The organism is Lentzea sp. NPDC051838, assembly GCF_040681245.1.
GTDB lineage: Bacteria > Actinomycetota > Actinomycetes > Mycobacteriales > Pseudonocardiaceae > Lentzea.
In genome coordinates, this window is the sequence record NZ_JBFAYI010000003.1 from 340,010 (window position 1) to 455,352 (window position 115,343).

At 68.5% G+C, this 115,343-nt stretch carries 70 protein-coding genes and 1 pseudogene (2 of these 71 running past the window's edge); 36 read left to right on the forward strand and 35 right to left on the reverse strand.

Translation table 11 applies throughout. The features are described 5' to 3' along the window. The 9 genes from AB0M24_RS10220 to AB0M24_RS10260 all read left to right on the forward strand — a co-directional run. On the forward strand, positions 1-12,290 hold the end of the coding sequence (locus AB0M24_RS10220) for a type I polyketide synthase (RefSeq protein ID WP_363763751.1). Its footprint begins 15,385 nt before the window's first position; 12,290 of the gene's 27,675 nt are visible here — the last part of the coding sequence; the start codon falls outside the window, past its left edge; its stop codon occupies positions 12,288-12,290. A 24-nt stretch (positions 12,291-12,314) separates the two neighbouring features. Further along, the gene (locus AB0M24_RS10225; protein ID WP_363763754.1) at positions 12,315-41,936 is read left to right on the forward strand and encodes an SDR family NAD(P)-dependent oxidoreductase; all 29,622 of its coding nucleotides are present in this window, start codon (positions 12,315-12,317) and stop codon (positions 41,934-41,936) included. A gap of 15 nt (positions 41,937-41,951) precedes the next feature. After that, positions 41,952-43,670: a 3-hydroxyacyl-CoA dehydrogenase family protein gene (locus AB0M24_RS10230; protein WP_363763757.1), complete on the forward strand. Its 1,719-nt coding sequence runs from the start codon at positions 41,952-41,954 to the stop codon at positions 43,668-43,670. A gap of 55 nt (positions 43,671-43,725) precedes the next feature. Then, positions 43,726-44,175, forward strand: coding sequence for a hypothetical protein (locus tag AB0M24_RS10235; RefSeq protein WP_363763760.1), 450 nt, complete (start codon positions 43,726-43,728; stop codon positions 44,173-44,175). A gap of 154 nt (positions 44,176-44,329) precedes the next feature. Then, on the forward strand, positions 44,330-46,939 hold the full coding sequence (locus tag AB0M24_RS10240) for a LuxR C-terminal-related transcriptional regulator (protein WP_363763762.1): 2,610 nt from the start codon (positions 44,330-44,332) through the stop codon (positions 46,937-46,939). Beyond that, on the forward strand, positions 46,939-49,626 hold the full coding sequence (locus tag AB0M24_RS10245; RefSeq protein ID WP_363764311.1) for an AAA family ATPase: 2,688 nt from the start codon (positions 46,939-46,941) through the stop codon (positions 49,624-49,626). The genes AB0M24_RS10240 and AB0M24_RS10245 overlap by 1 nt, the downstream gene beginning before the upstream one ends. Positions 49,627-50,001: 375 nt before the next feature. Next, positions 50,002-50,676 (forward strand): PAS domain-containing protein, encoded by a 675-nt coding sequence (locus tag AB0M24_RS10250; RefSeq protein ID WP_363763765.1) that lies wholly within the window; start codon positions 50,002-50,004, stop codon positions 50,674-50,676. 15 nt (positions 50,677-50,691) lie between these two features. Then, a complete protein-coding gene (locus AB0M24_RS10255) occupies positions 50,692-52,311 on the forward strand; it encodes an aldehyde dehydrogenase family protein (protein ID WP_363763768.1) in 1,620 nt (539 codons plus the stop codon). A gap of 13 nt (positions 52,312-52,324) precedes the next feature. Further along, complete coding sequence (locus AB0M24_RS10260; protein ID WP_363763771.1) at positions 52,325-53,326, forward strand: beta-ketoacyl-ACP synthase III; 1,002 nt, start codon at positions 52,325-52,327, stop codon at positions 53,324-53,326. A gap of 48 nt (positions 53,327-53,374) precedes the next feature. Here AB0M24_RS10260 and AB0M24_RS10265 read toward each other — a convergent pair whose 3' ends face one another. Further along, positions 53,375-53,782 (reverse strand): DUF6069 family protein, encoded by a 408-nt coding sequence (locus AB0M24_RS10265; protein ID WP_363763774.1) that lies wholly within the window; start codon positions 53,780-53,782, stop codon positions 53,375-53,377. 19 nt (positions 53,783-53,801) lie between these two features. Then, entirely contained in the window at positions 53,802-54,527 is a 726-nt protein-coding gene (locus AB0M24_RS10270; protein WP_363763777.1) for a Crp/Fnr family transcriptional regulator, read from the reverse strand. A 143-nt stretch (positions 54,528-54,670) separates the two neighbouring features. Here AB0M24_RS10270 and AB0M24_RS10275 point away from each other — a divergent pair, with 143 nt between their 5' ends. Further along, positions 54,671-55,591, forward strand: coding sequence for a helix-turn-helix domain-containing protein (locus AB0M24_RS10275; RefSeq protein WP_363763780.1), 921 nt, complete (start codon positions 54,671-54,673; stop codon positions 55,589-55,591). A gap of 117 nt (positions 55,592-55,708) precedes the next feature. Continuing rightward, on the forward strand, positions 55,709-56,464 hold the full coding sequence (locus AB0M24_RS10280; protein WP_363763783.1) for a helix-turn-helix domain-containing protein: 756 nt from the start codon (positions 55,709-55,711) through the stop codon (positions 56,462-56,464). Here the strand turns inward: AB0M24_RS10280 and AB0M24_RS10285 are convergent. Further along, positions 56,458-56,880, reverse strand: a complete 423-nt coding sequence (locus tag AB0M24_RS10285; protein ID WP_363763786.1) for a YciI family protein — start codon at positions 56,878-56,880, stop codon at positions 56,458-56,460. The two genes, AB0M24_RS10280 and AB0M24_RS10285, sit on opposite strands and share 7 nt — an antisense overlap. A 131-nt stretch (positions 56,881-57,011) precedes the next feature. Here AB0M24_RS10285 and AB0M24_RS10290 point away from each other — a divergent pair, with 131 nt between their 5' ends. Both AB0M24_RS10290 and AB0M24_RS10295 read left to right on the forward strand, forming a co-directional pair. Then, complete coding sequence (locus tag AB0M24_RS10290; RefSeq protein WP_363763789.1) at positions 57,012-57,404, forward strand: CoA-binding protein; 393 nt, start codon at positions 57,012-57,014, stop codon at positions 57,402-57,404. Between the two features lie 76 nt (positions 57,405-57,480). Beyond that, on the forward strand, positions 57,481-58,377 hold the full coding sequence (locus AB0M24_RS10295; protein WP_363763792.1) for a streptomycin biosynthesis protein: 897 nt from the start codon (positions 57,481-57,483) through the stop codon (positions 58,375-58,377). Between the two features lie 8 nt (positions 58,378-58,385). On the opposite strand, the gene AB0M24_RS10300 is transcribed toward AB0M24_RS10295, so the two are convergent. Then, positions 58,386-59,492: a helix-turn-helix transcriptional regulator gene (locus AB0M24_RS10300; protein ID WP_363763795.1), complete on the reverse strand. Its 1,107-nt coding sequence runs from the start codon at positions 59,490-59,492 to the stop codon at positions 58,386-58,388. A 122-nt stretch (positions 59,493-59,614) separates the two neighbouring features. Here AB0M24_RS10300 and AB0M24_RS10305 point away from each other — a divergent pair, with 122 nt between their 5' ends. Continuing rightward, positions 59,615-60,196, forward strand: a complete 582-nt coding sequence (locus AB0M24_RS10305; RefSeq protein ID WP_363763798.1) for an NUDIX hydrolase — start codon at positions 59,615-59,617, stop codon at positions 60,194-60,196. 328 nt (positions 60,197-60,524) lie between these two features. On the opposite strand, the gene AB0M24_RS10310 is transcribed toward AB0M24_RS10305, so the two are convergent. After that, the gene (locus tag AB0M24_RS10310; protein WP_363763801.1) at positions 60,525-61,484 is read right to left on the reverse strand and encodes a hypothetical protein; all 960 of its coding nucleotides are present in this window, start codon (positions 61,482-61,484) and stop codon (positions 60,525-60,527) included. Between the two features lie 206 nt (positions 61,485-61,690). Here AB0M24_RS10310 and AB0M24_RS10315 point away from each other — a divergent pair, with 206 nt between their 5' ends. Next, entirely contained in the window at positions 61,691-63,523 is a 1,833-nt protein-coding gene (locus AB0M24_RS10315; RefSeq protein WP_363763804.1) for a S8 family serine peptidase, read from the forward strand. 3 nt (positions 63,524-63,526) lie between these two features. On the opposite strand, the gene AB0M24_RS10320 is transcribed toward AB0M24_RS10315, so the two are convergent. Next, positions 63,527-64,147 (reverse strand): L-threonylcarbamoyladenylate synthase, encoded by a 621-nt coding sequence (locus AB0M24_RS10320; RefSeq protein ID WP_363763807.1) that lies wholly within the window; start codon positions 64,145-64,147, stop codon positions 63,527-63,529. 101 nt (positions 64,148-64,248) lie between these two features. Here AB0M24_RS10320 and AB0M24_RS10325 point away from each other — a divergent pair, with 101 nt between their 5' ends. Then, complete coding sequence (locus AB0M24_RS10325) at positions 64,249-65,892, forward strand: glutamate--tRNA ligase family protein (protein ID WP_363763810.1); 1,644 nt, start codon at positions 64,249-64,251, stop codon at positions 65,890-65,892. A gap of 281 nt (positions 65,893-66,173) precedes the next feature. Beyond that, positions 66,174-68,771, forward strand: coding sequence for an exo 1,3/1,4-beta-D-glucan glucohydrolase (locus tag AB0M24_RS10330; RefSeq protein ID WP_363763813.1), 2,598 nt, complete (start codon positions 66,174-66,176; stop codon positions 68,769-68,771). Between the two features lie 14 nt (positions 68,772-68,785). On the opposite strand, the gene AB0M24_RS10335 is transcribed toward AB0M24_RS10330, so the two are convergent. From AB0M24_RS10335 to AB0M24_RS10375, 9 genes are all read right to left on the reverse strand, one after another. Further along, on the reverse strand, positions 68,786-72,385 hold the full coding sequence (locus AB0M24_RS10335; RefSeq protein ID WP_363763816.1) for a hypothetical protein: 3,600 nt from the start codon (positions 72,383-72,385) through the stop codon (positions 68,786-68,788). 160 nt (positions 72,386-72,545) lie between these two features. Further along, entirely contained in the window at positions 72,546-73,994 is a 1,449-nt protein-coding gene (locus AB0M24_RS10340; RefSeq protein ID WP_363763819.1) for an alpha/beta hydrolase, read from the reverse strand. Between the two features lie 44 nt (positions 73,995-74,038). Beyond that, positions 74,039-74,266 carry a hypothetical protein gene (locus tag AB0M24_RS10345; RefSeq protein ID WP_363763823.1) on the reverse strand — a complete coding sequence of 76 codons (228 nt, stop codon included), beginning with the start codon at positions 74,264-74,266 and terminating at the stop codon, positions 74,039-74,041. Then, positions 74,263-74,616, reverse strand: coding sequence for a helix-turn-helix domain-containing protein (locus AB0M24_RS10350; RefSeq protein WP_363764313.1), 354 nt, complete (start codon positions 74,614-74,616; stop codon positions 74,263-74,265). Before AB0M24_RS10350 ends, AB0M24_RS10345 begins: the two co-directional genes overlap by 4 nt. A gap of 57 nt (positions 74,617-74,673) precedes the next feature. After that, complete coding sequence (locus tag AB0M24_RS10355; protein ID WP_363763826.1) at positions 74,674-75,273, reverse strand: YigZ family protein; 600 nt, start codon at positions 75,271-75,273, stop codon at positions 74,674-74,676. Beyond that, entirely contained in the window at positions 75,270-76,334 is a 1,065-nt protein-coding gene (locus AB0M24_RS10360; RefSeq protein ID WP_363763829.1) for an ATP-dependent DNA ligase, read from the reverse strand. The genes AB0M24_RS10355 and AB0M24_RS10360 overlap by 4 nt, the downstream gene beginning before the upstream one ends. A 15-nt stretch (positions 76,335-76,349) precedes the next feature. Continuing rightward, positions 76,350-77,453: an MAB_1171c family putative transporter gene (locus AB0M24_RS10365; RefSeq protein ID WP_363763832.1), complete on the reverse strand. Its 1,104-nt coding sequence runs from the start codon at positions 77,451-77,453 to the stop codon at positions 76,350-76,352. 91 nt (positions 77,454-77,544) lie between these two features. Continuing rightward, the gene (locus tag AB0M24_RS10370; RefSeq protein ID WP_363763835.1) at positions 77,545-78,057 is read right to left on the reverse strand and encodes a hypothetical protein; all 513 of its coding nucleotides are present in this window, start codon (positions 78,055-78,057) and stop codon (positions 77,545-77,547) included. Positions 78,058-78,061: 4 nt separating this feature from the next. Beyond that, on the reverse strand, positions 78,062-78,499 hold the full coding sequence (locus AB0M24_RS10375; protein ID WP_363763838.1) for a helix-turn-helix domain-containing protein: 438 nt from the start codon (positions 78,497-78,499) through the stop codon (positions 78,062-78,064). 195 nt (positions 78,500-78,694) lie between these two features. Between AB0M24_RS10375 and AB0M24_RS10380 the strand changes: the two genes are divergently transcribed. Continuing rightward, positions 78,695-79,033 (forward strand): hypothetical protein, encoded by a 339-nt coding sequence (locus AB0M24_RS10380; RefSeq protein ID WP_363763840.1) that lies wholly within the window; start codon positions 78,695-78,697, stop codon positions 79,031-79,033. Here AB0M24_RS10380 and AB0M24_RS10385 read toward each other — a convergent pair. Both AB0M24_RS10385 and AB0M24_RS10390 read right to left on the reverse strand, forming a co-directional pair. Then, positions 79,030-80,271: an RICIN domain-containing protein gene (locus AB0M24_RS10385; protein ID WP_363763843.1), complete on the reverse strand. Its 1,242-nt coding sequence runs from the start codon at positions 80,269-80,271 to the stop codon at positions 79,030-79,032. The two genes, AB0M24_RS10380 and AB0M24_RS10385, sit on opposite strands and share 4 nt — an antisense overlap. 83 nt (positions 80,272-80,354) lie before the next feature. After that, positions 80,355-81,131, reverse strand: coding sequence for a lytic polysaccharide monooxygenase (locus AB0M24_RS10390; protein ID WP_363763846.1), 777 nt, complete (start codon positions 81,129-81,131; stop codon positions 80,355-80,357). A gap of 68 nt (positions 81,132-81,199) precedes the next feature. Between AB0M24_RS10390 and ilvA the strand changes: the two genes are divergently transcribed. Further along, complete coding sequence (gene ilvA, locus AB0M24_RS10395) at positions 81,200-82,435, forward strand: threonine ammonia-lyase IlvA (protein ID WP_363763849.1); 1,236 nt, start codon at positions 81,200-81,202, stop codon at positions 82,433-82,435. A gap of 51 nt (positions 82,436-82,486) precedes the next feature. On the opposite strand, the gene AB0M24_RS10400 is transcribed toward ilvA, so the two are convergent. Together AB0M24_RS10400 and AB0M24_RS10405 are read right to left on the reverse strand one after the other, a co-directional pair. Then, positions 82,487-83,128, reverse strand: a complete 642-nt coding sequence (locus AB0M24_RS10400; protein ID WP_363763851.1) for a DUF4360 domain-containing protein — start codon at positions 83,126-83,128, stop codon at positions 82,487-82,489. A 57-nt stretch (positions 83,129-83,185) separates the two neighbouring features. Further along, positions 83,186-83,809 (reverse strand): DUF4360 domain-containing protein, encoded by a 624-nt coding sequence (locus tag AB0M24_RS10405; RefSeq protein WP_363764315.1) that lies wholly within the window; start codon positions 83,807-83,809, stop codon positions 83,186-83,188. A gap of 308 nt (positions 83,810-84,117) precedes the next feature. On the opposite strand from AB0M24_RS10405, the gene AB0M24_RS10410 reads away from it, so the two are divergent. Together AB0M24_RS10410 and AB0M24_RS10415 are read left to right on the forward strand one after the other, a co-directional pair. Then, positions 84,118-85,233, forward strand: coding sequence for a DUF2341 domain-containing protein (locus AB0M24_RS10410; protein WP_363763854.1), 1,116 nt, complete (start codon positions 84,118-84,120; stop codon positions 85,231-85,233). 141 nt (positions 85,234-85,374) lie between these two features. Further along, complete coding sequence (locus AB0M24_RS10415; RefSeq protein WP_363763857.1) at positions 85,375-85,620, forward strand: mycoredoxin; 246 nt, start codon at positions 85,375-85,377, stop codon at positions 85,618-85,620. 48 nt (positions 85,621-85,668) lie between these two features. On the opposite strand, the gene AB0M24_RS10420 is transcribed toward AB0M24_RS10415, so the two are convergent. The 4 genes and pseudogenes from AB0M24_RS10420 to AB0M24_RS10435 form a co-directional block, all read right to left on the reverse strand. Next, positions 85,669-86,745, reverse strand: coding sequence for a chitinase (locus tag AB0M24_RS10420; RefSeq protein ID WP_363763860.1), 1,077 nt, complete (start codon positions 86,743-86,745; stop codon positions 85,669-85,671). 128 nt (positions 86,746-86,873) lie between these two features. Then, on the reverse strand, positions 86,874-87,560 hold the full coding sequence (locus tag AB0M24_RS10425) for a chitinase (RefSeq protein WP_363763863.1): 687 nt from the start codon (positions 87,558-87,560) through the stop codon (positions 86,874-86,876). Positions 87,561-87,675: 115 nt separating this feature from the next. Further along, positions 87,676-87,801: pseudogene (locus AB0M24_RS10430) on the reverse strand (glycoside hydrolase family 19 protein); the annotation flags it as partial. 243 nt (positions 87,802-88,044) lie between these two features. Next, a complete protein-coding gene (locus AB0M24_RS10435) occupies positions 88,045-88,431 on the reverse strand; it encodes a VOC family protein (RefSeq protein WP_363763866.1) in 387 nt (128 codons plus the stop codon). Positions 88,432-88,488: 57 nt separating this feature from the next. Between AB0M24_RS10435 and AB0M24_RS10440 the strand changes: the two genes are divergently transcribed. Further along, on the forward strand, positions 88,489-88,923 hold the full coding sequence (locus tag AB0M24_RS10440; protein ID WP_363763869.1) for a hypothetical protein: 435 nt from the start codon (positions 88,489-88,491) through the stop codon (positions 88,921-88,923). Here AB0M24_RS10440 and AB0M24_RS10445 read toward each other — a convergent pair. Beyond that, a complete protein-coding gene (locus AB0M24_RS10445) occupies positions 88,920-90,179 on the reverse strand; it encodes a BNR-4 repeat-containing protein (RefSeq protein WP_363763872.1) in 1,260 nt (419 codons plus the stop codon). The genes AB0M24_RS10440 and AB0M24_RS10445 overlap by 4 nt on opposite strands. Before the next feature lie 52 nt (positions 90,180-90,231). On the opposite strand from AB0M24_RS10445, the gene AB0M24_RS10450 reads away from it, so the two are divergent. Continuing rightward, complete coding sequence (locus tag AB0M24_RS10450; RefSeq protein ID WP_363763876.1) at positions 90,232-93,426, forward strand: GH92 family glycosyl hydrolase; 3,195 nt, start codon at positions 90,232-90,234, stop codon at positions 93,424-93,426. Here AB0M24_RS10450 and AB0M24_RS10455 read toward each other — a convergent pair. Together AB0M24_RS10455 and AB0M24_RS10460 are read right to left on the reverse strand one after the other, a co-directional pair. Then, positions 93,413-94,090 carry an alpha/beta hydrolase gene (locus tag AB0M24_RS10455; RefSeq protein WP_363763879.1) on the reverse strand — a complete coding sequence of 226 codons (678 nt, stop codon included), beginning with the start codon at positions 94,088-94,090 and terminating at the stop codon, positions 93,413-93,415. The genes AB0M24_RS10450 and AB0M24_RS10455 overlap by 14 nt on opposite strands. Before the next feature lie 321 nt (positions 94,091-94,411). Beyond that, on the reverse strand, positions 94,412-95,542 hold the full coding sequence (locus AB0M24_RS10460) for a DUF222 domain-containing protein (protein ID WP_363763882.1): 1,131 nt from the start codon (positions 95,540-95,542) through the stop codon (positions 94,412-94,414). A 148-nt stretch (positions 95,543-95,690) separates the two neighbouring features. Between AB0M24_RS10460 and AB0M24_RS10465 the strand changes: the two genes are divergently transcribed. Further along, the gene (locus AB0M24_RS10465) at positions 95,691-96,584 is read left to right on the forward strand and encodes a phosphotransferase (RefSeq protein ID WP_363763885.1); all 894 of its coding nucleotides are present in this window, start codon (positions 95,691-95,693) and stop codon (positions 96,582-96,584) included. Here AB0M24_RS10465 and AB0M24_RS10470 read toward each other — a convergent pair. Then, entirely contained in the window at positions 96,579-97,487 is a 909-nt protein-coding gene (locus tag AB0M24_RS10470) for an RluA family pseudouridine synthase (RefSeq protein ID WP_363763888.1), read from the reverse strand. The two genes, AB0M24_RS10465 and AB0M24_RS10470, sit on opposite strands and share 6 nt — an antisense overlap. Before the next feature lie 93 nt (positions 97,488-97,580). Between AB0M24_RS10470 and AB0M24_RS10475 the strand changes: the two genes are divergently transcribed. Beyond that, positions 97,581-98,444, forward strand: a complete 864-nt coding sequence (locus AB0M24_RS10475) for an EamA family transporter (RefSeq protein ID WP_363763891.1) — start codon at positions 97,581-97,583, stop codon at positions 98,442-98,444. Here the strand turns inward: AB0M24_RS10475 and AB0M24_RS10480 are convergent. After that, the gene (locus tag AB0M24_RS10480) at positions 98,347-99,234 is read right to left on the reverse strand and encodes a LysR substrate-binding domain-containing protein (protein WP_363763894.1); all 888 of its coding nucleotides are present in this window, start codon (positions 99,232-99,234) and stop codon (positions 98,347-98,349) included. The two genes, AB0M24_RS10475 and AB0M24_RS10480, sit on opposite strands and share 98 nt — an antisense overlap. An 80-nt stretch (positions 99,235-99,314) precedes the next feature. On the opposite strand from AB0M24_RS10480, the gene AB0M24_RS10485 reads away from it, so the two are divergent. After that, complete coding sequence (locus tag AB0M24_RS10485; protein WP_363763897.1) at positions 99,315-99,917, forward strand: hypothetical protein; 603 nt, start codon at positions 99,315-99,317, stop codon at positions 99,915-99,917. 65 nt (positions 99,918-99,982) lie between these two features. Then, positions 99,983-100,585, forward strand: coding sequence for a fibronectin type III domain-containing protein (locus tag AB0M24_RS10490; RefSeq protein WP_363763900.1), 603 nt, complete (start codon positions 99,983-99,985; stop codon positions 100,583-100,585). Positions 100,586-100,763: 178 nt separating this feature from the next. Here AB0M24_RS10490 and AB0M24_RS10495 read toward each other — a convergent pair whose 3' ends face one another. After that, positions 100,764-101,408 (reverse strand): hypothetical protein, encoded by a 645-nt coding sequence (locus tag AB0M24_RS10495; RefSeq protein ID WP_363763903.1) that lies wholly within the window; start codon positions 101,406-101,408, stop codon positions 100,764-100,766. Between the two features lie 186 nt (positions 101,409-101,594). Here AB0M24_RS10495 and AB0M24_RS10500 point away from each other — a divergent pair, with 186 nt between their 5' ends. From AB0M24_RS10500 to AB0M24_RS10520, 5 genes are read left to right on the forward strand one after another with little or no spacing between them, the layout of a single operon-like run. Further along, entirely contained in the window at positions 101,595-103,742 is a 2,148-nt protein-coding gene (locus AB0M24_RS10500) for a hypothetical protein (protein WP_363763906.1), read from the forward strand. Then, a complete protein-coding gene (locus AB0M24_RS10505; protein WP_363763909.1) occupies positions 103,739-104,704 on the forward strand; it encodes a MoxR family ATPase in 966 nt (321 codons plus the stop codon). The genes AB0M24_RS10500 and AB0M24_RS10505 overlap by 4 nt, the downstream gene beginning before the upstream one ends. A gap of 10 nt (positions 104,705-104,714) precedes the next feature. Further along, the gene (locus AB0M24_RS10510; RefSeq protein ID WP_363763912.1) at positions 104,715-105,821 is read left to right on the forward strand and encodes a DUF58 domain-containing protein; all 1,107 of its coding nucleotides are present in this window, start codon (positions 104,715-104,717) and stop codon (positions 105,819-105,821) included. Beyond that, on the forward strand, positions 105,818-106,048 hold the full coding sequence (locus tag AB0M24_RS10515) for a hypothetical protein (protein ID WP_363763915.1): 231 nt from the start codon (positions 105,818-105,820) through the stop codon (positions 106,046-106,048). Before AB0M24_RS10510 ends, AB0M24_RS10515 begins: the two co-directional genes overlap by 4 nt. Beyond that, positions 106,045-108,042 (forward strand): transglutaminaseTgpA domain-containing protein, encoded by a 1,998-nt coding sequence (locus AB0M24_RS10520; protein ID WP_363763918.1) that lies wholly within the window; start codon positions 106,045-106,047, stop codon positions 108,040-108,042. The genes AB0M24_RS10515 and AB0M24_RS10520 overlap by 4 nt, the downstream gene beginning before the upstream one ends. Here AB0M24_RS10520 and AB0M24_RS10525 read toward each other — a convergent pair whose 3' ends face one another. From AB0M24_RS10525 to AB0M24_RS10535, 3 genes are all read right to left on the reverse strand, one after another. Next, complete coding sequence (locus AB0M24_RS10525) at positions 108,043-108,891, reverse strand: hypothetical protein (protein ID WP_363763921.1); 849 nt, start codon at positions 108,889-108,891, stop codon at positions 108,043-108,045. It lies immediately after the preceding gene. Positions 108,892-108,914: 23 nt separating this feature from the next. Then, positions 108,915-110,510, reverse strand: coding sequence for a serine/threonine-protein kinase (locus AB0M24_RS10530; protein ID WP_363763924.1), 1,596 nt, complete (start codon positions 110,508-110,510; stop codon positions 108,915-108,917). Between the two features lie 63 nt (positions 110,511-110,573). Beyond that, entirely contained in the window at positions 110,574-111,218 is a 645-nt protein-coding gene (locus AB0M24_RS10535) for a DUF4230 domain-containing protein (protein ID WP_363763926.1), read from the reverse strand. Positions 111,219-111,476: 258 nt separating this feature from the next. Between AB0M24_RS10535 and AB0M24_RS10540 the strand changes: the two genes are divergently transcribed. Genes AB0M24_RS10540 through AB0M24_RS10550 form a run of 3 tightly spaced genes read left to right on the forward strand, consistent with a single transcriptional unit; the run spans position 111,477 to position 113,250 of the window. Then, positions 111,477-112,367, forward strand: a complete 891-nt coding sequence (locus AB0M24_RS10540) for a PAC2 family protein (RefSeq protein WP_363763929.1) — start codon at positions 111,477-111,479, stop codon at positions 112,365-112,367. A 10-nt stretch (positions 112,368-112,377) separates the two neighbouring features. Continuing rightward, positions 112,378-112,737 carry an MmcQ/YjbR family DNA-binding protein gene (locus AB0M24_RS10545; protein ID WP_363763933.1) on the forward strand — a complete coding sequence of 120 codons (360 nt, stop codon included), beginning with the start codon at positions 112,378-112,380 and terminating at the stop codon, positions 112,735-112,737. Next, positions 112,738-113,250, forward strand: a complete 513-nt coding sequence (locus AB0M24_RS10550; protein ID WP_363763936.1) for a YciI family protein — start codon at positions 112,738-112,740, stop codon at positions 113,248-113,250. Here the strand turns inward: AB0M24_RS10550 and AB0M24_RS10555 are convergent. From AB0M24_RS10555 to AB0M24_RS10565, 3 genes are read right to left on the reverse strand one after another with little or no spacing between them, the layout of a single operon-like run. Further along, a complete protein-coding gene (locus AB0M24_RS10555; RefSeq protein WP_363763939.1) occupies positions 113,247-113,702 on the reverse strand; it encodes a dihydrofolate reductase in 456 nt (151 codons plus the stop codon). The two genes, AB0M24_RS10550 and AB0M24_RS10555, sit on opposite strands and share 4 nt — an antisense overlap. Then, on the reverse strand, positions 113,699-114,496 hold the full coding sequence (locus AB0M24_RS10560; protein ID WP_363763942.1) for a thymidylate synthase: 798 nt from the start codon (positions 114,494-114,496) through the stop codon (positions 113,699-113,701). Before AB0M24_RS10560 ends, AB0M24_RS10555 begins: the two co-directional genes overlap by 4 nt. A 14-nt stretch (positions 114,497-114,510) precedes the next feature. Beyond that, positions 114,511-114,948, reverse strand: a complete 438-nt coding sequence (locus AB0M24_RS10565) for a MarR family transcriptional regulator (RefSeq protein WP_363763945.1) — start codon at positions 114,946-114,948, stop codon at positions 114,511-114,513. Between the two features lie 83 nt (positions 114,949-115,031). On the opposite strand from AB0M24_RS10565, the gene AB0M24_RS10570 reads away from it, so the two are divergent. Continuing rightward, on the forward strand, positions 115,032-115,343 hold the start of the coding sequence (locus AB0M24_RS10570) for an SDR family oxidoreductase (protein WP_363763948.1). Its footprint extends 447 nt past the window's final position; the window shows 312 of its 759 coding nt (coding positions 1-312); its start codon is at positions 115,032-115,034; its stop codon lies off the right edge, out of view.

The window sequence follows — 115,343 nt, forward strand, 5'->3', positions numbered from 1 at the left end:
ACGGGCGGTGCAAGGCGTTCTCCGAGGGCGCGGACGGCACCGGGTTCTCCGAGGGTGTCGGTCTGCTGGTGCTGGAACGGCAGTCGGATGCCGTCAGGAACGGCCACAACGTGCTCGCGGTGCTGAAGGGCACCGCGGTCAACCAGGACGGTGCGTCGAACGGCCTCACCGCGCCGAACGGACCTTCGCAGCAACGGGTGATCCGCGCGGCTCTGGCCGCGGCGGGCCTGTCGCCTCTGGACGTCGATGCCGTTGAGGCGCACGGCACCGGTACGTCTCTGGGCGACCCGATCGAGGCGCAGGCGCTGCTCGCGGTGTACGGGCAGGAGCGCGCCGAGCCGCTCTACCTGGGCTCGATCAAGTCGAACATCGGCCACACCCAGTCGGCCGCGGGTGTCGCGGGCGTGATCAAGATGATCATGGCTCTGCGCCACGGCGTGTTGCCGCAGACGCTGCACGTCTCCGCGCCCTCCTCGCACATCGAGTGGGACGCGGGCGCTGTCGAGCTGCTCACCTCGTCGCGCGACTGGCCGACCCTCGATCGGCCGCGCCGCGCCGGCGTCTCGTCGTTCGGCATCAGCGGCACGAACGCGCACGTCATCCTTGAGGCGCCGGAATTGTCAGACCTGCCTGAGATGATTGGGATGGGGGGTGGCTCCCCCCAGGGGGCCGGCCAACCCGTATCGATCCAGGCAGGTCAGGCAGGTCAGGCAGGTGGTGTGGTGCCGCTGCCGATCTCGGCCAAGTCGGCGGGAGCGCTGCGGGCCCAGGTCGAGCGGATCAAGGCGCTGGTCGAGCGCGGGGTGCCGGCGAACGACGTCGGGTATTCGCTGGCCGGCAGGAGCAGGTTCGAGCACCGCGCGGTGATCGTCGGCGACGAGGTCGTCGAAGGAATCGCAGGCCAGGAGTCGGGCCCCGTGTTCGTGTTCCCCGGCCAGGGCAGCCAGTGGCACGGCATGGCGGTGAAGCTGCTCGACGAGGACGAGACGTTCGCGCGGTGGATGCGCGAGGCGGACCGGGCGATCGCGGAGCACGTCGGCTGGTCGGTGATCGACACGCTCCAGGGCGACGCGGAGCTGCTGGAGCGCATCGAGGTTCTGCAGCCCGCGCTGTTCGCGATCATGATCTCGCTGGCTCAGACCTGGCGGGCGAACGGGGTCGAGCCCGCGGCGGTCGTCGGCCATTCGCAGGGTGAGATCGCCGCCGCGTACATCGCCGGTGCGCTCAGCCTGGAGCAGGCCGCGAAGATCGTGGTGAAGCGGTCGCAGCTGTTCGCGGACGAGCTCGTCGGCAACGGCGCGGTCGCCAGCATCGCGTTGCCCGCCACCGAAGTCGTGCTCCCGGACGGACTGGCGATCGCGGGCGTCAACAGCCCGCACGCCTGCACGGTCGCCGGCGCGATTCCCGCACTCGAAGCATTCGTCGCGAGCTGCACGGCCAAGGACATCCGCGCCCGCGTGATCGGCAGCACGGTCGCCTCGCACTGCGCGCAGGTCGACCGGCTGCGCGACCAGATCCTGGAGCTGTTCGCGGACATCACGCCGCAGACCGGCAGCATCCCGTTCTACTCGACCGTCACGGCGGAGCGCATCGACACGGCGAGCCTCGACGCCGAGTACTGGTTCCAGAACGCCCGCCGGCCCGTCAGCTTCGCGAAGGTTGTAGAGAAGCTGGTCGAAGACGGTCACCGCGTGCTCATCGAGTCGAGCGCGCATCCCGTGCTGATGTTGCCCGCCCAGCAGACCGCCGAGGCCGTGAACACCGAGATCGTCGCCATCGGGTCGCTGAGGCGCGACCAGGGCGACAAGCACCGGTTCACGACGTCGCTCGCCGAGGCGTGGGTCGCCGGGCTGGACGTGCAGTGGCTGTACCCCGGCGGCAGGAACGTGCTGCTGCCGACGTATCCGTTCGACCGGCAGAGGTTCTGGCCGGAACCGCTCGTCAAGGACACCTCCGACCCGGTCGACGCCGAGTTCTGGGAGCTCGTCGACAACGGCGGCCTGGAGGACATCGGCGTCGAACGAGACGTCGCGCACACGCTCGCGCAGTGGCGCAACCGCCGCAAGTCCGAATCCACAATGGACACCTGGCGGTATCGCGACCAGTGGACCCCGGTCACGATCACCGGAGCACCGACCGGCACGTGGCTCGTCGTCACGCAAGGCACCGAAGCCCAAGACGTGATCGACGCGCTCAACGCCGACCACCTCGACGTCGACGAGCGGATCAGTCGCGAAGACCTCATCGCGCGCCTGCCGGAGACGATCGACGGCGTCATCGCCATGACCGGCTTGCAAGCGACGATCACGTTGGTGCAAGCACTGGCCGAAGCCGGTGTCAGCGCACCGGTCTGGGCCGTCACGCGTCAGGGCATCGCGATCGGCGGCGAACCGGTCGACCCGGCGCAGACCGCGATCTGGGGCCTCGGCCGGGTCGCCGCGCTCGACCTGCCCCGCCGCTGGGGCGGTCTGATCGACCTGCCCGAGAAGCTGGACGGCAAGGCCGCGCAACGGTTCGCGGCCGTGCTGACCGGCTCCGAGGACCAGGTCGCGATCAGGGACAACGGCGTGTTCGCGCGCCGTCTCGTCCGCACGAACGCCCACCACAGCCCGGAGTTCGCCGCGTCCGGCACGGTGCTCATCACCGGCGGCACGGGCGCGCTCGGCGGCCATGTGGCGCGCTGGATGGCCGAAGCCGGCGCCGAACACCTCGTGCTCACCAGCCGCCGCGGCCTCGACGCCCCCGGTGCGGCGGAACTCAAGGCAGAGCTGGAGAACACCACCCGCGTCACGATCGCCGCCTGCGACGCGGCGGACCGGGACGCGCTGGCAGAGCTGCTCGCGGGTATCGACGACCTCACGACGGTCGTGCACGCGGCGGGCATCGGCACCGGCGACGCGCCGATCGACGAGCTCAGGTATGAGGACGTCACCGCGTTGCTCGACACGAAGATCACCGCGGCGAAACACCTGCACGAACTGGCGCCGCAAGCCCGTTTCATCCTGTTCTCGTCGGGTGCGGCGAGCTGGGGCAGCGGCGGCCAGCCCGCGTACGGGGCGGCCAACGCCTACCTCGACGGCCTCGCGCACCTGCGCCGGTCGCAGGGCCTCAAGGCGACGTCGATCGCGTGGGGCGCGTGGGCGGACGCCGGCATGGCCGCCGACCACGGCATGTACGAGGCGCTGCAACGGATCGGCATCGGCTCGATGCCGCCCGAGCTCGCGATGAGGGTGCTGCGCCAGGCCGTCGCCGACGACCAGACCCAGCTCACCGTCACGAACATCGACTGGGCGAGGTTCGCGCCGAGCTTCACCGCCGAACGCCCGAGCCCGCTGCTCACCGGCATCGCGGAAGTCCGCGCGGCGCTCGCCGAGGAGCCTGTCGAGGAGTCGGAGCTCAAGCAGCGTCTGGCGAAGCTCACCGAGGCCGAACGGGACCGCGCGCTGCTCGACCTCGTGCGCGCCGAGGCGGCGAAGACGTTGGGCTACGCGGAAAGCGACCAGGTTCCGGTCGGCAGGGCGTTCCGCGAACTGGGCTTCGACTCGGTCACCGCGGTCGAGATGCGCAACCGCCTCAAGACCGCGACCGGGCTCGCGCTGCCCGCGACGCTCGTGTTCGACTATCCGACCGCGACCACGTTGTCGCGGCACCTGCGGGACGAGCTGTTCGGTGGCACGCACCAGATCGAGGTGCGCGCGGCTGTCCAGGTCACCGACGACCCGATCGCGATCGTCGGCATCGGCTGCCGTTACCCCGGAGGTGTCACGACACCGGAAGCGTTGTGGGATCTGGTGTTCGAGGGCCGCGACGTGATCTCGCGGTTCCCGACGGACCGCGGCTGGGACCTCGATCGGCTTGCCAGCTCGACGTTCGAGGGCGGCTTCCTCGACGCCGTCGCCGAATTCGACGCGGGCTTCTTCGGAATCTCGCCGCGCGAGGCCGTCGTGATGGACCCGCAGCAACGCCTCCTGCTCGAAACCTCCTGGGAGGCCTTGGAACGCGCGGGCATCGACCCGACGTCGTTGAAGGGCAGCCTGACCGGCGTCTTCGTCGGCACGACCGGTCAGGACTACGAGTCGCTGCTCAACCGGTCGCTGGAGGAGACCGGCCCGTACGCGACGACCGCGTTCTCGGCCTCGGTGCTGTCCGGCCGCATCTCCTACCTGCTCGGCCTCGAAGGCCCCGCGGTCACCATCGACACGGCCTGTTCCTCGTCTTTGGTGGCAATGCACTGGGCTTCGCAGGCCTTGCGCAACGGCGAGTGCGACCTCGCTCTGGCCGGTGGTGTCGCGGTCATGACGACACCGAACGCCTACTCCGCCTTCACCTCCGCGGGCGGGCTCGCGCCGGACGGGCGCTGCAAGGCGTTCGCCGAGGCGGCTGACGGCACCGGATGGTCCGAGGGCGCCGGCGTGGTGCTGCTGGAACGGTTGTCGGACGCACGTCGCAACGGGCACGAGGTCTTGGCCGTGCTGCGCGGCTCGGCGATCAACCAGGACGGCGCGTCGAACGGCCTCACCGCGCCGAACGGACCGTCGCAGCAGCGCGTGATCCGGCAGGCGCTGGCGAACGCGGGTTTGCGGCCGTCCGAAGTGGACGCTGTCGAGGCACACGGCACGGGTACTACGTTGGGTGACCCGATCGAAGCGCAAGCGGTGCTCGCGACGTACGGGCAGAACCGGGAAACGCCGCTGCTGCTCGGCTCCATCAAGTCGAACCTCGGCCACCCGCAGTCGGCCGGTGGTGTCGCCGGTGTGATCAAGATGATCATGGCACTGCGTCACAGTGTGCTGCCGCAGACGCTGCACGTCGACGCTCCTTCGTCCAATGTGGAATGGCAGACCGGCAACGTCGAGCTGCTCACCGAACGCCGTGACTGGACGGCGAACGGTCATCCGCGGCGCGCTGGTGTGTCGTCGTTCGGTGTGTCCGGCACGAACGCGCACGTGATCATCGAGGAGGCGCCGGAGTTCGCTGCCGCTGCTCCTGTGGCGACGGCTCAGGCTTCCGTGCTGCCACTGGTGGTGTCGGGCCGGTCCGAGGAGGCACTGGCGGATCAGCTTGCGCGCCTGGGTTCTGTCGACGCCTCGCAGCTCGACCTCGCTTACTCTCTTGCCGTGTCGCGCAGCGCGTTCGAGCACCGGGTGGTGCTCGTCGACGGTGTGGAGATCGCCAGGGGAGAAGCGGCTGAGCGCGACCTGGCGCTGCTGTTCACCGGGCAGGGTTCGCAGCGGCTCGGCATGGGACGTGAGCTTTACGAGCGGTTCCCGGTGTTCGCGGAGGCGTTCGACGCCGTGCTCGCGCATCTCGACCCGTCGTTGCGGTCGATCATGTGGGGCGAGGACGCCGACGCGCTGAACCAGACCGGCACCGCGCAGCCCGCGATCTTCGCGCTGGAAGTGGCACTGTTCCGGCTGGCGGAGTCGCTCGGTCTCAGGCCCGACCGGCTCGCGGGCCACTCGATCGGCGAGATCGCGGCCGCGCACGTCGCGGGCGTGTTCAGCCTCGAAGACGCGTGCACGCTCATCTCCGCGCGGGCATCGCTCATGCAAGCGTTGCCGGCCGGTGGCGCGATGATCGCGATCGAGGCTGCCGAGGACGAGATCGCGCCTCTGCTCACCGCTGGCGTTTCCATCGCCGCGGTCAACGGTCCGAACTCCGTGGTCATCGCCGGTGTTGAACAAGAGGCTCGTCGGATTGTTGAACAACTCCACGATCGCAAGTCGAAGCAGCTCAAGGTGTCGCACGCGTTCCACTCGCCGTTGATGGAGCCGATGCTGGACGACTTCCGCGCGGCGATCTCCGGCATTTCGTTCAACGATCCGACGATTCCGCTGTTGACTGGTGGGATTGTTCAACAATCCGAGTACTGGGTCCGGCACGTCCGGGAGACCGTGCGGTTCCACGACACGGTGCGCGCGCTCGACGGCAGCGCGTTCCTGGAGATCGGGCCCGACGGCGTGCTGTCGGCGATGGTCAGCGGAATCCCGTTGCTGCGCAAGGATCGTGGCGAGGAGCAGGCGTTCGTCGCCGGGCTCGCCCGTCTGCACGTCGGCGGCGCGACCGTGGACTGGAGCGCGCTGTTCGACGGTACGGGTGCGCGGCGGGTCGAACTGCCGACGTACGCGTTCCAGCACGAGCGTTATTGGCCGACCGTGCTCGACGTCGAGCCGGTCGACCGCGCGAAGTCCTCTGTGGACTCGTGGCGGCATCGCGAGTCGTGGGAGCGGATCACGCCGCGTGGCAACGTTTCCGGTACGTGGCTGGTGCTCGGCCCCGAGGACGACTTCGCTCGCGAGGTCGCGTCGGCTGTTGGCGGCGTTGTGATGCAGGAGGTTCCGGAGACGGCGTTCGACGGGATCGTGTCGCTGCTGGCGTTGGACCCTGCGGTCGACGAGAACGGTGTACCACGTGGCGTGGTCGCGACGATGGAGCTGATCCAGTCGTTGGCGCGCAAGGGTGTCAATGCGCCGGTGTGGGCGGTGACGCGCGGCGCCGGAGTCAGTCCGACGCAGAGTGCGATGTGGGGCCTCGGCCGGGTGGCTGCTTTGGAGCTGCCTGCTCAGTGGGGCGGTTTGGTCGACGTCACCGGTGATGTCTCGTTGCTCGGTGCTGTGCTCGTCGGCGACGAGACCGAAGTCGAGATTCGTGCGGAGGGCGTGTTCGCGCGGCGTTACGACGCTGCGGCGCCAACCGATGCGATGTGGGAACCGCACGGCACCGTGATCGTCACTGGTGGCACGGGTGCGCTGGGCGCGCATGTCGCCCGCGACCTGAAGGACCGCGGCGTCTCGAAGATCGTGCTGGTCAGTCGGCGTGGTCTGGACGCGCCGGGTGCCGCGGAGTTGCGTGACTCGGTGGGTGCGGAGGTCGTGGCGTGCGACGTCGCGGACCGGGAGGCTGTCTCGCGGTTGCTGGCCGAGTACTCGCCGAACGCCATTGTGCACACCGCGGGCGTGCTGAGTGATGGTGTGCTGGAAGGCCTTGCGCCGGAACGGTTCGCGGACGTGTTCCGGTCGAAGGTCGCGTCGGCGTTGGTGCTCGACGAGCTGACTCGTGGGCTGGAGCTGGACGCGTTCGTGCTGTTCTCGTCGGTCGCGGGTGCTCTCGGCAACCCCGGCCAGGCCAACTACGCGGCCGCGAACGCCGTGCTCGACGCCATCGCGCGCGACCGTCGCGCGGTCGGCCTGCCCGCGACGTCGATCGCGTGGGGTGCGTGGGCCGGTTCGGGCATGGCGGACGGCGTGGGCGCGGACCTGAGCGCGATCACGATGCGGCCGGACCTGGCCGTGGAGTTGATGTGGCGTGCGGTCGCGGAGTCCGAGCCGACCGTGGCCATCGCGATCCTTCCGCCGAAGCCCAAGGTGCGTAAGCCGATCTTGAGCGGCGATGTGCTGGAGGTCGTGCGCACGGCGGTCGCGTCGGTGCTCGGGTACGCCGGAGGGCACGCGGTGGGCGTGGACAAGGAGTTCCGCGACCTCGGCTTCGACTCGCTGACCGCTGTCGAGCTGCGCAACCAGCTGTCGGCGGCGACCGGCCAGACGTTGCCCGCCTCTCTCGTCTACGACTACCCGACGCCGCGCCGTCTCGCCGACCATCTGCGCGGTGGGGCCGTCGAGGAGGAGGTGACGTCCGCACGCGCCGATGAACCGATCGCGATCGTCGGCATGGCGTGCCGTTTCCCCGGTGACGTCAACACGCCTGAACAGCTGTGGCAGCTGCTGCTCGACGGGCGTGACGGCATGGGCGCGTTCCCGGTCGACCGCGACTGGGACGTGGAGTCGGTGCTGTCGACGTCGATCACCCGCGAGGCCGGCTTCCTGGCCGGGACCGCGGACTTCGACCCCGCGTTCTTCGGGATCTCCCCGCGTGAGGCGCTCGCGATGGATCCCCAGCAACGCTTCCTGTTGGAGACCACGTGGGAGGCCCTTGAGCGCGTTGGCGTCGATCCTCTCTCGTTGCGCGGCTCGCAGACCGGTGTGTTTGTGGGCACCAACGGCCAGGACTACGCCACGCTTTTGACGTCGTCGTCCGAAGACACCGAGGGCCACGCGGCTACGGGACTCGCCGCTTCCGTTATCTCCGGTCGGCTCTCCTACACGTTCGGCTTCGAGGGTCCTGCCGTCACCGTCGACACCGCGTGCTCTGCCTCTCTCGTAGCCATGCATCTCGCCGTGCAGGCGTTGCGCGGTGGTGAGTGCTCGCTCGCGGTGTCGGGCGGCGCGACGATCATGACGACGCCTTACGCGTTCGCCGAACTGACTCGTCAGGGCGCTTTGGCGGCGAACGGCCGGTCGAAGGCGTTCTCCGACGACGCTGACGGCGCGGGCTGGTCCGAGGGCGTCGGCATGGTCGTGATGGAGCGGCTGTCCGACGCGGTGCGCAACGGGCACCAGGTGCTCGCGGTGATCCGCGGCTCGGCGGTCAACCAGGACGGCGCTTCGAACGGCCTGACCGCACCCAACGGCCCGTCGCAGCAGCGCGTGATCCGTGCTGCTCTCGCGAACGCCGGTCTGTCCGTGGGCGATGTCGACGTCGTGGAGGCGCACGGCACCGGCACGGCCCTGGGTGACCCGATCGAGGCCCAAGCCCTGATCAACACCTACGGAGCTGATCGGTCCTCGCCTCTGTGGCTGGGCTCGGTGAAGTCGAACATCGGCCACACGCAGGCGGCGGCGGGTGTCGCGGGCGTGATCAAGATGGTGCTGGCCCTGCAGAACGGTGTGCTCCCGCAGACGCTGCACGTTTCCGCGCCTTCCCCGCACATCGACTGGTCGTCCGGCACGGTCGAGCTGCTCACGTCGGCCCGCGAGTGGTCTGCGAACGGCCACGCGCGACGGGCGGGCGTCTCGGCGTTCGGCATCTCCGGCACGAACGCGCACATGATCCTCGAGGAAGCCCCAGGTCAGCCTGAATTGTCAGACCTGCCTGAGATGATTGGGATGGGGGGTGGATCCCCCCAGGGGGCCGGCCAATCGGGATCGATTCCGCCGGATGGAGCAGCGGCGTTGCCGGTGCCGCTGGTGGTGTCGGCCAAGTCGCCGGCCTCGCTGAAGGCGCGCATCGAACAGGTGCGCGCGCTCGAAGGCAACGTGGAGGACATCGCGTTCTCGTTGCTGACGACGCGGTCGGTGTTCGATCACCGTGCGGTGGTCATCGGGGACGAAGTGATCCAAGGCGTCGCGCAAGAGAGTGCGCCGGTGTTCATCTTCCCGGGCCAAGGTTCACAGTGGCACGGCATGGCTGTCGAGCTGCTCGACGAGGACGAGACGTTCGCGCAGAGCATGGCCGAGTGCGACGAGGCGATCGGCAAGCTGGTCGACTGGTCCGTGCGAGACGTGCTGCGTGGCGAAGCGGAGCTGCTGGAGCGCATCGAGGTGCTGCAGCCGACGCTGTTCGCGGTGATGGTGTCGCTGGCCCGGACGTGGCGGAAGAACGGAGTCGAACCCGCCGCGGTCGTCGGCCATTCGCAGGGTGAGATCGCCGCCGCCCACATCGCCGGAGCGCTCAGCCTCGACGACGCGGCCAAGATCGTCGTGCTGCGGTCCCAGCTGTTCGCGGACGAGCTCGTCGGCAACGGCGCGGTGGCGTCGGTCGCGCTCCCGGTCGAGGACACGCGGAAGCTGATCGAGCAGTGGCCGGCGTTGTCGATCGCGGGCATCAACAGTCCCACCGCCTGCACGGTCGCCGGTGCGCTGCCAGAGCTCAACGAGTTCGTGGAACTGTGCCAGGCCAGGGAAATCCGAGCGCGAGTGGTGGCGAGCACGGTCGCCTCGCACGGGCCTCAGGTCGAACCACTCCGCGAGAAGCTGATGACACTGCTCGGCACGATCACGCCGCGCGGCACCGACATCGCGTTCTACTCGACGGTGAAGGCCGAACGCATCGACACCGCGACGCTGGATGCCGACTACTGGTACGAGAACGCGCGCAGGCCCATCGAGTTCGTCGCGATCACGCAGAAGCTGATCGAGGACGGCTACCGGGTGTTCGTCGAGTCGAGCCCGCACCCGGTGCTGACGATGTCCGCGCAGGCCACGGCAGACGCCCAAGGGACGGAGATCATCACCGTCGGCTCGCTCCGGCGCGACCAGGGCAACGCCCGCAGGTTCACCACGAGCCTCGCGGAAGCGTGGGTCGCGGGCCTCGACGTCCAGTGGCCCCGCGCCGGACGCAGGATCGAGCTGCCGACGTATCCGTTCAGCCGCAGCAGGTTCTGGCCGAAGGCGGGCAACAAGTCAGCCAACGCCGAGGACAGCGCGTTCTGGCAGCTCGTCGAGAACGGCGAGCTCACCGATGCGCTGGGCGTCGACACGGACAACGTCCTGCCGGCACTGAGGGAATGGCGCGCGAAGCAGCAAAGTCAGTCCACTGTGGATGGCTGGCGCTATCGCGACTCGTGGCAGCTCCTGCGCGGCGTCCAGGCGACCGGCATCAACGGCACGTGGCTCGCGGCGGTCCCCGAACAGACCGACGAATGGCACGATGCGGTCCTCAAGACGTTCGGCAACGACGTCGTGAAGATCACCGTGAGCAAGAACGCCGAACGCGCGCTGCTCGCCACCGAGCTGATCGGCATCGAACCGGTTGGCGTGATCTCGTTGCTGGGCACGGAGAACGCGCCGCACGAGGAGTTCACGTCGACGCCGCAAGGCCTCGCGCTGAACGTCCTGCTGCTCCAAGCACTCGGCGACGTCGGCAGCACCGCGCCGTTCTGGGCAGTCACGAAGCAGGCGATCTCGACCGGGACGACCGACGAGGTCCGCAACCCTGAGCAGGTCGCGTTGTGGGGCCTGGGCAGGGTGGCCGCGCTCGACCTGCCGCGCCGCTGGGGTGGCCTGGTCGACCTGCCGGAGACGATCGACGGCCAGATCGAACAGGGCCTGGTCGCCGCGATCACCAACGGCGGCGGCGAGGACCAGCTCGCGGTCCGCGACACCGGCGTCTACGGGCGCAGGCTCGTCCCGGCCCGGCGCCCGCCGAAGTCCACCGAGTGGAACCCGCGCGGCACGGTCCTGATCACCGGCGGCACCGGCGCGCTGGGTGGCCACGTCGCCCGTCACGTTGCCCGCCGTGGTGCTGAGCACGTGCTGCTCACCAGCCGCCGCGGTGATCAAGCACCAGGTGCGGCGGAACTCCGGGAAGAACTGGAAGCGCTCGGAGCCCGCGTCACCATCGCGGCCTGCGACGCGTCCGACCGTGCGAGCCTCCAGGCGGTGATCGACTCAGTACCCGACATCAGGGCGGTCGTGCACGCGGCCGGCATCGTCGAAGGCAACGCACCGACCGACGCGCTCGGCATCGACCAGCTCGACCGGCTGCTCAAGGCCAAGATGACGAGCGCCTGGCTGCTGCACGAGCTGACGAACGACCTCGACGCGTTCATCTTGTTCTCGTCCGGTGCGGCGAGCTGGGGCAGTGGCGCGCAACCCGCGTACGCCGCCTCCAACGCCTACCTCGACGGCCTCGCGCACTTCCGGAAAGCCCAAGGCCTCCAAGCCACTTCGATCGCGTGGGGTGCCTGGGCCGACTCCGGCATGGCGTCCGAGAACGAGGAAGGCGCTGAACAGCTGCGCAGGCGCGGCGTCCACACGATGAAACTGGACCTCGCGATCACCGCGCTGCAGCAGGCGGTCGAGGACGGCCACACGTCGTTGACGATCACCAACATGGACTGGGAGAAGTTCGCGCCGAGCTTCACCGCGTCCAGGCCGAGCCCGTTGCTGATGGGCATCCCGTCGGTCCAGAAGGCCCTGGAAGAACCGGAAACGACGGACTCGGGGCTCAAGGAACGGTTGCAGGCGTTGCCCGAGGCCGAACGCACCAGGACGTTGCTCGACCTCGTCCGCACAGAAGCCGCGGCGACACTCGGCTTCGAGAGCGCGGAGGCGTTCGGGCCGTCACGGGCGTTCCGCGACGTTGGATTCGACTCGGTGACAGCGGTGGACCTGCGCAACAGGCTCAAGGCCGTCACGGGCGTGGCGTTGCCCGCGACGCTGGTGTTCGACTACCCGACACCGGCCGCGCTGGCCCAGTTCATCCGCACGGAACTCCTCGGCGACGTCGTGGCCGCCGACGACCCGGAAGCCCACATCCGCGAGACGCTCGCCTCGATCCCCGTCAGCCGCCTGCGCAAGGCCGGTCTGCTGGACCTCGTCCTGCAACTTGCCCAGGAGAGTGGGGAAAACAACAGCGCTCCGGATGTTGTGCTTGCAGCCGAGGCGGAATCGATCGACGACATGGACGGCGAAGCCCTCCTGCGTCTGGCGATCGGGGACGCCATGAACTAGCGGGCGATCCGAGAAGGAAGCGCGATGACCACCTCTGCTAACCAGTACGTCGAGGCTCTGCGGTCGTCACTGAAGGAGATCGACCGGCTGCGCAAGCAGAACCAGCAGCTGATCGCGGCAGCGGTGGAACCGATCGCGATCGTGGGCATCGGGTGCCGGTACCCCGGCGGGGTGGCCTCGCCGGAGGACCTCTGGCAGGTCGTCGCCGAAGGCAGGGACGTGATCGGCGGGTTCCCGGCTGATCGCGGATGGGACGTCTCGAACCTCAACACGGCCAGCATCGAAGGTGGCTTCCTCGAAGACCCGGCGTCGTTCGACGCCGGGTTCTTCGGCATCTCGCCCCGTGAAGCCGTCGTCATGGACCCGCAGCAGCGCCTGCTCCTCGAAACCGCCTGGGAGGCACTGGAACGCGCCGGGGTGAACGCGCAGTCGTTGCGCGGCACTCGTACGGGCGTGTTCATGGGCACGACTTCGCAGGACTACGCCGATCTGCTCTCGCGCTCGGGTGAGGACGTCGGCCTCTACGCCACGACCGCGTTCGCCGCTTCCGTGCTGTCCGGCCGCATCTCCTACCTCCTCGGGCTGGAAGGCCCCGCTGTCACCGTCGACACGGCGTGTTCTTCTTCCTTGGTCGCTCTGCATCTCGCTTCTTCCGCTCTGCGTGCCGGTGAGTGCGACCTGGCGCTGGCCGGTGGTGTCGCGGTCATGACGACGCCCGCCGGCTTCGCTGCCTTCACTTCACAGGGCGGGCTCGCTGGAAACGGGCGCTGCAAGGCGTTCTCCGATGACGCCGACGGCACCGGCTGGTCCGAGGGCGTCGGCGTGCTGGTGTTGAAGAGGTTGTCGGACGCCCAGCGCGCCGGGGACAAGATCCTCGCCGTCGTCCGCGGTTCCGCCGTCAACCAGGACGGTGCTTCCAACGGCCTGACCGCGCCGAACGGTCCGTCGCAGCAGCGCGTCATCCGCCAGGCACTGCAGAACGGCGGGCTTGCTCCGTCCGATGTGGACGCCGTCGAGGCACACGGCACTGGCACGACTCTCGGCGATCCGATCGAGGCGCAGGCGATTCTCTCGGTCTACGGACAGGACCGCGCCGAGCCGCTCTACCTCGGATCTGTGAAGTCCAACATCGGTCACCCCCAGGGCGCTGCCGGTGTCGCCGGTGTGATCAAGGTCGTCATGGCGCTGCAGAACGGACTGCTGCCCAAGACCCTGCACCTCGGCACGCCCTCCACGCAGGTCGACTGGAGCCGCGGCAACGTGTCGTTGCTTCGCGACGCGCGGCCGTGGCCGTCCGTCGACCGGCCGTTGCGCGCTGGTGTGTCCGCGTTCGGTGTCTCGGGCACGAACGCGCACGTGATCCTCGAGCAGGCGCCGCCGGTTGTCGTCGAAAGCACCGTTGTCGCTGCTCCTGCTGTGGTGCCGTGGGTTCTGTCCGCCCGCACTCCGGACGCGTTGGAGGAGCAGCGGGTTCGGTTGCAGTCGGTCGTGGATGCCCTGTCTCCGTTGGACGTCGCATTCACGCTGGCGACCGCGCGGGCGTCGTTCGAGCAGCGAGCCGTGGTGCTGCCGGACGGAACCGAGCTGGCGCGCGGTGTCGCTGTTGAGGAGCACACGCTCGCGTTCCTGTTCTCGGGGCAGGGATCGCAGCGGCTCGGCATGGGACGGGAGCTGCACGCGCGGTTCCCGGTGTTCGCTTCTGCGTTCGATGAGGTCTTGACGCACCTCGACCCTGTGTTGCGCTCGGTGATGTGGGGTGAGGACGCCGCTGCCCTGGAACAGACGAAGTACACGCAGCCCGCGCTGTTCGCCTTCGAGGTGGCGATGTTCCGGCTGCTCGAGTCGTTCGGTCTGGTGCCGGAACAGGTGGCGGGTCACTCGATCGGCGAGATCGCGGCCGCGCACGTCGCCGGGGTTCTGTCGCTCGAGGACGCCTGCACGCTGGTCACCGCGCGAGCGTCGCTCATGCAGGCGTTGCCGTCCGGTGGAGCCATGTTCGCGTTGCAGGCCACTGAGGGCGAGATCCTGCCGCACCTCACCGACGGCGTCTCCATCGCCGCCGTCAACGGTCCGCGTTCGGTCGTGATCGCTGGTGTTGAACAAGAGGCTCGTAGGATTGTTGAACGATTCGACGATCGTAAGTCGAAGCAGCTCAACGTGTCGCACGCGTTCCACTCTCCGTTGATGGAGCCGATGCTGGACGACTTCCGCGCGGCAATCTCCGGCATTTCGTTCAACGATCCGACGATCCCGGTGTTGACTGGCGGGATTGTTCAACAATCCGAGTACTGGGTTCGGCATGTCCGCGACGCGGTTCGCTTCCACGACACCGTGACGGCGATGGGGGACAAGACCTTCGTGGAGGTCGGTCCGGACGGCGTGCTCGCCGCGATGGTCGACGACGCGATCCCCACCGCGCGCAAGGACCGCGGCGAGGAACTGGCGTTCGTCACAGCGCTCGCCCGTCTGCACGTGTCCGGTGTTCCGGTCGACTGGGCCTCGCTGTTCGAGGGCTCGGGGGCTTCTCGCGTCGATCTGCCGACGTATGCGTTCCAGCGGCAACGTTTCTGGCCGCGCCCGGCGTCGTCGTCGGGTGACGTGCGCGGCGCCGGCCTTGGTGCGGTCGGACATCCGTTGCTCGGTGCGGCGGTCGAGCTGGCCGGGTCGGCGGGCCACCTGTTCACGTCGCGGCTGTCGCTGGCCACGCACCCGTGGCTCGCCGATCACGTGGTGATGGGGCGGGTTCTGTTCGCCGGCACCGCGTTCCTGGAGCTCGCGGTCCGTGCCGCGGACGAGGTCGGGTGCTCGCGCGTCGAGGAGCTGACGCTCGCCGCGCCTCTGGTGCTGACGGCGGACGCTGCCGTGCAGGTGCAGGTTTCCGTTGGGGCCGCTGACTCCGCTGGATGTCGCTCGGTCGCGATCTTCTCGCGGCCTGAGGGATCCGTTGACACGCCTTGGCTTCAGCACGCGTCCGGTGTGCTGGGGTCGGGTGCTTCGGCGGTGTCGTTCGACGCCTCGGTGTGGCCGCCTGCCGGTGCTACCGCCGTCGACGTCTCCGGTTCGTACGAGCGCTTCACCGACATGGGCTTCGACTACGGGCCGGTTTTCCAGGGCCTGCAGGCGGTGTGGCGTGGTGGCGACGGCGTCGTGTACGCCGAGGTCGCGTTGCCCGACGGGGTGGACGGCGGGGCGTTCGGGCTGCACCCGGCGTTGCTGGACGCCGGTATGCACGCCGCCGGGTTCGGTGATCTCGGCTCGATCAGCCGTGGCGGGCTGCCGTTCTCGTGGCAGGGCGTGTCTCTGCACGCGTCGGGTGCTTCGGCTGTGCGGGTGCGGTTGTCGCGCGGCGAGGACGGCTCGATGGAGATCGCTGTCGCCGATGCGACCGGTGCTCCCGTTGCGTCCGTGGAGGCCTTGCAGACGCGTCCGGTTCCGGTCGACGAGCTGGGCTCCGGGATGGAGCGGGACTCGTTGTTCCGCATCGAGTGGGCGCCCGTGGAGCTGCCGGTCGGGTTCGCCGAGCAGACCGTGGCAGTGCTCGGGCCGGACGTGCTGTCGCTCGCTGCCGGTCCTGTCGTGTCGGAGTTGACCGACGCCGACTTGACGCTGGTTCCTGTTGTCGGCACTGATGTTCGTGAGACGTGCGCGCGAGTGCTGTCGATCATTCACGAGGCGCTGCCGGGAACCGGGCGGGTGGCGTTCGTGACCCGTGGCGCGGTGGACGGCGATGACCTTGCCGCTGCCGCCGCGCGCGGATTGGTGCGGTCGGCGCAGTCCGAGCACCCCGGCCGTTTTGTGCTGGTGGACCTGGACTTCGCCGAGGCGTCCGTTGGTGCGGTGCTGCACGCTTTGACGACGGACGAGCCGGTGTTGGCGATCCGCGACGGTGTGGTGCTGGCGGCGCGTTTGGCTCGGGCCGCTCTGCCCACTGAGCGTCCTGTCTGGTCCGGTCGCGTGCTGATCACCGGTGGTACCGGCGGACTTGGTCAGCTGGTCGCCCGGCATCTCGTTGTCGAGCACGGTGTTCGCGAGCTGCTGCTGGTCTCACGCACGGGATCTGCTGACGTCTCCGCGTTGGCGTCGTTGGGCGCAGACGTGATCGTCGAGGCGTGTGACGTCTCCGACCGGTCGGCTCTGGAGTCGTTGCTGTCGCGGCACTCCGTCGGTGGCGTCGTGCACACTGCCGCCGTGCTGGACGACGGAGTGGTCGAGTCGCTCTCTGCCGCACGTCTGGACACCGTGTTCCGGCCGAAGGTCGACGCGGCGCTGCACCTGCACTCGCTGCTGCCTGACGTGCCTTTCGTGCTGTTCTCGTCCGCCGCAGGCACTTTCGGTGGTGCCGGGCAGGCGAACTACGCCGCTGCCAATGCATTCCTCGACGCGCTTGCCCGGAACCGTCCGAACACGGTGTCGCTGGCCTGGGGCGCGTGGGAGCAGACCTCGGGTATGACCGCGTCGATGTCGGATGCCGACCTTCAGCGCATCGCCCGCTCCGGCATGCCGCCGCTGTCGGTCGCCGAGGGTCTCGCGTTGTTCGACGCGGGAGCCGCCGGTTCCGATGCTTTCCTTTTGCCGCTGCGCCTGGATCTTCCGGCTCTGCGTTCCCAGGGAGCGCCGCCGCCGTTGCTGCGCGGCCTGATCAAGACTCCGAAGCGCCGCGCCGCAGCCCAGTCCGTCGCCTCCGAGGGCCTGGTCTCCTCGTTGTCGCGGCTGGGTTCGGACGCGCGCCTGGAGGCGTTGCTGGAGCTGGTCGCCGTCGAGGTCGCCGCGGTGCTCGGCCACGGCAGTGCGTCCGAAGTGGACCGCACACGCACGTTCCAGGGCCTCGGCTTCGACTCGCTGACGGCAGTCGAGTTGCGCAACCGCCTGACCGCTTCCACCGGTATCCGCCTGCCGGCGACGCTGATCTTCGACTACCCGACGGCCGGCTCGTTGGCCTCCTACCTGCTCGACGAGCTCTTCGGTGCGGATGCGTATGTGCCAGAAGTGGTTTCTCAGGTCTCCGATGATCCGATCGTGATCGTCGGCATGGCCTGCCAGTACCCCGGCGGCGTGTCCTCGCCGGAAGACCTGTGGCGCCTGGTGTTCGAGGAGCGCGACGGCGTCACCGGCTTCCCGGCCAACCGCGGCTGGGACCTGGAGGGCCTGTTCGACCCGGACCCGGACGCCGCGGGCAAGACCCACGTGATGCAGGGCGGTTTCCTGCACGACGCCCCGTCGTTCGACCCCGACTTCTTCGGCATGTCCCCGCGCGAGGCGCTCGCGACCGACGTCCAGCACCGCCTGCTCCTGCAGACGGCGTGGGAGGCCTTCGAACGCGCGGGCATCGACCCGGCTTCGGTGCGCGGCTCCAAGACCGGCGTGTTCGCGGGCGTGATGTCCAACGACTACTCGACTCTGGTGTCCGACGACATCTTCGAGGGCTACCAGGGCACCGGAACCGCGCAGAGCGTGCTGTCCGGTCGCGTCGCCTACACCTTCGGCCTCGAAGGCCCGGCGGTCACCGTCGACACCGCCTGTTCGTCCTCTTTGGTCGCTCTGCACCTCGCGTCTTCGGCTCTGCGCAACGGCGAATGCTCGCTGGCCCTGGCCGGTGGCGTCACGGTGATGTCGACTCCGGGCTCCTTCGTGGCTTTCTCGAAGCAGCGCGGCCTCGCGATGGACGGCCGCTGCAAGTCGTTCGCCGACGCCGCCGACGGCACCGGCTGGGGCGAGGGCGTCGGCCTTCTGGTGCTGGAGCGCCAGTCCGACGCCCTGCGCAACGGCCACACTGTGCTGGCTGTCGTGCGCGGTTCCGCGGTGAACCAGGACGGCACCTCGAACGGTTTGACCGCTCCGAACGGCCCCTCGCAGCAGCGCGTGATCCGCTCGGCGCTCGCCTCTGCTGGCTTGTCGGTGTCCGATGTGGACGTCGTGGAAGCCCACGGCACGGGTACGACCTTGGGTGACCCGATCGAGGCGCAGGCTCTCCTGGCGGTGTACGGGCAGGATCGCCCGGAACCGCTGCTGCTCGGCTCCATCAAGTCCAACATCGGCCACACGCAGGCCGCCGCGGGCGTCGCCGGCATCATCAAGATGGTCCACGCGATGCGGCACGGCGTCGTGCCCGCGACCTTGCACGTCGACCAGCCTTCGACCCACATCGACTGGACCGCGGGCGACGTCTCTCTCGTGACCACGGCGACTGCGTGGCCTTCGGTTTCGCGCCCGCGCCGCGCTGGCGTCTCGTCGTTCGGTGTGTCGGGCACCAACGCCCACGTCATTCTCGAGGCGCCGGAATTGTCAGACCTGCCTGAGATGATTGGCGCGGGCCAAGCAGGTGGCGCGGTGCCGTGGGTGGTGTCGGCGCGTTCTGCTCAGGCATTGGCCGGGCAGATCGAGCGGATCAAGGCGTGGCCCGGAGACGCGGCGGACATCGCGTTCTCGTTGCTGACCACGCGCGCGACGTTCGACCACCGGGCTGTGGTGCTCGACGGCGAGGTGCTGGCGACCGGAGTGGCCAAGGCTGGTGAGCTGGCGTTCCTGTTCAGCGGGCAGGGGTCGCAGCGGGTCGGCATGGGGCGCGAGCTGTACGAGACCTTCCCGGCGTTCGCCGAGGCGCTCGACTCGGTGCTCGCCAACCTCGACCCCGCCGTTCGCGAGGTCATGTGGGGGAGCGACCAGGAGGCGCTGAACCAGACCGGGTACACGCAGCCCGCGCTGTTCGCGTTCCAGGTGGCGCTCTACCGGCTGTTCGAGTTCTACGGCGTGAAACCGGACCACATCGCCGGCCACTCGATCGGTGAGATCGCGGCCGCGCACGTCGCCGGTGTGTTCAGCATCGAGGACGCTTGTCAGCTCGTGACGGCTCGTGCGTCGCTCATGCAGGCGTTGCCGTCCGGCGGCGCGATGGTGTCCGTGGTCGCGTCCGAGAAGAAGGTTCGTGAGCACCTGACCGATGGCGTGTCCATCGCGGTGGTCAACGGGCCGCGGTCTGTGGTGATCGCCGGTGTCGAAGATGAAGTGCTCGCCATCGCCGCGAAGTGGAAGAACAAGCGGTTGAAGGTCTCGCACGCGTTCCACTCGCCGTTGATGGAGCCGATGCTGGACGACTTCCGCGAGGCGATCAGCGGGCTGACGTTCCACGAGCCGCTTGTCCGCATGTCAACATCCGGACAAGTGAACAACGTCGACTACTGGGTCGACCACGTGCGGAACACCGTCCGCTTCCACGAGAACGTCACCGCATTGGGTGACGTGAGGTTCGTGGAGATCGGGCCTGATGGTGTGCTGTCTGCGCTGGTCGACGGCTGTGTGCCGGCGGTCCGGCGCAATGTTGACGAAGTCAAGTCAATGTTGACTGCATTGAGCCGAATCAATGTTGACGGCGTCGTCAATGTTGATTGGAACAAGTTCTGTCAACATGGCCGCAAGGTCGACCTGCCGACGTACGCGTTCGAGCAGCAGCGGTTCTGGCCCGAAGTGTCCACGAAGTCGGACGTCCGGTCGGCCGGTCTCGGCGCGGTCGAGCACCCGCTGCTCGGGGCCGCGGTCGAGCTGGCGGGCGGAGAGGGTCTGCTGTTCACGAGCAGGCTGTCGCTGCGCACTCACCCGTGGCTGCGGGATCACTCGCTACACGGCAAGGTGCTCGTGCCCGGTGCGGCGCTCGTCGAGCTCGCGCTGCGGGCCGCGGACGAGGTCGGTCTCGACCGTGTCGACGAGCTGACCATCGCGGCTCCGCTGGTCTTGCCGGCGTCCGAGGCCGTGCAGGTGCAGATCCGCGTGGGCGCTGACGGCGAGCGCAGGGCGGTGGCGATTCACAGCCGTCCTGAGGACAGCGACCTGCCGTGGACCGAGCACGCGGCCGGGTTCCTGGCGAGTGGCACGCCGGTCGTCGACTTCGACGCCACCATGTGGCCGCCTGCCGGGGCTGAGGCGGTTCAGGTCGAGGGCGCCTACGAGCGGTTCGCGGAGCTCGGCTTCGACTACGGGCACGCGTTCCAGGGGTTGCGAGCCGCGTGGAAGCTGGGCGACCAGGTGTTCGCCGAGGTGGCGCTGCCCGACGACGTGACGGCGGCCGGCTTCGGCATCCACCCCGCGCTGCTGGACGCCGCGCTGCACGCGGTGGCGTTCGCCGACCAGCGGACCGAGGGCGCGGTGCCGTTCTCGTGGGAGAACGTTGCGCTGCAGGCGGTTGGGGCCACGGCGTTGCGGGTTCGTCTTCGGACGACCAGCGACAGCTCGATGGAGATCGCCATCGCTGACACCACCGGTGCGCCAGTGGCGACGGTCGGGTCCCTTGTGACGCGGGCCGTGTCGGCGCAGCAGCTCAGTGCCGCGCAGGAGGCGTTGTTCGGCCTGGACTGGGTGCCGATCACGCTGACCGACGCGGTTCCGGCGGCGCACGTCGTGGAGCGAGTCGAAGCGGACGGTTCGCCGGTCGAAGCCGCGCACACGTTGACCGCCGCTGTGCTCGCGAAGATCCAGGAGTGGATTGCCGCTGAGCGGGCCGAGAAGCTTGTCTTCGTTACGCGGCAAGGCGATCTGGGTGCGTCTGCGTTGTGGGGCCTGGTGCGGGCAGCGCAGTCAGAGCACCCCGGCCGGTTCGCGCTGGTCGAGACGGACGGCGACCTGCCGGACGCAGTGCTCGCGAGCGCCGAGCCGCAGCTCCGGGTGCGTGGCGGCGAGGTGTTCGTGCCGCGCGTCATCCGGATCGCCGCCGGCGAGAACGTCGCTGTGGAAGGGCCGGTGCTGATCACCGGAGGTACCGGCGGGCTCGGCCAGGTCATCGCGCGGCATCTCGTTGCCACGCATGGTGTTCGTGACCTTGTGCTGGTCAGCCGCCGCGGTGAGACGCCGGACTGGGTGACGGAGCTGGACGCGTCGGTCACGGTGGTGGCGTGCGACGTCGCCGACCGGCACGCCGTCGCGAACCTCTTGGCGGGTCGCGAGATCCGGTCCATCGTGCACACAGCCGGTGTGCTGGACGACGGCGTGATCGAGTCGCTCACGCCGGACCGATTGTCGACCGTGTTGCGTCCCAAGGTCGACGCCGCGTGGAACCTGCACGAGCTAGCGCCGGACGTCTCGGCGTTCATCGTCTACTCCTCTGGCGCGGGGATCTTCGGGGCGTCCGGCCAGGGCAACTACGCGGCGGGCAACACGTTCCTCGACGCGCTGATCGAGCACCGGCGCGCTGCCGGCCTGCCGGGTGTGTCGCTGGCGTGGGGTGCGTGGGCGGAGACGGGCATGCTGTCCGGTGCCGACGCCGAACGTCTGGCGAAGTCCGGGATGCCGCCGATCACGCCTGCGGAAGGCGTGGAACTCTTCGACGCCGCACTGTCTTCCGGTGCTTCGCTGGTGCTGCCGTTGCGCCTCGACCTGCCGGTGTTCCGGGCGCGGGGCGAGGTTCCGGCGGTCCTGCGGGGTCTCGTGAAGGTCCGTGCTCGGCGCACGGCCGCTTCCGCGGTGTCGTCCTCGCTGGTGCAGAAACTGTCCGGTGTGGACGAAGCGGGTCGTCTGGAAGCGTTGCTGGATCTCGTGCGTGCCGAGGTCGGCGCGGTGCTCGGCCACAGCGGCGGCGAGACGATCGACCCGTCGCGGGCGTTCCAGTCGCTGGGCTTCGACTCGCTGACGGCCGTCGAGCTGCGCAACCGGCTTGGCGAGGTCACCGGGCTGCGGCTGCCGGCGACGCTGACGTTCGACTACCCGACGGCCGCGGCGCTGGCTTCGTTCCTGCGCGACGAGCTGTTCGGCGCCTCCGGCGCGGTGTCTTCGCTGCCTGCCTTGGTGTCCACTTCGGATGATCCGATCGTGATCGTCGGCATGGCTTGCCGTTACCCCGGAGGTGTTTCCTCGCCCGAGGACCTGTGGCGGCTCGTCGCGGACGGCGTCGACGCCATCACCGAGTTCCCGACGAACCGCGGCTGGGACACCGACGGCATCTACCACCCCGATCCGGACCACGCGGGCACGACCTACTCGATCTCCGGCGGCTTCCTGCACGAGGCGGGCGCGTTCGACGCGACGTTCTTCGGCATGTCGCCGCGCGAGGCCCTCGCGACGGACTCCCAGCAGCGCCTGCTGCTCGAGACGACCTGGGAGGCGCTGGAGCGGTCCGGTATCGACCCGGCTTCGTTGCGGGGCAGCGCGACGGGCGTTTTCACCGGTGTCATGTACAACGACTACGCGTCCATTCTGGACGGTGGCGAGTTCGAGGGACACCAGGGGCAGGGCAGTGCGGGTTCGATCGCTTCCGGTCGCGTCTCCTACACGTTCGGCTTCGAGGGTCCTGCGGTCACGGTCGACACCGCGTGCTCCTCTTCTTTGGTGGCACTGCACCTGGCCTCGCAGGCGCTGCGTTCCGGTGAGTGCTCGCTGGCGGTTGCCGGTGGTGTGACGGTGATGTCGACGCCCACCACCTATGTCGAGTTCTCCCGCCAGCGCGGCCTTTCCGTCGACGGACGCTGCAAGGCCTTCTCGGACGACGCCGACGGCACGGGCTGGGGTGAGGGTGTCGGTCTGCTGGTGCTGGAGCGCCAGTCCGATGCTGTTCGCCTTGGCCACACGGTTTTGGCTGTCGTGCGTGGCTCCGCGGTGAACCAGGACGGCGCTTCCAACGGCCTGACCGCGCCCAACGGCCCTTCGCAGCAACGCGTGATCCGGTCGGCTCTCGCGTCGGCCGGCCTGGCTCCCGCCGATGTCGACGCCGTCGAGGCGCACGGCACCGCGACGAAGCTCGGCGACCCGATCGAGGCCCAGGCGCTGCTCGCGGTCTACGGGCAGGACCGCTCCGAGCCGCTCTACCTCGGCTCGATCAAGTCGAACATCGGCCACACGCAGGCCGCCGCGGGTGTCGCGGGCGTGATCAAGATGGTGCAGGCGCTGCGTCACGGCGTGCTGCCGCAGACCCTGCACGTCAGCACCCCGACCACGCAGGTCGACTGGGAGTCCGGCGCCGTCGAGGTGCTGACTTCCTCGCGCGCGTGGCCGTCGGTGGATCGCGCGCGCCGGGCCGGCATCTCGTCGTTCGGCGTCTCGGGCACCAACGCCCACGTCATCATCGAGGCCGCAACCCCGTCCTCCGAATCTGTGGACAGCTCGGCACCTGTGGACAACCCGCCCGTTGTCGATCTTGCCGGCGCGGAATTGTCGGCCTCTCGTGGGACGCTTGGAGTGGGGACCTCGGTCTCCCCCCGGGGCCCCCAGGCGGGATCGATTCCGTTGGTGGTGTCGGCCCGGACGGCTGGGGCGCTGGCTGGGCAGGTTGCGCGGGTCAAGGCGTTGGTGGACGGCGGGGTGTCCGCTGTGGACGTCGGGTTCTCGTTGGCGACTACGCGCGCGTTGTTTGAGCATCGGGCCGTTTTGGTTGACGGTGAGGTTGTTGCTGAAGGGGTTGCGGGCGGGAAGCCCGTGGCGTTCCTGTTCTCCGGGCAAGGATCGCAGCGGGTTGGGGCCGGGCGTGAGTTGTACGAGGCGTTCCCGGTGTTTGCGGAGGCGTTCGACGCTGCGGTGGTGAACCTCGACCCCGCTTTGCGGGAGGTCATGTGGGGGGACGACCAGGAGGCGTTGAACCAGACCGGGTTCGCGCAGCCGGCGATCTTCGCGGTCGAGGTGGCGCTGTACCGGTTGCTGGAGTCGTTCGGGGTGAAGCCGGACCGCGTGGTCGGGCATTCGATCGGTGAGATCGCGGCGGCGCATGTTGCCGGGGTGTTGTCGCTTGAGGACGCGTGTTTGCTGGTTACGGCTCGTGCGGCGCTCATGCAGGCGTTGCCCGCCGGTGGGGCGATGGTGTCGGTTGTTGCCTCCGAAGAAGAGGTGCTGCCGCATCTGACGGCTGGGGTGTCTGTCGCGGCGGTGAACGGGCCTCGGTCGGTGGTGATCGCGGGCGTTGAGGATGAGGTGCTCGCCATCGCCGCGAGGTGGAAGAGCAAGCGGCTGAAGGTCTCGCACGCGTTCCACTCGCCGTTGATGGAGCCGATGCTCGACGACTTCCGCGAGGCGATCAGCGGGATCACGTTCGGAGAGCCGGTTGTCGGAATGTTGACATCCGGCGATGTCACGTCGGTCGACTACTGGGTGAACCATGTTCGGGACGCGGTGCGGTTCCACGACAACGTCACGCGACTGGGTGACGTGGCGCTGGTGGAGGTCGGGCCCGACGCGCAGTTGAGCGCGATGGTGGACGGCGCCACGGCGGTGTTGAGGCGTGATCGCGGTGAAGTCGCGTCAATGTTGACTGCACTCGGTCAAGTACATGTTGACGGAATCAATGTTGACTGGACGCGGCTGTACACGGGTGGACGGAAGGTTGATCTGCCCACGTACGCGTTCGAGCACCAGATGTTCTGGCCGGCGGCGGTGCGCAAGGCCGGGGATGTCGGGGCGCTGGGGCTCACGCGGGTTGAGCACCCGCTGCTCGGGGCTGCGGTGGATGTCGCGGGGGCGGACGGGTACCTGTTCACGAGCCGGCTGTCGCTGAGCTCGCACCCGTGGCTCGCGGATCACCGGGTGTTCGGGCAGGTGCTGCTGCCCGGGACGGCGTTCCTGGAGCTCGCGGTGCGGGCCGGGGACGAGGTCGGGCTCGACCGCGTCGACGAGCTGACGCTGGCCGCGCCGCTCGTGCTGCCCGAGTCGGGTGCGGTGCGGGTGCAGGTCGCGGTCGGGGTTGAGGAGAACGGGCGGCGCGCGGTCGAGGTGTTCTCGCGGCCGGACGGTGTGGATGTGCCGTGGACGCAGCACGCGACTGGTTTCCTGGCGAGTGGTGCTGCCACTGGCGACTTTGACGCGACGGTGTGGCCGCCTAGCGCGGAAAGCGTTGACGTTGAAGGGGCTTACGAGCGGTTCGCGGAGAACGGGTTCGAGTACGGGCCGGTGTTCCAGGGGCTGCGGGCGGTGTGGCGGACGGACAGCGAGGTGTTCGCCGAGGTCGCGTTGCCCGAGGGTGTGGACGGGGGAGCGTTCGGGCTGCACCCGGCGCTGCTCGACGCCGTCCTGCACGCCGGCGGGTTCTTCGGCGGGGCCGAGGCGGGGCTGCCGTTCTCGTGGGAAGGCGTGTCGCTGCACGCCAGTGGCGCGTCCGAGGTTCGGGTGAGGCTGCGTCGCGGCGGTGACACGTGGGTGATCGCGGTCGCCGATGCGGCGGGTGCGCCGGTGGCGACGATCGGGTCGCTGGTGACGCGGGCGGTGTCGGCGCGGCAGGTGAGCGCGGTCGATCGGGACTCGCTGTTCCGGCTCGACTGGGTGCCGGTGTCGTTGCCTCAGGCTGGTGCGGCCGCTGTCGTGGTGGAGGAGTTCGTCGGCGACGGGGATGTTGTTCAGCAGACGCATGCGCTTGCTGCCCGCGCGCTGGAGCTGGTGCAGCGGTGGATCGCTGAGGAACGTGCTGAGCGACTGGTTTTCGTGACGCGCCAAGACGATCTGGCCGCGAGCGCGGTGCACGGTCTGGTGCGGGCCGCGCAGAACGAGCACCCCGGCCGGTTCACGCTCATCGACACCGATGACGAGGTGGCAGAGCAGGTTCTCGCGATCGACGAGCCGCAGTTGCGGGTGCGGGGTGGCCAGGTGTTCGCGGCACGGCTCGCGCGCGCCTCCGTTGCCGAGCCCGGTGAGTTCACCGGGCCGGTGCTGATCACCGGCGGTACCGGCGGGCTGGGGCGGGTGATCGCGAAGCACCTCGTCGAACGGTACGGCGTCAAGGATCTCGTGTTGGTCAGCCGCACGGCCAAGGCTGATGTGTCCGATTTGGACGCCAAGGTTGCCGTGGTCGCCTGCGATGTCAGTGACCGCAAGGCGTTGCAGAAGGTGTTGAAGAAGCACAAGGTTCGCAGCGTCGTGCACACCGCCGGGGTACTGGACGACGGCGTGGTCGAGTCGCTCACGCCGGAGCGTCTGGCAACCGTGTTGCGGCCCAAGGTCGACGCCGCCTGGAACCTGCACGAGCTCACGAAGAACCTCGACAGGTTCATCATCTTCTCCAGTGCTGCCGGAACGTTCGGTGCTGCGGGGCAGGCGAACTACGCCGCCGGCAACGCGTTCCTCGACGCTCTGGCCGAACACCGCCGGGCCGCTGGGCTGCCCGCCGTGTCGCTGGCGTGGGGCGCGTGGAACCAGACCGGGATGCTGTCGGAGGCCGATGCCGAACGCATGGCACGGGGTGGGACGCCGCCGTTGTCGGTGGAGCAGGGACTCTCGCTGTTCGACGCGGCGATCGCCGGTGAGGACGCGGTGCTGCTGCCGTTGCGCCTCGACCTCGCGACGTTGCGCGACCACGGCGAGATCCGGCCGTTGCTGCGCGGCCTGATCCGGACTCGGGCTCGGCGCGTTGCGGCACAGGCGGATTCCGGGCTCGTCCAGAGGCTTTCCGCTATGGCAGCGGAAGCGCGTGTCGAGGCACTGCTCGACCTGGTGCGCACCGAGGTGGCCGCGGTGCTCGGTCACGACGGTGTCGCCGCGGTGGATCCGACCAGGGCGTTCCAGGATCTCGGCTTCGACTCGCTGACCGCGGTGGACCTGCGCAACCGCCTGACCGCCGTGACCGGGCTGCGGTTGCCGAGCACGTTGATCTTCGACTATCCGACGTCCGCGGTGCTGGCCGGCTTCCTGCGGGACGAACTGTTCGGCTCCGACGCGGTGTCCTCGTTGCCCGCGTTGACGTCCACTTCGGACGATCCGATCGTGATCGTCGGCATGGCGTGCCGTTACCCCGGCGGGGTCGCGACGCCGGACCAGCTGTGGGACCTCGTGGTCGACGGCCGGGACGCCATCAGCGAGTTCCCGACGAACCGCGGCTGGGACCTCGACTCGCTCTACCACCCGGACCCGGACCACGTCGGCACCTCGTACACGAAGTCCGGTGGCTTCCTGCACGACGCCGACCTGTTCGACCCGGAGTTCTTCGGGATGTCGCCGCGTGAGGCCGTCTCGACCGATGCCCAGCAACGACTTCTGCTCGAGGCGTCGTGGGAGGCGTTGGAGCGCGCGGGAATCGACCCCGTCGGGTTGAAGGGCAGTCCGACCGGTGTGTTCGCCGGCGTGATGTACAACGACTATTCGCTGCTGCTCGAAGGCGACTCCGAGGGGTATCAGACGACTGGTGGCTCGCCTTCGGTGGTGTCCGGCCGGGTTTCCTACACCTTCGGTTTCGAGGGGCCCGCGGTCACTCTCGACACGGCGTGCTCGTCGTCGTTGGTCGCGATGCATTGGGCGATGCAGGCTCTCCGTGCCGGCGAATGCTCGCTGGCGCTGGCCGGTGGTGTGACCGTGCTGGCTTCGCCGGGTGCGTTCATCGGGTTCTCGCGGCAGCGCGGGCTGTCGCCGGACGGGCGGTGCAAGGCGTTCTCCGACTCGGCTGACGGTGTCGGCTGGTCCGAGGGTGTCGGTGTGGTCGTGCTGGAGCGGCTGTCCGATGCGGTTCGCAACGGGCACAACGTCTTGGCTGTCGTGCGGGGTTCCGCGGTCAACCAGGACGGCGCTTCCAACGGTTTGACCGCGCCGAACGGTCCGTCGCAGCAGCGGGTTATTCGTCAGGCGCTGGCGTCGGCTGGACTGTCCACTGCGGACGTTGATGTTGTCGAGGCGCACGGCACCGGTACGACTTTGGGTGACCCGATCGAGGCGCAGGCGTTGCTGGCGACTTATGGCCAGGACCGGCCGTCGCCCCTGCTGCTCGGTTCGATCAAGTCCAACATCGGTCACACGCAGGCCGCCGCCGGTGTCGCCGGTGTGATCAAGATGGTTCAGGCGCTGCGCTACGGCGTGGTGCCGCAGACGCTGCACGTCGACTCGCCTTCGTCCCACGTGGACTGGGAGGCCGGGGCGGTTCAGCTGCTGACCGGCAACGCCTCGTGGCCCGCGGTCGACCGGGCTCGCCGCGCCGCCGTCTCGTCGTTCGGCGTCTCGGGCACGAACGCGCACGTGATCTTGGAGGCGCCGGGCTCGGGGATCCCCCCGATTTCCAGCGTACCGGGTGAAAGTGCTGGTCAAGCGGGTCTGTTGGAATCTGTGGACAACTCGGTGGCTGTGGACAACCTGGTGCCTTTGGTGGTGTCGGCCAAGTCGTCGGCGTCGTTGAAGGCTCAGGTCGAGCGGGTTGTGGCGTTGGTGGAGAGCGGTGTTTCGGCGGTCGACGTCGGGTTCTCGTTGGCTACTACTCGCGCGTCGTTCGAGCACCGGGCTGTGGTGTGGAACGGTGTTGAGCTGGCCAGTGGTGTGGTGAGGAACCGGCCGCTCGCTGTGGTGTTCTCCGGGCAGGGGTCGCAGCGGCTGGGGATGGCGCGGGACCTGTACGAGGCGTTCCCGGTGTTCGCGGAGGCGTTGGACGCCGTGCTCGTCAACCTCGACCCGGCGTTGCGGGACGTCATGTGGGGCGACGATGCCGAGGCGTTGAACCAGACCGGGGTTGCGCAGCCAGCGATCTTCGCGGTTGAGGTGGCGCTGTACCGGTTGCTGGAGTCGTTCGGGGTGCGGGCCTCGCAGCTGGCCGGGCATTCGATCGGTGAGATCGCGGCGGCGCACGTAGCTGGGGTGCTCAGCCTTGAAGACGCCTGCTTGCTTGTCACGGCTCGGTCGGCGCTCATGCAGGCGTTGCCCGCTGGTGGGGCGATGGTGTCGGTCATCGCGTCCGAAGAAGAGGTGCTCGCGCACCTGACTGACGGTGTGGCGATTGCTGCCGTCAACGGGCCTCGGTCGGTGGTGATCGCTGGGGTCGAGGGCGAGGTGCTGGCGGTTGCGGAGCGGTGGAAGAACAAGCGGCTGAAGGTGTCGCACGCGTTCCACTCGCCGTTGATGGAGCCGATGCTGGACGACTTCCGCGAGGCGATCTCAGAGATCCAGTTCGGGGAGCCGCGCATTCCGATCAGCGCGTCTGGGGACGTGACCACGGCTGAGTACTGGGTGCGGCACGTTCGGGAAGCTGTGCGGTTCCACGACAACGTCACTCGGTTGGGTGACGTGACGGTGGTCGAGGTCGGGCCTGATGCGCAGTTGACGGCGATGGTTGACGGGTTGATTCCGACGTTGACGCGCAACATGGCCGATGTTGAATCAATGTTGACTGCACTCAGTCAAGTACACGTTGACGGAATCAATGTTGATTGGACGCGGTTCTACGAGGGCGGCAGGAAGGTCGAGCTGCCGACTTACGCGTTCAACCGGCAGCGGTACTGGCCCGCGAGCGCGGGGCGGGCGTCGGACGCGTCCGGGCTGGGGCTGGTCAGTGTCGGGCACCCGTTGCTCGGGGCTGCGGTGGAGCTGGCCGAGGGCGAAGGCGTGGTGTTCACCAGCCGGATGTCGCTGAGCACGCATCCGTGGCTCGCGGACCACGTCATCATGGGGCGCACGCTGGTGCCGGCCGCCGTGCTGATCGAGCTCGCGATGCGGGCCGCGGACGAGGTCGCGCTCGACAGGGTCGACGACCTGACGCTGGCCGCGCCGCTTGTGCTGCCTGAGCGCGGAGCCGTGCAGGTGCAGCTGAAGGTTGGCGCGGATACTGGCGGCCGTCGACAGTATGCAATCCACTCACGGCCTGAGGACGCGCCGGATTCGCCGTGGACGCAGCACGCGACCGGGTTCTTGGCGAGCGGGACGGCGAGCAGCGAGTTCGATGCTGAGGTTTGGCCGCCTGCTGGGGCCGTCGCGATGGACTACGAGGAGTGCTACGAGCGGTTCGCTGTCGTGGGCTTCGCCTACGGACATGCGTTCCAGAACCTGAAGGCGGCTTGGCGGGTCGGCGACGAGATCTACGCGGAGCTCGCGCTGCCCGAGGACGTTGATGGCACGGCTTATGGGCTGCATCCGGCGTTGCTCGACTCGGCGCTGCACGCGGCGTTGCTGGACGAGACGCTCGACGCGGGGCTGCCGTTCTCATGGGAGGGCGTGTCGCTGCACGCCACCGGGGCGAGCGAGCTGCGCATCAAGCTGACCCGTGACGAGGGCGGCATGCGCAGGACGATCGCGCTGGCCGACGTCACGGGGGCGCCGGTCGCCACGGTCGAGGCCGTGGTCGTGCGGGCGGTCAACGTCGAGCAGCTCGGTGAGGCCAGGCAGAGCGAGCTGTTCGGGCTCGAGTGGGTGCCGGTCACGCAGGAGGACGTCGCGGCGCCCGACTCGGTCGCGGTTGTCGGGCCGGACGTGCTCGAACTCGGGTATCCGGTGGTCGAGGCGATCACGGACACCGATGCCGGGCTGGTGTTGGTGCCGGTTGTGGGTGGCGAGGACGTCCTCGGCGCGACGCACGGCAACACCGCTCGGGTGCTGGGGCTGGTGCGGGAGTGGATCAGCAGTGGTAGGGGCGGCAGGCTCATGTTCGTCACGCGCGGCGGGACCACGGGCGAGGACCTGGGCGCCGCGGCGGTGTGGGGTCTGGTGCGGTCGGCGCAGTCCGAGCACCCCGGACGGTTCGGTCTGATCGACCTGTGCGGCAACAACCTGTCCGCCGCGATGGTCTCGGTGGCGTTCGGTGTCGACGAGCCGCAGCTGGTGGTGCGCGACGGGCAGGTGCTCGCGGCGCGGCTGGCACGGGTGACGGGTGCTGAGGAAGTCCGTTGGGAGGGCAAGGTTCTCGTCACCGGCGGTACCGGTGGGCTGGGCGCTGTCGTCGCGAAGCACCTCGTCGAGACGCACGGTGTTCGGGAGCTGCTGCTCGTCAGCCGGCGTGGTGAGGCTGACACCGCGGAGCTGGAAGCGTTGGGAGCGCAGGTCACCGTCGCCGCGTGTGACGTGACGGACAGGGACGCGGTCGCGGAACTCCTTGCCCAGCACGAGATCCGGGGTGTCGTGCACGCGGCCGGTGTGCTGGACGACGGCGTGATCGAGTCCTTGACGCCGGAACGCCTCGCGAAGGTGTTGCGGCCCAAGGCTGACGCCGCGTGGCACCTGCACGAGCTGACTCGGGACCTGACGGCGTTCGTCGTGTTCTCGTCGGCGGCTGGGGTGTTCGGCAACGCGGGCCAGGCGAACTACGCGGCGGGCAACGCGTTCCTCGACGCCCTTGCCGCGCGTCGCAAGGCTGAAGGACTGCCCGCCACGTCGATGGCGTGGGGTGTGTGGTCCGAGGTCAGCGGCATGACCGGCGAACTGACCGAGGCCGAGGCGGCGCGGATGACGGCTGCCGGCCTGCCGCCGATCACGGTGCGGCAGGGGCTGGAGCTGTTCGACGCGGCGGTCGCGAGCGGGGCGGCGCTGACCGTTCCGGTGAGGCTCGACCTCGCGACGTTGCGGGCACGTGGTGCGGTGGCGCCGTTGCTGCAGGGCCTGATCCGGGTCAAGGCACGGCGTGCTGCCGCGGGGTCGGCGACGGCGTCCGGGCTCGTGCAGAAGCTCGGCGCGATGGACGTCAACGATCGGCGTGCGGCGCTCGTGGACCTGGTGCGCGCGCAGGTTTCCTCGGTGCTCGGCCACTCGTCGATCGACGCGGTGGACGCGACGCGGGCGTTCCAGGACCTCGGGTTCGACTCGCTGACGGCGGTCGAGCTGCGCAACCAGCTCACCGAGGCGACCGGGTTGCGGCTGCCGGCGACGCTGGTGTTCGACTACCCGACGTCTGTGGTGCTGGCCGACCACCTGAACGCGGAGCTGTTCGGCTCTGCCGACGCGGTGGACTTGCTGCCTGCGCTGGTGTCCACTTCGGACGATCCGATCGTGATCGTCGGCATGGCCTGCCGGTTCCCCGGCGGTGTGACGTCGCCGGAGTCGTTGTGGGAACTGGTGCTCTCGGGCACGGACGCGATCACGCCGTTCCCGGACAACCGCGGCTGGGACCTCGACACGTTGTTCCACCCGGATCCCGACAACCTCGGCACCTCATACGCCCGCGCCGGTGGCTTCCTGCACGACGCGGACCAGTTCGACCCGGCGTTCTTCGGGATGTCGCCGCGGGAGGCGCTCGGCACGGACGGCCAGCAGCGCATCCTGCTGGAGACGACGTGGGAGGCGCTGGAGCGGGCCGGTATCGACCCGACTTCCCTGCGGGGGACGCGGACCGGTGTGTTCGCCGGTGTCATGTACAGCGACTACGCGCAGATCGTCGAGGCGGACTCCGAGGGGCATCAGGGCGCGGGTACGTCACCTTCCGTGGTGTCGGGCCGCGTTTCTTACACCTTCGGGTTTGAAGGGCCGTCGGTGTCGATCGACACCGCTTGCTCTTCGTCACTGGTCGCGATGCATCTCGCGGCTCAGTCGCTGCGGGCTGGTGAGTGCTCTTTGGCGTTGGCCGGTGGTGTGACGGTGATGTCGACGCCGGGTGCGTTCGTCGGGTTCTCACGGCAGCGCGGGTTGTCGGAGGACGGGCGGTGCAAGGCGTTCTCGGACTCGGCTGACGGTGTCGGCTGGTCTGAGGGTGTCGGTCTGCTGGTGCTGGAGCGTCAGTCCGATGCCGTGCGTCTTGGTCACACGGTTCTGGCGGTGTTGCGTGGTTCCGCTGTCAACCAGGACGGTGCTTCCAACGGTTTGACCGCGCCCAACGGTCCTTCGCAGCAGCGGGTGATTCGGCAGGCGTTGGCGTCGGCTGGACTGTCCACTGCGGACGTCGACACCGTTGAGGCGCACGGCACCGGTACTACTTTGGGTGACCCGATCGAGGCGCAGGCGTTGCTCGCCACTTATGGGCAGGACCGTGACGTGCCGCTGCTGTTGGGTGGCATCAAGTCGAACATCGGTCACACGCAGGCGGCGGCGGGTGTGGCCGGCGTGATCAAGATGGTGCAGGCGATGCGGCACGGGGTTGTGCCGCGGACCTTGCACATCACTGAGCCGTCCACGCACGTCGACTGGAGCGAGGGGGCGGTCTCGCTCGTCACCAAGGCCACGCCTTGGCCTGAGGTGTCGCGGCCGCGGCGGGCGGGTGTGTCGTCGTTCGGGTTCTCGGGCACGAACGCGCACGTGATTCTTGAGGCCGCAACCCCGGTTCCGGAATCTGTGGACAGCTCGGCACCTGTGGACAACTCGGCGGTTGTGGATCTTGCGGGCGCGGATTTGTCGGCCTCTCGTGGGACGCTTGGAGTGGGGACCTCGGTCTCCCCCCGGGGCCCCCAGGCGGGATCGATTCCGTTGGTGGTGTCGGCCAGGACTGCGGAGGCGCTGGACGGGCAGGTTGCGCGGGTCAAGGCGGCTGAGGGGGCGGCGGAGGACGTTGCGTTCTCATTGCTGACCACGCGGGCGCGGTTTGAGCACCGGGCTGTGGTGCTTGGGGATGAGGTGCTGGCGCGCGGAACTGCTTTGTCGCAGCGGTCGTTGGCGGTGTTGTTCTCCGGGCAAGGGGCGCAGCGGGTTGGCATGGGGCGTGAGTTGTACGAGGCGTTCCCGGTGTTCGCTGAGGCGTTGGACGGCGTGTTGATGTACCTGGACCCCGCTGTCAGGGACGTGATGTGGGGTGAGGACCAGGAGGCGCTGAACCAGACCGGGGTGGCGCAGCCGGCGTTGTTCGCGGTTGAGGTGGCGCTGTACCGGTTGGTCGAGGCTTGGGGTGTCAGGGCCGAGCAGGTTGCCGGGCATTCGATCGGTGAGATCGCGGCGGCGCATGTTGCCGGGGTGTTGAGCCTTGAGGACGCGTGTTTGCTTGTTACGGCTCGGTCGGCGCTCATGCAGGCGTTGCCCGAGGGTGGCGCGATGGTGTCGGTCATCGCCTCTGAGGAGGAGGTGGTGCCGCATCTGACGGCCGGCGTGTCGATCGCGGCGGTCAACGGGCCTCGGTCGGTGGTGATCGCGGGGGCCGAGGACGAGGTTCTCCAGATCGCGGAGCGGTGGAAGAGCAAGCGGCTGAAGGTGTCGCACGCGTTCCACTCGCCGTTGATGGAGCCGATGCTGGACGACTTCCGGGAGTCGCTGGCTGAAGTGACGTTCAGCCAGCCGGGTATTCCGATGGTGGCGTCCGGGGATGTCACGACGGTCGAGTACTGGGTGAACCACGTTCGGGATGCTGTGCGGTTCAGCGACAACGTGCAGCGGTTGCGGGACGGTGGCGCGACCACGTTCCTCGAGGTCGGGCCGGACGGGGTGTTGTCTGCGCTGGTCGAGGACGCCATTCCGGTGCTGCGCAAGGACAAGGGCGAGCGGGTGGCGGCGTTGACCGCGCTCGCGAGGTTGCACGTCGACGGTGTGAAGGTGGACTGGAGCGGGTTCTGCGGTGGTGGTCGGAAGATCGATCTGCCGACGTACGCGTTCGACCACCAGCGGTACTGGCCGGCGGTGCAGATCGGTGGGGACGGGGCTGCCGGGATCGGCATGGTGTCGGTCGGGCACCCGTTGCTCACGGCGTCGGCCGAACTCGCTGACGGGGAAGGGTTCCTGTTCACGAGCCGGTTGGCGGTGCGGACGCATCCGTGGCTTCGTCACCACACGATCATGGGCCGGGTGATGGTGCCGGGTGCGGCGCTCGTCGAGCTCGCGATGCGGGCCGGGGACGAGGTCGGGCTCGATCGGCTGGAGGAGCTGACGTTGTCGGCGCCGGTCGTGCTGCCGGAGACCGGCGGGCTGGCGTTGCAGATGAAGGTGTCAGCCGGGGACGAGCGGCGGGCGTTCACGATTCACGCGCGGCCGGATGACGTTGACTCCCCGTGGGTTCAGGTGGTCAGCGGTGTGCTTGCCCAGGGTGAGCAGCGCGTCGAGTTTGATACGTCCGTGTGGCCGCCGGCGGCTGAGGTCGTGGACGTCGAGGGCTGCTACGAGAAGTTCGCCGAGGCCGGGTTCGCTTACGACGGCATGTTCCGCGGGCTGCGGGCGGCGTGGCGGGACGGTGACACGACCTATGCCGAGGTGGCGCTGCCGGACGACGTGAGTGTGAAGCCGTTCGGGCTGCACCCGGCACTGCTGGACGCGGCACTGCACGCCTCGTTGCTGGACGAGAGCGGGGCGGCCGGGCTGCCGTTCGCCTGGGAGAACGTGTCGCTGCACGCGACCGGGGCGACGGCGTTGCGGGTCAAGATGACGCGCGACGACAACGGGCTGCGGATCGCGGTGGCCGACCCGGCGGGCAATCCGGTGGCGTCGGTCGAGTCGTTGGTGATGCGGGCCGTCGCCGGCGAACAGCCTGCTGAGCTGGACTCGTTGTTCTCGGTGCAGTGGACGCCGATCGCGGTGCCGCCGGCCGAGGCGGGCAAGACCGTCAGCGTGCTCGGGCCGGACGTGCTCGGGTTGTCGGTCGGCCGGGTCGAGGGCCTGCTTTCGTTGACCGACACGGATGTTGTGCTCGTGCCGGTCGCGGGGGAGCAGAACGCCGAGTCGGTGCGGGCGGTGACGCACCGGGCGTTGGAGCTGGTGCAGGAGTGGATCCGGGAGGACCGCGACGGGCGGCTCGTGTTCGTCACGCGCGGTGCGGTCGAGGGTGACGACCTGGCCGGTGCGGCGGTGTGGGGGCTGGTGCGGACCGCGCAGACCGAGCACCCCGAACGGTTCGGGCTGATCGACCTGGACGCCGAGGAGTCGTCGCTGGCGACGTTGCTCGGGGTGCTGGACCTCGACGAGCCGCAGCTGGTGGTGCGGGACGGGGAGGCTCGGGCGGCTCGGCTCGGCCGGGTTGCCGCGTCGGCTGAGGAAGTCGTGTGGGAGAGCCCGGTTCTCGTCACCGGTGGTACCGGTGGGCTGGGGCGGATCGTCGCGCGGCACCTGGTGCAGAACCACGGGGTCACCGAGCTGGTGCTGGTCAGCCGCAGCGGGCAGGGTGACGTCGGCGAGCTGGAGGCGTTGGGGGCTCATGTCTCCGTTGTCGCCTGCGATGTCGCCGACCGGGCCGCGCTGTGGGAGTTGCTGAAGCAGCACAAGGTTCGCGGTGTGGTGCACGCGGCCGGTGTGCTCGACGACGGCGTGATCGAGTCTTTGACGCCGGAGCGGGTCGACGGGGTGTTGCGGGCCAAGGTCGACGCGGCGTTGAACCTGCACGATCTTGCCACCGAGGCCACGCGGTTCGTGTTGTTCTCGTCGGCGGCCGGTGTGTTCGGCAACGCCGGACAGGGCAACTACGCGGCCGGTAACGCCTTCCTGGACGCGCTGGCAACGCAGCGGCAGCTCAACGGGCTGCCCGGTGTGTCGCTCGCGTGGGGTGCCTGGGACACCGGCATGTTGTCGGCTGAGGATGCGGAACGGATGCGGCGGTCCGGTATGCCGGCGATCGACGCCGAGCTGGGGCTGCGGATGTTCGACGCGGCGGTGGCGGGTGTTGAGCCCGCGGTGGTTCCGGTGCGGCTGGATCTCGGTGCGCTGAAGCAGAACGGTGACGTGAAGCCGTTGCTGCGCGGGCTGATCCGGGTGAAGGCGAGGCGGAAGGTCGCCGGGTCGGAGACGGCGTCCGGGCTGGTGCAGCGACTGTCTGTTTTGGACGAAGCGGGTCGGCTGGATGCGTTGGTGGACCTGGTTCGCGGCGAGGTCGCGGCGGTGCTCGGGTATGACACGATCGCCGCTGTCGATCCGGCGCGGGCGTTCCAGGAGCTCGGGTTCGACTCGTTGACGGCGGTGGAGCTGCGGAATCGGTTGACTGCCGTGACGGGGCTCAAGCTGCCGGCGACGGTGGTGTTCGACTACCCGTCGTCGGTGCAGCTGGCCGGGTATGTGAAGGACGAGCTGCTGGGAGCGGTCGCGCCGGTGGCGGATCTGCCTGCGCTTGTGTCCACTTCGGACGATCCGATCGTGATCGTCGGTATGGCGTGCCGGTACCCCGGTGGTGTTTCGTCGCCGGAGGACCTGTGGGAGCTGGTGGTGGGCGGCGTCGACGCGATCACGCCGTTCCCGACCAACCGCGGCTGGGATCTGGACACGTTGTTCCACCCGGACCCCGACAACCCCGGCACCTCGTACGTGCGGGCTGGTGGGTTCCTGCACGACGCCGACCAGTTCGACCCGGAGTTCTTCGGGATGTCGCCGCGGGAGGCGCTGGCCACGGACTCGCAGCAGCGGCTCATGCTGGAGACGGCCTGGGAGGCGCTGGAACGGGCCGGGATCGCGCCGGCCTCGTTGCGGGGTTCGTCGACCGGTGTGTTCGCCGGTGTCATGTACAACGACTACACGCAGCTCATCGGCGGTGCGGACACCGAGGGCTTCGGGTCGACGGGTGCTTCGCCCTCGGTGATCTCCGGCCGGGTTTCGTACGCGCTGGGGCTTGAGGGGCCGTCGGTGTCGATCGATACCGCGTGTTCTTCTTCTCTCGTCGCGCTGCACTGGGCTATGCAGGCTCTTCGGGCCGGTGAGTGCTCGTTGGCGTTGGCCGGTGGTGTAACGGTGATGTCGACGCCGGGCTCGTTTGTCGGGTTCTCGCGGCAGAGGGGCTTGTCGGAGGACGGACGGTGCAAGGCGTTCTCTGACTCGGCTGACGGTGTCGGTTGGTCTGAGGGTGTCGGTCTGCTCGTGCTGGAGCGTCTGTCCGATGCCGAGCGTCTTGGGCATACGGTGCTGGCGGTTGTGCGGGGTTCGGCGATCAACCAGGACGGTGCGTCCAACGGGCTTACGGCGCCTAACGGGCCGTCGCAGCAGAGGGTGATTCGTCAGGCGTTGGCGTCTGCTGGGTTGGCTGCTGCTGATGTGGACGCTGTTGAGGCGCACGGCACCGGTACTTCTTTGGGTGACCCCATCGAGGCCCAGGCGCTGATGGCGACCTACGGGCAGGAGCGGGACGTGCCGCTGCTGCTGGGTGGCATCAAGTCGAACATCGGGCACACGCAGGCGGCTGCCGGTGTCGCGGGCATCATCAAGATGGTGCAGGCGATGCGGCACGGGGTGTTGCCGCGGACGTTGCACGCTGGGACGCCTTCCTCGCACGTGGATTGGAGCGAGGGCGCGGTCGAGCTGCTGCAGGAGAACACGGCCTGGCCCGCGGTGGGGCGGGCGCGGCGGGCCGCGGTGTCGTCGTTCGGGATCAGCGGCACGAATGCGCACGTGATTCTGGAGGGCGTGACGCCGCGGGAGGTAGAGGCGTCGTCGGAGACGAACTTGATTCCGTGGGTGGTGTCGGCGCGGTCTGAGGCCGCGTTGGATGGGCAGGTCGAGCGGATCACGCGGGCCGGTGGGTCTGCCAAGGACATCGCGTACTCGTTGCTGACGGGCAGGACGTTGTTCGATCACCGGGCGGTCGTGCTGGACGGGGAGGTGGTCGCGAGAGGTTCGGCAAAGCGGCGGCCGGTGGCTTTCCTGTTCAGCGGGCAGGGGTCGCAGCGGGTCGGGATGGGGCGTGAGCTCTACGAGGCGTTCCCCGTGTTCGCCGAGGCACTGGACAACGTGTTGCAGTACCTGGATCCGGCGCTCCGCGAGGTCATGTGGGGCGAGGATCAGGAGGCGTTGAACCAGACCGGGGTCGCGCAGCCCGCGTTGTTCGCGATCGAAACAGCCCTGTACCGGTTGGTCGAGTCGTTCGGCGTGAGGCCCGATCACGTTGCCGGGCACTCGATCGGTGAGGTGGCGGCGGCGCACGTCGCGGGTGTTCTCACGATCGAAGACGCCTGCCAGCTGATCACGGCGCGGGCCGCGTTGATGCAGATGTTGCCTGCCGGCGGTGCGATGGTGTCGGTCATCGCCTCCGAGGAGGAGGTGACGCCGTACCTGACGGGGAACGTGTCGATCGCGGCGATCAACGGGCCGCGGACCGTCGTGCTGGCGGGGGAGGAGGACGAGGTCCTCAAGATCGCCAAGCAGTGGAAGTACAGGCAGCTCAAGGTCAGTCACGCGTTCCACTCGCCGTTGATGGAGCCGATGCTGCAAGACTTCCGGGAGGCGATCAGCGAGATCACCTTCAGCGAGCCGGGCATCCCGTTCCAGGCCGCAGGGGATGTCACGACCGTTGACTACTGGGTGAACCACGTCCGGGACGCGGTGCGGTTCCACGACAACGTGACCGCGCTGGGAGACAAGGCGTTTGTCGAGATCGGGCCCGACGCGGCGCTGACGCCGTTGGTGGACGGGGCGATTCCGGTGAGCAAGCGCGGAGCCGACGAGGTTACGCAGATCCTCACGGCGCTCGGGCAGGCACACGTCGAGGGCGTCAACGTCGACTGGAGTCAGCTCCTCAACGACGCCAAGAGGATCGATCTGCCCACGTACGCGTTCCGGAGGCAGTCGTACTGGCCGAAGGTCGTCGAGGGCGCGAGTGACGTGAAGTCGGCTGGGCTCAACGGGGTGGGACACCCGTTGCTCGGCGCGGCGGTGCAGCTGGCGAACCAGGACGCGCATCTGTTCACGAGCCGGATCGCGCTCCGGACGCACGGGTGGCTCGCGGACCACGTGATCATGGGGCGGGCGTTGGTGCCCGGAGCGGCACTCGTCGAGGTCGCGCTCAAGGCGGCTGAAGAGCTCGGGCTCGACACGTTGGAAGAGTTGACGATCGCGGCGCCGCTCATGCTCCCCGAGCAGGGTGGGGTGCAGCTGCAGATCGCGATCAGCGCGGAAGAGGACGAGAAGCGCACGGTCACGATCTACAGCCGGCCGGAGGACACGGACCTCCCGTGGACCGAGAACGCCAGCGGAACGTTGAGCAGCACCGACACGCAAGCCGAGCGGCTGGACGCCTGGCCTGTCGGAGAGCCGATCGCGCTCGAAGGGATCTACGACAAGTTCGCGGAGATCGGGTTCGCGTACGGGGACACTTTCCAGGGGCTCAAGAACGCGTGGCGGCACGAAGGCGCGGTGTACGCGGAGGTCGCGCTGCCGGAGGACGTTCAGCCCGGAGCGTTCGGGATTCACCCGGCGTTGCTCGACGCCACCTTGCACACTGCGCTTCTCGCGGAAGGTGACCAAGGTGCCGGGCTGCCGTTCAGCTGGGAAGGCGTGAAGATCCACGCCACCGGAGCGGCGAGTGTCCGGGTCAAGATGACGCGGGACGAGAGCGGGGTGATGCGGATCGTCGTCGCGGATCCGCAAGGCAATCCGGTCGCCGAGGTCGAGTCGCTGGTGGTGCGGGCGGTCAACGCCGGGCAGCTCAACGAGAACACCACGCGCGACGCCCTGTTCACGCTCACCTGGACGCCGATCAACGCCACCCAGCCGATCGAGGCCACGGTCGCGATCGCGGGCGAGGACCACTTCGGGCTGGTCGACCACTTCGTCGCCGGGCGCGTCTACGACACCATCGAGGCCGCGGACGCCGAGGTCGTCGTCACGGAGATCACCGCCTACTCGGACGACGTCGTCGACTCGACGCACGCCGCCGTGTCGGACGCGCTGATCAACGTCCAGGAGTGGATCACCAGCCACCGTCAGGGCAGGCTCTGGTTCGTCACGAAGAACGCCGTCGCGGCAACGGAACAGGACGTTCCGGACCCCGTGGCCGCCGCGATCTGGGGCCTCGTCAGGGTCGCGCAGTCCGAGCACCCCGGCAGCTTCGGGTTGCTCGACCTCGACGACCAGCGCTCCAGCCTCGCCGTGCTCAGGCAAGCTCTGAACGCCGACGAACCGCAGATCGTCCTCAGGGACGGGGAAATCCTCGGCGGACGCCTCGCCAGGGCGGAACGCACGGACAACACCGTCGAGTACGGCAAGGTGCTCATCACCGGTGGCACGGGCGGACTCGGCCGGATCATCGCGCAGCACCTCGTCGACAACCACGGAGTCACCGAGCTCGTCCTGGCCAGCCGCAGCGGACAGGCCGACACCAGTGACCTGCAGGCGAACGTCACCGTCGCGCAGTGCGATGTCAGCGACCGGCACGAGCTCGAAGCACTCCTCGCCAACCACAACCCGGACACGATCATCCACGCGGCCGGCGTTCTGGACGACGGCACGATCGAGTCGCTGACGCTGGACCGCATCGACCCGGTGCTCCAGCCGAAGGTCGACGCCGCCTGGTACCTGCACGAGCTGGCACCGGAAGCGAACCTGATCCTGTTCAGCAGCGTCGCCGGCACGTTCGGCAACGCGGGTCAGGCGAACTACGCGGCGGGCAACGCGTTCCTCGACGCGCTGGCCGCGAACCGCAAGGCGCACAACCAGAAGGCGACCAGCATGGCGTGGGGTGCCTGGGACACCGGCATGCTGAGCGCCCAGGACGCGGAACGCATGGCCCGCACCGGCATGCCCGCGATCACGCGGGAGCTCGGCACGACGCTCTTCGACGAGGCGATCAGCACCGGCCAGGCGCAGACCATCCCGGTCAAGCTCGACTTCGGCGTCCTGCGCAACCACGAGGTCGCACCGCTGCTCCGAGGCCTCGTGCGCACCAAGTCGAAGAAAGCCGTGGCAGGACAGGAAACCGCGGACTCGCTCGTCCAGCGCCTCACGAACCTCACGGACCAAGCACGCACGGACGCGCTGCTCGACCTCGTGCGCGGCCAGGTCGGCGAGGTGCTCGGTCACGCGGAAGGCGAGGTCATCGAGGAGGACAGGCAGTTCCAGGAGCTCGGCTTCGACTCGCTGACGGCGGTCGAGCTGCGCAACAGGCTCGGCCAGGCAACCGGCCTGCGGCTTCCGGCCACGCTGGTGTTCGACTACCCGACACCCGCGGACCTGGTCGCACACCTCAAGGCCGAGCTGCTGGCCGACGCGCCGGAAGCCGGGCTGCCGAGCGTGCTGGCCGACCTCGACGCGTTCGAGAAAGCCCTCGCGCAAGCCAGCGTGGACGAGGCACTGCACCAGCAGATCGCGGGAAGGCTCGACGTTCTGCGGACCAAGTGGGCCAAGAACACCAGCACTGCCAAGGACTTCGAGTCGGCTTCGGACGACGAGATGTTCGCCATGCTCGACGAAGAGCTCGGTCTCTAGGCAAGGAGACGGAACATGCCACTGGTGATCGGGGTGGTGGGACTCGGCGGCCTCGGTGAGGGCCTCGCCAAGGTCCTGCTCGCGAACGGCGCCGAGGTGATCGGCGTGGACAGCGATCTCGACGTGCTGTCCCGCGTCCACCGCAGACTGAGCGGCCCGCAGCTGACCCTCGCGACGGAGCTGGTCGACCTCAAACGCGCGGACCTCGTCGTCGAGGCACTGCCGGAGGACTTCCACACCAAGGAAACCGTGCTGCGACGACTCGTCGACCAGTGCGCGCCGGGCACGGTCTTCCTCACCACCACCCCGACACTCTCGGTGGCGCAGCTCGCGATCGCGTCCGGCGCACCGGACCGCGTCATCGGCCTGCGCTACGAAATCCCGCCGCCGTACGGACATCACGCCAGCCTCATCGGCACGTCCATGGCCTCACCCGAGGCGTTCCACCTGGCCCGCAAGGCGATCAAGCTGGCCGGCACCGAGATCGTCGACATCGGTGTCCGGCCCGCCGAGGCCGCCACCGCGTTGCTCTACGCGTGCATGAACCGCACGATCGACCTCGCCGACGCCGGCTACGCGACCATCGAGGACCTCGACACCGCGATGAAACTGGGCTGTGGCCTCAAATTCGGGCCACTGCACCTGCTCGACCTCATCGGCCTCGACACAGTCCGCGCCGCACTCCAACGACTCCACGAGATCACCGGAGAAGACTCCTACGTCCCCAGTCAGTTGCTGGACCGAATGGTCGAAGAAGGCCACACGGGCCGCAAGTCAGGACAAGGCTTCCACCGCTACGACGACCACGGCGAGATCATCCCGCCACCCAGCAACCGCGTCACGAACGGCGAACCCCGCGAGATTCAACGAGCCGGTGTCGTCGGCGCCGGGCTGATGGGCCGCGGCATCGCAGAGATCCTCGTCGTGGCGGGCATCCCGACCACGCTGGTCGCCCGCACCCCCGAGAAAGCCGAAGCGGCACAGGACCGAATCCGAGCCTCGCTCACCAGACTCGTCCAGAAAGGACGGATGTCCGAGCAGGACCGGAGAGACGTCCTCGCCAGGCTCACCGTGAGCACCGGCTACGACACCCTGCGTGACGCCGACATCGTCATCGAGGCCGTCGCCGAGGACATGACCGTCAAACGCGCTGTGCTGCAAGGCATCGACGGGGCAACCAAGCCGAAAGCCATCATCGCCACCACCACGTCGAGCCTGTCCGTCACCGACTGCGCGAACGTCACGAGCCGCCCGGAAGACGTCATCGGACTGCACTTCTTCAACCCCGCACCGGTGATGAAGCTCGTCGAGATCGTCCGCACCGACCACACCGCCGACGACGTCCACGCCACCGCCCACGCACTCGTGAAGTGGTTGCGCAAGACGGCGGTCGACTGCGCGGACCGCGTCGGCTTCATCGTGAACCACGTGCTGTTCCCATATCTGAACGACGCCATACGAATGCTCGCCCGCACCGACGTCACGGTCGAGGAGATCGACACCGCGATCGTGACGGCGTTCCACCACCCGATGGGTCCCTTCACTCTCCTGGACACCATTGGCCTGGACGTGTCGCTGGCGATTTTGGAGACGCTCAGCGCGGCATCACCGACCGGAGAACCCGCACCCGCCGAGGAACTGCGTCTGCTCGTCGAAGCAGGACACCTCGGGAGGAAAACGGGAAGCGGATTCCGGCTTGTGAACAAAGGAAAACAAGAGATTCCCCTGCATTAATTGCCGTAGAACTCCAGCAGGCAGCTCGTCGTTCGCAGAGAGGTGGTCATCGCAGATGGCCGAGGAGGACGGCACGGGACGGCGGCACGTCGCGATCTTCGCCAATCCCCTGCAGGGACAGGCACTACCCGCGCTCGCGGTGATCGAGGAACTCGTGCGCCGCGGTTACCGGGTCACCTACGCGACGTCGTCGGAGGTCGCGGCCAGGCTCGCGCTGACAGAGGCGACCGAGGGCCGGTGGGACGTGGTGGGGTTCCTCGACGACAGCGTGTCGCCGATCTCGCTGGCACGGGGGTACTTCGCCGACGACCTGCCGGACCTCGTCGTGTACGACGGGACGGCGGTCGAGGTCGCCAGAGCCGCCGCCGAGACGTGGGACGGCCTGCCCGACCCGGACTTCGTCGACGCCCAGTTCGGTGAGTTCCTCACCCGGTTCGGGCTCGCGTTCCTCCCGGAAAAACCCAGCCTCTACCGGGTTGTGCCCGGCCGCGTTGTGGCGTATTAGTTCACTGACTGGAACCGCAGGGAGATTGGGCACCCGCACATTGCGGAATCACCCTGCCAGACTTTGACACTTGCCTCGCAGAGTTTGCGGTCCGGTCACCTGGGGCATTTATCCTCAGGCGCGGGACATCTCTTCTAGCCTGAGGCGGTAGGTGGTGGACGAGCAGCCGGGCCCCGTCATCGAGCTCTTCGGACGTGAGAGCGCGCTCACCACGGTGGCGCACCACACGTCCGCTGCCCGCCGCGGCGCGGGCGGGCAGGCCGTGCTCGTGCGCGGTGCCCGCGGCTCCGGCAAGTCCGCTGTCCTGCGCCTGGCCGCCGCGACCGAGTCCCGTGCCGGAACGACCGTGTTGTCCGTGGTCGGAAGGGGTGAACGGCGCACGCTGGCCGTCGCCCGGCGTCTGCTCGTCCAGACGGGTGTGATTGTTCCGGAACTCGCCGACCCGTCCGCCGCTGATCTCTACCGCGTATACCGGGGCATGTGGCGCGATGTCGTGACGCTGGCCCAACGATCACCGGTCTGCCTGGTGCTCGACGACCTGGACGCGTGCGACGACGCGACGGTCCGCTGGATCGACTTCGTCGTGCGCAGACTGGGTGAGGAACCGGTCAGCCTGGTGCTGTCTCAGTACGCCCCGCTCGCCGTCGAACTGGCCCGCGCGCACGTCGTCGACCTCCAGCCGCTGACGACACCGCAGGTCGCGGACATGATCTCCACGACCCTGCACTTCCCGCCCGACGCCGTGTTCACCAGCCTGTGCCTGCGGTTGTCCGGAGGCATTCCCCGGCATCTCACGACGGTGCTGGCCGACATCCGGGCCGCGCAGGCGCTCCGGCAGGAGTCCGTCGAGCTGGTCGCCGCACGACGGTTGCGCGACCAGCCGGAACACCTGCGCGCCATCGCCACCGCACTCGTGGTCGTGGACCGCGAGGAGCTCGTCGGACCGCTCGCCGGCGTCTCAACACGCGTCGCCGAGGACGGGATTTCCGCACTGCGGAAGGAACATCTGCTCGGCGACGGCCTCCCCGACCACGTCCGCGAGTGGTATCGCGCGGGAGTGCTGGAGGTGCTGGGCCCGGCCGAGGTCGCCGACCTCCGGCGCCGCGCGGCCGTCGTGCTGGACGAGTTCGGGCACGACGTGAGAGCGGTTGCAGACCAGCTCGTGCACCTGCCCGCCGTCGACACGCCCTGGATGTCGCAGGTGCTGCACGAGGCCGCGACCGCGGGAGGGCCGCAGGAGGCGGCGCGCTACCTGCGCAGGCTCGTCGAGCTCGACCCGGACGACGTCGAGCTGAGAGTTCAGCTCGCCACGGAACTGTCCCGGCACGACCCGAACGAGGCCTGCGAGCACCTCGCGGCCGCGTTCCACCGCACCACCGACCCGGATCTGCGCGCCGCGCTGGCCGTGAAGCACGCTCTCACCGGCCGGACGCGAACTTTTCTCAGGCTTGCCAGGGATCCCGCGGTGTCGGAGGACCTGGGCACCCTGCTCGACGCGGTGCAGCTGTCGATCGACCTCGACGACGTGCACGCGGTGGCGGGGGCCGTGGCGGCAGCGACGCCGCCCGAGGCCGGGGACACCACCGCGCAACGGTGCCTGCTCGGCGTCGTCGCGGAAGCCACCATGCGCCGCGGCGGAAGCATCGACACCGCCGTCGGATACGCGCGGGCCGCGCTGGCCGATCCGGACGCCTTGACCGACTGGTCGATGCTGTCGGCGGCGTCCGTGCTGCGCGTCGCCGGGCACGGCGAGGAAGCGCTCGGCGTGCTCGACCGGGCTGTGGACGCCTTCTCCCACAACGGTGACTCGCTCGCGTGGTGCCGGTCGCTCACGCAACGGGCGTTGGTGCACCTGTCGCTGGGCGATCTTCAACGGGCCACCAAGGACGCCGCGACCGCGGTTCAGGCGATGCGCGACGGCGGCTGGCAGCTGCCGCGCGCGGTGATCCTGCTGGCGTGGCTGTCGCTGCAGACCGGCAACACCCCGCTCGCCGCGCAGCTGCTGGACGAGATCGACGAGGACGCGATCCGGCACCTCACGCCTGCCCACCGCGAATACCTGCGCACGCTGGCATGGCTGGCGTTCGTGCGGGACGACATCCCGCTGGCCGCCGACCGGATGGCGGCGTGCGCGACGGTGCTCGCGGCCACCGGTGTGAGCGACCCGAGCACGTTGCCGTCGTGGACCGACATCGTCCAGGTGCTGTCCATGGCCGGACGTGACGCCACCGCGGCGATGCGCGAGGTCGACCGGCTCGCCAAGGCCTGGCCGTCCCGCGAGTCGGCGGCGTACTCCTTGCTGGCCCGCGCTTACACGATGTCGGGACCGGGAGCGCTGGACATGGCGAAGGCCGCCTCCGACGCGTTCGCCGCCATCCCGTCGCTCATCCAGCAGGCCCGCACGGAACTGCTGCTGGGCCAACGCTGGACCGGCGCCGGTCAACCACGAGAAGCACGAACGCACCTGCGCATCGCGGTCGGGCTGGCGTTGCGGGCCGGCAGCCGGGCCCTCGCGGACTCCGCCAGGACGATGCTGCTCGGCGTCGGCGGCCGGATGCGCGTTCCGTCCACAGCGGACAGTCTGGCGGTGCTGACCATCAGCGAGCGCAAGGTCGTCGAGCTCGCCGCCGCCGGGGTGACGAACCGCGCGATCGCCGACCACCTGTTCGTCACGCTGCGGACCGTCGAGGTCCACCTGACCCGCGCCTACCGCAAGCTCGGCATCTCCAGCCGCGCGGAGCTGGCGGACGTCCTGGCTTCGTGATGATCCTGCTCGAACGCACCGACGAACTCCGGCAGCTCACCCGCGCACTGCAGCGCGCCCGCGACGGCCACGGCGACCAGATCGTCATCACCGGGCCGCTCGGCTGCGGCAAGTCCGCGCTGCTGGAAGCACTTCGCGCGCGGGCCACCGGAGTCCGCGTTCTCACCGCCACGTGTTCGGTGCTGGAACAGGACTTCGCGTTCGGCGTCGCCCGCCAGCTGCTCGAACCGGCGCTGGCCAAGGCTGGTGCCTGCGGCCGCTGGCTCACCGGCACGGCCGGGCTCGCCAAACCGGTCTTCGAGCTCGACGCGCAGCTCGGTTCCGCTTTCGCCGTCGAGGAAGCGGCTGTGAGCGGACTGCTCGCGCTCCTCCAGGTCATGAGCGCGGAGAAGCCGACCGTGCTGCTGATCGACGACCTGCAGTGGGCCGACGACCCGTCGCTGCGGTGGCTCGTCCGGCTCGCGAAAACCCTGCGGGAGCACGCGATCCTGCTCGTCGTGGCCACGCGGGACGGCGAGCGCAGCCCGTGGCTGGACGCGTTCCGGCGCACCGAGATCCGGCCGGAACCGTTGTCCGCCAAGGCGATCGCCGAGCTCGTCGAACGCCGCACCGGGCAGACCCCGGACGTCGAGTTCGTCGAGGCCTGCCACGCGGTCACGGGCGGCAACCCGCTGTTCCTGCGCGCTGTGCTGCACCACGTCACCAGCCCGACCGCCGACCAGGTTCCGCACGTGCGGGAACTGCGGCCCGCGCGGCTCAAGGAACGGCTCGTGCGCGGCCTTGCGACGCAACCGGAACACGCCCGGCAGTTCGCGAAAGCGCTGGCGATCCTGGGAACCGACGACCTCACCGGACAGCTCGCCGGGCTCACCGACCAGCAGGCTCTCGACGCGCAACGCATCCTCGACCAGGCCGGGCTCGTGCTCATCAGGCCGGCGGTCAGGGACGCGATCGAGGAGTCGATGCCGGTCAGTGAACGCGAGGACTGGCAGGCACGAGCCGTGAAGCTGTTGCACGACAACGACAGGCCCGCCGAGCAGGTCGCGGCTCGGCTGCTCGCGGTCACCACCACCCAGGGGCGCTGGGCGATCGAGACGTTGCGGGACGCGGCGGTCACGGCGATGCGGCGGGGTGCACCCGAGGTCGCCGCCCGCTATCTGCGCCGGGCGTTGCGGGACGTGCCGGGCGACTCCGAGCACCGCGCGCGGCTGCTCGTCGATCTCGCCACCGCCGAACGGTACTTCGACCCCGCCGCGTCGTTGCGGCACATCTCCTATGCCGTGCCGTTGTTCCGCGACGTCGAGGACCGGGCGACCGCGCTCGTCCGGATCGCGCCCACCGCGCTGGGCCAGGCACCGCGGCCGGTGCGTGATCTCATCGGCCAGGTCGCCGCCGAGCTCGACCACCCCGAACTCGGCTATCGGCTCGAAGCACGGCAACGGTATGTGTGGCACGTGGATCCGGCGTTGCTCGCCGACTCCGTCCAACGCCTCGAGCAGATCGACGGCAGCACACCCGGCCGGCGCGAGCTCCAGATCGTCCTGCTCGACGCCGCCATGCTGACCGCCCGCCTGCCCGCGAAGGACGTCGCGGACCTCGCGAGTGCGGTGCTGACCCAAGAAGCACCGCACCCGAAGCACGTCCACACCGCGATCCCGTTGCTCATCAGGGTTCTCGCCGCCGCGGACGCCGCCCACGCCGCCGTTCCGTGGCTGGAACGGGCACTCGGCCAGGCTGCGAACACGGTCGAGCAGGCGCTGATCCGCGCCCAGCAGGCGTTCGTGCTGATGCACCTGGGCAAACCGGGAGAAGCCCATCGGGCCGCGGAGCACGCGCTCGACCTCGCTGTCCTGGACTGGCGCGGGGATACGACGACCGCCGCGATCGGGCTCGCCGCCGTCGCGACGGAGCTGCGCGACCCCGGCCTGATCGCCAAGATCCTCACCTCCCGCCCCGACCGCGACGAACCGGCGGGATGCGAGGCCGCGTACCGGATGCTGCACGCGGCGGGCGAGGCGCTGGCGGGGGAGAACGCCCAGGCGCTCGAACGGTTGCAGGACTGCGGTCGCGTGTTCGACAGCGTCGGCTGGCGCAACCCCGTGCTGCTGCCGTGGTGCATCACGACCGCCAGGCTGCACGCCCGGCTCGGTGACCTGACCGCGGCTCGTGAGGCCGCCGCTGTTGCCTGGGACCGTGCGGCGGAGTGGGGCGCGCCGGTCGGCGTCGGCCGGGCGTTGTCCGTGCTGGGCCGCTACACGCCAGGGCGCCAGGGGCTCGGGATGCTGCAGGAAGCCGTCCAGGTCCTGCACGCCAACCCGTTCGAACGGGCCAAAGCACTCCTACAGCTCGGCGCGCGCGAACGGGCCGATGGCGACCCGCACGCGCAGCACCACCTCGACGAGGCGCACCGGCTCGCGGTGCAGTCAGGTGCGGAAAAGCTCGCCACGAGAATCGCGAAGGAACTCGACGGTAATTCGCCGGGCATTGTCGTGGCATTGACCCGCACCGAGTTCAAGGTCGCCGGACTCGTCGTCCAGGGTCTCACCAACTCGGAAATCGCGGAAGAGCTCGCCGTGACCTCGCGCGCGATCGAGAAGCACCTCACCAACTCGTTCCGGAAGCTCGGCATCCGCAGGCGAACCGAACTTCCCGGCGCACTCGCGAGGGCCTACCCGCCGTCCGCGTAACATCGGCGACACATCTACGAATTTCTTGTGCGCACTTCCCGCACAGTTGAGTCGCACCTCAGTTACCGCGCGGTGGCGTCTCGATCGGCTCGCGTCGTATCTGCGCAGGCCAGCGGAGTTTCGGGTCATCAGGTGAGACGCCACCGAAACGTGCTACCGAAATACTCGGACGACTCCCCGAACCCCCGGACCACCCCTACCACAACATTAGGGGCCACCCCTCACACCTCGTTGACCGCGTTCGGCGAATCTTCCTACGATTCATCGTGTCAAGGCGGGAATCAGGAAATAAACCTAGATCGCCTGGCGACTTCTTTTCCACCTGCTGCAGTCGCGGAACGCCGAGTTCGACGAGATCGAGAGGGATACTCTCCGATGCACACTGTTGCCGCTGGTTCTCTCGTTACTGACCACACGACCGTCGTTCCCGACGCCGACGTGTTCCGCTCCCTGCTGGAGCGGTCCGGTCTCTGCCTCGCCCGCCTAGATCTGCAGCTGCGCGTCGTCGAGGCCAACGACGACTTCGTGACCCAGTTCGGGCACTCGCGGGACTCGCTGCTCGGCCGCAGCTTCTACGAGCTGCTGCACCCCGGCGTGCACGGCCCGATGCGCAAGCAGTTCGAGCGCCTCGTCGAAGGCCGCCGCCAGCGCTTCGTCGAGCACCTCGCCGGCATCGGCCCGCGTCACGCCGTCTTCACCGGCGACATCACCGGCATCGCCGTCCACGACGCGCACGGCGACCTGGTGCAGTTCGTCGTCGTTGTGAACCCGGAGAAGGGCGAGCAGCCCAACGCCGTCGTCGTCGACCGCAACCGGATCCTCACCGAGCTCGACGCGCGGATCCTCGAGGGCATCGCGACCGGTGAGTCGACCGTGCGGCTCGCGTCGCGGCTGTTCCTGTCGCGGCAGGGCGTCGAGTACCACGTCGGGACGATGTTGAAGAAGCTCAAGGCTCCCAACCGGGCGGCGCTGGTGTCGCGGGCGTACAGCCTCGGCGTGCTGAGCGTGGCCAGCTGGCCGCCTCGGGTTTCCGCGGACTACATCAAGTAGGACGGGCCTGCGGCCATGAGGGACGAAGAGGTTTCAGGCGGGGCGGACGCGGGCCGGGCGCGGAGTGGTGGTGCGGACGCGGGCGGTCCGCGCGGTGCCGAGACGGACGTGGGCCGTGTGCGGACGGGTGCGGTGGCGGACGTGGGCCGTGTGCGGACGGGTGCGGTGGCGGACGTGGGCCGTGTGCGGACGGGTGCGGTGGCGGACGTGGGCCGTGTGCGGACGGGTGCGGTGGCGGACGTGGGCCGTGCGCGCGGTGCCGGTGCCGAGGCGGACACGGTGATCGACGTGGTCCTGGACCGGGCGGCACACGCCGCTCGCCAATGGGCCGCGACCAGCCCCGACGACCGGGCCGCCGCACTCGATGCCGTCGCCGAGGCGCTCGACCGGGAGACCGGCGACCTGGTGGCGCTGGCCGAGTGGGAGTGCAGGCTCCCCGGTGACCTGTTGCGCGCGGAGGTGGGGCGCACCACCTTCCAGCTGCGCTCGTTCGCCGAGTACCTGCGCTCCGGAGCGGTCAACGGGGTCGTGATCGACCGCGAGGATCCGCACTGGCCACCGGGACCGCGGCCGGATCTGCGCCGCGTACTGGTCCCGCTCGGACCGGTCGCGGTCTTCGGGTCGACGAGCTACCCGTTCGCGTTCTCCGTGGCGGGCAGCGACACGGCATCCGCGCTCGCCGCCGGCTGCCCGGTCGTCGTGAAAGCCAGCCACAGCTATCCCGATCTCGCCGACCGCACGGCCGAGATCGTCGAAGAGGTGCTGCCCAAGGGCGTGTTCGCGCTCGTCCACGGCCAGCGCCGCGCCCGTCAGCTCGTGCTCGACCCGCGGATCAAGGCGGTCGCGTTCATCGGCAGCTCGCGGGTCGGCCGCGAACTGCACCACCTCGCCGCCACCCGACCTGAGCCGATCCCGTTCTACGGCGGCTTCGGCAGCGTCAACCCGGTGTTCGTGACCGCGCGCGCCGCTCGGAAACGCGGCGCGGAGATCGCGCGCGGGTTCGCGCGGGCGCTGGCGCAGCAGAGCGGGCAGCTCTGCACCAAACCCGGACTTCTCGTGGTACCAGAGGGTTTCGCCGACGACGTCGCCGACGAGGTGCGCGCGCTGCGGGCGGAACCGTTGTTCAACAAGCTCGTGGCCAAGCGCTACGAGACCGGCGTGGAGGCGCTGACCGCGTTCCTCGACGTGCTGGTCGAAGGCGGTTCCCAAGCAGGCGGGCACGCACCGACGTTGTTGCGCACCACCGCCGCCGGGATCCTCGAAGGCCACGACGAGGCGTTGTCCGAGTGCTTCGGACCCGTCTCCGTCGTGGCCACCTACCGCGACAGCCACGAACTGCTGGAGCTCGCCGCCGCGTTGCCCGGACAGCTCACCGCGACGGTTCACGGTGAGGACGACGACGTTCTGCCAGAGCTGATCGGTGAGTTGACCGGACGTGCCGGGCGCATCGTGTGGAACCAGTGGCCCAACGACATCGCGACCACGCCCGCCATGCACCACGGCGGACCGTGGCCCGCGACGACGTCCCCGTTCCACACCTCGGTCGGCGTCCGCGCCGTCGAGCGGTTCCAGCGTCCGGTTGTGTTCCAAGGGTTTCCCAGCCGCTTCCTGCCGGAAGTGCTGGCGGACAACTGAGGAAGGTCGGAGAATGCGCGCAGCGGTGGTCGCGGGACTCGGGTCATGGCTCCCGCCGCGAGTGGTCACCAACGACGAGCTGACAGCCAAACTGGACACGACCGACGAGTGGATCCGGACGCGGATCGGGGTCGCCACACGACATGTGGTCGAACCCGGCATGGCGACGTCGGACCTGTCGGTCGAGGCGGCGCGGCGGGCCCTGCGGTCGGCCGGGGTGCCGGGCGCGGGCGGGGTGATCCTCGCGACCACGACACCCGACAGGCCCTGTCCCGCCACGGCACCGGAGATCGCGTCGCGGCTCGGGCTCGTCGACGTGCCGGCGTTCGACATCGCGGCCGTGTGCACGGGCTTCGTGTACGGGCTCGGCGTCGGCGCAGGCCTGATCACGGCCGGGATCGTGGACAGCCTCATCATGATCGGCGGCGACGCCTACTCGACGATCCTCAACCCGCAGGACCGCACCACGTCCGTCATCTTCGGCGACGGCGCCGGGGCGGTCGTGCTGCGCTCTGGATCTCCGGACGAGCCGGGGGCGCTGGGGCCGTTCGACCTCGGGTCCGACGGTGAGCTGTCCGACCTGATCACCGTGCCGGCCGGAGGGTCGCGGCAGCGGTCGTCGCGCGACATCGTGCCGCACGGCGACAAGTTCTTCCAGATGGAGGGCCGCGAGGTCTTCGCCAACGCTGTCGCGCGCATGTCCGCGGCGTCCCGCAACGCGATCAAGCGACGGGGCTGGGTCGAGTCCGATGTGGACAAGGTGATCGCGCACCAGGCCAACACCCGGATCCTGGACGCGGTGTCCGAGGAGCTCGAGGTGCCGCGGGACAAGTTCGTCTCCAACATCACCGACGTCGGCAACACCTCGGCCGCCTCGATTCCGCTGGCGCTCGCGCACGGGGTCCGTTCCGGCGAGCTCCAAGCAGGGCAGAAGGTCTTGCTCACGGCGTTCGGCGGTGGCCTCACCTGGGGCGCCACGACGTTGGTGTGGCCGGAGCTGAGCCTGGCGGAGTGAACGCCGAAAAGGCCGGGGAGACGAACTCCCCGGCCGTTTCGGTGTGCTTCAGACCGGAAGAACGCGGCGGAAGATCGGAACCGCGACCACGGCGACGACGACGTGCATGGCCATCAGCGCGACGACACCGATCACGGAAGCCCCCGGCAGGAAGAACACCGGGACGTCCGCGAGGAACGACAGCACGACCACGATCGGGACGAGCTTGCCGAGCGTGCGGGCGGGGTCCTTGGCGCGCTTGCGGATCGACGCCCAGGCGAACGCGGCGATGATCACGCCCAGCGCGGTCAGGACGACGTAACCCTTGGGCTGCAGGCCTTCCACCGCCACCGGGTCGGCGCCGAGAGCCTGGGCCAGGTAGGACACGATCGCGTTGCCGACCGCCGCGATCACGATGGCGGCGACGACTCCCAGCACGACCTTGCCCTTGCTGGTGGTCCGGGTTCGAGTTGTCATGGGCGGAGCACTCCTGTTCCTACCGTTGTACGGGTACTGCCGGCATGCCGACGCGGACCCGGCGGGACAGCTGCGCCGGATCGGTCAGGTAGACGCTCTTGCGCTCGATCGAGATCCACCCGCGCTGGGCGAAGTCCGAGAGCGTCTTGTTGACGGTGTCGCGCCGCGAGCCGACGTACTGGCCGAGCTCCTCCTGCGTGAGGTCCTCGATCATCAGCAGGGCGCCGCGCTGGGCCTGGCCGAACCGTCCCGCGAGCCGCAGCAACGCCTTCGCGAGCCGGGCGGGGGCGTCCATCTGCACCATGTCCATGCGCATCTGGTGCGACTCGCGCTGGCGGCGGGCGATGCAGCCCAGCAGCCGTTCGGTGATCTCCGGGCAGAGCGCCAGCCACTTCGTCAGGTCGGCGCGAGCGATCCGGCCGGCCTGCACGTCGGTGATCGCGACCGTCGTCGACACCGCGGGCGCCGCGTCGAACAACGTCGGCTCCACCAGGACGTCGCCCGCGCAGTGGAAGTCCAGCACCAGCTCGCGGCCGTCGGTGGACGTGCAGCACGTCTTCGCCTTGCCCGCGCGCATGACCAGCAGCTCTTCGGTGCGCACGCCCAGCCGCAGCATGACGTCGCCGCGCGCGAACTCGACGGGTTCCAGGGCGCGGGCGAACTGGCGCCACGCCTCGCCGAGAAATTTGACGCTGGACGGCGCGAGGATCGGCGGCCGCGGTGGGGCCAGCAGCTGAGGTGCCACGTCGGTCTCCATTTCGCAGCGCGACCGGAAGTGACTCGACGTTACGATGGGCAACACTGGCGTGACGCTGGAGAATGCTGGGGGTTTCCCCACGGCAGGCACTGAAATCCTTCAACGGCGCGAAAGATGGGAAGGGGCAGCCCGTGCTTTTCGACGTCGGTCGTCTCCTGCACGAGGAGTTCCTCTCCGTCTACCGCGCGGCGGCCGCCGACGCCGACGGCTGGGAGGACGCGGCCGTGACGGTCGCGCACCGCGTCGGCACGCGCCTCGCCTCGGCGAAAGTCCCTGTCGCGCAGGTGGTCGTGGGGCTGCGGGCCACCGACAGACTGCTGACGGAAGCCATGCTGGACGACGGCGGCGACGCCCGTGCCCTGGCCGCCGCCGGCACCGCGCTGGCCGCCGAGCTGATGTCCTCCTTCTGCGCCGACGACGACGGGCTGGCGGACGCGTTGCTGGCCGGGAACGCACCCGATGGAGCCGCGCCGTTCTACACGGTCGTGCTGACGCGGGGAGCGTTGACGGACAGGGTGGTAAGCGCTTTCCGTCGACGTGGACCGGTACTTCTGGCGACATCCGGACATCTCCTGCTGCCGGTCGCCGAGGCGGCCGCGTTGCCGTTGTGCCGGGACGTGTGCGAGGAGCTCGGCGGCGAGGTGTGGTGCAGCGTCGCGGAACGGCCCGCCGCGCGCGTCGCGTTGGCGCGCAAGGAGGTTGACGAGATCGACGCGCTGGTCGCGTCACTCGGCCGCCCTCCCGGTGTGTACCGGATCGACGACATGTTGTTCGAGAGCGCCGTGCTGGGGACGCCGGAGGTGCGGGACGAGCTCGGCAAGGTCGTCGCGCCGTTGCTCGCGAACCCCGTTCTCGTCGAAACAGTCCTCGCGCTACTTGAGGCTGATGGCAACCGGGCGGTAGCTGTCAAGAAGCTGTTCATCCACCGCAGCACGATCGACTACCGTCTCTGGCAGGTCGAACAACTTACCGGTTTGAGTCCGGTGAACCCGCGTGACCTCGCGCTTCTCGGCACGGCGATCGGCCTAGGCCGCACGAACTCCTTGGGCTGAAACGGTTCCGAACACCCTCGGTGAATGTTAAGGGTGCCTCAAGCCGTCTGTGCCAACTGTCGACAGTTCCCTACGGTTTGGTTGCGAGACACCGTAGGGCCCTCAGGGAGGCGACGCGTGACCACCGTTCTGGACAGCAGGCTGCTCACCGACGTGCTGCGAGACATTCTGAGCCCGTACGACCTTCCCCCCGTGGAGGACGTGGCCACCCGCCGCCAGCTCGCCAGAACGCTGCTTTCCGGACGGGACAACGGATCTTTCGACGGTTTGGCGCTGGCGTACGCGGTGGTGGCGTACTGCGCGTCCACTGAGGACGGTGCCGCCGAGGTCGTCGGCGCCGTGCAGAACGCCGACGTCCTCGTGCTCGACGGCGCGCGCGGCGGCTACCTGCTGGTGCCGTGCGCCCAGGACCAGCACGTCGAGCTGGCGCGCGAACTGCACGACCGCGTCGGCCAGGACGTGTGGATGGCCGTCGCGTGGGCATCGCGGCGGGACCTGGCTTCGGCGCGGGCGACAGCCGAGGACGTGCTGAGGATCGCGCAGGGACGTGCGCGGGGCGTGTACGAGCTGCGCGACGTGCTGGCCGACTTCGCGGTGCTGCGCCAGCCGCACGTCGCCGAACGGCTGGCCCGCATGGTCGAACCCGTGGTGGCGCAGCAACCGTTGCTGGACGCGCTGCGGGCGTTCATCGCCGAGGACGGCAACCGCGCGGCCGCGGCACGCCGGCTGGACATCCACCGCAGCACCCTCGACCACCGGCTGCGGCTGGTCGAACGGCTCACGGGCTGCCGTCCGGCCTCGCCGCGCGCGTTGCTCACGCTGAGCGTCGCGCTCACCGCCCACTCGTGCCCGGAAGTGCCGCTCCCTCACTGATTGCGGGACGTGATCTCCTCGCGGAGGCGGTCCTCCTGCGCCTGGATCTCGGGCGTCATGATGCCTTCGAACGCCTCGGGCCCGTGGATCTGCCGGATCTCGACCTCGCCGGCGCGGAACGGCGCCTTCTTCAGCCACTCCACCGCGTCCTGCAGCGACGGCAGCTCCCAGATCCAGAACCCGGCGATCAGCTCCTTGGCCTCGGCGAACGGGCCGTCGATGACCTTCGTCGCGCCGCTGCCGTCGAACGCGACCCGCGCGCCCTTCGCGCTCGGGTAGAGGCCGTCGCCCGCGAGCATGACGCCCGCCTTCACCAGCTGCTCGTTGTAGTTGCCCATCTCGGCCAGCTCTTCGGTGGTGGGCATGACCGAGTCCTCGGTCTCCTCGTTCGCCTTCACGATGACCATGAACCGCATGTCGGTCTCCTCGGGTCTGGTGTGTCCGGTCCGTTTCTACTCAGCCGTCGATCGGGATCCCGCTCTTTCGACCGGCAAACCCCAATTGTGACCGGCGTCACATGTCAGACCCGAGTCGTAGGCTGGAGGTCATGCGCGAAGACGTCGACTGGATCCTCGAGAACTGCCAGGTCTGGGCCATCGTCGGGCTCGCGGACAACCCGTCCCGCGCGGCCCACGGCGTGGCGAGGTTCCTCCAGCAGCGCGGCAAGAAGATCGTGCCGGTGCACCCGTCGGCCGAGACCGTGCACGGCGAGCAGGGGTACGCCACGCTCGCGGACATCCCGTTCGCGGTCGACGTCGTGGACGTGTTCCGCCGCTCCGAGGACGCGGGTCAGTTCGTGGACGAGGCCGTCGAGATCGGCGCCAAGGCCGTGTGGTTCCAGCTCGGCGTGGTGGACGAGGCGGCGTTCGACCGAGCCAAGGCCGCCGGGCTGCGCATGGTCATGGACGTGTGTCCGGCGATTGAGTGGCGCCACCGTTGACCACTAAGTAGTCTGCGGCGAGAAGTTCCCGGACATCTGGGGGTGCCGGGAACCCAAGCCTGGGGGCTTATTTCGCATGCTCGTTGACATCAACGTGCTGCAGCTCGCGGAATCTCCGCGTCTCGGTGGCTGCAGCGAGGAGTTCGTACGGAAGCTGGCGTCCTCGGGGACCGCGCTCGCACCGATCGTGGTGCACCGCGGTACCCACAGGGTCGTCGACGGCGCACACCGCCTGCGGGCGGCTGTGCTGCGCGGAAGCCGATCGGTCGAGGTCGAGTACGTCGACGGGCCGGTGGAGGACGTGTTCGTCCTGTCGGTGTCGCTCAACGTGGCGACGCTGACCACCGCGGACAGGGAGGCTGCCGCCCGGCGGTTGCTGCGGTCGCATCCGCAGTGGTCGGACCGGGCGATCGCGGCCTCGACGGGGCTCGCGGCCAAGTCCGTCGGCGTGCTGCGGCGCGCGGTCGGAGGGCGTGCCGCGAACAGGGTCGGGCGGGACGGCAAGGTCCGCCCGGTCAACTCCGCGGCAGGCCGCCGGCTCGCCGTGGAGATGATCGAGGCGCGGCCCAACGCGTCGTTGCGCGACATCGCCCGTGCCGCGGGGGTGTCGCCGGGAACGGTCCGGGACGTGCGGCGGCGCCTGCTCGCCGGGCTCGACCCCGTGCCGGAACGGATGCGGGCCGCCGAGATGGCCGAGGTCGAGGTGCCGGCGGCACGCAGTGAGGTCCGCGCGCCGGACACCACGCTGCCGATCCTGCGCCGCGACCCGTCCCTGCGCTTCAACGAGCACGGGCGGCTGGTGCTGCGCTGGCTCGAGGCGCACGCGGTGTCGTCCGGCGAGTGGGCCACGGTCGTCGACGGGGTGCCGTCGCACTGCCGGGAGCTGGTCGCGGACATGGCTCGCGGGTGCGCGGAGGTCTGGGCGGAGATGGCCGAGGCGCTCGAACGGGAAAGCCGCCGCCAAGCGGTCTGATCCTCGAATCAATCCTCGAAAAGAATGTCGCTGATCTCGCCTGCGACCTCGCGTCCTGATGCCGGGCGCAGGCGGGACAGCAGCTTGCTGAACGCCGTCAGGTCGATGTGCACAGTCGCCGACTGCACCTGGCGGATGTCGTCCAGCAGGTCGGTGACCAGGTCGCACGCGTAGTCCACGTCGCCCGCCGCGGCGTGGGCGAGCGCGCGGCGCAGCCCGAACCTGGTGCGGGCGCGCAACGCCGAGGGCGCGATCAGCGGTAGCTGCGCGTCCAGGATCGCCGCGGCTTCCGCGTGCCGGCCGAGATCGTGGAACGACCACGCCCGCGTGACGGCCACCTGGTCGATCAGACTCGTTGTCCCGTAACGAGTCTCGCTCGCCGCCTGCCGCAGCTCCTCGGCGCGTTCGAGCGCGTCCTCGCACCGCTCGCCGGCGCCGGCGAGCGCGTAGCCCTGTGCTTCCCGCAGAGCGGCCGCGGCCTGCACGGCGAGCGAACGGGACTTGCTGGCGCGCAGCGCGGAGTGCACAGTGCCGCGCGCGTCTCCCCGGTACAGCGCGAACTCCGCCGAACGGACCCATGCCCACGCTTCGAGCTCGGGATCGCCACCCTTGGCGGCGAACAACACCGCGCGCTTGGTCATCTCGGCCGCGGAGGCGTCGTCGCCGCGTTCCTGCTCCATCCAGCCCGCGTACTCGGCGTACCGGGCCGCGAGCAACCAGAGTGCGCGGCCCAACCCGGGATCGTCGGCGGAACGGGCCAGCGTGTTCAGGACGTCCATCTCGTGCCGCAGGCTGGGCAGGACGATGTCCGGACTTTGCCTGTGCCCCAATGCTCTGTGGTGCTCGAACATGGAGTCGTAGGTGCGCAACGTCGTGTGGTCGGTCGGCACCGGCCGGGGCGGTGCGTCGGCCATCTCGGTGAGGCGGCCCGCCGCCTGCAGCGCGTCGTCGAGAACGCGTGCCATTCCGGGGTTCGGCTGGACCTTGCCGTTCTCGATCTTGCTGAGATGTCCTTTGCTGTACTGGACGCGGCTTTCCAACTGGGTGAGGGAGAGGCCGCGTTCGTTGCGCAGGCGGCGGACCTCCTGCCCGAACGTGGGCGACAACGGCTTCACCCCCTCACCAACGTGAGTGTGTACGGGTTCAAACACCCGGATACCGTCTGTCCATTAATTGTCCGGAGATTGACGATCAACTGGGGCTATCTGAAGTGGTCGGCGATGGTTCCATGTGAGTCATGGTGATGACGCGCTCCGACGAGGCGGCTGGTGTGGTGATGGTCTGGCAGCGCTTGGCGACCAACGTGGTGCACCGGTCCCCGTGGTTCGAGGTGCGCGCGGACGACGTCGTCCGGCCGGATGGCGGACATGGCACCTACACCCACGTGGTGGCGCCGGGATCGGTCACGGTGCTGGCGATCCAGGACGACGACCACGTGGTGCTGACCAGACAGTGGATCTACACGCACGGCGGAACGGAGTGGCGACTACCCGGCGGCGCAGTCGACGAGGCGGACGCGACTCCGCTGGCCGCCGCGCGTCGCGAGCTCGCGGAGGAGACCGGGCTGAGAGCCGAGAAGTGGGAACGCCTGGGGCAGATCCACGGCGCGGACAGCCTCAGCAACCACGTCGACCACATCTTCCTGGCCACCGGCCTCACCCAGGGCGAACCCGATCTCGGACCCGGTGAGGCGGACCTGCGCGTGCGCACCATGCCGTTCTGCCACGCCCTCGACCTCGTCCAGCAGGGCATGCTCCCGCACGCCGGCAGTTCGCACGCGCTGCTCGTGATGGCGTTGCGCCGCACGGCCCAGATTTAAAAGATCGGAGGGTTTCCTGTCTTCGCGTGAAACAGGAAACCCGTTCTCATTCGACTGGCGGAAAGTCACTCTTGGTGCATCGGCGAGAACGTCAGCCCGAAAGTCAGTCAGAATGAGAAGGTGAATTTCTCGATGAGAATGATCTGCTCACTCGCCACCGTCGTGAAAGTTGCCGCGATCTGCCTTTTCGTGGGATTCGTGGTCGGCAGCTTCTTCATGGTCTCGGTGATCTGACTCTATTTCGGACTGCGGTTCTCCCTGAGCCCACCAAGGGAGGTGTCAGTCATGGAACCGCATTTCTGCATCGAGATGTTCTGAACTTGCCCGGCTACCCTCGTGGCGCCCACTGAACGCCGTAACCGCGGCCCTGGCGGGGGTGGGGGAACGACACGTCGATCTCCCCGATCTCGTCCAGCGGCAGCGTGTGCGGCCACGGCGTCAGGTCATCGGTGTCGCGCGCCAGGGCCTCCTCGACGCGCCACACCGATTCCGGCAGAGCGTCCCGGTCGAACCGGACCCGTAGCCGGAAAGACTCGCACATGCGCTCCGGCCAGAACACGTAGGTCGGGCGCATCGACTGCCCCCGCGGCACCTTCACCTCGAGCGCGAACTGGTGCGTTTGTCCCGCGTTGAGGGGTCGGGGCAACCGCAGCTTCATGAGGAACCGCCGCGGGGACGGCCGTTCGTGACCGATCAGCTCGACCCCGTGCAACACCTCGATGTCCACGTCGCCCGGTGCGCCGTCGGGCGTCGGGGCGGGGATCGTGATCGACCACGCGATCTCGCTGACACCGTCGGTGTCGGCCACGACGGTCCGGCGTTCCGTGCACGCGGGCGTCGGGCCGTCCAGCTTCAGCAGCGCGTCGAACTCCTTGACGTGCCACAGTTCCGACGGCGCCACGTGCGCCGTCGACGGTGCCGGCTGCAGTGCCACCTCGACGAGGCGCTGCAGTCCGGCCTCCATCCTCCTGCGCACCGTGCGCGCGCCGCGGTCCTGTTGCTTCGCGAGCCACTCGATGCGTTCGTTGAGGAACCGGAACTGCGCTTCGTCGTGCAGTCCGAGCGGGGCCAGAACCGCGTTGCGGACCTCGACCGGGAAAGCGCGCACCGCGTTCGTCACCCAGTCGCGCAGTTTCGTTCTCACGGCTTCCGCGCCGTCCGTCTCCACGATGCCGCACACCTGGCGCAGCGCCGGACCGACGTGCAGGTCGATTCCGGGAGTCTGCACACCGCGCCCGCGGCACAACGTGCGCAGTTCTTCCATCAGCTGCTCAGGTGAGACAGACATCCGTCCTCCGCGCGGAAATGCTTTGCCGGGCATGTCGGGCATGCGGGGTGTGACGTTACTCCGGACGGATTGTTCTACACCGGGAAGTGAAGTGATCACCGCCGATCGACTGATGTCTTGACCTGCGCTTTACCGGTAACGTCCTGGTCACGGGCGGTGACTCCCTCCGGTCTCCGCCATCCCTGCCTGATGTGGAGGTTGGATTCGTGCTGCGCACAATATTGGCCGGCCTATCCGCGTTCGCCCTGATCAGCGGCGTTCCCGCCGTTGCCGCACCTCAGGAGAGCGCTTACCTGCTGCAGTTCCGCACGACCCTGTCCGACGCCCAGCGTCACCAGCTCCAGGGCCTCGGCGTGCGGCTCGGCGCGTTCGTCCAGGACGGCACCTACGTCGCCCGCATGACGAGCACGTCACGCGTCTCGCGGTTGAGTTACGTCCGCGAGGTGCGTCCGTTCCAGGCCCAGCCGCAGATCATGGCGCTGGGCTCGTCCGACTACCTGATCACGCTGGCCGAGCACGACGCGCGTGACCAGCAGATCGTCGCCGCGAAGGTGCGGGCGTCCGGCGGTCGGGTGAACGTGGTCTCCGAGGACCGCGAGCACATCATGGCCACCTTGGACGCGGGCCAGGCCGCGCAGGTCGCGAAGCTGCCGGCCGTGATCGCCATCGACCCGGTGTCCGCGCCGGAGACCGACATGGCGATCTCTCGTGAGTCGTCCGGTGCGAACTACGTCGAGGCCGCGGGTGGTTACCGCGGCCAGGGCGTGCGCGGCGAGGTGATGGACGGCGGGTTCTGGCTGTCGCACCAGGAGTTCCGCGCCCGGCCGCCGGTGCAGCACACCCCGGTCGGGACGGGTGATCCCTCCCATGGCACGTCCACGTACGGGCAAATCTTCGCGTCCGGCGTCTCGGCCCCGCATCGCGGAGTGCTGTCGGAAGGGCAGGGCATCACGGCTGTCTACAGCACCAGTCCGTCCTTCGACCGGTACGGACACACCAAGCAGCTCGTCGACCCCGCGGGCCGGTACCGCGCGGTGTTCCAGTCGAACAGCTGGGGTAGCACGCTCGGTACGTCCTACACGTCAGTCTCGCAGGCCATGGACCGGATCGTGTTCGACCACGACATCTTGATCTGCCAGTCGCAGAGCAACACCGGCAACCGCAACTCGCGCCCGGAGGCGTGGGCGAAGAACGTGCTCTCGGTCGGCGGCCAGAACCACTTCAACACCTTGGCCCGCACCGACGACAAGTGGAGCAACACCGGGTCGATCGGTCCCGCCGCCGACGGCCGCATCAAGCCGGAGCTGTCGAACTTCTACGACCGCATCGACACCACGACGTCCGGCAGTGACACCGCGTACCGCAACAACTTCGGCGGCACGTCCGGCGCGACGCCGATCACCTGCGGCAACGCCGGTCTGATGTTCCAGATGTGGGCCGACGGCGTGTTCGACGGCGGTCCCGGCAAGGCCCGCGACGTCTTCGCGTCCCGCCCGCACGCGGCGACCGCCAAGGCGCTGCTGATCAACGCCGCGGACCAGTTCACCTTCTCCGGCACCACGCACGACCTGACCCGCACGCACCAGGGCTGGGGCACGGTGTCGGTCCGCAACCTGTACGACCGCGCCAAAGTGGGTGGCTGGAAGCTGCCGGTGCTGGTGAACGAGACCGACCTCCTCACGACCGGTCAGTCGCGCAGGTACACGTTCACGTCCAACGGCCAGACGCCGCTTCGCGCGACGTTGGCGTACACGGACCCGGCCGGTTCACCGACCGCGACCAAGGCCGCTGTCAACGATCTGTCCCTGAAGGTCACGGCTCCGAACGGGACCGTCTACTGGGGCAACAACGGTCTGCTGGCCGGCAACTTCTCCACGGCGGGTGGCGTCGCGAACACCATCGACACCGTGGAGAACGTGCTGCTCTCGTCGACCGCCGCGGGCACCTGGACGATCGAGGTGATCGCGACCGCCGTCAACGTGGACGGTCACGTCGAGACGGCGGCGACGGACGCGGACTACGCGCTGGTCGTCTCGTAGGGGTTATTCGAACCTGGTCGGGTCGCCCGCGCCGTAGCGGATGATCTCGGCCTCGCCGCTGGAGAAGTCCACCACCGTGGTGGGCGTGGTGCCGCACTCCCCGGAGTCGATCACCGCGTCCACCACGTGGTCCAGCCGTTCCTTGATCTCCCAGCCGTCGATCAGCGGCTCGGCCTCGTCGGGCAGCAGCAGCGTGGACGTGAGCAGCGGCTCGCCCATGGCCTCGAGCAGCGCCTGCGTGACGACGTGGTCCGGGATGCGCGCGCCGACCGTCTTCTTCTTCGGGTGCATCATGCGGCGCGGCACCTCCTTCGTCGCGGGCAGGATGAACGTGTAGTTGCCCGGCGTGGAGGCCTTGATCGCGCGGAACACCGCGTTGTCGACCACGACGAACTGGCCGAGCTGGGCGAAGTTCTCGCACATCAGCGTGAAGTGGTGCTTGTCGTCGAGCTTGCGGATCTCCCGGATGCGGTCGATGCCGTCCTTGTTGCCGAGCCGGCAGCCGAGCGCGTAGCAGGAGTCCGTGGGGTAGGCGATCAGGCCGTCCTCCTGCAGGATTCGCACGGCCTGGTCGATGGCGCGCTTCTGCGGGTTGACCGGGTGGACGTCCAGGTACTTGGCCATGGCGCGGTAGCTTAGGCCGATCATCCGGGGCGCGGCATTTCGGCTCGCGCACGTTGATAACCTGGGACGACTTCTTTCCCCGGTTTTGGAGACCCTCAGCGATGCTCGACCGTGCCGTCGTCGACGCCCTGTTCCCCTCGGACCTGCCCGAGCCGTCCTTCTGGGAGGAGCAGTACCCGCCTCGCGGGCTGGGTGACGACGCGAAGGTCACCCGCCTCGGCCCGTCGCCGACCGGGTTCCTGCACATCGGCGGCCTGTACGTCGGCATGATCGACCGCGACATCGCCTCGCACTCGGGCGGCTCGTACATCGTGCGCGTCGAGGACACCGACCAGGCGCGCGAGGTCGCCGGCGCCGTCGAGCAGTTCAACCAGGCGTTCGAGTACTTCGGCATCCAGCCCGACGAGGCCGACTCGGTGGGTGCCTACGGCCCGTACCACCAGTCCGCGCGCGAGCAGATCTACCTGACCTACGTGCGCGAGCTGCTGCGTTCCGGCGCTGCCTACCTGTGCTTCGCGACGAAGGAAGAGCTCGCGGACATCACCGCGCGCCAGCAGGCCACCAAGCTCCCCACCGGGTACTACGGCCGCTGGGCGATCTGGCGCGACAAGACGGCGGAGGACGTTGCCGAGGCTTTGGAGGCCGGCCGTCCGTACGTCGTCCGCTTCCGCTCGCCGGGCAAGGCGGGGGAGCGCACTTCGTTCGTCGACGCCATCCGCGGTCCGCTGGAGCACGAGGCCAACCGCAACGACGTCGTCATCCTGAAGGCGTCCGACCAGTCGCCGCGCCTGCCCACGTACCACTTCGCGCACGCCGTCGACGACCACCTGATGCGCGTGAACCTGGTGATCCGCGGCGAGGAGTGGATCTCCTCCGTCCCGACGCACCTGCAGCTGTTCGACGCCCTGGGCTTCGAGCGCGTCGAGTACGCCCACATCGCGCCGTTGATGAAGCAGCAGGGCGGATCGCGCCGCAAGCTCTCGAAGCGCAAGGACCCCGAGGCGTCCGTCGAGTACTTCATCGAGGCGGGCTACCCGGCCGAGGCCGTCCAGTACTACCTGCGCGGCCTGGTGAACGCGCGCCTGGCCGAGCTGCCGTTGGACGAGGCGCTGGCCGCGCCGATCTCCCTGGCGGAGTGCGGTGTCGCCGGGCCGCTGGTCGACCTGGTGAAGCTCGAGGACATCTCGGCCGACTACGTGGCCGGCCTGTCGGGTGCCGAGATCGTGGATCGCGTTGCGGTGTGGGCCGCCTCGTACGACCCGTCGCTGGTGTCGGTGTTGGAGTCGTCGCGTGATGAGGCGTTGGCCGCTCTGCAGGTCGAGCGCGGCCCGGAGGTCGCGAACCCGCGCAAGGACCTCCGCAAGTGGTCCGACTTCCGGGGGGCCTACGGCTTCTTCTTCTCGTCGTTGTTCGAGCTGGTGACCGATCGTGCGGACGAGCGCCTCGGTGGCTTGCCTGCTGAGCTGATCTCCGCGTTCGCCGCCGACTTCGCCGACGGGTACCTCGACGTGGAAGACGGCCAGGAGTGGTTCGGCCAGATCCGCGAGCTCGCGGTCAAGCACGGCTTCGCGCCGAACCCCAAGGAGTTCAAGAAGAACCCGGACGCGTACCCCGGTTCGATCAAGGAGGCGGCGCAGCTGATCCGCGTCGCGCTGACCGGCTCGAACCGCAGCCCGGACCTGCACGCCGTGGCCCGCACGCTGGGGCGTGACGAGGTGCTGCGCCGGGTGCGCGCGCTCGTCTAGCTCCACCGGTTTTCGACGGCCCCCGGTTCTGCCGGGGGCCGTTTTGTTTGCGCGACGTCTCGCCGGTGATGACGTGACCGAACTTGGCACGGAACCACCCCGCTGGAACGCGCCCACCACCGGGCAACCACCCGACCGGCCGCCACCCCAACCGCCCATCGCGGCCACCCGACCGGACTACTGAGTCCGGTATGCCCCGCGGTGTCCGGAAAGTTTCCGGAACAAAGTCGTGAGAGCGTTCCCATTGACGCAGACGTAACAAAAAGTTGAGGATCTGCGGCATGCAGTGGAGAAGCACTCTCGCCGCAGTGCTGGGGCTGACGCTCGCCGCCAGCGCGACAGCGGCCGTTGCCGCGCCGGACGAGCGCGGGTCCAAACAGCCGGTCATCGGGCAGCCCCGTACCGAGCACGGGTGTGCCCGCATCGAGAAGTCGTTGCCGGAGCTCAAGGAGTGGCCGAAGGTCGAGAGCCAGCTCAAGGGCGACCGCAAGGACGAAGCGAGGATCAAGGAAATCCTCAAGGGCATGACGCTGGCCGAGAAGGTCGGCCAGATGACGCAGCCGGAGATCGGTGCGATCACGGCTCAGGACGTCACCACGTACGGGTTCGGCTCGGTGCTCAACGGTGGTGGCAGCTGGCCCAACGCCAACAAGAAGGCCACGCCGCAGGACTGGCTCGCCAAGGCCGACGCCTACTGGGAGGCGTCGAAGGCCTCGCGCACCAAGATTCCCGTGATCTGGGGCATCGACGCGGTGCACGGCAACAACAACGTCTACGGCGCAACGGTGTTCCCGCACAACATCGGGCTCGGCGCCGCGCAGGACCCGTGCCTCATCCGCGACATCAACGAGGCCACGGCCGAGCAGATCCGGGCGACCGGGCAGGACTGGGCGTTCTCGCCGACGCTCGCCGTGGTTCGCGACGACCGGTGGGGGCGCACGTACGAAGGGTTCTCCGAGGACCCGCGGATCACGCGCGCTTACGGGTTCGAGGCCATCAAGGGCTTGCAGGACAACGCGAAGAAGCGCATCGGCGAGGACGGCGTGATCGCCACAGCCAAGCACTTCCTCGGTGACGGCGGCACGACCGGTGGCAAGGACCAGGGCGTCAACGCCGCCACCGAGAAGGAAATGATCAACATCCACGGGCAGGGCTACTACGGGGCACTGGCCGCGGGTGCGCAGACCGTGATGATCTCCTTCAACAGCTGGACGAACGACGTCATCAACGAGGGCAAGGTGCACGGCAGCAAGTACGTGCAGACCGGCATCCTCAAGGAGAAGATGGGCTTCGACGGCCTGCTCGTCTCCGACTGGAACGGCATCGGCCAGGTCACCGGCTGCACGAACGCCAGCTGCCCGCAGGCGATCAACGCCGGCATGGACATCATCATGGTGCCCAACGACTGGAAGGCGTTCATCGCCAACACGGTCACGCAGGTCGAGACCGGCGTGATCCCGCTGGCTCGCATCGACGACGCCGTCACCCGGATCCTGCGCGTCAAGCTGCGCGCCGGTACGTTCGACGCGCCGAAGCCGTCGCAGCGCGAGCACGCGGGTGAGCAGGAAGCGTTGCTGCACAAGGAGCTCGCGCGCAAGGCCGTGCGGGAGTCCGCGACGCTGCTGAAGAACAACAAGCGCGTGCTGCCGTTGTCCAAGCGCAGCAAGGTTCTCGTGGTCGGCAAGAGCGCGGACAACATCGGCAACCAGACCGGTGGCTGGACGCTGTCCTGGCAGGGCACCGGCAACTCCAACGCCGACTTCCCCAACGGCACCAGCATCCTCAAGGGCATCCAGGACGCGCTCGGCACCGCCAACGTCACGTTCGCCGAGACCGCGGACAACGTCGACCCCAAGAACTTCGACGCCGTCATCGCCGTCATCGGTGAGACGCCGTACGCGGAGGGCGTGGGCGACATCGGCAAGCGGACGCTCGAGACCGCGCGCCTGTACCCGAAGGACCTCGAGGTGCTGGACAAGGTGTCCGGCAAGGGCAAGCCGGTCATCACCGTCTACGTCGGCGGCCGTGCGATGTACATGAACAAGGAGCTCAACCGCTCCGACGCGTTCGTCGCCGCGTGGCTTCCCGGCACCGAGGGCGGTGGCATCGCCGATCTGCTGATCAAGGGACGCCACAACGGTTTCCAGGGCAAGCTGTCCTACTCGTGGCCGCGCAGCGCCTGCCAGACGCCGCTCAACGACCCGAGCCAGGACCCGCTGTTCAAGCTCGGCTACGGCCTGCGCGACTGGCAGACCGGCGACGTCGGCGTGCTCGACGAGGCGAGCCCCGGCGGCACCTGCTCCGGTGGTGGCGGCGGTACGGCCACTGAGGACCTGGAGGTCTTCAACCGCACCGACATCGCGCCGTACAGGAGCTTCATCGGCTCACCGGAGAACTGGGGCGGCACCGAGATCGGGCCCGACGGCCAGGCCTCGCACGCCGAGATCAACGTCGTGCAGTCCGACGTCAACGTCCAGCAGGACGCGCTCAAGACGACGTGGACCGGCACCGGACCGGGCCAGGTGTACCTGCAGAGCCCGACCGGCGGCGACCTGCGCGGCTACGGCAACGCCAACGCGGCCATCGTGTTCGACGTGATCGTGCACTCGGCTCCGGCCAACCGCACGGTCATCAGCGCGCACTGCGTGTACCCGTGCAGTGCGGAAATCGATGCCACGCAAGCGTTCCGCGGCCTCCCGATCGGACAGAAGTCGACCGTGAAGGTCTCGGTCAACTGCCTCGCCGACAAGGGGCTGGACCTGGAGAACGTCAACACGCCGTTCCTGGTCTACACGGACGGCGCGTTCCAGGCGTCGTTCGCGAACGTGCGGTGGGTGCCCAAGGCGGGCGCCGATCCGGACGTCATTCCCTGCACGTAACGCCGAAACGTGCCCTACCGGCAGACCTGCCGGTAGGGCACGTCCGGGAAGTGCTCCTCCCACTGCGCGCGTGTCAGCGGTTCGGGGTGCCGCGCGCACAACCGCTCCACCGCCCGATCGACGTCCACGTCCCACAGCCGCACCGTCGTGTCGTTGCCGCCGGAGGCCAGGTACGTGCCGTCGGGCGAGAACTCGATCGCCGCGACGTCCCGCTCGTGCCCGGTGAACCTCGTGACCAGCCGCGGATGTGCCGGATCCGAGACGTCCCACAGCCGCAGCACGCCGTCCGTGTGCGAGGTCGCCATCAGCGTGCCGTGGTAGGTCACCCCGTACGGACCTGCGGTGAGCCCGGAAATCCTGCCCACCTCCCGCATCGTGCGCGGGTCGGTGAACCTGATCTCCTTGTCGCCGATCGCGGTGGCGAGCAGCCTGCCGTCCGGGCTGAAGCCGCCGCGCAGCGTGGTGTCGCTGTGCCCGGAGAACGGGATCTCGCTCGGTGAGCGGAGATCGGTGACGTCGAAGACCTTCGAGTGGTCGCCGGTGCCCGCGACGAGCTTGCCTCCGTCCGGGCTGAAGTGCACCGCCCACAGGTAGTTGTTGCCGACCTCGCGGAACGACAGCAGCTCCGGCGCCTTCGTGTTCGTGATGTCCCACAACAACACCTGCCGATACGTGCCGACAGCGAGTGTCCTGCTGTCCGGGGTGAACGCCGCCGACACCGCGCGGTCGGTCTGCACCGGCAACGCCTTCAGGAGCACCGGCGCCGTCACGTCGCTGACGTCGTAGAGCCGGCAGAACCCGTCGTCGCTCGTCACCGCGAGCAGCTTTCCGTCCGGGCTGAAGGTGGTGAACCGCAGATATCCCCTGGCGTCGGTGATCCGGGTGATCGGCTCGCGGCCGCGCTCGGGGGTCATCCGCCACAGCCACACCGTGCTGTCCCAGCTGCTGGTCGCGAGCACCTGGCCGTCCGGGCGGAACGACGTCCCCGAGATGTTGTTCTCGTGGCCCAGCAACGGCAGGTCGGCGAGCCGCTGCAGCCGCACCGTCTTCGCGCCCTCCGAGATCACCAGGGCGGAGTTGTCCTGGGTGAACTCGGCGTCGTAGACGCCGGCGCTGAGCGTGGCGAGCAGCCGCGGCCTGCCTTCCTGGTCGAGGTGGGAGAGATCCCACAGGCGGGTGCGCCGATCGCCCGTCGCGACGAGCTTCGTGCCGTCCGGGGAGAACGACACGCCCCAGACGATGGCGGTGAAGTCGGCGAACCCCGCACGCTCGCGCGGGTTCGCCAGGTCGGTGACGTCCCACAGCTTGGCGAGGTGGTCCCAGCCCCCGGTCGCCACCGACCGGCCGTCCGGCGCGAACGCGAGCGACTCGATCCCGCCGGTGTGCCCGCGCAGCACCCCTTGCTGCCGCGGCTCGCCGTCGCCGAACGTCCACAGCGTCACGACCTTGTCCACCGCCACGGCGAGTGCTTTGCCGTCCGGCCGGAACCGCAGCCGCCGGGTGGCGGACTCGAACCCCGTCAGCGTCGAGGTGAGCACGGGGACGGCGGGATCGGTGATCCGCCAGAACTGGACGACGGGGCCGACCGCCATCGCCGCCGTGGAGCCGTCCGGGGCGAACGCGATGTCGTTGATCTTCGTGGCGGCGTCCGTGCTCGGGATCGTGCCCTTCTTCTTCGGCGCGGCAGGGTCGCTCACGTCGTAGAGCAGCACGCCCTGCTCGGTGGTGAGTGCCAGCAGGCCGTCGCGGGTGAACTCGACGCCGTGCAGCTCAGCGCCCGTGTCGGTGGTGCTCAGGTGCCGGGGCGTGTGGACGTCCGAGATGTCCCACAGCTTCAGGTCCTTGTTCCAGCTGACCGTCGCGAGAGTGGTGCCCCTGGTGGCGACGGCCGGGATGTCCGTCTCGTGTGCGGCGATCCGGGTGAAATACGGGTCCGCCGTGGCGCTCAGCAGGTTGTCGCGGGTCTCGGTGTTGTCGGAGAGCTGCTGGGCGGCGAGGCTCAGCTGGGTCGAGAGCGAGGCGTTCAACGGCTGCAGACCCTGCGCGTCGCTCACCGCCTTGCGCGCGATGGCGATGTTTCGCTGCGCCGTGGTCTCCCGCTGGGCCTTGATCGCGTAGCCGACTGCCGTCACGGCGAGCACCAGCAGCACGGTGAGGAGTCCGACGAGCTGCCGCAGCCTGCGGGTTCGCCGTCGCGTGGCGGCCTGTTCGGCTTCCTCCGCCTCGATGCTCGCGTTGAGGAACCGGCGCTCGCGGCCGGACATCGCGTCGTCGTCGCCCGTGGCCCACTCACGGGCCAGTGCGAGGCGCACGCCCCGGTAGAGCGCGCCCGAGTCACGGCTCAGCGACTCCCAGGTCGCGGCGGCCTCGGTGAGCTGGTGGTGGACGCGCAGGGCGTCGCGGTTCGCGGTCAGCCAGCCGGACAACCGGGGCCACGACCGGATCACGGCTTCGTGCGCGAGGTCGACGCCGGTGTCGTCGAGCGTGATGAGCCGTGCGCGCGCGAGGTGGTCGAGCACCAACAACGTGTCGTCATCGTTGTCGAGAGAGTCGCGGCTGACGCGGCGCTTGGTGTCCTCGGTGCCCTCGCCGAGCGCGGTCAGCCGCAGGAAGATCTTGCGCGCGATCGCCTGCTGGGCCGCGTCGAGTGCGAGGTACGCGGCTTCGGCGCTCTGGGCCAGCGCGTGCCGTACGCCGCCCGTCTCCTCGTAGCCCGCCACGGTCAGACGGGTGCCGCGACGACGACGCCACGTCTCCAGCAGTGCGTGCGAGACGAGCGGCAACGGCGCGTGCTCTGCCTCCAGCACCGACACCAGCGCGCCCTCGACCGTGTAGCCCGCGCGCAACGCCGGCTCGGTGATCGCGCGCCGCAGCTCGGTCGGGCTCATCGCGCCGACCAGGATCTGCGCGTCGTGCAGCGCGTCGACCAGGTCGGGGTAGCGGCCGCAGTGGCCGTAGAAGTCGGAGCGCACGCCGATGACGACCTTGCGCTCGGTCGAATGCGTGATCGCCTCGATGAACGCGGTCCGCTCGTCCTCGTCGCGGCAGAGGGTGAAGACCTCCTCGAACTGGTCGATCACCACGAGGTCCGCCGTCACCGCGCCCCACAACGCCAGCGGGTGCGGGCCGGGGGAGAAGACGTCGGCGGGACGCGTGGCCACGAGTCCCGCGCGCAGCAGTGACGACTTGCCCGATCCGGACGCGCCGAAAACACCCACGAAAGGACGTTCGGTCACTTTCTCCAGCAGTTGTCCGGCGAGCTTTTCCCGGCCGAAGAACCGGCTGGAGTCCGATGTCTGGAAGGCGCCGAGGCCGAGGTACGGCGGTTCGCCCTCGGTGGTGGCGGGCTTCGCGCTCTCGGCGACGTCGTGCCATCTTCGGCGCCATTGTCCGACGTCGCCGCCGCAGGCGTGCACGTACGCGACCGTGACCGCCAGGCTGGGCAGTTTCCTGCCGCTCGCGGCCTCGGAGAGCACCGTCACCGAATAGTGCGCGAGCTTGCTCAGGTCCCGGTAGGTCGGCTTACCTGCTTTCTCACGCAACAATCTCAAGTCCGCGGCGAAGCTGAGCAGCTCGTCATCGTCGGAATCCAGCGGGCGCTCGGGTCTCGGCACCCGCCGGATTGTTCCCTCGTTGTTTGTTCGGCGTCCAGTCGGCGGAACCGAACAACGCGTTCGCTCTATGAAGAACCCATGAACGGTGACATTCGCGACCTGCTCGTCGAGACCCGCAAACCCGACAACCCGCCGCCGGACCCGAAGACCTAGCCGGCCTCTAGTCCTCGCAGAAGGCGCCCTGTGGGGGTAGGGCGCCCTCTGCGAGATAGGCGACGACGTGGTCGGAGACGCACTTCTCGCTCTGGAAGAACCCGGTGTGGCCCTCGCCGCGATGCGTCAGCAGGTGCCCGCTGCGCAACGTCCGGGCCAGCGCCACCGAGTCCTGGTACGGGGTGTCGGGGTCACCGGTGTTGCCGACGACGAGGATCGGGGCCGCGCCGGGAGCCGAGAACGGGCCGGGGTAGCGCGACTTCGACTTCACCGGCCACTGGGTGCATGCCGTGGCGTGCGCGTGGTCGTAGCTCGGCACCGCGTACGCGAGCGCAGGGCCGGTCAGCGGTGCCTTCGCCGAGGCGAACGCGAGCCGGGCACGCAGCTCGGCCCTGCTCGACGAGAACGCCCTGTCCGCGCACTCGACCGACGTGTTGGCCGCGTGGAACCGCGGGCCGGGCACGGCCAGCAGACCGCCGGTGCGCTTCTGCGCGTCGGCCAGGCCCTGGGCGATGTCGGGCCACGAGCTCTTGCCGCCGCCGAGCTCGGACATGACGTTGTACGTGAGCGTCGCGCCGTTGCCCTGCAGCACGCCGTTCACCACCACCGGTTCCTTGTCGAGCTGTTCCTGAAGCGTGGCGAACGCGGCCCGCGGGTTGCCCTCGCCGAACACGCACCTGGTCGTCACGCACCAGTCGAAGAACCGGCCCAACGCGGCCTCGACCGCCTCGAACTGACCCAGGTCGTACTCGTAGGGCCGGTTCGCGTACGTGTGCGGGTTGTAGGCGCCGTCGAGCGCGAGGACCCGGAAGTTGCGCGGGAACAGGTTCGCGTAGACCGTGCCGATGTACGTCCCGAACGAGATGCCGAAGTAGTTCAGCTTCGCGTCGCCCACCGACTGCCGCAGCAGGTCCATGTCGCGTGCGACGGCCTCGGTGCCGACGAACGGCAGCAGCTTCGCGCTCTCTCGCGCACACGCATCGGCGAACGCCTTGCCGGTGCGCACCGCGCTGTCGAACGAGTCACGGCGCGGCTTGGCGGTCGCCTCGGCCCACGCCGCCGTGTACTCCGTCTGGTTCATGCAGGCCAGCGGCTGGCTGCGGGCCACACCACGCGGGTCGAAGCCGACGATGTCGAACCGGTCGCGCAGCTCTTTCGGCCCGTTGGACCCGAAGAACCGCACGAGACCGTCGGTGCCGCCGCCGGGCCCGCCGGGGTTGACGAACAACGACCCGATGCGTCGCGCGGGGTCGGCGGCGGGCCTGCGGGTGAGGGCGAGCGTGATCTTCTCGCCGCTCGGGTTCCGGTGGTCGAGCGGGACGTCAGCGGTCGCGCACTGGTAGCCGTCGCGGCAGTCGGTCCAGGTCAGCACTGGCACTTGGGCTGGTGCGGCGAGCGCGGGCACGCTCGTCAGCAGGAGCGCGCCGGTCAGCGCGCCCGTCAGGAGCTTGGACATGTTCCCCCTCAGGAATCTGTTCGGGGAGAACGCTTCCACGGGTCCTATTGAGATTCACCCGTCGGAGGTAGGGCGTTGTCGAGCAGGAACCGTGCCGCTCGTTGAGCCTGGCGAGCCGGTTCGGACGACACCGTGATGGCCGTGTTCGTCATCGCCCCCTCGAACAGCAGGAAGATCGAGTCCGCCACCCACGCCGGTCGGCCCATCGCCTCGACCATCGCCGCGATCGCGCCCCGCACCCCGGTCTTCTGGTGGCGCACGACCGCCGTCACGCGCTCCGAGGACGGCCCCAGCTCGGCGTAGGAGTTGATGAACGCGCAGCCGCGGAAGTCGGTCGTGCCGGCCGAGTCCGCCATCCAGTCGAAGATCGCCAGGATTGGTCTTCCGGGGTGTGCGCGCGGACGACGTACTCGAGCGTCGCGGCGGTGATGGCCTCCTCACGCCGGCGCAGCACCTCCTCGACCAGCGCCTCCTTGCCGTCGAAGAGCTGGTAGAGCTTCTTCAGCGAGACGCCGGCCTCGGTGCGCAGCTCGTCCATGCCGACCGCGTGCGCGCTCTTCGCGTAAAACAGCCGGTCAGCGGCCTGCAGCACCCGCTCCCGAACCCGGCCGCACTTCGTCATGGGCACGCCGGGCTGGGAAGAGGTCGCCGACTACGCGTTGAACTGGGCGGACAAGTTCTAGGTGTCGAGGTCCACGGGCTCGCCCCTGATCGCGGTGACGGCACCGCCGGTCTGAGCGGCGAGCCAGACCTCGAACGCCCCGGGATCCTTCGTGAGCACGGTGAAGGTGACGTCATGACCGTATTCGGTGTCCGCGACGTGGTACCCGGCCGCGCGCAACGCGTTCTCCAGCTTGCCCGCCTGATCGTGGTCCACGGCCAGAAGCAGACTCTCGTGCCGTTCACGGGTGAGAGTGCCCAACGAGTCGATGGCCTCCGACACGGCCCGTCCGTAGGCCCGCACCAGGCCGCCCGCGCCGAGCTTGATGCCGCCGTAGTAGCGGGTGACGACCACCGCGGTGTCGACGAGATCCCGCCGCGTCAGGACCTCCAGCATCGGCACACCGGCCGTACCAGCGGGTTCACCGTCGTCGGACGAGCGCTGGGTGTCGGCGGTGCGGAACGCCGTGCAGTTGTGGGTCGCCTGCCAGTGCTCCTTGCGAATCCGCGCGAAGAACTCCGACGCTTCCTGGTCGGTGGTGACGCGGGCGACGTGGCACAGGAACCGCGACCGCTGGATCTCGATCTCGTGCGTGCCGTCCCGCTTGATCACCTTCACGTCTCGATTGTGCGCCTGCGCTCCGCTTCGCCGAACAGGGCGTCCAGCTCGGCGGGCGCGACCTCCTCCAGCTGCTCGTACGTGCAGCTGACCGGATCGCGGTCGTCGCGGAAGCGCACCAGCCGCGCGGTGTGGCGGAACCGGCCGCCCTGCACGTGCTCGTACCGCACCTCGGCCACGCGGGTCGGGTCCAGCAGCACGATCTGCAGCTGCTTCTCGGGGTTCCAGCGGCTGTTCATCCCGGGCCCGGTGTAGGTCGCCCACGCGGCCCACGGGTGGTCGGCGGGGTCCAGCAGCGGCTTGAGCTCTTCGACCAGCTCCCTGCGCCGCGCCGCCGTGAAGCTGCTCGCGACGCCGACGTTGTGCAGCTCGCCGTCCTGGTACAGCCCGAGCACGAGCGATCCGACGGTCTCGCCGTCCTTGTGCAGCCGGTAGCCCGCGACCACGCAGTCGGCCGTGCGTTCGTGCTTGACCTTGAACATCACGCGCTTGTCGGGCTCGTAGACGCCGTCCAGAGCCTTCACCATCACGCCGTCGAAACCCGCGCCCTCGAACCGGGTGAACCAGTCCTGCGCGACCTCGGGATCCTCAGTGGACGGTGTCAGGTAGACGCCGGGGATCTCGGTGACGATCTCTTCGAGGAGCTTGCGCCGTTCGCTCAACGGCAGCGCGGTGAGGTCCTGGTCGCCGCACGCCAGCAGGTCGAACGCCACGAACGAGGCCGGCGTCTCCACCGACAGCTTGCGGACCCGCGACGCGGCCGGGTGCAGGCGCAGCTGGAGGGTGTCGAAGCTCAGCCCGTCCGGCGTGACCAGCACGATCTCGCCGTCCACGACACAGCGCGGTGGCAACGCCTCGCGCAGCAGCTCCACGACCTCGGGGAAGTAGCGGGTGAGCGGCTTGTCGTTGCGCGAGCCCAGCTCCACCTCGTCGCCGTCGCGGAACACGATGCAGCGGAAGCCGTCCCACTTCGGCTCGTACGCGAGACCGTCCCCGCGCGGCAGTTCGGGGACGGACTTCGCGAGCATCGGCTTCACCGGCGGCATCACGGGCAGGTCCACGCCCGCAGCCTAATTTCAGCGCAGGGCCACGGCGAGTTTTTCCAGCTCCCGCACGTCCGCGTCCATGCCGTCGTCCTCGGGAATCGCCAGCGCGATCGGCCTGCGCAACGTCACCGCGCCCGCCTGCCGCGTCTCCAGCCCCGCGCGCAACCGTTCGGCGAGCGGCATCTCGTCCGGCGTCTCGGCGACGTACGGGCTGATCCGCACCAACCCGTCCCGGCACTCGATCACCCGCCGGTAGTAGCGCCGGTGCACGCCCCGCAACGAGAAGCCCTTCGACGGCACGCGATGCAGCGCGTCCTCGGGGAACGACTGGTTCAGCAGCGTCCACAGTGGAGCGAGCCGGTGGTACGCGCGCAGGTGCCGCAGCCACAGCCTGGAAGCCGCGAACCGCATCGCGGCGATCGGGTAGACGACGCCGATCACGCACAGCAGCACGCCGGGCAGAAGGAACCACACCGCGGTGGTCAGCAGCCAGCGGGGGAGCGGTTCGCCGAAGTAGCGGGAGATGTTGGACGACACGAAGATCGCGTCGGCCGGCACCAGCAGCCCGAGGCCGGTCGAGGTGATCAGCAGGCCCCTGCGCAGCCTCGGCTCGGCACCGCGGGCGTAGCGGCGGGCCCAGACGAACATCGCCGCGAACCCGTAGAGCAGATAACCGTTGCCCAGCGCGTAGAACACCGTGATCGCGAGGACACCGGTCGGCCCGCCGCCGAGCGAGTTCGGCACCAGAGCCGCGGCCCGGCGCAGGTCGTCGGGGATCGCCACGACGGCCCACGTCATCCCCGCGTTGCACAGCAGGAGAGGCGCGAGCTGGATCCACGCGTGCCTGCGCGCCCTCGTGTCGTCGAGGGCGGAGAAGATGAAGAAGCAGATCAGGCCGTACACGCCGACCTGCAGCAGCGCGTGCTGGATCAGCTGGCAGACCATCGGGTCGAGGCCGAGGAACCACCGCCCGTTCGCCGCGGCCCGCCCGAAGGGGTAGCCGATCGCCCACCCGGCCACCAGCCCCGTCACCGACCGCAGCCGCGGGTCGTGCGGGCGGCGCACCAGCAGGTAGAGCACGACGGCGAGCGCGGAGAACGCGACGATGCCCTGCGTTTCCTTGAGGTACTCCATCTAGAACAGCCCGTTCTGGTCGGCGAGCGGGTAGGCCACCAAGCGTGCGAAGCCTGCGGTGGTGCTCGGGGTGGCGGGGGAGCACTCCACGTCAGAGCCATCCGATCCGGTCGGCGAGCGAGGACGCCATCCGCCGCGCCGGGCCCTCCGAGTTGCGCGGCGCGACCTTGTCCAGCACCGATGCCCACTCGAGGATGATCGTCGCGACCGTCTCGGCCTCGCGCTCGTGCGCGGTGTCGTAGGAGGTGCGCCGCAGTGCTCGCCGCACGGCGTCCGGTTCGAGATCCGGGTAGAGGCCCGCGAGCAGCTCGTCGTCCTGCTCGTCGCTCGTGTGACCGGCGAGCAGATGGCCCAGCTCGTGCAGGATGATGTGGTTCTGGTGCGCCTTCGACGTCTCCTGCTGGTACAGGATGTAGTCGGCTCTGGCGGTCGCGATCCACACCCCGTACGGACCGGGCACCGGAATCGGGTGCGCGATCAGCCGGATCGGTTTGCCTCGCTGGTCACCTACTCTGCGGCAGAGCTCCTCGACGTCCAGCGGCGGGTGAATGTCCAGCTCGTTCAGCAAGCGGCGGCACCGCTTGCGCAACTCCCGTTCGGCCACGAGATCATCCTTCGCCGCGCTCGGCCTGTTCCTGTCGGTAGACGACGTCGAGCAACTCCATGACCAGGCGGCGGCGGTCCGGCGACAGCTCGCCCGCGCGCATCGCCATGAGTTGGGCGTCGCTGCCCGCGGCGAGCTCGTTGAGGCGCGACTGCTCGTCCTGCAACGACTTCAGCTGCTCGTCGACGCGGTCGGTGACCTCGTCGTCGAAGAAGTAGCTCACGGGCACACCGAAGAAGCCTGCCAGTGCCTGCAAGTGCTTGAAAGTCGGGTTGTCCTTCTTGCCCTTGCGCAGCTGCCAGATGTAGCTCTGGGAGATGGTGACGCCCGTGTCCGCGATCGCCGCCGCGACCTGCTCGTTGCTGTACTCCTGGCCGGAGCGGGAGGTGTGCCGGGCGAAGAGGTGGTTGAGCTTGTCAGCCAGGGACCGTTCCCCCGCCATTGCCGGCTCCCCCCGTTGCGCGCAGTGAGCGTTTCCACTCACGGAAAGGGCTATCTGGGTGACGGGATTTTCACCAGTTGAAACCCCGCCTCTGGCCAACATAGACTCCCATCGTGCCCGTCTCAACTGCGGTGGGGATACCGGAGGACACCGGACATGGCGCTTGCTGAACGACAGGGGTCGTTTCACCGAACCGTGATCGACGTCGTCTACAAGACCATGAACCAGCTCGCGCAGACGGACTCGCCGAACGAGGTGTTCGAGCTGCGCGAGCAGCTGCGCGCTGCCCTGCCCTGGTGGCGGGGGCTGCTGCGGATGCACGAGCCGAACGAGCGTCATCGCTGCAAGTCGTGCCACACGTGGTACGGGCGGCATCGCGCCTGGCCCTGCCCGGTGTGGCGGGACGCGGTCTCCGCGTTGCACCAGCTCAACGACATGTACGGGTTCCTGGCCACGTCCCACCCGGTCTCCGGGAGCAGGAGACCGGGGGAACGGGTGACCGTGACCGGGCCTCACCCCGGCCGGGACGACTAGCCGATCTTGAAGCTCTGGGCCGCCGAGCCGTTGCAGGTCGCCTGGATCAGCTGCACGCCGTCGGTGTTCCCGCTCGGCGCGCTGAGGCACTTGCCGGAGTGGCGGGCGGTCAGGGTCGAGTAGCCGTCGGCGCCGGTGGTGACGCGCCACTGCTGGTTGGTGCCGCCGCCGTAGGTCCACAGGTGGATGCCCGCGCCGTCCGCGGTGGACACGTTGCTCACGTCCAGGACCTTCGAGCTGTCGTTGCGGTACTCGATCCGGCTGTAGCCGTCACTCGTGGCCACGGCGCGGAAGTTCTGCGCGGCCGTGCCGTTGCAGGCGTACTGCTGGATGACGGTGCCGTTGTCGAGACCGGCGGACCGAGCGTCGACGCACTTGCCGTTGCCGCGGTTGACGACGGTCTTGAAGTCGGGCTGCGGCTGGGGTGAACCGCCGCCGCCCAGCCACAGCAGGCTGTCGATGATGAAGTTGTTCTGCGTGGCCGAGGCGAACGTCGACGACAACGGACGGTTGTTCGGGTAGTCCATCGCGTTGTGGCCGAAGTTCGCGTAGATCATCTTGAAGTTCTTGTTCGTCCACATGATCGGGTAGTAGCCGCTGCGCCACTGCTGGTTCGGGTCGGTGCCGAGCGGGAAGCTCGACGGGTCGACGCTCGCCAGGATCTGGATGTCCGGGTTCGTGCGCAGGTCACGCGACCAGCTGTACCACTCGCTGACCGAGGAGGTGAACTTCTCGGGCAGGCGCAGGGTCGACGGGTGCGTGCGGGTCTCGACCTTCAGCGTCGCGGTGGTCGGGCCCCAGGTGTTGTTGACGAAGTTCCCCTTGCCCAGGAACGTGTTGTGGTACCAGGACCACTCGTTCGCGTTCTGCGTGAAGGCGCTGACGTGGAAGCCGAAGAAGCCGCCGCCCGCCTCCATGTAGCGCTGGAAACCGGTGCGCTGCGCGGCGTTGTGCGGCTGGTCGTCGAGGAACAGCACGACCTGCGCCTGCGAGGGCGTGAGGGTGTTGAGCCTGTCCCAGTTGTTCGTGGCCTCGTAGGTGAAGCCGTTGTCCTGGGCGGCCCTGGTGAACCACGGGTTCGCCTCGTTGACGAACGCGATGTGGGCGGCGTCCCAGGTTCCGCTGTAGAAACCGAGGACCTTGAACGGCGCCGCCTGTGCCGGACCGGTGGCCGAGAGGCCGACCGGGAAGAGTGCCGCGCCGATCAAAGCCAGCACGGTCAACAGTTTTCTGACCATCGAGGCACACACCTCACTGTCGCAGGGTTGCGCGCCCGAAGATCATCGTAGTAGTGGTCCAGACCTTTTAGGGACCGGGACGTTCACAGAATTCTTTTGCGCCACAACATGATCCCGCCCAGCACCGCCAGGCCACCCAGCGCCGCTACCACGGCGGACATGCCGAACCTCGTTGCGTCGGAAGGAGGTTGTTCGGCGCTCGACGCAACGGGAACGGGTCGAGGGGTGCTCGACTTCAGCGTCGTCCTGGGCGGTGCGGTTGTCGTCGTGACGGGTGCGGCGATCTCGACATCGGTGCACGAGTAGTAGGTGTCGGGCGTGTCCGTGTTCTGCCAGACGGTGTAGATGAGGTGCCGGCCGGTTCGTTGCGGCAACCGCACCTGGAACTCGTAGGAGCCGTTGACCAACGGGGGAGTGGGCACCGTCAGGAACTGCTCGAGATCCGTCCACCGCAGCGCGCGCGTCGGGTCGTAGCCCACCTTCGTGACGTAGAAGCGGAACGATCCCTGGTGCGGAATCGTCGCCCGGTAGGTGAAGGCGGTGCTCTTCAACGTCGTCACGGGCCACTCGGACGACGGCAGGTCGAGCCCGGCGTACTTCGCGAGCCCGGCGCTGCACAGTTTGCCGTCCGGAACCCGGGCCGCGTCGCGCCCGGCCACGTTCGGCAGCCGGATGTTGTCCCACTCCTTGGACGGCAGACCCGCCTGAATGGCCTTCCGGCATGGCGAGGATGATGCTGAGGGCTGACCTGGTGAGCACAGATAAGCCCTGCTCGCGGGGTCAGTGGGCGCGCCATGGGCGTGCGCGGGAACCGCGGAGAGCATCATGAGCAGCGTCAGAACGCCCACAAGGCGAAACACGAGCACCTCCCCTGTCTTTCTAGGGGTACGCGTGCCAGACCCGAGTCGTTCACGGAAGATGTATTGACATGTCCTTCGCTGATGAGGTGTCCGCGGCCGCAGCCCGGCTCGGGGGAGTCGCCCGCACCACGCCGCTCGAGGTGAACCAGCGGCTCTCCGAACGAACCGGCGCCCGCGTGTGGTTCAAGCGCGAGGACCTCCAGGTCGGCCGTTCCTACAAGCTGCGCGGCGCGTTCAACCTGCTCTGCCAGACGGAGTTCGCGTTCGGCGGCGCGGTCTGCGCGTCAGCGGGCAACCACGGCCAGGGCATGGCCTACGCGTGCCGCCGCCTCGGCATCGAGGGCCGCGTGCACGTCCCCCGCACCACCCCGCGCCAGAAACGCGACCGCATCGCCGCCCTGGGCCAGGGCATGGTGCAGCTGATCGTCGACGGCGACACGTACGACGACGCGGCCGCGCTGGCCAAGGAGTACGCCCAGACCACGGGCGCGACGCTCGTCCCGGCGTTCGACGACCGCCGCACGGTCGCGGGCCAGGGCACCGTCGGCCTGGAGATCGTGCAGCAGCTCGGCGGCGCGCCCGACGTGGTCGTCGTCCCGGTCGGCGGCGGTGGCCTGCTCTCCGGCGTCGGCACGTGGTTCAAGGAGCGCTTCCCGCGCACTCGCATCATCGGCGTCGAGCCGGCGGGCGCGGCGAGCATGATCGCGGCTGTTCAGGCCGGCCACCCGGTGACGCTGCCCGAGGTCGACTCGTTCGTCGACGGCGCCGCGGTGCGCAGGGCGGGCGACGTGACGTTCCCGATGGTGCGCGACAGCGGCGCCGAGCTGCTGACCGTGTCCGAGGGCGCGGTGTGCACGGAGATGCTGGAGCTGTACCAGATCGACGGCATCATCGCGGAGCCCGCCGGGGCGCTGGCGTCGGCCGCGCTGCTGGAGGAGATCTCGGTGGCGCCCGACTCGACGGTCGTCTGCCTGCTCTCCGGCGGCAACAACGACGTCTCGCGCTACGCCGAGATCGTCGAGCGCTCGATGGTCCACCGCGGCCTGAAGCACTACTTCCTGGTGGAGTTCCCGCAGGAGCCGGGCGCGCTGCGCCGGTTCCTCGACGAGGTGCTCGGCAAGGACGACGACATCGTGCTGTTCGAGTACATCAAGCGCGACAACCGGGAGACCGGGGCTGCGCTGGTGTGCATCGAGCTCGGCCGTCGCGAGGACTACGACCTGCTGTGGGGGCGGATGAAGGAGTCTCCGCTCAAGATCCAGCACGTGGCGCCGGGCACCACCGCGTACCGCTTCCTCATCTAGGGAGATGCCGGGCGCCCCTTCTCAGGACGCCCGGCACCGGGGTGAGAGTTGCTACGGCTTGGGCGGGCACTTCAACCACGAGAAGTGGTACGTGGTCTCGATGGACCCGTCGGTGGAGTCCATCGCGATGAAGCTGGTCTTCGTCTTGTCCGAAGTGCCCGCCATGACCCGCAGCTCCGTGTTGATGTTGAAGTTTCTCTTCTCACCGCACGGGTGGTAGACGATCGCGGCGACGTCCGTGGTGTCGGTCGCCTGCCAGTCGTCGCTGAACGGGCCCTTGTAGTTGTGCTGCTTGTACTCCGTCTGCGACATGCCCTGGAAGTAGTAGTTGGCCTTCTCCAGGGCCGTGGCGCCGCGTTCGAGGTGCGCGAAGCCGCGGTAGTCGGTGGACGCGATGCCGTAGGTGAAGCCGGACGGCACGTTGACGCGCAGGTTCAGCTGGCAGTTCTTGCGGAAGTCGGTCGGCAGCGCCTGCGGGCCGACCTGCGCCATGAACTCGCTGTACGTGACCGTGAACGCCTTGTTGTCCGGGCTGACGGCGACCGCTGCCGTTCCCGCCCGGCAGCCTGAGCCGTTGATCGTCACGACGTCGATGGTGATGATGTCCGGCGGCGGCGTGGTACCGGGGGCGCCGCCGGGCGGGATGATGATCGTCGACATCGCGAGCGCGGCCGCGGCCAGTGTGTTGAGCATGAGGCACCTTTCCGTCTGGGGATCAACAATGAACGGGCGGCGGCATTGGTGCCTGGATCAGCAGCGCTTCCAGGAGAACTGGTACTTGGTGCTCACGCTGCTGTCCGTGGAATCCATCGTCATGAAGCTGTTCGCCTTCGACGCGGTTCCGGCGTTCACACGCAGCTCGGTGTTGATGTTCAGGTGCCGGACTTCACCGCACGGCGCGTAGATGATTTCCGACACCGTGGCGCGGTCGGTCGCCTGCCAGTTGTCGGACTTCGGGCCGTAGAAGTTGTGGGTGCGGCTCGCGGTCTGCGACATGCCTTGGAAGTAGTAGTTTCCTTTTTCTGTGCCTGTGGCGCCCTGCTGTAGGTGGGCGAATCCGCGGTAGTCCGCCTGGGCGATGCCGAACGTGAAGCCCTGCGGGTAGCTCACTCTGATGTTGAGCTGGCAGTTCTTGCGGAAGTCGGTGGGGCCTGAGCCCTGTCCGGCCTGGGCGAGGTAATCGCTGTAGGTGACCGTGAACGAAGTGCGGTCATCGGCCGACGCGACTGCCGCGGTGCCGGCCGGGCAGCCGGAACCGTTCACGGTGACCACGTCGATCGTGACGAAATCGGGAACGTCGGGAACAGCTTGCGCTGCGGGCGCGGTGACCACCGCGGTCAGCACGAGGGCAGCAGCCAGCACCGTTTTCAGCATGGCCAGCCTTTCTTTCCAAAAGTTGGTACCGGCGGCGGAAATCAGACGATATCGGAAACCCTGTGTTGCGAAGGGCCGCCGAATGGGTGACTGAATTGTTCGGCAATACTTGTCGGAAAGCAGGACGAATTGCACGCCCGAACTTTTCGGTCGTGCGCGAACTATGCTCACCCACGGTGTGCGGAATTAACCTGACGATTGCCTGACGATCGCCCATCGCTAGGCCGTTCGAGTGACGCGGGGCTGACAGGCAACAAGGTTTCCAGTAAGAACCAGAGGTGTCCGCCGCCCCGGACAAAAGGGACCACATGCAGAAGACAGGGCGCACGCTCACCATCTCCGCCACACTGCTCGGCGCACTCCTGGTGCCGGTGGCGGTGTCAGAGGCCCAAGCGGGCTGGGCACATCAGCGCAAGATCACCATCGACACGACGGCCTCCGGTGCAAACGTTCCCGGTGACGTGAAGGGCTTCCCGGTGCCGGTGAAGCTGGACGCGTCTAACTTCGACTTCGGCCAGGCCAAACCCGGCGGCGCGGACATCAGGTTCGACGACGCCACGGGCGCGCCGCTGCCGTACGAGATCGAGAAGTGGGACGCGGCCGCCAAGCAAGCGGCGATCTGGGTGCGGACCGACGTGAAGGGCAACGCCACCCAGACCATGACCCTGAAGTGGGGCAACCCGGAGGCGTCGTCGGAGAGCGACGGCACCAAGGTGTTCCCGAAGGCCGACGGCTGGCTCACCGCGCACCACCTGGCGGAGAAGGGCGCGGCCAACGGCTACCGCGACTCGGCCGGCAACCTCAACGGCAAGGGTGTCAACATCACCGGCGACGCGACGGGTGCCGGCGTGGTCGGCAACGCGTTGTCGCTCAACCGCGCTCGCAGTGAGTACGTGCTGCTGCCGGGCAGCGAGACCAGCAGTCTGTTCAACCCGTTGCCGTCGAAGGGAACGTTCTCCGTCTGGTCCAACGCGAAGACGCACCCCGCCGCGTACATCGCGATGTTCTCCAAGGGGGAAAGCGGTTTCCGCATCCACTACTTCGGCGAGGGTGACCAGACCGAGCCGTGCATCGACGTAGCGAACTACGACTGGTGCCCGCTGCCGTCCGGCGCCTACACCAAGGTCAAGAACAACACCTGGTACCACTTCGTCTTCGTCATCGACAAGCCGAACGCCTACTACTACATCAACGGCAAGCTGGAGGTCGGCAAGACCGACACCAACGCGTGGAAGACCGCCGGCGCCGAGCCCGTGACGATCGGCAACAACGAGAAGACCGCGGGAAGCAACAGCCGCAAGCGCTCGTTCGACGGCCTGCTCGACGAGGCCCGGATCCTGTCCGTGCCGAAGGACAAGAACTGGGCGAAGCTCGACTTCGAGTCGCAGAAGCCGGGATCCAAGCTGCTCAAGCACAAGAAATGAGCTGTCGCACCCGGAGGTCGTGGAAGCACTTGCTCCCCAAGCAGTCGAACACAGTGATCTGAGTCATCCCGGGATGAAGCACTCCTCGTCGAGCGTTGATACTCATGACAATCTTTCGACCTCGATGAGGAGTGCGCCCTGATGGCTCCCGACCAGCTGACCGTCTACTCGACCTCGTGGTGCGGCTACTGCCGGATCCTGAAGAGCTCGCTCGACCGCGAGGGCATCGAGTACCGCGAGATCAACATCGAGGAGACACCCGGTGCGGCCGACTTCGTGATGGAGGTCAACGGCGGCAACCGCACGGTGCCGACCGTGCACTTCCCGAACGGCAAGGCGCTCACCAACCCGTCGCTGTCCCAGGTGAAGGAACAGCTCGCGGCCTGAGAACCACGGCTGGGAGGGCTGCTCGGGTGAGCAGCCCTCCCAGACGCTCTAGCAGTAGAGGTTCGCGCCGGCCGGAACGCCGAGAATGCCGACGAACCGGTTGTAGCTGTCCACGCGGCTCTGGACCTGCGCCGGGTTGCGCCCGTCGCATTCGAGGGAACCGTTGATGCTGCGGATGGTCTGGCCGAACCCGGCGCCGTTGACCATCGCGTTGTGCCCGGTCATGGTGCCCGGCCCGGTCTGCGTGTTCCAGTACCAGAGCCCTGTCTTCCACGCGATCGCGGCGTCGCTCGCCACCCTGCCGGGGTTGTTCAGCAGGTCGTTGCCCATGCCGAGAGCCTGACCGGCCGAGTAGTAGTTGAAGTTCCACGACAGCTGGATCGGGCCGCGGCCGTAGTAGCCGTACGTCCCGGCGGGGCAGCCGTAGGGCTTGCTCTCATCGCAGAGGTCGTTGTTCTTGTTGATCTCCTCGATGTACACGAGGCCGCCGGTCTCGTGCGAGACGTTCGCGAGGAACGCCGCCGCTTCCTGCTTCTTCACGGTGTCGCTGCCGGTGGTCGCGAACGCGGGGAAGGCGCTCATGGCCGTGACGAGACCGCTGTAGCTGTAGAAGCTGTTGCGCGACGGGAACATCTGGTTGAACTGGGCTTCGCTGACGACGAAGCTGCCGCCGCCGCCACCTCCGCCACCACCGCCGTTGCAGTTGTACGGATCCCAGTACCAGGTGGAAACCGTGGGGCTGTAACCGGGATTGTCGTGCTCGGCGATGTAGAAGTTGCCTTCGAACCGGACGATGGCGCCGGTGACGTACCACTGTCCCTGCACCCAGTCGGTGTACGTGCAGGTGCCGCCACCTCCACCGCCGCCGCCGTCACAGTTGTACGGATCCCAGTACCACGTGGAAACCGTGGGGCTGTAACCAGGATTGTCGTGCTCGGCGATGTAGTACGCGTTCTCGAACTTCACGATCGAGCCGGTGGTGTACCACTGGCCCTGCACCCAGTTGGTGTAGGTGCACGATTGCGCCGACACCTCGGCCTGCGAGGCGGCGGTCGGCGTGATGACGGCTAACGCGGCTGCCATCACGCCTGCCGCGAGGGAAGCGATGATGCGTTTTCTCAGCAAGGTTCATCCACTCCTGGAGTCTGCGCGCCCGGAGGAATCACGGATGTGAACAGTGCTGAGGTTGGCACCAATGGTCCAGACCAGTCAAGGGGTCTAGACCTTTTCTGTCCGGCTGTTCGACCCAACTGCTAGCAGTACAGGTTGCCGCCCGGCGTGACACCGATGATTCCGGTGAACTGGCGGTACTTCGACACGCGGCTCTCGACCTGGCCGGGGTTGCGGCCGTTGCACTCCAGCGATCCGTTGATGGCCCAGATCGTCTGGCCGAAGCCGCGCGAGTTGACCATGGCGTTGTGCGCGGTCATCGTGCCGGGGCCGTTCTGCGTCATCCAGTACCAGAGCGCGGTGCGCCACGCGATGGTCGCGTTGGAGGACACCAGGTTCGGGTTGCCGAGCAGGTTCTGCCCGATGTAGTCGCCGGCCGCCTTGTAGTTGAAGTTCCACGACAGCTGGATCGGGCCGCGACCGTAGTACTGCCTCGTTCCGGCCGGGCAGCCGTACGGCTTGGTCTCGTCGCAGTAGTCGCCGTTCTGGTTGATCTCCTTGATGTACACGAGCCCGCCGGTCTCGTGCGAGAAGTTCGCCATGGCCGCCGCGAACTCCTGCTTCTTCACCGTGTCACTGCCCTGGTTCGCGAACTGGAACGAGCTCATCGCGGACTTCAGGCCTGCGTAGGTGTAGAAGGCGTTCCTGTTGGGGAACATTCGGTTGAACTGCGCTTCTGTGACGATGAACGGCGCCGCCGTCGCCGGCTGAACGAGCGTGAAGACGCCGATCAGCGCGACGATCAGGGCGGCGGCGCGTGTTCCGAACATGCGGACCAACTCCTCGGAGCCTCTGCGCGCCCACTGTGTGTTACCGCTCTCACCGTGGCAGGCAAGGCACTCCGAGCACAAGAGGTGGTCTATACCTTTTGTGTATGTGAACTCATCAGCAGCTGAGGTTGTTGCCCGCGGAGACTCCGAAGACGCCGACGAACTGCTGGTACTCGGCCACGCGGTTGGCGACCTGGGCGGGCGCGCCGCCGTTGCACTCGATGGATCCGTTGATGCTGCGGGTGACCCGCGTAGGTGTAGAAGCTGTTGCGCGACGGGAACATCTGGTTGAACTGCGCCTGCGTCAGCACGAACTGCGCGGCCGACGCCGGCCGGACGAACGTGAGCACGCCCAGCAGGGCGACGACCAGTGCCACGAGACGGTTTCTCGTCATGACGACCAACTCCTCAGAGCTTCAGCGCGCCCACGTTGCGTTGCATAGGGCACCAAAGCAGTCGAGGAACCGGTCGGGGTACTTTTGGTCTATTGCGCTCCCGAGCCGTACGGCCTGGTGATGATCTCCAGCGCGTGGCCGTCCGGGTCGTCCCAGTAGACGCCGCGGCCGCCGTCGTTGTGGTTGATCTGCTTGTGCTTGCTGTGGAACGGGTCCGCCCAGTAGTCGAGTCCGCGTTCCTGGATCCGGCCGAAGATCTCGTCGAACTCGTCCTCGGTCACGAGGAACGCGTAGTGCTGGTCGGTGATCGGGCCCCGGCTGGTCATGTAGTCGAGCGAGACGCCGTTCGCGACCTCGACGACGAGGAACGGGCCGAAGCGGACCGGCTCCGGCAGACCGAGGATCTCGGTGAGGAAGCGGGCCGAGCGCTCCTGGTCGGTGACGTGGACGATGGTGTGGTTGAGCTGTACAGGCATACCTCCTGCCTACTCCGGTGTCAGGGAGTTGTCAGCGCGAACGGCGACGATCGGTCCATGAAGAGAGCGATCATCGCCGCCGCGTTCGTGCTGCTCGGTTTCGTGTCCCCTGGTGTCGCCAACGCCGAGACGCCGCCGGGGTGCGCCAGCGCCGGGCAGATCGGGTCGACCGCCTACATCAAGTGGCGGGGCGACAACATCGCGTCGGTGAAGCAGTTCGCCGGCTGCGGGTACAACTGGGCCTACGTCTACGTGTGGGAGAGCTTCCGGGCCACCGGCCGCTACTGGGGCACGCAGACCGCGATCGGCATCTACAGCAGTGCGACCGACAGGACGCCGAACTCGCACAAGGGTGGTAACAGCGACCAGTTCGCTCCCGTCGAGCTGTGGAGCAAGAAGACCGCCACCACCACCCAGTGCACCGCCGCTTACGGCATGGTCAGCGTCCAGCAGGACGACAACTACACCGCTTACACCAACGTGCGCTGCTAACCCCTGATGCTGAACACCGGCCACTTGCCCGTGTGGTTGGTCTTGCGGGTCTCGTAGTCGATGGTGTTCGCGACCAGGTCGCTCGGCCGGTTCTCCACGAAGTTCGCGTAGAACGTCGTGTCGGCGCCGGCCGAGTACGGCACCGCCAGGTCGTGCTTGGTGGTCGCGCTTCCACCGGGCGTCCACGACTTGACCAGCAGCCGCTTCTTGTCCGCGCTGGCGTAGGAGAAGTCGACGCCGTTGCCGGTCGAGACGAGGTCCTTGAACAACGACGTCGAGGTGTCGACAGTCGTGGAGGTCCACGCGTTGTCGGCGAACCGCGAGAGCACGATCTTGGCGCTCGTCTTGGTGTGCACGCCGTAGCCCAGCACGAGCGAACCGTCGTTCAACGGCACGGTCACCGGGTTCTCCTCCGGAAGGTCCTTGCCTGCCGGGAGGTCGAGCGGGTTCGTGGTGACAACTCGAGTTTTGTCGAGGTCCGCGGCGTCGACGGTGTTGCCGAGCGTGGCGCCGCCGACCGTGAACATCGTGCCCGAGGCGGTGTCGAAGTACGCGACGTAGATGTTCTTGCCACCGCCGTTGTGGCCCTTGGGTCCGCCGTGCATCGACCAGGTGAGGTAGACGCGGCCGTTGCGCTGCGTCACGCCGAACGCGTACACCTCGGCGTACTTGTCGGCGGTGCGGCCCGAGTCGATGAGCATCTTCGGCGCGGACCACGTCTTGCCGTTGTCCGTCGACTTGATCATCTTGTACGTGCGGTACGGGTGCGACAGATCCGTGTTGTGGCTGTAGAACAGGTGGATCGTGTTGCCGGTGACGACCGGCTCGGGGTAGGTGTTCTTGTCGGTGGAGATCGTCTTCGCGGTCCACGTGCCGGTGATCGAACGTGGCGTGGGCGCTGTGTAGAACTGCATCGAGGACGTGTGCGTGGCGCGAAAGACCGCGAGCCTGCCGTCGCCGAGCTGCGTGAGCACCGGGTAGTCGTGGTAGGCGTTGTCGTGGCTGAGGTTCAGCGTGGCGACCTTGACCGCCGCCGACCACGTGTTCGCGGCGTGGTCGAACGCCTTCACGTAGATGTCGTGCTTGGTGCCGGAGTACGTCACGAACGTCTTGTTGACCGTCGCGTCGTACACGCCCGCCCCGTTGGTGCGCAGGCATCCGTAGACGCTCGTGGTCGTCACGGTGTCCAGGGCTGCGGCCTGGGCTGGTTGAGCGAATGCGACGAGAAGCAGCAGCGCTGCGGCTAGTGCGCGCATCGCCGACCTCCGTTGGGTGTCGGGGCGGCGACGATCAGACAATACTGCCTCCATGCGGATACTGGTTGTAACCGGGCTGTTACTGGGTCTAACAGTTCCTGTGCACACCGCTCAGGCGGACGAAGACCCCTCGTCGCTGGTCAATCCCTTCGTCGGTACGCAGAACTTCGGCAACACCTTCCCCGGCGCGTCGGTGCCGTTCGGGATGGTGCAGGTCAGCCCTGACACGGGAGGTCAGGGCGGGTACGACTACAAGGCCACCTCCATCTACGGCTTCTCGCAGACACATCTGTCGGGTGTGGGCTGCGGCGTCATGGGCGAGCTGCCGGTGATGCCGACGGTCGGGTCCGTCGACAACGTTGACATCAACGCCTACAAGTCGGCTTTCAGCCATTCGGACGAGACCGCGCAGCCCGGCTACTACCGCGTCGGGCTGTCCCGCTACGGGGTGAACGCCGAGCTCAGCTCCACTCAGCGGACCGGGTGGCAGCGCTACACGTTCCCGTCTTCCGGGGCGGCCAACGTCCTGTTCAACACCGGGCGTTCGAACCAGACGGTGCTCGACTCGGAGATCCACGTCGTCGGCGACAGGACCATCGAGGGCCGGGTGCGCAACGGCCGGTTCTGCGCGGGCAAGGACGAGCACACCGTGTACTTCACGGCTTCCTTCGACCGGCCGTTCGCGTCGTTCGGCGCGTGGCGGGGGAGCGTTCCCACGGCTGGTGTGCGGGATGCTGCCGGAACTGGTGGCAACGGCGCGTGGGTCACGTTCGACGCGACCGCTGACCGCGATGTCGTGCTGAAGGTCGGCCTGTCGTACACGGGGCTGGAAGGCGCGCGCAAGAACCTCGCGGCGGAGGCTCCCGCGTTCGACTTCGACGCCACGGTGGCGGCTGCTCGTGGCGTGTGGCGGTCACAGCTCGATGCTGTGCGCGTGTCCGGTGGTACGCGAGATCGGCAGGTCGCCTTCTACACCGCGCTGTACCACTCGGTGTTGCACCCGAACCTCGCCGGTGACGTCGACGGCAAGTACATGGGGTTCGACGGTCGTGTGCGTACGGCCTCGGGCTACACGCCGTACCAGAACTTCTCGTTGTGGGACACGTACAGACCACAGAACCAGCTCCTGCAGATGCTGGAACCACGCGTCGCTCGTGACGTCGCACTGTCCGTTGTGGCCAGTGGTCGTGATGGCGGATGGTTGCCGCGCTGGGCTTTGGCGTCGTCCGAGACCAACATCATGACCGGTGACCCGGTGACGCCGTTCCTGGTCGAAGCGTGGTCGAAGGGGTTGCTCAAGGGGTACGAGGAGGAGGCGTATCAGTTGTTGCGCACCAACGCCTTGTCGTTGCCGCCTGCGTCGTCGCCTTACAACGGACGTTCTGGCGTCTCGTACTACTCGGATCGCGGCTACATCCCGTCCGGTCTGAAGCTGGGCACGGACTGCGCGCACAAGGGCGGCGACAACGACTGCGTGCACCCGGCATCCGCGTCTTTGGAGTACTCGGCGGCTGATGCTTCCTTGGCGTTGATGGCTCGCGGTCTCGGGCATCGCTCGGACGCGCGGCTGTTCGCTGATCGTGGTCAGTGGTACCGGAACCTCTGGGATTCTTCTGTCGGCCAGTTCCGGCCGCGCACGGTGGCCGGCACCTGGTTGACGCCGTACAACCCCGTGGACGCGTCGCACCAGTTCCACGAGGGTGGCGCCTACCAGTACCAGTGGCTGGTCCCGCAGGATCCGGCCGGTCTGGTGTCGCTGATGGGTGGTCGTCGTGAGTCCGAGAAGCGGCTGGACTCCTTCTTCGCCTACGAGAAGCTCCTGGTCGACCCGGCGGGCACCGTTCGGCAGGACTGGATCACGCAGCCGTACGACTACTACGGCAAGCCCACCTACAACCCGAACAACGAGCCGGATCTGCTGGCGCCGTACATGTACCTGTGGACGGGCACGCCGTGGAAGGCCGCGACGGTCGTGCGTGCGGCGATGACGTTGTTCACCACCGGCCCGGACGGCATGACCGGCAACGACGACCTGGGCACGATGTCCGCCTGGTACGTCTTCTCGTCGCTGGGCATGTACCCGACGTTCAGCGGCGGGGACTTCCTGGCGCTGTCCTCACCGCAGTTCCCGTCCGCGACTGTCCGAATCGGACAGTACGGCTCGCAGGGCGGGTCGCTGGTGATCACGGCGCCGGGTGTCTCGGATTCGGTCCGGTACGTCGAGTCGGCGTCGCTGAACGGGCGTGACGTCCGCAAGACGTGGCTCGGCTGGAACTCCCTGGCGCGCGGCGGGAAGCTCGCGTACTCGGTGTCGTCTCGGCCTTCGTCGTGGGGCACCGGGCGTTCGGACGAGCCGCCGTCGGTGAACGACGGCAACGTGGACTCGCGGCGTGCTCTGTCGGCGTCGTTGCGGAACACGTCGATCGTGATGCCGACGTCGGATTCCGCGCAGTCGCTGACGTTGCAGCTCGACGTGCTGGCGCAGTCGCCTTCTGCTGTTTCGGTGCGGCCGTCGGTCACGGCGCCCGCGGGGTGGAAGGTCGATGGCGGGCGGCCGTTCGTGATCGTGTCGCGGGGTCAGCCGACGCAGAAGACAGTGCCGTTGACGGTGTCACTGCCTGCGGGTGTCGCGGCCGGCTCGTATGAGGTTTCCGTGGTCGTCGATTCGGTCACGGTGAAGGCTGTGATCTCGGTGAAGCCGGCGGCGGTGTGCGCGGCGTCGTCGTGCTCGGTGGACGTGAGTCTGGAACGCAACCACGACGGCACGGCGACCGTGGCTGACTCTTCTTCCGGTGACTTCGACGGCGGTGGCTGGAGCTACGACGCGGCGCTGTTGCCTGCCGCCGGTCCGGTGACGTGGGGCGGGATCACGTATTCCGCGCCTGACCCTTCCGGGACTGCCGCGAACTTCGTCGAGGCTCGGGGGCAGGGGTTGTTGTTGCCTCCTGGTCAGTTCTCGTGGCTGCACGTTGTCAGTGCGTCGCACAACGGGCCTGTGTCGGCTGCTTTCACCGTTTGGTACACCGACGGCACCTCCTCCGAGGTCGCTGCCTCGGTGCCGGACTGGGCCGGTGGCGGACCGGCGGTGCTGGAGATGCCGCACCGGATCAAGGCCGGTCAGGGTGTCGACGGGCCGCCGGTGCGGTTGTTCGGTCAGTCGTTGCGGCTGGACGGTTCGAAGACCGTTCGTTCGGTGACGTTGCCGGATGATCCGCGGGTGGAGTTGTACGCGCTCACGCTCGCCTGAGGATGATGTCGGCGATCTCCTGTGCGCGCGGGATGTGCGGGCAGTGGTCGCCGTCGATCACCGTTGGTTCTGTGCCGAGTCGCTCCTGGGCGGCTCGGCACATCCATTCCGGGCGGATCACGCGGTCCTGCCTGGGCACGATCACGGTGTGCCCTGGCAGGTCGTGGTGCTGGTGGCGTTGGTTGAACGTTGCTTGCGGCTGGAAGAGTCTGAGGGTGGTGAGGGCGAACTTCAGCTGTTCCAGGTCGCAGTCGTGGAAGAGGAAGTACGCACTGACCGCTTGTTCGGTCAGCAGGTCGGCGCCGGACCACTGGAACCACTCCGGCGGGAACATGTCCTCGCCGTGGTCCGCCAGTTCTTCCATCATGCTCATCGTGCCGGTCAGGTCCGGGATCAGGGCGCCGATCCAGACGATGTGGTTGGCGTTGAGCTTGGTTGCGGTTGCTGGGGCCAGTAGACCGGCGCCGGAGTGGGCGATGATCGTGGGGGTTTCGGTGTTCGGGAACTGGCGGTGGACTTCGGTCGCGTAGTCCTCGGCTTGCCAGTCCTCGGTTGAGGTGAGGTCTGCGGCGAAGGTTTGGTGGCCGTGCTGGTGCAGGATTGTCTGCAGCGGGTGCCAGCAGGCTGGGGTTTGGCTGGTGCCGTGGAGCATCACGAAGTCCATCTGGTCAGCATGCCTTGTGGTTGCGTTGGGTGGTCGGGTTCCTGTTTCAGGGCACGGCTTCGCCGAGCCAGCACATGCCCTCCTTCGTCGGGCGTGTGCTGGACCGAGTTTCTGTGGTCGCCCTGCGTGGGTGGTTGCGGGGCGTGGGCCAGTTGCGTGCGATGTCCGCCGGTTGCGTGGGTGGTTGCTGGGTGCGGGTTGCGATGTCGAGATTTCCGTTGGGGGATCTCGGTTTGCGCGCAACCCAGATGGGGGTGGGCCGACTTCGTCGGCGGACGGCCTCCAGAAAGGCGGGAGGGTCGCCGTGCACCTGACCTGGCCCTAGAACGGTGGCAGATCACCCAAGACCGGTTCCGGTTCGCGGGTGTACGTTTTTCCGGCCGGGCTGACGAAGGTGAACCTCCCTGGAGTCTTCTGGGCTACTTCCCAGGTTGAGCGGTGTTTCACGCGGTGGTGGTAGCGGCAGAACGCGCCCAGGTTCGCTTCGGAGGTCGGGCCCTTCGGGAACGGGATCGTGTGGTCCAGGTCCGATTCGTGTGAGGGGCGCATGCAGCCGGGGAAGCGGCAGGTCCGGTCGCGGGTCCAGATGAACCTGCGCAGTGCGGCGGGTGGGCGGTAGGTGCTGGTGCCGAATTCCAGTGGTGCGCCGGAGGTCGGGTCGGTGAGCAGACGGCGCCAGGTCGCGTCGGCGGCCAGCTCGCGGGCCAGATCGGCTGAGATCGGGCCGTACCCGGCGAGTTCGCCGGGCTGTTCGGACAGGCCCATCAGCGCGGCGGCGGAGATGGTCACGTAGACCTCGGTTTTGACCGCGCTGGCGCCGTCGCGGGTCGCGAGGATCAGGTCGGCGACCACGTCGGCGCGGATCTGGTCCAGCGTGCGCGGGTCCTTCGGGTTTCGGACGGCGCGGGCGATGGTGTCGACGCGCTCGAAGCACTTGTGGGCCATGCCGGCCGGGAGGTAGGCGAACAGGCGGGCCATGTCGTCTTCCAGCTTGTCGATACCCGTGCAACGCTCCGCCTTGCGGCGCTCCGCCCGGTCCTTGTGGCCCTCGGGGTCGACGCGCATCACGACGCGGTTGGTGAGCTGGCGCATCTGCGCGCCGGTCTGGTTCGGGGCCTTCACCAGCACGCGCGCTTCGACCTCGGCCGCGTGATCCGCGGACAGAGGCATGGTCTTGTCGTGCAGCACGCGCGCTTTGTAGAAGTCGATCTCGCCCTTCTCCAGGGCGTCGACCGTTTGTGGCAGCCGCGTCACCATCTCCAGCGCCGTGATGATCTGGTCGCTGGCCCAGCGGGTCGTCCAGTGCATCGCGGCGGCGATTTCGGCCTCGAAGAACTCATCGCCCTCGCAGGTAATGGCGTGGTCGGCGAGGACGTGCAGAAACTGCGCCTGATGATAGGCGATCTGTTTCTGGTGATAGGTGAGAGCATCGATGGCTTCGACTGCTTCCATGCCCCCAATTCTATTCGAGATCATTTCCGAAAAAGACCAAAAGGTGTCGCCCGATCAAGTGAATCGGCAGGTCAAACCCCAAACCATATGCGCCGTGTGCGTCTTTTCTCTCTCGACGCAAAGTGCGAATTGGGCCAGGATGGGTGAGGTGAGGAAACTGGAGAGCAGTCAGCGGTCCAACGTGTGGCTGGACGGAGAGCGGATCGTCAAGCAGGTGATCGGCGACCGGAAGGCGTTCGACCGGGAGATCGCCGCGCTGCGACTGGCCGAGCACACGGGCATGGTTCCGCGCGTCCTCGACGTCGACGAGGACAACCTGACGGTGGTGCTGGAACGGCTCCCGTCGGATCCGCCCAAAGATGACTGGGTGATCGACTACGCCCGCGGTCTGGCCAAGCTGCACATGGCGACCGGGCCCGAGCACGCAGGGCTTCTTCCACGTCAGCTGATTCCGGACCCGGAGCCGTTTCTGAGGTTCGTCAGGGCGATGGGTGTGGAGATCGGCAACGCGGAACGGGAACTCGTCTTCGAGGACACCGGCAGGTTCGACCTGCTGCACGGCGACCCGTGTCCGGGGAACGACATGTACACCGAGCGGGGCGCGCGGTTCGTGGATCTCGAAGGCGCGGCGCTGGGTGATGGGCTCACAGAGCTCGTGTACCTGCGCATGGGGTTTCCGACGTGCGCGACCGTTTCGGAGACGCCGCGGGAGCTGCGGGAAGCGGCGGAGCAGGCCTACTTCGAGGAGCGCGGGTGGAAAGCCGAGCTCGGGGACGCGTGCGTGCGGTGGCTGGTGCAGGGGGATGCGTTGGTGCAGCGGGCCGAACGGGACGGCACGGATCACCTGAAGCGCGTGGTCGACGAGGACTGGTTCTGGTACAGCACGACCGCGCGCGGCCGGCTCATGTTCCGGGCGCGAGTGGTGGCGACGTTGACCGAGACGCATCCGGAGATGAGTGCGTTGGCGCAACGGTTGCACGAGAAGATGACCAGAACGTGGGAGTCGCAGCCCATCGACCAGCGGCGCACGCACGTGTCATGACCAGGCGGACAACGACAACCGTGAGGTGAACGAGCGGTCGACGCCCGACACGGGATCCACAAAGGACAGAGTGCGGGCGAGCAGCTGCAACGGTGACGAGAAGTCGTCGAGCGGGCGTTCCCGCAGGACCGGGTAGAAGTCGTCGTTGACGATCGGGACGCCGAGACCGGACATGTGCAGGCGCAGCTGGTGGGTGCGGCCGGTCAAGGGTTTCAAGGCGTAGCGGCCCAACGAGTCTCGACGCTCCACAAGGGACACGTGGGTCTCGGCGTTCGGAGGACCGTCCTCCTCGAACGCGGTGATGATGCCGCGCTCCTTGATGATCCGCGAGCGCACGGTGAGAGGCAGCTCCAGCGACGGTGAATAGGGTGCGATCGCCTCGTATTCCTTGGACACCAAGCGGTCGCGGAACATCGTCTGGTACTTGCCGCGCAGCTCGCGGCGCACGACGAACAGCACGAGGCCCGCCGTGACGCGGTCGAGGCGGTGCGCGGGGGAGAGGTCGGGCAGGCCCAGTGAGTCACGGAGCTTGACCAGCGCGGTCTGCATGATGTGCTGACCGCGCGGGATCGTGGCCAGGAAGTGCGGTTTGTCGGCCACCACGATGTCGTCGTCCTGGTAGACCACGCCCACCTCGAACGGCACGGGCACCTCGACGGGCAGGTCGCGGTGGAACCAGATGTAGCTGTCCGGCACGAACGGCGTGTCGATGCCCAACGGGCCGGAGACGCCCCAGATCCGTTCCTCCCGCAGCATCTCCTCGATCCGCGACGGCTCGACGCGCGGCAGGCGTTCGACCAGGTGGTCGCGCAGCAGCAGCCACGAGCCGGTCGGGGGCAGCTTGAGGCGCGCGGCATCGAGGCCGTTGCGCTGGGGGAGCGGGGAGGAGGGTTTGCGTCTCATTGCACGGACCAGTCTAAAGGTTCGGAAAAACCGAACGATATCGCTCGGAAACATTCGCTGTACTGAAGTGATCGGAAGAACGAGGCTGAGGACATGGCAGTCTTCCTGGTCCTCGGTTCGGTCGTCTCACTGCAGTTCGGCGCGGCCTTCGCGAGTCAGCTCTTCGGGCAGATCGGCGCGCCCGGCGCCACGGCGCTGCGCCTCGGCATCGCGGCGATCATGCTGGCGGTCGTCGTGAAACCGAAGTTCCGCCAGGAGACCGTCGTGCTCGGCATGACCATGGCCGGCATGAACGGCACGTTCTACCTGGCGCTCGACCGGATTCCGCTCGGTGTGGCCGTGACGATCGAGTTCCTCGGGCCGCTGGGGCTCGCGGCGATCCTGAGCAGGCGCGCCAGGGACTTCGTGTGGGTCGGGCTCGCGCTGGCCGGCGTGCTCGTCCTGGGCGTGCGCGAGTACACGGGCGCGCACCTCGACATGATCGGCGTCGTGCTCGCGCTGTTCGCGGCGGTGTTCTGGGCCTGCTATGTGCTGGCCGGGAAGAAGCTGGCGACCGCGGGACTCGGCACGGGTGGGCTCGCGGGGGCGAGCTTGATCGCGGCGGCGCTCACGTTGCCGTACGGGCTGTCGACGGCTGGAACGGCGTTGTTCGAGCCCAAGATGCTGCTGCTGGGTACGTTGGTGGCGCTGTTGGCGTCCGCGATCCCGTACACGCTGGAGATCAAGGCGCTGAAGACGCTGCAGGCCAACACGTTCGGCGTCGTGCTGGCGTTGGAACCGGCTGCCGCCGCACTCGCCGGCGCGGTGTTGCTCGGCCAGCACTTGAGCGTGATCTCGTTGTGCGCCATCGCGTTGGTGATCACCGCGGGGGTCGGAGCGGCGCTACAGAAAGCGCCAAAGCCTCGCGAAAAGCGTGCACAGCAGGATGCTGACCTCGTCCTGCCCGTGCCGCAGTGAACAACAGCCGTGACTGAGGCACCGGCAGGTCGTGCAGGTCGACGGTGACCTCGCGGTCGTACCAGACCAGATCGGGCAGAAGTGCGACCGCGAGACCCCGTTCCACGAACCGCAGCTTGACGAGCACGTCGATCGAGGCGAACCGCACGTCCGGCTCGAAACCCTGGTGACGGCACCAGTTCGTGTTGAAGGTCCGCTGCGGCATGCCGACGGTTTCCATGATCCACGGGAAAGTCGCCGCCTCGGCGATCGGCAGTCCACTCGGGACGGCCAGCCGGATCGGGTCACGGCACAGTTCCCGGTACTCCAGACCGGGAAAACGAGGCTCCGGCTGGTCCGGCCACTCCTCCAGGAACACGAGGTCGAAGTCGCGCGCGTTCAAGCCTGAGAGCGCTTCCGCGGGGTCGAGGACCTGGAACTCGATCCGAAGTGACGGATGCTCATCTCTCATGCGCGCCAACGTCGCCGGGATCAACGCGAGCGCCGCGGTCTGGAACGTCGCGACCCGCAACGTTCCGGTGATCTCGTGCAGCGACGCGGCGACCTCGGACTCCGCCTGCTCCAGCCTGGTCAGCACCTCTTCGGTGTGCCGCACCAGGATTTCGGCCTGAGGAGTGAGCTTCACTCGTCTTCCGACCGGCTCCAGCAACGGCACGCCGACCTCGGTCTCCAGCAACGACAGCTGCTGCGACACCGACGACGGGCTGTAGTTCAGCGCCTGGGCGACCGCCGCGAGCGTTCCTCGTTGGGAAAGTTCGCGAAGCAGCCGAAGACGATGGAGGTCGAACATCAGATCATTATCGGCTAAGCTTTAGATACCGCCCCCTGAGAAAACGTGCTGTCTTCAGCACGTCTTGAGGAGGTATCGGTATGTCCAAACGACTCCGCACCGTCGCGGGGATCGCAGCGGCAGCCGCACTGCTCGTGGCGGGCTCCCCCGCACAGGCGCAGGTGGAAACCGGGCCGTGGACCAGCGAGTCGCCGTCGTTCAGCGTTCAGCAACGCGGCTGCGGCACGGTCAGCGGACTGGAGTTCCGGCTCACCTGTTCCACCGCGAGCGGTGACCAGCGTGCCGAGCGCCGGTACGCCACGTACACCGGCGGCACGCGTCAGTTCGAAGGGAGCTTCCGGATCACGAGTCTCGGCGGCACCCGCGTCAGTCTCAAGCAGACGTTCCGGGACGGCTCGAACGCCGGACCGTTCTTCATGCTCGCCGTGGAACGCGGCGGCAGGCTCTACGCCGTGCACGGGGGCGACACCATCGCCACCGGCGCGACGGTGGGTACGACGGTGCGCGTGAACACCGTGCACAACGTGGGCAACGAACACCGCACGTACATCAACGGATCGCGCAAGCACACCTACGCGAGCTCGGGTTCGCAGTTCTACGACAAGTTCGGCGCGTACCGGACCGCGAGCGGTCAGGGCCCGGCGACGGTCGTGTGGAGCAACATCCGGTTCTGGCGCAAGTGATCAAGCGCTTTCCCTTGGTACTCCTGCTGTTCTTGGCTGCCTGTGGCCAAGAACAGCAGGACCCCGTGCTGACGTCCGAGCTGACCTCGCCGACCGACGTGACGCTGCACTGGCGTCCGGAGGCGGGAGCGGCCGGGCAGGTCGTCGAGTACGCGAACGCTGCCGACGGCGAGTACGTGGTGCTGGAGTTCGCCTCACCGGAGAAGAACTCGTTCAAGCATCCCGACCTCATCCCGGAAACCCAGTTCTACTACCGGGTCCGGCCGTACACGGGGCCCGCGTCGGCCACTGTGGACGTCGCGCTGCCTCCGGGTGACGAGGTGCCGGAGATCGAGGGACCGGACTGGACGGCGCCGCGCAAGGACGGCAAGGGCACGCAGCCGGTGTCGTCGGCCGAGGCGGCGGCGGGGAACCTGAAGGCGGAGGTCAAGCACGCCAACGGGATCCTGTTCACCTGGGAGGACCGCGCGTCCGGCGAGGACGGGTACCTCGTCGAGGTCAAGCCGGCCGGTGCCGCTGACTACCGGGTCGCCGTGCAGCTCGACCCGGACACGACCTCGTACGGGGTGATCACGCTCCCAGACGAGAAAACCGCGACCTATCGGGTGCGGGCTTTCCGGTTCGGAGCGGCGTCGAACCTGACACATCAGAAGACGGGGAAGGCCTGAACGCCTGTCTGCCACTCCACGCGCTCGCGGCCGCGAACAAGGCCGCGAGCGCGTAGGGCCACGTCGTTCTCTCCGTGACGGCGAGGCCTAAGTTGATCAAGGCCAGCAGGCCGAAAGTGCTGCTCAGCAGCCACCAGGTGAGGTTGTCAGCGCGTGCGTCGGCGGTCATGCGGGTGGGCTACCCGTTTTCAGTCGCCTTCACACCTTCTTCTTCCTCTTTTTTCTCGCCGCGGCGGCGCATGAACCCGAAACCGGGGATGCCGAGGATCGCCTGGCGCATGTCGCTCGTGACTTCCAGCAGCTGGTGGACCTCGGGACCGACCCGGTCGAGCGTCGCGAGGATCGGCAGGATGTCGTTGGTGAGGTGCTCCGTCAGCACCGGCAGCTCGTCGACCAGCTTGATCGCGGCCTCGACCTCGTGCGGGGAGAGCTCCTCCACGAACCGCTTCGCGAGCGGCTGGGCCTGCTTGGCGATCGGCTCGTAGATGCCGATCAGCTCGTTGGCCGTGTGCGCGGTGTGGCCGGCCGTCGTGACGACGTGCGCGGCCCGTTCCGCGACGTCACCCGCGCTCGCCGTGATAGCGCGGACCTCGTCGACGGCCTTCTCTGCATCACCGACGACATGAGCGGTGCGCTCGACCAGCGAGTCGGCTTTCTTCACGATGTCGTCGATCGCGTCGACCGTGCCGCTGACCTTGCGGACGAGCTGCTCGACCTCGCCGATCAGGCTCAGCACGCGGCCGGGGACCGCGGCAACGGTCACGGTTGTGTCTACGGCCATGTTGAGCGCCTGCTTCGCCAGTCCCATGCCGGGGATCTCCATGCGTCCACTCTGCCCTATGCGTTGATCGGTTCGGGGGAGCGCCATTCGGTTTTCAAAACTGTCAGACCCCGTCATTACATTCACTGATGTCTGCCAGCTGGCTGACCGGGCGATCCGGGAACCGTGCACCGTCCGAAGTTGTCATAGCCGGGGGTTAGCATCCCCGGCGGGCGAGGGAGGGCGCGCATGTCTTGGTGGCACCGGATCAGACGCATTATCTCCGGTGGAGGGCGGGAATCGGCGAGTTTCGTCGCGGCACTGCTGGGTGTTCTGGTGCTCGCGGGCGCCGCGCTCGGGCAGGGCATCTCCCGGACGTCGGTCGAGGTGTCCGACGGGCTCACCTGGCTGGGTGATGACCAGCGCGGTGAGGTCGTGCAGGTGAACCCGGTGTCGGGCAAGCCGCAGACCCGGTTGCAGGTCAGCGGGCCCGACTCGCAGCTCGAGATCGCGCAGGAGGACGGCCGGCTGATCATCCTCAACCGGCGGACCGGCGAGATCACGGTGATCGACCTGGCGACTCTGCTGGCGTCCGGTCGCCGGCAGGCGCCGCCCGGTGCGACGAGCAAGGTGCTGGTGTCGAACGGGATGGTGTACGTCGTCGACCGCACGACCGGCACGATCCACATGGCTGACCCGTTGACGCTGGCGGATGTCGGTCAGCCCTGGCAGGCCGGGCAACCGCTGGCCGACGCCGTGGTGGACGAGCGCGGTGTGCTGTGGCTGGTGGATCACGGCGGCACGCTGCGGTCGCTCGACTGGTCCGACGACGAGGAGCGCTTCCAGGAGCGCACGCATCGGCAGGTCACCGGTGCCGGGCCCCGTACGGTGCTGGTGCCGCACGACCAGGGCGTCACGCTGATCGGCCTCGACGGTGGCGTCGTGGTGCGCGATGGCACGGGTGACGACGTGTCGTCGTCCACCGATCGCACGGATGCCGAGGTGATCGCCGCGCAGACCGCGCCGACGGACCTCGTGCCCGCGTCGGTGCCGGACTCCTCCGTGGTCGTGCTCGTGGTCGACGGCCAGGTGATGCGCGTGGACGTGGGTGCGCTGGGCTGTCCGAAGCCGGGGCGGCCCGCGGTGTTCCGCGACAAGGTCTACGTGCCGTGCAAGGGATCCGGCAAGGTCATCATCCTCGACCGCGGTGGTCGTCGTGGTGGCGACGACGTCCGCACGTCGGGTGGGTCCGACCCCGAGCTGGTGTTCGACGACGGCCGGTTGTTCGTGAACGTGCCGGGCTCGTCGACGGGTGTGCTCGTCGACTCCGACGGTGAGACGCGGTCGTTGACGATCCGCAGTCCTGAGCTGCCGGTGAAGGACCCGGACCGCTCGCCGCCGCCGTCCGTGCCGCCGCCTCCGCCGCCGAACCCGAACGAGCCGACGAAGCCGCCGCGCAACCCCGGCAACAACGGACCGACGGACGTGAACACGCCACCGACGTCGGCTTCCTCGACGCCGCCTTCCACTCCGGGTGGTTCGGCTCCGGCCGCGCCCGCGGGTGTGACCGTGCGGGAGAAGTCTCGCTCCGCTTCGGCAGTCGTCGTGACGGTGAGCTGGACCGCGGCTGTGTCCACGGATCCTGTCGTGGGCTACACGGTGTCGGGTTCCGGGTCGTTCTCCGGTGGTTCGGTGTCGGCTCAGTCCGGTGGTACGACTGCTGACCTTTCGTTGCCGTGTGCGGGTTCGACGTTCTGCAACAGCGGCCGGTTGGACGTTTCGGTGCGGGCGTCGACGGCGACTCAGGCCGGTGCGGCGGGCATGGCGGCGTTCACGGTGACAGCTCCCAACACGCCGCCTCCGAACACCCCGCCGCCCAACACGCCTCCGCCGAACACCCCGCCCCCGAACACGCCTCCTCCCAACACTCCGCCGCCGACGACCACGACGACGCAGCCGCCGCCTCCGCCGCAGTTGCCCACGGCCGGTGTCGTGGTGATCACGGGGGCCTCTGGTACGCGGACGAATCCGACGCGCCGGTTGACGTTGGCGCCGCCCGCCGACTGGGCGAGCCACAACGGGCGCTGCGAGGTCGTAAACAAGACCTACGGGTTCTCGGTCGGCATCGCGTGCAACGCGACCTCGGCGACGATCGACGTGGACGAGGGCAGCAACGCGCTCGTCGTGCGTGCCTATGCGGCGTCTGGCGCGGGCCAGGTCGACTCGGCACAGCGCAACGCGCTGTTCACCTACGACGAGTGCAACGGCAAGCCGACGTGCATCCCGCGCATGGCGCCTGCGGGTGCTGGAACGGCGCCCGCCGGTGCGGGTGGACTCGGGTTGCTGGCGTGCGCGTTCCTGTTGCGCATCGGTGTACGCAGAGATGAGGAAAAGTGATCGACACCGGTGAGGTTTCCGCCTTCCGCGACCTGCACACCCGGCTCGGTGACGCGGTCGAGAGCGCGGTGCGCGGCAAGCGCGACGTGATCGACCTGGTGCTGGTGGCGATGTTCGCCGGCGGCCACGTGCTGCTGGAAGACGTGCCGGGCACGGGAAAGACGACGCTGGCGCGCGCGGTCGCCGGTGCGTTGGGCGGCGTGTCGCGGCGTGTGCAGTTCACGCCGGACCTGCTGCCGTCGGACGTCACGGGCACGTCGGTCTACGACCCGCAGACCGGGCAGATCCGGTTCCGGCCGGGCCCGGTGTTCGCGAACATCGTGCTGGCGGACGAGATCAACCGCGCGGCGGCCAAGACGCAGTCGGCGTTGCTGGAGGTCATGGAGGAGCGAACCGTCACGATCGACGGCGTCGGGCACGCGGTGCCGGACCCGTTCCTGGTGGTGGCGACGCAGAACCCGATCGACCTCGACGGCACGTACCGGTTGCCCGAGGCGCAGCTGGACAGGTTCATGCTGCGCACCTCCATCGGCTACCCGTCGGTGGAGGACGAGCTGGACGTGCTGCGTCCCGGCAGCGGTGCCGGGCGGATCGCCGACGTGCGCACGGTGACGTCGCCGCGCGAGGTGAGCGCGTTCAGCGGTCGGTTGCAGCTGCTGCACGTCGCCGACCCGATCCTGCAGTACATCTCGGCTCTGGGCACGGGCACGCGGTCGGACGAGCGGTTGCGGCTCGGCACGTCGACCCGTGGCCTGCGCACGCTGGTGCGGTGCGCGCAGGTGTACGCGGCGTCGAAGGGGCGGCATTTCGTCGTGCCGCAGGACGTCCAGGACATCGCGGATCCCGTGCTGGCCCACCGCCTGGTGCTGACGCGGGAGAGCGTGCTGGCGGGCGTGACGACGTCCGAGGTGCTGGCAGACGTGCTCTCGCGCGTTGCGGTGCCCAAGCCCGCGTCCCACTGATCGGGGCGCGATGAGACTCACGTTGCGCGGCACCGGAATCGCGGTGCTGGGCCTGCTGATGCTCGGTGTCGGCCTGTGGTGGCGTTACGCGGGCATGGCGGCGTTCGGCCTCGCTCTGTCTGCTTTGGTTGTGGCGTCTGCGGTTTCGGTGCTGGTCGCGTCGCCGTTGACGGTGTCGCGGACGGTTCGGCCGCGCACGGTGCCCCGGCTGGCGCGGTGCAACGGCCGGTTGGAGCTGTCGGCTGTCGGGCGGTGGCCTGTCGCGCTGGACGCTGTGGACATGGTGGCGGGGTCGGCCATGTCGGTCGACGTGCCGTTGTTGAAGCCGGGTGTGGTCGAGTCTGTCGACTACGCGATCCCGACTTCTCGCCGCGGCGTGTTCGACGTGGGGCCGTTGACGTTGCGGCGCAAGGGTTTGGCCGGTTTGGCGCAGGCGCGGACCGTGCTGGGCGAGGTCGTGCAGGTCCGGGTGGTGCCGCGCGTGCTGCCGGTCCGCGGCCTGCCGTCCGGCGCTCGTCGCGGCCAGGTCGGTGCCGACGAACGCGTCGAGCGCGGTGGTACGGACCTGGTCGGTCTGCGTGAGTACGTGCCGGGAGACGACCTGCGGCGCCTGCACTGGGCGACGTCCGCGCGCACCGGCACCCTGATGATCCGCGAGGACGCCGACCCCGCCCGCCCGCACCTGGCCGTGCTGCTGGACGACAGCGTTTCTTCTTATGTTGAGGCGCAACGGTTCGAGGAGGCGGTGGAGGTGGCGGCGTCGCTGATCACCTCGGCACTGGAGCAGGGGCATCCGGTGCGGCTGCTGACGTCGTCCGGCGGGGTTGATCTCGAGGAGACGCAGGACTCGGCGCCGATCCTGGCCGCGTTGGCGGACCTGGAACTGCAGGACGTGGATGGCCGGCCGACCGTGCCGGTGCGCGACCTCGACGTGGTGGCCGTGGTGAGCGGGACGTCGGTGCCCGCGCTCGTGCTGGAGGCGGGCCGGGCTGCCTTCGGGGTGGTGCTGGTGGTGGACGAGAAGCGGCCGGTGGGGGCTGCCGGATCGGTGCTGGTGATCAGCGGCGGCCGTGCGGAGGATCTCGTCGACTCGTGGAACGCGGTGGTGGCACGGTGAGGCGCGGGGTGGTCGCGGCGGAGCGGGTGGTCGGACGGTTTCGGCCCGCGATGGTCGGGGTGGAGCGGGATGCCGGACGGCTTCGGCCCGCTGTGGATCCGACGGCCGGACGGTTTCGGCCCGCGATGGTCGGGGTGGAGCGGGATGCCGGACGGCTTCGGCCCGCTGTGGATCCGACGGCCGGGCCGCTTCGGCTCGCGGTGGTCGTGGGGGCGGTGGCCCGATGAAGTACGCGTGGGTGGCCGCGGTTCTGCTGGTCGGTTCGCTCCAGCTGGCCCGGGCGTGGGACGGCGCGTTCGTCTACTTCGGACTGGCCGCGTTCGCCGGGTTCCTGGCGCTCGCCCTGAAGCGGCTTGTGCCAGGCGGTTTGGCCGGTCTGGCCGTCATGACGCTGGCGATGACGGGCGGGTTCTTCGCGGCACGTGGCGCGACTCCCGACCGCGACCCGACGTGGGTGCTGCTCGACACCGTTCCCCGGCTCCTCACCGCTGCCCGTCCGGCTCCCGCGACGCCCGAACTGCTGGTGCCGGGGTTGTTGCTGATCATCGGTGTGTCCGTGGTGACCGTGCTGTCGGTGACCAGGCGGGGAACGGCGCTGTTCGTGCCCGCGTTGGGCGCGGCGGTGCTGTACGTGTCGGCGGCGCTGCTCACCACGGGGCGGTCGGACCGGTACGGGCTGGTGGCGTTGTTGTTGGTGGTGCTGCTGGCGTTGGGCTGGCTGATCATCGACCGGCGTGGTCCCGTGGTGCCGCCCGCTGTGCTGGCGGTGACGTTGGCGGCGTTGACGTTGGTGGCGTTCGTGTTGCCCACCAATGGTTTTGAGCCGCGCAAGCTCGTGACGCCGCCGGTCACCGAGGTGGCGCTCTCCAACCCGTTGCCCCAGCTGGCCGCCTGGGCCGCGCAGGGGGACGCGGAGCTGTTCCGGATGCGCGGGCCCGAGGTGCCGGTGCGGCTGGTGACGTTGAGCCGGTACTCGGGCGCGTCGTGGGAGGCGGCGTCCACGTACGGGCCGCTGGGTGTGGTGGACGCGCCGGACCTGCCGATCGGCGGCAAGTTCCAGGACGCCAGCGTCGACCTGACGATCACCGGGCTGCAGGGCGAGTGGCTGCCCGGCGTGGGGAAGCCGCAGGCGGTGTCGCTGAGCAACGCCATGGTCGATCCCGACACAGGGTCGTTGGTCGTGGCCGAGGGGCTGAAGACCGGGCTGAGCTACACCGTTCGCGGGGTGGTGGAGACGCCGGCGGACACGGACCTGGCCTCGGCCTCGGTGCCCACTGACGCGACCCGGTACACGGCGTTGCCGAGGTTGCCGTTCACGTTGGCGGAGTACGCGCGACAGGCGACGCAGAACGCGCGCACGCCGTACGAGAAGGCCGTGGCGCTGGAGCAGGTCGTGCGCCTCAACCGGCGGCCGGACGCCGAGGCGCCGGTCGGGTCGTCGTACGCGCGGCTGGAGACGTTCCTGTTCGGTGGCGCCGGTGAGTCCGGGGCCGGGGCGGGAACGGCCGAGCAGTTCGCCTCGGCCTACGCGGTGCTGGCGCGGGCCGTGGGCTTGCCGACGCGGGTCGTGGTCGGGTTCCAGCCGGTGCCGGAGCAGAACGGCGAGCGAATCGTGCGCGCCGCGGACGCCACCGCCTGGCCGGAGGTGTACTTCAGCGGGTGGGGCTGGGTGGCGTTCGATCCCGTGTCGGGCAACGGAAGCGGGCCGAGCGCCGCCTCCAAGCGCGAGGTGCTGAACCGGCTCGCGTCCACCACGGCCAAGCCGACGCCGACGTCGCTGCCCTCGGTGCCGCCGCTGGTGCAGCCGACCGCGGTGAAGCCGGACGCCGTCGCCGCGCCTCAGGCTCCGGCCGGGTTCCCGTTCTGGGTGTTCGCGCCGGTGTTGCTGTTCCTGGCCTTGTACGTGGCGCGGACGTCCCGGCGGCTGCGGTTGCGGGCGGCGGGTCCGGTCGGGGCGTGGAACGAGGTGCTGGACTCGTTGCAGCTGGCCGGGTTGAGGCCGCGGCCCAGCCGGACCGTGCCGGACGTGGCGCGGGAGTGGGGCGAGGCCGGGGCACGGCTCGCGGTGATGGTGGACCACGCCGCGTTCGCCCCTGCGCCCGTGCGGGCCGAGAACAGCTGGCGGCTGGCGCGTCAGGTGCGGAAAGCGGTGCGGCGCAAGGCTTCCTGGTGGCGCAAGGTGGTGTGGGCGGTGGATCCGAGGCCGCTGTTCCGGCGGTGACTACGTGCCCTGGTTCAGCTTCTTCAGCAGCCACTTCAGCAGTCGGGGTTCGCGGGGTTCCAGGCCGAATTGCGTGATCGCGAACTCGAAACGCCCTGAGCACCAGCTGGCCGTTTGCACAGTGAGCGGTACTTTCCAGACGAGGTTCCGCCGGACTTGGATCTGCGGAACCGTCAGCGCTACCCGCAGGTTGAGTGGCGGATCTCCCTGTCTGAGGCAGAAACCCGCGTCGTCCAGGAACGTGACCATGTCAGATCTGAGGCAAAGCGGAGCATCTGGACGCGTGTCGAGCCGTGTCACGAGCATCAGCTTTCCCGACACATCGGTGTTGCCATTGTTCTTCAGTGTCAGGACAGTTTCGTACGTACCGGCGGCATGGACTCGCTCGACTGGCTGGGCGAGTACGACGTCGAGGTTCGGCGCGGCCTCGATGTGAATCGGCAAAGGTTCGCTGGAACACCAGGTGCGCTCGCCGGTCTCCCGGACGAGGACCTTCAGCACGTCGGGGCCGGCGGTGGCGGACGACGTGCAATGTACGTTCAGGCGAAGCTTGATCGTATCGTTCGAACCTAGTTGGATCGCCTCATCTGGTTCCCGATCTGCGATCTTCCACGGCAGACCTGTGGTGGTCGCGCTTTCCACTTCGAGTTCCAGCACTCGGCTGCGACAGGTGCGGTTGATGATCGTGAGGTGGAAACATTCGGTGGCGCCGACTCGCAGGTGTACCTGGTCGCGCTGGTGCTTGAAGTAGACGCCGAGGTCGTCCGACTGCGCGGCGATGCTGACGTCGCCGTTGATCGTCCCGGCCTGCACGACATTGCCCGCCACCGGGCCCGAGACCTCGTTCACCATGGACAGGAAAGCCTCCGGTATCAATTCTTGTTGGCGCAGACCTTGTCCGAGCTGCCGCGTTCCCCGGTGTAGGCGATGGCCGCGATCTGGAAGCAACGCCGCTGCCCGCCGCCGTCCTCGATCACGTACTTGGTGCCACCGCCGGTCACCGTGACCAGGGCGACGGCGTCCTTGCCGGTCACGTCGATCACCACGAACGAGGCGTTGCCGTTGCTCGGGTCTGACCACTCGAGCTCGATCGCCTTGCCCTTGTACTCCGCGCGCTTCAGGACCGGCATGAACTTCGGGTCGGAGTTCGGGGGTGGGCCCGCGTCGGCGGAGTCCGAGGTCGGGACCGGGATCGTGGTGGTCACGGGCGCCTGGGACTGCTTGTCGGCAGGGCGGTTGAGCAGCAGGCCCGCGAGGACGCCGCCGGTCACCGCCACCACGGCGAGCAGAGCCAGGACGCCGCCGCGCTTGCTCTTGCGGACCGGGGCGGTCATCGGTTCGGCGGGCGGCAGGTCGACGGTCGGCAGCACGGCCACCGGGGGTGGAGGTGGCGGCAGGACGACGTCGTTGCGGCGGTAGGTCAGGTCTTCCAGCTGACCGCGCCACGAGTTGTCGGGTTCCGCCTCCGCCTCGGGTTCCGGCTCGGGCTCGGGCGGCACGAAGCCGCGCGGGCCGAAGCCGGGCGCCTCGGTCGGGCCGTCCGGGTAGAAGACGGTGCGTTCGCCGAGCATCGTCGTCGAGTCCGGGTCCACAACGGACACTGCGGTACCGGAGCTGACCGCCATCAGGGTATCGCGGAGCTCCAGAGCTGAGGAGAACCGTTCCGCGCGGTCCTTGCGCAGGCAGCGGTTGATCACCGCGCCCAGCGAGGCCGGGACGTCGAAACGGGTCAGCGCGCGCGGTTCGGCGCGCGAGACGCGGCCGACGTAGGACAGCAACGTGTCCTCGTCCGGGTTGTCGGACGCGAACGGCGGCTTGCCCTCCAGCAACGTGAAGAGCGTCGAGCCGAGCGACCAGATGTCGTCGGCGAACGACGGGGTGCCGCCCTCCAGCATCTGCGGTGCCGCGTGCCGGTAGCTGACCATCTGCAGCGACGCTGAGTGGCCCGCGTCGGCGCCTCGGGCGATGCCGAAGTCGGCCAGGACGTACGAAGTCGGGAGCACCAGGACGTTCTGCGGCTTCACGTCGCGGTGCAGGATGCTCTGGCCGTGGGCGAACGCGAGCGCGTCGGCGACGGCGATGCCCGCGGACACCACGTCCGGCACGGGCAACGGGCCCATGGCGCGCAAACGGTCGTGCAGCGAGCCGCGTTCGTAGTACTCCATGACGATGCACGGGCGCCCGTCCGGCAAGGTGCCCGTGTCGAGCACCGTGACGATGTGCGGGTGCTGGCGGCCGAGCTCGACCGTGATGGCGAGCTCGCGGCGGAAGCGGGCCACCGTCGCGGGATCGGTCACCTGCAGGACCTTCACGGCGACGTCGCGGCCCAGGCCGTCCTGGCGCGCGCGGTAGATCGTGCCCTCGCCGCCCTGCGCGATCACACGGAATCCGCTGTAGCCCGGCAACGCGATCTCGGGTGCCGTCGCGGCACCTCCGGTGGGTGCCCAGGCCATCAGATCGTCTTCCACCAAGGGATCCTAACCCGCTGCGGACGGCTCACCCCGACGTTCGGGAGCCACAGCGCGAAAGGTTCAGTCCGTGAGCACCTTCACCTGGAATCCCAGCGACTGCAGCATTCCGGTGAGCATCACGCGGGTGTTGTCCTCGGCGCGCTTGAGCAGCTCGGACTTCCGCGCCGCCTCCGCGATCTTGGCCTCACCGGCGACGTAGAACCGTTGCACGTCAGGTGGTCCCGCCAGCGCCTGGAGATCGTTGATCAGCCCGCGCTCCTGGCTGAAGACGTACGAACGGTCGTGGTGCAGGTTCGGCTTGTCCAGCTGGGGCTCGGGGATGCGCAGTTCGACCGTTTTGCCGTCCGGAGACAGGATCAGACCGTCGTCCTTCAACGATCCGAGGTCGACGTAGGCGTTCACCGACCCGGCCGCGACGAACAGCGTGCGCTCGCCGGCCAGGGCAGCAGGCACCCACTTCACGTCGTTCTCGATGTCCAGCACGACCTGGAACTCGCCCGCCGCCGCGTGGTACTGGCTGAGGTCCCGCACCGACTTCAGCATCGCGGGCTGGCTGCGGTCGATCGACTCGTCACCGAACGGCTTGAACTGCCCGAACACGTACAGCGCCGCGCCGAGGAGAATGAAGACGGCTGCGACCAGAGCTCCACGCGTCACCCAGCGCTTGTCCACGACGTTCGTGTACCCGTGAGGTGATGCGCTCACACGGTCCGTGTGGGCTAATCGACCCGTGCGGAAGCAGTGTCTTTCGGCGAGGTTGGCGTGTTCATGAGGTGATGCGCTCACACGAGCCGTGTGGGCTAATCGACCCGTGCGGAAGCAGTGTCTTTCGGCGAGGTTGGCGTGTTCATGAGGTGATGCGCTCACACGGTCCGTGTGGGCTAATCGACCCGTGCGGAATCAGTCCCGTGTCCACATGGTTGGCTTTGGACGAGACTGAAACGACGGTTTTGGAGGCATGCGGTGCTGGACCCGGAGAACCTGTACGAGGTGGACTCGGAGGTGCCGGACCTGACAGGTGCGGTGCTGCTGCACCACTTCGAGGGCTTCATGGACGCCGGTGCCGCGGGCCGTCTGCTCGCCGAGCACCTGCTGGAGTCGCTCGAGAGCCGTGTCATCGCGCGCTTCGACATCGACAGCCTGATCGACTATCGGTCGCGCCGACCGTTGATGACGTACGCCACGGACCACTGGGAGGACTACGCGGCTCCCGAACTGGTCGTGCACCTGCTGTGGGACAGCGCGGGGCACCCGTTCCTGCTGCTCACCGGCCTCGAACCGGACCGCGGCTGGGAGGCGTTCGTGCTCGCCGTGCGCTCGCTGATCGACCGGTGGGGCGTGCGCCTGACCGTCGGCTTCCACGGCATTCCGATGGGGGTGCCGCACACGCGCCCGTTGAACGTCATCGGCCACGCGACGCGGCCCGAGCTCGTGTCGGAGTACCAGCCGTTCTTCAACCGCGTGCAGGTGCCGGGCAACGTCTCGGGGCTGCTGGAGTTCCGGCTCGGCCAGGCGGGGCACGACGCGATGGGCTTCGCGGCCCAGGTGCCGCACTACCTCGCGCAGTCGCAGTACCCGACCGCGGCCGTCACGCTGCTCGATGCTGTCGCGCGGGCGACAGGTCTCGCGTTGCCCATCGGATCGCTGATCGACGCAGCTCAGGCCGCTGACGCCGAGATCCACCGGCAGGTAGCGGAATCGGAAGAAGTAGCCCAGGTGGTGGAAGCGCTCGAGCGGCAGTACGACGCCTTCATCCAGACTGTCGGGAACACCGACCTCCCCAGCGCGGACGAACTGGGCGCCGAGTTCGAACGGTTCCTGGCCGAGCAGCAGCGTCCGCCGGACCACCTGTAGGGAGCTAGTGATGGCCACCTGGAACGACGTGCGCCGGATCGCCACCTCCATGCCCGACGTGACGGAGCGGGTGCGGGAGGGCGTCGTCGACTGGAGGGTCAAGGAGAAGCTCTTCGTGTGGGAACGGCCCCTGCGCAAGACGGATCTGGCGGCGTTGGGGGCTTCGGCGCCGGACGGGCCGATTCTGGCCGCGCGGGTGCCGGATCTGGGGGCCAAGGAGGCGTTGCTCGCCTCCGACGAGTCGGTCTACTTCACCACACCGCATTTCAACGGGTATCCCGCGATTCTGGTGCGGTTGGAGCACATCGAGGTGGGGGAGCTGGAAGAGTTGATCGTCGAGGCGTGGCACGCACGGGCGCGGCGCAGGTAGATGGAGTTCTTCTGCTACCACCGGGATCGGCCCGGGTCGTTGCCGTTGCGGGAGAAGCTGATCGAGGAGCACTGGTCGTACATGGACCAGTTCTCGCTCATCGCCCGCGGACCGACTTTCGACGGCGATGTGCTGACCGGCAGCGTGCACATCGTCGAGGTGCCGGACGCTGCGGCGGCTCGGGCGTTCGCGTTCGAGGAGCCGTGTTACCAGGCGGGGGCTTACCGGGACGTGCTGGTGCGGCGGTGGCGCAACGTGCTCGGGCGGACCATGTGGGACTCGCCTGGCGGCGGGGGACACCTGGTGATCGGACTCGGCTCCGGCGAGCCCGTGGATCTTGAGCCCGCGTGTGCTGACGGCGTGGTCGCGTTCGGGCCGTTGCTGTCCGACGACGGCACCACGTGGCTCGGCACGGCGGCATTGGTGCGATCCGACAATCCGGTGGCGGTCCTGACAGCTGACCGGTACGACTCCGTCGAGGTGCACGAGTGGCAGCCGGGTGGCCGCCGCTAGTAGCTCACGAACCGGTAGTGCAGGCCCGAGCTGGACTCCTGCCACTCACCGATCTGCACGGGCTCGCGGTCGATCTTCGGCGCGTACGTGTCACCTTCGAACGACTCGCGGATCTCGGTGACCTCGACGCGGTCCGCGAACGGCAGCGTCGCCGCGTAGACCGCCGACCCGCCCATCACCCACAGGTCGCCGGTGACGTCCGCCAGCGCCTTCTCCAGGCTGTCGAACGTCTCCGCGCCTTCCTGAGGCGTGCGCGACAGCACGAGGTTGCGGCGGCCGGGCAACGGGCGGAAGCGCGGCGGCAGAGACTCCCAGGTGAGGCGGCCCATCAGCACCGCCGCGCCCGCGGTGGTCTCCCGGAAGTGCTTCATGTCCTCCGGGATGTGCCACGGAATCGCGTTGTCGCGGCCGATCACACCGTTCGCGGCCTGCGCCCAGATCAGGCCGATCACACCGCCACCGGAGCCTTGATGCCGGGATGCGGGTCGTAGCCCTCGATCGTGAAGTCCTCGTACCTGTAGTCGAACAGCGAATCCACGGACGCCATCTGCAGCGTCGGGAACTCGCGCGCATCGCGGCTGAGCTGCAGCTCGACCTGCTCGACGTGGTTGTCGTAGATGTGGCAGTCGCCGCCGGTCCAGATGAAGTCACCGACGCCGAGACCCGTCTGCGCGGCGATCATGTGCGTGAGCAGCGCGTAGGAGGCGATGTTGAACGGCACGCCGAGGAACAGGTCCGCGCTGCGCTGGTAGAGCTGGCACGACAGCTTGCCGTCGGCGACGTAGAACTGGAAGAACGCGTGGCACGGCGGCAGCGCCATCTGGGCGATCTCGCCGACGTTCCAGGCCGAGACGATGATCCGCCGCGAGTCCGGGTTCGTGCGCAGCGTCTTCAGGACCTCGGCGATCTGGTCGATGTGACCGCCGTCCGGGGTCGGCCACGAACGCCACTGGACGCCGTAGACCGGACCGAGCTCGCCATCAGGGCCGGCCCACTCGTCCCAGATCGTCACGCCGTTGTCCTGGAGCCACTTCGCGTTGCTGTCGCCGCGCAGGAACCACAGCAGCTCGTACGCGATCGACTTGAAGTGGACCTTCTTCGTCGTGATCAGCGGGAAACCCGCGGCGAGCGGGTAGCGCAGCTGGTGGCCGAAGATCGACCGCGTGCCGGTGCCGGTGCGGTCTTCCTTGCGCACGCCCTCTTTCAGGACGTGGCGGAGCAGGTCTTCGTACTGCGTGTCGGCCATGTGGGTGAGCCTAGTTAGAGCATCGCCAGGGCGTCGACAAGGGGCTTCAGCTCCGGCGTGGCGGACGCCTCCTCCAGCGACGCGGCGAGTACCTCGTCGTGCGTCGGGCGAGCCAGCGCGAGCAGTTCGTGGCCCTTCTCGGTGACCTCGGTGTAGATGCCCCTGCGGTCGGTGGGGCAGAGGTAGCGGGCGAGCAGGCCGCGGTCCTCGAGTCGCGTGACCAGGCGGGTTGTGGCTGACTGGCTGAGCACCACGGCGTTGGACAGCTGGTTCATCCGGAGGTGGAAGCCGTCCTGGCGGTTGAGGACGTCCAGCACGGTGTACTCGCTGACGGAGAGCTCGTGAGCCTTCTGCAGGGCTCGTTCGAGGCGGTCCTCGATGCGCGCGTGCAACGCCGCGAGCGTGCGCCAGCCCTGAGCGCGCGCCTGGACGGCGTCGTCGTCCAGTGACATAGGTCAACCCCTCTCGAATAGACAGCGTGTGCAACTATTGCGTACGCTCGTAATCGTCTTCAACAAGTCTACCGGGGAGAGACATGGATCTGTCGGGACGCACCGCCCTTGTGACCGGCTCCACCGCGGGCATCGGTTTCGCCACGGCGGAGGCGCTGCTCAAGGCGGGTGCTTCCGTCGTCGTGAGCGGCCGCAGCCAGGAACGTGTGGACGAGGCTGTTGCCAAGCTGGATGGCGACGTGCGCGGCATCGCGGCGGACATCGCGACCGCCGAGGGTGCGTCTCACCTCGTGAACCAGCTGCCCGACGTGGACGTGTTGGTCAACAACATGGGCATCTACGGGGCGCAACCGGTGTTCGAGATCGACGACGCCGAGTGGCAGCGGTACTTCGAC

Bases quoted from the DNA above. Each gene is read 5' to 3' on its own strand.
- AB0M24_RS10225 (WP_363763754.1), top strand. From the start codon at position 12,315: ATGACCACCTCTGCTAACCAGTACGTCGAGGCTCTGCGGTCGTCACTG.
- AB0M24_RS10230 (WP_363763757.1), top strand. From the start codon at position 41,952: ATGCCACTGGTGATCGGGGTGGTGGGACTCGGCGGCCTCGGTGAGGGC.
- AB0M24_RS10235 (WP_363763760.1), top strand. From the start codon at position 43,726: ATGGCCGAGGAGGACGGCACGGGACGGCGGCACGTCGCGATCTTCGCC.
- AB0M24_RS10245 (WP_363764311.1), top strand. From the start codon at position 46,939: ATGATCCTGCTCGAACGCACCGACGAACTCCGGCAGCTCACCCGCGCA.
- AB0M24_RS10250 (WP_363763765.1), top strand. From the start codon at position 50,002: ATGCACACTGTTGCCGCTGGTTCTCTCGTTACTGACCACACGACCGTC.
- AB0M24_RS10255 (WP_363763768.1), top strand. From the start codon at position 50,692: ATGAGGGACGAAGAGGTTTCAGGCGGGGCGGACGCGGGCCGGGCGCGG.
- AB0M24_RS10260 (WP_363763771.1), top strand. From the start codon at position 52,325: ATGCGCGCAGCGGTGGTCGCGGGACTCGGGTCATGGCTCCCGCCGCGA.
- AB0M24_RS10265 (WP_363763774.1), bottom strand. From the start codon at position 53,782: ATGACAACTCGAACCCGGACCACCAGCAAGGGCAAGGTCGTGCTGGGA.
- AB0M24_RS10285 (WP_363763786.1), bottom strand. From the start codon at position 56,880: ATGCGGTTCATGGTCATCGTGAAGGCGAACGAGGAGACCGAGGACTCG.
- AB0M24_RS10290 (WP_363763789.1), top strand. From the start codon at position 57,012: ATGCGCGAAGACGTCGACTGGATCCTCGAGAACTGCCAGGTCTGGGCC.
- AB0M24_RS10295 (WP_363763792.1), top strand. From the start codon at position 57,481: ATGCTCGTTGACATCAACGTGCTGCAGCTCGCGGAATCTCCGCGTCTC.
- AB0M24_RS10305 (WP_363763798.1), top strand. From the start codon at position 59,615: ATGGTGATGACGCGCTCCGACGAGGCGGCTGGTGTGGTGATGGTCTGG.
- AB0M24_RS10310 (WP_363763801.1), bottom strand. From the start codon at position 61,484: ATGTCTGTCTCACCTGAGCAGCTGATGGAAGAACTGCGCACGTTGTGC.
- AB0M24_RS10320 (WP_363763807.1), bottom strand. From the start codon at position 64,147: ATGGCCAAGTACCTGGACGTCCACCCGGTCAACCCGCAGAAGCGCGCC.
- AB0M24_RS10325 (WP_363763810.1), top strand. From the start codon at position 64,249: ATGCTCGACCGTGCCGTCGTCGACGCCCTGTTCCCCTCGGACCTGCCC.
- AB0M24_RS10330 (WP_363763813.1), top strand. From the start codon at position 66,174: ATGCAGTGGAGAAGCACTCTCGCCGCAGTGCTGGGGCTGACGCTCGCC.
- AB0M24_RS10340 (WP_363763819.1), bottom strand. From the start codon at position 73,994: ATGTCCAAGCTCCTGACGGGCGCGCTGACCGGCGCGCTCCTGCTGACG.
- AB0M24_RS10350 (WP_363764313.1), bottom strand. From the start codon at position 74,616: ATGACGAAGTGCGGCCGGGTTCGGGAGCGGGTGCTGCAGGCCGCTGAC.
- AB0M24_RS10365 (WP_363763832.1), bottom strand. From the start codon at position 77,453: ATGGAGTACCTCAAGGAAACGCAGGGCATCGTCGCGTTCTCCGCGCTC.
- AB0M24_RS10375 (WP_363763838.1), bottom strand. From the start codon at position 78,499: ATGGCGGGGGAACGGTCCCTGGCTGACAAGCTCAACCACCTCTTCGCC.
- AB0M24_RS10385 (WP_363763843.1), bottom strand. From the start codon at position 80,271: ATGGTCAGAAAACTGTTGACCGTGCTGGCTTTGATCGGCGCGGCACTC.
- ilvA (WP_363763849.1), top strand. From the start codon at position 81,200: ATGTCCTTCGCTGATGAGGTGTCCGCGGCCGCAGCCCGGCTCGGGGGA.
- AB0M24_RS10400 (WP_363763851.1), bottom strand. From the start codon at position 83,128: ATGCTCAACACACTGGCCGCGGCCGCGCTCGCGATGTCGACGATCATC.
- AB0M24_RS10405 (WP_363764315.1), bottom strand. From the start codon at position 83,809: ATGCTGAAAACGGTGCTGGCTGCTGCCCTCGTGCTGACCGCGGTGGTC.
- AB0M24_RS10410 (WP_363763854.1), top strand. From the start codon at position 84,118: ATGCAGAAGACAGGGCGCACGCTCACCATCTCCGCCACACTGCTCGGC.
- AB0M24_RS10415 (WP_363763857.1), top strand. From the start codon at position 85,375: ATGGCTCCCGACCAGCTGACCGTCTACTCGACCTCGTGGTGCGGCTAC.
- AB0M24_RS10425 (WP_363763863.1), bottom strand. From the start codon at position 87,560: ATGTTCGGAACACGCGCCGCCGCCCTGATCGTCGCGCTGATCGGCGTC.
- AB0M24_RS10435 (WP_363763866.1), bottom strand. From the start codon at position 88,431: ATGCCTGTACAGCTCAACCACACCATCGTCCACGTCACCGACCAGGAG.
- AB0M24_RS10440 (WP_363763869.1), top strand. From the start codon at position 88,489: ATGAAGAGAGCGATCATCGCCGCCGCGTTCGTGCTGCTCGGTTTCGTG.
- AB0M24_RS10445 (WP_363763872.1), bottom strand. From the start codon at position 90,179: ATGCGCGCACTAGCCGCAGCGCTGCTGCTTCTCGTCGCATTCGCTCAA.
- AB0M24_RS10450 (WP_363763876.1), top strand. From the start codon at position 90,232: ATGCGGATACTGGTTGTAACCGGGCTGTTACTGGGTCTAACAGTTCCT.
- AB0M24_RS10455 (WP_363763879.1), bottom strand. From the start codon at position 94,090: ATGGACTTCGTGATGCTCCACGGCACCAGCCAAACCCCAGCCTGCTGG.
- AB0M24_RS10460 (WP_363763882.1), bottom strand. From the start codon at position 95,542: ATGGAAGCAGTCGAAGCCATCGATGCTCTCACCTATCACCAGAAACAG.
- AB0M24_RS10470 (WP_363763888.1), bottom strand. From the start codon at position 97,487: ATGAGACGCAAACCCTCCTCCCCGCTCCCCCAGCGCAACGGCCTCGAT.
- AB0M24_RS10475 (WP_363763891.1), top strand. From the start codon at position 97,581: ATGGCAGTCTTCCTGGTCCTCGGTTCGGTCGTCTCACTGCAGTTCGGC.
- AB0M24_RS10480 (WP_363763894.1), bottom strand. From the start codon at position 99,234: ATGTTCGACCTCCATCGTCTTCGGCTGCTTCGCGAACTTTCCCAACGA.
- AB0M24_RS10485 (WP_363763897.1), top strand. From the start codon at position 99,315: ATGTCCAAACGACTCCGCACCGTCGCGGGGATCGCAGCGGCAGCCGCA.
- AB0M24_RS10495 (WP_363763903.1), bottom strand. From the start codon at position 101,408: ATGGAGATCCCCGGCATGGGACTGGCGAAGCAGGCGCTCAACATGGCC.
- AB0M24_RS10500 (WP_363763906.1), top strand. From the start codon at position 101,595: ATGTCTTGGTGGCACCGGATCAGACGCATTATCTCCGGTGGAGGGCGG.
- AB0M24_RS10510 (WP_363763912.1), top strand. From the start codon at position 104,715: ATGAGACTCACGTTGCGCGGCACCGGAATCGCGGTGCTGGGCCTGCTG.
- AB0M24_RS10520 (WP_363763918.1), top strand. From the start codon at position 106,045: ATGAAGTACGCGTGGGTGGCCGCGGTTCTGCTGGTCGGTTCGCTCCAG.
- AB0M24_RS10545 (WP_363763933.1), top strand. From the start codon at position 112,378: ATGGCCACCTGGAACGACGTGCGCCGGATCGCCACCTCCATGCCCGAC.
- AB0M24_RS10550 (WP_363763936.1), top strand. From the start codon at position 112,738: ATGGAGTTCTTCTGCTACCACCGGGATCGGCCCGGGTCGTTGCCGTTG.
- AB0M24_RS10560 (WP_363763942.1), bottom strand. From the start codon at position 114,496: ATGGCCGACACGCAGTACGAAGACCTGCTCCGCCACGTCCTGAAAGAG.
- AB0M24_RS10565 (WP_363763945.1), bottom strand. From the start codon at position 114,948: ATGTCACTGGACGACGACGCCGTCCAGGCGCGCGCTCAGGGCTGGCGC.